Annotated in this window: 103 protein-coding genes and 1 tRNA gene (2 of these 104 only partly in view); 66 read left to right on the top strand and 38 right to left on the bottom strand. The window is 74.1% G+C overall.

Features of this window, described 5'->3' with window-relative positions:
• The 5 genes in view from FGI33_RS08455 to FGI33_RS08435 are tightly spaced (each overlapping or abutting the next) and all read left to right on the top strand, a layout consistent with a single transcriptional unit that may run on beyond the window.
• On the top strand, positions 1–401 hold the end of the coding sequence (locus FGI33_RS08455; RefSeq protein ID WP_119434306.1) for an ABC transporter ATP-binding protein. The gene continues 1,141 nt to the left of window position 1, outside the view; 401 of the gene's 1,542 nt are visible here — the last part of the coding sequence; its start codon lies off the left edge, out of view; it ends in the stop codon at positions 399–401.
• Positions 398–1,759: an ABC transporter permease gene (locus FGI33_RS08450; protein WP_182623282.1), complete on the top strand. Its 1,362-nt coding sequence runs from the start codon at positions 398–400 to the stop codon at positions 1,757–1,759. The genes FGI33_RS08455 and FGI33_RS08450 overlap by 4 nt, the downstream gene beginning before the upstream one ends.
• Positions 1,756–3,060 carry an ABC transporter permease gene (locus FGI33_RS08445; protein WP_119434307.1) on the top strand — a complete coding sequence of 435 codons (1,305 nt, stop codon included), beginning with the start codon at positions 1,756–1,758 and terminating at the stop codon, positions 3,058–3,060. The genes FGI33_RS08450 and FGI33_RS08445 overlap by 4 nt, the downstream gene beginning before the upstream one ends.
• Positions 3,057–3,488 (top strand): cytidine deaminase, encoded by a 432-nt coding sequence (locus FGI33_RS08440; protein WP_079532266.1) that lies wholly within the window; start codon positions 3,057–3,059, stop codon positions 3,486–3,488. The genes FGI33_RS08445 and FGI33_RS08440 overlap by 4 nt, the downstream gene beginning before the upstream one ends.
• Entirely contained in the window at positions 3,485–4,783 is a 1,299-nt protein-coding gene (locus FGI33_RS08435; RefSeq protein WP_237581643.1) for a thymidine phosphorylase, read from the top strand. The genes FGI33_RS08440 and FGI33_RS08435 overlap by 4 nt, the downstream gene beginning before the upstream one ends.
• A 58-nt stretch (positions 4,784–4,841) precedes the next feature.
• Here FGI33_RS08435 and uriH read toward each other — a convergent pair whose 3' ends face one another.
• Positions 4,842–5,777 (bottom strand): uridine-preferring nucleoside hydrolase UriH, encoded by a 936-nt coding sequence (gene uriH / locus FGI33_RS08430; protein ID WP_119435341.1) that lies wholly within the window; start codon positions 5,775–5,777, stop codon positions 4,842–4,844.
• A gap of 102 nt (positions 5,778–5,879) precedes the next feature.
• Here uriH and FGI33_RS08425 point away from each other — a divergent pair, with 102 nt between their 5' ends.
• The 3 genes from FGI33_RS08425 to FGI33_RS08415 all read left to right on the top strand — a co-directional run bounded on the left by FGI33_RS08425 (position 5,880) and on the right by FGI33_RS08415 (position 7,786).
• A complete protein-coding gene (locus tag FGI33_RS08425) occupies positions 5,880–6,998 on the top strand; it encodes an adenosine deaminase (RefSeq protein ID WP_119435342.1) in 1,119 nt (372 codons plus the stop codon).
• Positions 6,999–7,067: 69 nt separating this feature from the next.
• Complete coding sequence (locus tag FGI33_RS08420) at positions 7,068–7,517, top strand: PTS sugar transporter subunit IIA (protein ID WP_119435343.1); 450 nt, start codon at positions 7,068–7,070, stop codon at positions 7,515–7,517.
• The gene (locus FGI33_RS08415; protein ID WP_015489688.1) at positions 7,514–7,786 is read left to right on the top strand and encodes a PTS sugar transporter subunit IIB; all 273 of its coding nucleotides are present in this window, start codon (positions 7,514–7,516) and stop codon (positions 7,784–7,786) included. Before FGI33_RS08420 ends, FGI33_RS08415 begins: the two co-directional genes overlap by 4 nt.
• On the opposite strand, the gene FGI33_RS08410 is transcribed toward FGI33_RS08415, so the two are convergent.
• The 4 genes from FGI33_RS08410 to FGI33_RS08395 all read right to left on the bottom strand — a co-directional run bounded on the left by FGI33_RS08410 (position 7,735) and on the right by FGI33_RS08395 (position 12,021).
• Positions 7,735–8,769: a hypothetical protein gene (locus FGI33_RS08410; RefSeq protein WP_237581642.1), complete on the bottom strand. Its 1,035-nt coding sequence runs from the start codon at positions 8,767–8,769 to the stop codon at positions 7,735–7,737. The genes FGI33_RS08415 and FGI33_RS08410 overlap by 52 nt on opposite strands.
• Complete coding sequence (locus FGI33_RS08405) at positions 8,766–9,404, bottom strand: MerR family transcriptional regulator (protein ID WP_237581640.1); 639 nt, start codon at positions 9,402–9,404, stop codon at positions 8,766–8,768. Before FGI33_RS08405 ends, FGI33_RS08410 begins: the two co-directional genes overlap by 4 nt.
• Before the next feature lie 89 nt (positions 9,405–9,493).
• Positions 9,494–11,197, bottom strand: a complete 1,704-nt coding sequence (locus FGI33_RS08400) for a phospho-sugar mutase (protein ID WP_119434098.1) — start codon at positions 11,195–11,197, stop codon at positions 9,494–9,496.
• The gene (locus FGI33_RS08395; RefSeq protein ID WP_119434097.1) at positions 11,194–12,021 is read right to left on the bottom strand and encodes a purine-nucleoside phosphorylase; all 828 of its coding nucleotides are present in this window, start codon (positions 12,019–12,021) and stop codon (positions 11,194–11,196) included. Before FGI33_RS08395 ends, FGI33_RS08400 begins: the two co-directional genes overlap by 4 nt.
• A 90-nt stretch (positions 12,022–12,111) precedes the next feature.
• Between FGI33_RS08395 and FGI33_RS08390 the strand changes: the two genes are divergently transcribed.
• Entirely contained in the window at positions 12,112–13,551 is a 1,440-nt protein-coding gene (locus tag FGI33_RS08390; RefSeq protein ID WP_119434096.1) for an NAD(P)H-quinone dehydrogenase, read from the top strand.
• A gap of 70 nt (positions 13,552–13,621) precedes the next feature.
• Here the strand turns inward: FGI33_RS08390 and FGI33_RS08385 are convergent, their stop codons facing one another.
• Positions 13,622–15,391, bottom strand: a complete 1,770-nt coding sequence (locus FGI33_RS08385; RefSeq protein ID WP_119434095.1) for an acetyl/propionyl/methylcrotonyl-CoA carboxylase subunit alpha — start codon at positions 15,389–15,391, stop codon at positions 13,622–13,624.
• Positions 15,392–15,513: 122 nt separating this feature from the next.
• Between FGI33_RS08385 and FGI33_RS08380 the strand changes: the two genes are divergently transcribed.
• Positions 15,514–16,041, top strand: coding sequence for a hypothetical protein (locus FGI33_RS08380; protein WP_119434094.1), 528 nt, complete (start codon positions 15,514–15,516; stop codon positions 16,039–16,041).
• Positions 16,042–16,063: 22 nt separating this feature from the next.
• Here the strand turns inward: FGI33_RS08380 and FGI33_RS08375 are convergent, their stop codons facing one another.
• Positions 16,064–16,735, bottom strand: a complete 672-nt coding sequence (locus FGI33_RS08375) for a Maf family protein (protein ID WP_119434093.1) — start codon at positions 16,733–16,735, stop codon at positions 16,064–16,066.
• Positions 16,736–16,908: 173 nt separating this feature from the next.
• Between FGI33_RS08375 and FGI33_RS08370 the strand changes: the two genes are divergently transcribed.
• The 4 genes from FGI33_RS08370 (at position 16,909) to FGI33_RS08355 (ending at position 21,314) form a co-directional block, all read left to right on the top strand.
• A complete protein-coding gene (locus tag FGI33_RS08370; protein ID WP_119434092.1) occupies positions 16,909–18,156 on the top strand; it encodes a class I SAM-dependent RNA methyltransferase in 1,248 nt (415 codons plus the stop codon).
• Positions 18,157–18,254: 98 nt separating this feature from the next.
• Entirely contained in the window at positions 18,255–18,959 is a 705-nt protein-coding gene (locus tag FGI33_RS08365; RefSeq protein WP_119401421.1) for a response regulator transcription factor, read from the top strand.
• Positions 18,949–20,295, top strand: a complete 1,347-nt coding sequence (locus FGI33_RS08360; RefSeq protein ID WP_119434091.1) for a sensor histidine kinase — start codon at positions 18,949–18,951, stop codon at positions 20,293–20,295. The genes FGI33_RS08365 and FGI33_RS08360 overlap by 11 nt, the downstream gene beginning before the upstream one ends.
• Positions 20,292–21,314: a hypothetical protein gene (locus FGI33_RS08355; RefSeq protein WP_119434090.1), complete on the top strand. Its 1,023-nt coding sequence runs from the start codon at positions 20,292–20,294 to the stop codon at positions 21,312–21,314. Before FGI33_RS08360 ends, FGI33_RS08355 begins: the two co-directional genes overlap by 4 nt.
• A gap of 287 nt (positions 21,315–21,601) precedes the next feature.
• Here the strand turns inward: FGI33_RS08355 and FGI33_RS08350 are convergent, their stop codons facing one another.
• Together FGI33_RS08350 and FGI33_RS08345 are read right to left on the bottom strand one after the other, a co-directional pair.
• On the bottom strand, positions 21,602–21,835 hold the full coding sequence (locus FGI33_RS08350; protein WP_237581638.1) for an acyl-CoA carboxylase subunit epsilon: 234 nt from the start codon (positions 21,833–21,835) through the stop codon (positions 21,602–21,604).
• Positions 21,832–23,469: an acyl-CoA carboxylase subunit beta gene (locus tag FGI33_RS08345; protein WP_119403136.1), complete on the bottom strand. Its 1,638-nt coding sequence runs from the start codon at positions 23,467–23,469 to the stop codon at positions 21,832–21,834. Before FGI33_RS08345 ends, FGI33_RS08350 begins: the two co-directional genes overlap by 4 nt.
• An 83-nt stretch (positions 23,470–23,552) precedes the next feature.
• Between FGI33_RS08345 and FGI33_RS08340 the strand changes: the two genes are divergently transcribed.
• Positions 23,553–24,335 carry a biotin--[acetyl-CoA-carboxylase] ligase gene (locus FGI33_RS08340; protein ID WP_119434858.1) on the top strand — a complete coding sequence of 261 codons (783 nt, stop codon included), beginning with the start codon at positions 23,553–23,555 and terminating at the stop codon, positions 24,333–24,335.
• 3 nt (positions 24,336–24,338) lie between these two features.
• A complete protein-coding gene (locus FGI33_RS08335; RefSeq protein ID WP_119434857.1) occupies positions 24,339–25,133 on the top strand; it encodes a PH domain-containing protein in 795 nt (264 codons plus the stop codon).
• 42 nt (positions 25,134–25,175) lie between these two features.
• On the opposite strand, the gene FGI33_RS08330 is transcribed toward FGI33_RS08335, so the two are convergent.
• Positions 25,176–25,679, bottom strand: coding sequence for a GtrA family protein (locus tag FGI33_RS08330; protein ID WP_119434856.1), 504 nt, complete (start codon positions 25,677–25,679; stop codon positions 25,176–25,178).
• 135 nt (positions 25,680–25,814) lie between these two features.
• Between FGI33_RS08330 and FGI33_RS08325 the strand changes: the two genes are divergently transcribed.
• The 3 genes from FGI33_RS08325 (at position 25,815) to FGI33_RS08315 (ending at position 28,951) form a co-directional block, all read left to right on the top strand.
• A complete protein-coding gene (locus FGI33_RS08325) occupies positions 25,815–26,942 on the top strand; it encodes a 5-(carboxyamino)imidazole ribonucleotide synthase (protein ID WP_119457128.1) in 1,128 nt (375 codons plus the stop codon).
• 138 nt (positions 26,943–27,080) lie between these two features.
• Positions 27,081–27,605 carry a 5-(carboxyamino)imidazole ribonucleotide mutase gene (purE, locus tag FGI33_RS08320; protein WP_119434048.1) on the top strand — a complete coding sequence of 175 codons (525 nt, stop codon included), beginning with the start codon at positions 27,081–27,083 and terminating at the stop codon, positions 27,603–27,605.
• Positions 27,602–28,951 carry an LCP family protein gene (locus tag FGI33_RS08315; protein ID WP_119434049.1) on the top strand — a complete coding sequence of 450 codons (1,350 nt, stop codon included), beginning with the start codon at positions 27,602–27,604 and terminating at the stop codon, positions 28,949–28,951. The genes purE and FGI33_RS08315 overlap by 4 nt, the downstream gene beginning before the upstream one ends.
• Before the next feature lie 15 nt (positions 28,952–28,966).
• Here the strand turns inward: FGI33_RS08315 and FGI33_RS08310 are convergent, their stop codons facing one another.
• The 5 genes from FGI33_RS08310 to rfbB all read right to left on the bottom strand — a co-directional run bounded on the left by FGI33_RS08310 (position 28,967) and on the right by rfbB (position 33,734).
• Positions 28,967–30,106, bottom strand: coding sequence for a glycosyltransferase family 4 protein (locus FGI33_RS08310; protein WP_119434050.1), 1,140 nt, complete (start codon positions 30,104–30,106; stop codon positions 28,967–28,969).
• Between the two features lie 93 nt (positions 30,107–30,199).
• Complete coding sequence (locus FGI33_RS08305) at positions 30,200–30,946, bottom strand: ABC transporter ATP-binding protein (protein ID WP_119434051.1); 747 nt, start codon at positions 30,944–30,946, stop codon at positions 30,200–30,202.
• The gene (locus FGI33_RS08300) at positions 30,930–31,799 is read right to left on the bottom strand and encodes an ABC transporter permease (protein WP_119401685.1); all 870 of its coding nucleotides are present in this window, start codon (positions 31,797–31,799) and stop codon (positions 30,930–30,932) included. Before FGI33_RS08300 ends, FGI33_RS08305 begins: the two co-directional genes overlap by 17 nt.
• 94 nt (positions 31,800–31,893) lie before the next feature.
• Positions 31,894–32,748: a dTDP-4-dehydrorhamnose reductase gene (rfbD, locus tag FGI33_RS08295; RefSeq protein WP_119434052.1), complete on the bottom strand. Its 855-nt coding sequence runs from the start codon at positions 32,746–32,748 to the stop codon at positions 31,894–31,896.
• A complete protein-coding gene (gene rfbB / locus FGI33_RS08290) occupies positions 32,745–33,734 on the bottom strand; it encodes a dTDP-glucose 4,6-dehydratase (protein WP_119434053.1) in 990 nt (329 codons plus the stop codon). Before rfbB ends, rfbD begins: the two co-directional genes overlap by 4 nt.
• A 175-nt stretch (positions 33,735–33,909) precedes the next feature.
• On the opposite strand from rfbB, the gene FGI33_RS08285 reads away from it, so the two are divergent.
• The 8 genes from FGI33_RS08285 (at position 33,910) to FGI33_RS08250 (ending at position 43,217) form a co-directional block, all read left to right on the top strand.
• The gene (locus FGI33_RS08285; protein ID WP_237581637.1) at positions 33,910–34,410 is read left to right on the top strand and encodes a GtrA family protein; all 501 of its coding nucleotides are present in this window, start codon (positions 33,910–33,912) and stop codon (positions 34,408–34,410) included.
• Positions 34,411–34,431: 21 nt separating this feature from the next.
• The gene (locus FGI33_RS08280) at positions 34,432–35,037 is read left to right on the top strand and encodes a dTDP-4-dehydrorhamnose 3,5-epimerase family protein (protein ID WP_119434055.1); all 606 of its coding nucleotides are present in this window, start codon (positions 34,432–34,434) and stop codon (positions 35,035–35,037) included.
• A gap of 3 nt (positions 35,038–35,040) precedes the next feature.
• The gene (gene rfbA, locus FGI33_RS08275) at positions 35,041–35,919 is read left to right on the top strand and encodes a glucose-1-phosphate thymidylyltransferase RfbA (protein WP_119434056.1); all 879 of its coding nucleotides are present in this window, start codon (positions 35,041–35,043) and stop codon (positions 35,917–35,919) included.
• A 128-nt stretch (positions 35,920–36,047) separates the two neighbouring features.
• The gene (locus FGI33_RS08270; protein ID WP_119434057.1) at positions 36,048–37,022 is read left to right on the top strand and encodes a glycosyltransferase; all 975 of its coding nucleotides are present in this window, start codon (positions 36,048–36,050) and stop codon (positions 37,020–37,022) included.
• A complete protein-coding gene (locus FGI33_RS08265; protein ID WP_119434058.1) occupies positions 37,019–37,864 on the top strand; it encodes a glycosyltransferase in 846 nt (281 codons plus the stop codon). Before FGI33_RS08270 ends, FGI33_RS08265 begins: the two co-directional genes overlap by 4 nt.
• Positions 37,865–37,932: 68 nt before the next feature.
• Complete coding sequence (glf, locus tag FGI33_RS08260; RefSeq protein ID WP_119434059.1) at positions 37,933–39,105, top strand: UDP-galactopyranose mutase; 1,173 nt, start codon at positions 37,933–37,935, stop codon at positions 39,103–39,105.
• A 2-nt stretch (positions 39,106–39,107) separates the two neighbouring features.
• Positions 39,108–41,126, top strand: coding sequence for a glycosyltransferase (locus FGI33_RS08255; protein WP_204586708.1), 2,019 nt, complete (start codon positions 39,108–39,110; stop codon positions 41,124–41,126).
• Positions 41,127–41,321: 195 nt separating this feature from the next.
• The gene (locus FGI33_RS08250) at positions 41,322–43,217 is read left to right on the top strand and encodes a hypothetical protein (protein ID WP_147359484.1); all 1,896 of its coding nucleotides are present in this window, start codon (positions 41,322–41,324) and stop codon (positions 43,215–43,217) included.
• A gap of 286 nt (positions 43,218–43,503) precedes the next feature.
• On the opposite strand, the gene FGI33_RS08245 is transcribed toward FGI33_RS08250, so the two are convergent.
• Positions 43,504–46,731 carry an arabinosyltransferase domain-containing protein gene (locus tag FGI33_RS08245; RefSeq protein ID WP_119435147.1) on the bottom strand — a complete coding sequence of 1,076 codons (3,228 nt, stop codon included), beginning with the start codon at positions 46,729–46,731 and terminating at the stop codon, positions 43,504–43,506.
• Between the two features lie 56 nt (positions 46,732–46,787).
• Between FGI33_RS08245 and FGI33_RS08240 the strand changes: the two genes are divergently transcribed.
• Positions 46,788–48,170, top strand: a complete 1,383-nt coding sequence (locus tag FGI33_RS08240) for a hypothetical protein (protein WP_237581635.1) — start codon at positions 46,788–46,790, stop codon at positions 48,168–48,170.
• Positions 48,167–49,279, top strand: coding sequence for a glycosyltransferase family 4 protein (locus tag FGI33_RS08235; protein ID WP_237581633.1), 1,113 nt, complete (start codon positions 48,167–48,169; stop codon positions 49,277–49,279). The genes FGI33_RS08240 and FGI33_RS08235 overlap by 4 nt, the downstream gene beginning before the upstream one ends.
• A gap of 54 nt (positions 49,280–49,333) precedes the next feature.
• Here FGI33_RS08235 and FGI33_RS08230 read toward each other — a convergent pair whose 3' ends face one another.
• On the bottom strand, positions 49,334–50,164 hold the full coding sequence (locus FGI33_RS08230) for a decaprenyl-phosphate phosphoribosyltransferase (RefSeq protein WP_237581631.1): 831 nt from the start codon (positions 50,162–50,164) through the stop codon (positions 49,334–49,336).
• Positions 50,165–50,409: 245 nt separating this feature from the next.
• Between FGI33_RS08230 and FGI33_RS08225 the strand changes: the two genes are divergently transcribed.
• Positions 50,410–51,057, top strand: coding sequence for a histidine phosphatase family protein (locus FGI33_RS08225; protein WP_119434852.1), 648 nt, complete (start codon positions 50,410–50,412; stop codon positions 51,055–51,057).
• A 66-nt stretch (positions 51,058–51,123) separates the two neighbouring features.
• Here the strand turns inward: FGI33_RS08225 and FGI33_RS08220 are convergent, their stop codons facing one another.
• The 3 genes from FGI33_RS08220 to FGI33_RS08210 form a co-directional block, all read right to left on the bottom strand.
• Positions 51,124–52,443, bottom strand: coding sequence for an O-antigen ligase family protein (locus FGI33_RS08220; RefSeq protein ID WP_119434851.1), 1,320 nt, complete (start codon positions 52,441–52,443; stop codon positions 51,124–51,126).
• A gap of 42 nt (positions 52,444–52,485) precedes the next feature.
• A complete protein-coding gene (locus FGI33_RS08215; RefSeq protein ID WP_237581629.1) occupies positions 52,486–54,030 on the bottom strand; it encodes an O-antigen ligase family protein in 1,545 nt (514 codons plus the stop codon).
• Between the two features lie 101 nt (positions 54,031–54,131).
• Entirely contained in the window at positions 54,132–55,310 is a 1,179-nt protein-coding gene (locus FGI33_RS08210; protein WP_119434899.1) for an acyl-CoA dehydrogenase family protein, read from the bottom strand.
• A 164-nt stretch (positions 55,311–55,474) separates the two neighbouring features.
• Here FGI33_RS08210 and manA point away from each other — a divergent pair, with 164 nt between their 5' ends.
• The 5 genes from manA (at position 55,475) to FGI33_RS08185 (ending at position 62,904) form a co-directional block, all read left to right on the top strand.
• Complete coding sequence (gene manA / locus FGI33_RS08205) at positions 55,475–56,767, top strand: mannose-6-phosphate isomerase, class I (RefSeq protein ID WP_119434898.1); 1,293 nt, start codon at positions 55,475–55,477, stop codon at positions 56,765–56,767.
• 35 nt (positions 56,768–56,802) lie between these two features.
• On the top strand, positions 56,803–57,771 hold the full coding sequence (gene galE, locus FGI33_RS08200) for a UDP-glucose 4-epimerase GalE (protein ID WP_119402282.1): 969 nt from the start codon (positions 56,803–56,805) through the stop codon (positions 57,769–57,771).
• A gap of 149 nt (positions 57,772–57,920) precedes the next feature.
• Positions 57,921–58,238 (top strand): WhiB family transcriptional regulator, encoded by a 318-nt coding sequence (locus FGI33_RS08195; RefSeq protein WP_119402281.1) that lies wholly within the window; start codon positions 57,921–57,923, stop codon positions 58,236–58,238.
• Between the two features lie 81 nt (positions 58,239–58,319).
• Entirely contained in the window at positions 58,320–61,400 is a 3,081-nt protein-coding gene (locus FGI33_RS08190; protein WP_237581627.1) for a glycosyltransferase family 2 protein, read from the top strand.
• Complete coding sequence (locus tag FGI33_RS08185) at positions 61,387–62,904, top strand: DUF5719 family protein (RefSeq protein ID WP_119434907.1); 1,518 nt, start codon at positions 61,387–61,389, stop codon at positions 62,902–62,904. The genes FGI33_RS08190 and FGI33_RS08185 overlap by 14 nt, the downstream gene beginning before the upstream one ends.
• Positions 62,905–62,971: 67 nt before the next feature.
• Here the strand turns inward: FGI33_RS08185 and FGI33_RS08180 are convergent, their stop codons facing one another.
• Positions 62,972–63,415, bottom strand: coding sequence for a metallopeptidase family protein (locus FGI33_RS08180; protein WP_086520751.1), 444 nt, complete (start codon positions 63,413–63,415; stop codon positions 62,972–62,974).
• A gap of 45 nt (positions 63,416–63,460) precedes the next feature.
• On the opposite strand from FGI33_RS08180, the gene FGI33_RS08175 reads away from it, so the two are divergent.
• From FGI33_RS08175 to ahcY, 6 genes are all read left to right on the top strand, one after another.
• Positions 63,461–63,682 carry a DUF3499 family protein gene (locus tag FGI33_RS08175; protein WP_015489735.1) on the top strand — a complete coding sequence of 74 codons (222 nt, stop codon included), beginning with the start codon at positions 63,461–63,463 and terminating at the stop codon, positions 63,680–63,682.
• Positions 63,679–65,106, top strand: coding sequence for a phosphomannomutase/phosphoglucomutase (locus FGI33_RS08170; protein ID WP_119434906.1), 1,428 nt, complete (start codon positions 63,679–63,681; stop codon positions 65,104–65,106). Before FGI33_RS08175 ends, FGI33_RS08170 begins: the two co-directional genes overlap by 4 nt.
• 144 nt (positions 65,107–65,250) lie before the next feature.
• Complete coding sequence (locus tag FGI33_RS08165; RefSeq protein WP_015489737.1) at positions 65,251–65,532, top strand: metal-sensitive transcriptional regulator; 282 nt, start codon at positions 65,251–65,253, stop codon at positions 65,530–65,532.
• Between the two features lie 53 nt (positions 65,533–65,585).
• Positions 65,586–65,801: a heavy-metal-associated domain-containing protein gene (locus FGI33_RS08160; protein ID WP_116052587.1), complete on the top strand. Its 216-nt coding sequence runs from the start codon at positions 65,586–65,588 to the stop codon at positions 65,799–65,801.
• Position 65,802: 1 nt separating this feature from the next.
• Positions 65,803–68,253: a heavy metal translocating P-type ATPase gene (locus FGI33_RS08155; RefSeq protein ID WP_237581625.1), complete on the top strand. Its 2,451-nt coding sequence runs from the start codon at positions 65,803–65,805 to the stop codon at positions 68,251–68,253.
• 62 nt (positions 68,254–68,315) lie between these two features.
• On the top strand, positions 68,316–69,800 hold the full coding sequence (ahcY, locus tag FGI33_RS08150; RefSeq protein ID WP_119435433.1) for an adenosylhomocysteinase: 1,485 nt from the start codon (positions 68,316–68,318) through the stop codon (positions 69,798–69,800).
• 74 nt (positions 69,801–69,874) lie between these two features.
• Here the strand turns inward: ahcY and FGI33_RS08145 are convergent, their stop codons facing one another.
• Positions 69,875–70,744, bottom strand: a complete 870-nt coding sequence (locus tag FGI33_RS08145) for an RDD family protein (RefSeq protein WP_237581624.1) — start codon at positions 70,742–70,744, stop codon at positions 69,875–69,877.
• A 16-nt stretch (positions 70,745–70,760) separates the two neighbouring features.
• Here FGI33_RS08145 and FGI33_RS08140 point away from each other — a divergent pair, with 16 nt between their 5' ends.
• Positions 70,761–71,756, top strand: a complete 996-nt coding sequence (locus FGI33_RS08140; protein WP_119435649.1) for a stage II sporulation protein M — start codon at positions 70,761–70,763, stop codon at positions 71,754–71,756.
• A gap of 52 nt (positions 71,757–71,808) precedes the next feature.
• Here the strand turns inward: FGI33_RS08140 and FGI33_RS08135 are convergent, their stop codons facing one another.
• Together FGI33_RS08135 and FGI33_RS08130 are read right to left on the bottom strand one after the other, a co-directional pair.
• Positions 71,809–74,295, bottom strand: coding sequence for a beta-glucosidase H (locus FGI33_RS08135; RefSeq protein WP_237582467.1), 2,487 nt, complete (start codon positions 74,293–74,295; stop codon positions 71,809–71,811).
• A 53-nt stretch (positions 74,296–74,348) separates the two neighbouring features.
• Positions 74,349–75,524, bottom strand: a complete 1,176-nt coding sequence (locus FGI33_RS08130) for an MFS transporter (protein ID WP_237581622.1) — start codon at positions 75,522–75,524, stop codon at positions 74,349–74,351.
• 215 nt (positions 75,525–75,739) lie between these two features.
• Between FGI33_RS08130 and FGI33_RS08125 the strand changes: the two genes are divergently transcribed.
• Positions 75,740–76,375, top strand: a complete 636-nt coding sequence (locus FGI33_RS08125) for a TetR/AcrR family transcriptional regulator (RefSeq protein WP_119435357.1) — start codon at positions 75,740–75,742, stop codon at positions 76,373–76,375.
• 43 nt (positions 76,376–76,418) lie between these two features.
• Here the strand turns inward: FGI33_RS08125 and FGI33_RS08120 are convergent, their stop codons facing one another.
• From FGI33_RS08120 to FGI33_RS08100, 5 genes are read right to left on the bottom strand one after another with little or no spacing between them, the layout of a single operon-like run.
• Positions 76,419–77,726, bottom strand: coding sequence for a DUF58 domain-containing protein (locus FGI33_RS08120; RefSeq protein ID WP_237581620.1), 1,308 nt, complete (start codon positions 77,724–77,726; stop codon positions 76,419–76,421).
• A 14-nt stretch (positions 77,727–77,740) separates the two neighbouring features.
• Positions 77,741–78,694 carry an AAA family ATPase gene (locus FGI33_RS08115; protein ID WP_119435480.1) on the bottom strand — a complete coding sequence of 318 codons (954 nt, stop codon included), beginning with the start codon at positions 78,692–78,694 and terminating at the stop codon, positions 77,741–77,743.
• Positions 78,691–79,944: a DUF4350 domain-containing protein gene (locus FGI33_RS08110; protein ID WP_237581619.1), complete on the bottom strand. Its 1,254-nt coding sequence runs from the start codon at positions 79,942–79,944 to the stop codon at positions 78,691–78,693. The genes FGI33_RS08115 and FGI33_RS08110 overlap by 4 nt, the downstream gene beginning before the upstream one ends.
• On the bottom strand, positions 79,941–80,627 hold the full coding sequence (locus tag FGI33_RS08105) for a DUF4129 domain-containing protein (RefSeq protein WP_237581617.1): 687 nt from the start codon (positions 80,625–80,627) through the stop codon (positions 79,941–79,943). The genes FGI33_RS08110 and FGI33_RS08105 overlap by 4 nt, the downstream gene beginning before the upstream one ends.
• Complete coding sequence (locus FGI33_RS08100) at positions 80,624–81,880, bottom strand: hypothetical protein (RefSeq protein ID WP_237581616.1); 1,257 nt, start codon at positions 81,878–81,880, stop codon at positions 80,624–80,626. The genes FGI33_RS08105 and FGI33_RS08100 overlap by 4 nt, the downstream gene beginning before the upstream one ends.
• 112 nt (positions 81,881–81,992) lie before the next feature.
• On the opposite strand from FGI33_RS08100, the gene mtrA reads away from it, so the two are divergent.
• The 6 genes from mtrA (at position 81,993) to secA (ending at position 90,752) form a co-directional block, all read left to right on the top strand.
• Entirely contained in the window at positions 81,993–82,673 is a 681-nt protein-coding gene (gene mtrA, locus FGI33_RS08095; protein ID WP_119435448.1) for an MtrAB system response regulator MtrA, read from the top strand.
• Between the two features lie 4 nt (positions 82,674–82,677).
• A complete protein-coding gene (gene mtrB / locus FGI33_RS08090) occupies positions 82,678–84,312 on the top strand; it encodes an MtrAB system histidine kinase MtrB (RefSeq protein WP_119457276.1) in 1,635 nt (544 codons plus the stop codon).
• Positions 84,296–86,023 (top strand): lipoprotein LpqB, encoded by a 1,728-nt coding sequence (gene lpqB, locus FGI33_RS08085; RefSeq protein ID WP_237581614.1) that lies wholly within the window; start codon positions 84,296–84,298, stop codon positions 86,021–86,023. The genes mtrB and lpqB overlap by 17 nt, the downstream gene beginning before the upstream one ends.
• A gap of 61 nt (positions 86,024–86,084) precedes the next feature.
• Positions 86,085–86,882 carry a ComF family protein gene (locus FGI33_RS08080; protein ID WP_237581612.1) on the top strand — a complete coding sequence of 266 codons (798 nt, stop codon included), beginning with the start codon at positions 86,085–86,087 and terminating at the stop codon, positions 86,880–86,882.
• 155 nt (positions 86,883–87,037) lie between these two features.
• Entirely contained in the window at positions 87,038–87,727 is a 690-nt protein-coding gene (gene hpf, locus FGI33_RS08075) for a ribosome hibernation-promoting factor, HPF/YfiA family (protein WP_119434551.1), read from the top strand.
• Between the two features lie 199 nt (positions 87,728–87,926).
• Positions 87,927–90,752: a preprotein translocase subunit SecA gene (secA, locus tag FGI33_RS08070; protein WP_119401649.1), complete on the top strand. Its 2,826-nt coding sequence runs from the start codon at positions 87,927–87,929 to the stop codon at positions 90,750–90,752.
• A gap of 115 nt (positions 90,753–90,867) precedes the next feature.
• On the opposite strand, the gene FGI33_RS08065 is transcribed toward secA, so the two are convergent.
• On the bottom strand, positions 90,868–91,455 hold the full coding sequence (locus FGI33_RS08065) for an Rv3235 family protein (protein WP_119434552.1): 588 nt from the start codon (positions 91,453–91,455) through the stop codon (positions 90,868–90,870).
• 206 nt (positions 91,456–91,661) lie between these two features.
• On the opposite strand from FGI33_RS08065, the gene FGI33_RS08060 reads away from it, so the two are divergent.
• The 4 genes from FGI33_RS08060 (at position 91,662) to FGI33_RS08045 (ending at position 96,087) form a co-directional block, all read left to right on the top strand.
• The gene (locus FGI33_RS08060) at positions 91,662–92,270 is read left to right on the top strand and encodes a hypothetical protein (RefSeq protein ID WP_119434553.1); all 609 of its coding nucleotides are present in this window, start codon (positions 91,662–91,664) and stop codon (positions 92,268–92,270) included.
• A gap of 68 nt (positions 92,271–92,338) precedes the next feature.
• Positions 92,339–92,977, top strand: a complete 639-nt coding sequence (locus tag FGI33_RS08055) for a hypothetical protein (protein ID WP_119434554.1) — start codon at positions 92,339–92,341, stop codon at positions 92,975–92,977.
• Between the two features lie 2 nt (positions 92,978–92,979).
• Positions 92,980–94,575 (top strand): CpaE/TadZ family protein, encoded by a 1,596-nt coding sequence (locus FGI33_RS08050; RefSeq protein ID WP_237581610.1) that lies wholly within the window; start codon positions 92,980–92,982, stop codon positions 94,573–94,575.
• Between the two features lie 9 nt (positions 94,576–94,584).
• Positions 94,585–96,087: a sensor histidine kinase gene (locus FGI33_RS08045; protein ID WP_119434752.1), complete on the top strand. Its 1,503-nt coding sequence runs from the start codon at positions 94,585–94,587 to the stop codon at positions 96,085–96,087.
• A gap of 93 nt (positions 96,088–96,180) precedes the next feature.
• Here FGI33_RS08045 and FGI33_RS08040 read toward each other — a convergent pair whose 3' ends face one another.
• Complete coding sequence (locus FGI33_RS08040; protein ID WP_012037746.1) at positions 96,181–96,429, bottom strand: WhiB family transcriptional regulator; 249 nt, start codon at positions 96,427–96,429, stop codon at positions 96,181–96,183.
• Positions 96,430–96,674: 245 nt separating this feature from the next.
• Here FGI33_RS08040 and FGI33_RS08035 point away from each other — a divergent pair, with 245 nt between their 5' ends.
• Positions 96,675–97,106 (top strand): hypothetical protein, encoded by a 432-nt coding sequence (locus FGI33_RS08035; protein ID WP_119434751.1) that lies wholly within the window; start codon positions 96,675–96,677, stop codon positions 97,104–97,106.
• A gap of 16 nt (positions 97,107–97,122) precedes the next feature.
• Here the strand turns inward: FGI33_RS08035 and bcp are convergent, their stop codons facing one another.
• A complete protein-coding gene (gene bcp, locus FGI33_RS08030) occupies positions 97,123–97,602 on the bottom strand; it encodes a thioredoxin-dependent thiol peroxidase (RefSeq protein WP_119434750.1) in 480 nt (159 codons plus the stop codon).
• Positions 97,603–97,755: 153 nt separating this feature from the next.
• On the opposite strand from bcp, the gene FGI33_RS08025 reads away from it, so the two are divergent.
• The 5 genes from FGI33_RS08025 (at position 97,756) to FGI33_RS08005 (ending at position 100,416) form a co-directional block, all read left to right on the top strand.
• Positions 97,756–97,831: transfer RNA gene (locus FGI33_RS08025), tRNA-Lys, on the top strand.
• Positions 97,832–98,106: 275 nt separating this feature from the next.
• A complete protein-coding gene (locus FGI33_RS08020) occupies positions 98,107–98,601 on the top strand; it encodes a CarD family transcriptional regulator (RefSeq protein WP_012298114.1) in 495 nt (164 codons plus the stop codon).
• 122 nt (positions 98,602–98,723) lie between these two features.
• Positions 98,724–98,954 carry a hypothetical protein gene (locus FGI33_RS08015; RefSeq protein ID WP_119434749.1) on the top strand — a complete coding sequence of 77 codons (231 nt, stop codon included), beginning with the start codon at positions 98,724–98,726 and terminating at the stop codon, positions 98,952–98,954.
• Between the two features lie 148 nt (positions 98,955–99,102).
• On the top strand, positions 99,103–99,927 hold the full coding sequence (locus FGI33_RS08010) for an HNH endonuclease family protein (RefSeq protein WP_237581608.1): 825 nt from the start codon (positions 99,103–99,105) through the stop codon (positions 99,925–99,927).
• 108 nt (positions 99,928–100,035) lie between these two features.
• The gene (locus tag FGI33_RS08005) at positions 100,036–100,416 is read left to right on the top strand and encodes a hypothetical protein (RefSeq protein ID WP_119434758.1); all 381 of its coding nucleotides are present in this window, start codon (positions 100,036–100,038) and stop codon (positions 100,414–100,416) included.
• Between the two features lie 9 nt (positions 100,417–100,425).
• Here the strand turns inward: FGI33_RS08005 and FGI33_RS08000 are convergent, their stop codons facing one another.
• Positions 100,426–101,958 (bottom strand): amino acid permease, encoded by a 1,533-nt coding sequence (locus FGI33_RS08000; protein WP_119434757.1) that lies wholly within the window; start codon positions 101,956–101,958, stop codon positions 100,426–100,428.
• Between the two features lie 96 nt (positions 101,959–102,054).
• Between FGI33_RS08000 and FGI33_RS07995 the strand changes: the two genes are divergently transcribed.
• Complete coding sequence (locus tag FGI33_RS07995) at positions 102,055–102,621, top strand: hypothetical protein (protein ID WP_119434756.1); 567 nt, start codon at positions 102,055–102,057, stop codon at positions 102,619–102,621.
• A 43-nt stretch (positions 102,622–102,664) separates the two neighbouring features.
• Here the strand turns inward: FGI33_RS07995 and FGI33_RS07990 are convergent, their stop codons facing one another.
• On the bottom strand, positions 102,665–103,993 hold the full coding sequence (locus FGI33_RS07990; protein WP_119434755.1) for an MFS transporter: 1,329 nt from the start codon (positions 103,991–103,993) through the stop codon (positions 102,665–102,667).
• Positions 103,990–104,412: a MarR family winged helix-turn-helix transcriptional regulator gene (locus FGI33_RS07985; RefSeq protein ID WP_119434754.1), complete on the bottom strand. Its 423-nt coding sequence runs from the start codon at positions 104,410–104,412 to the stop codon at positions 103,990–103,992. The genes FGI33_RS07990 and FGI33_RS07985 overlap by 4 nt, the downstream gene beginning before the upstream one ends.
• Before the next feature lie 186 nt (positions 104,413–104,598).
• On the opposite strand from FGI33_RS07985, the gene FGI33_RS07980 reads away from it, so the two are divergent.
• Positions 104,599–104,781, top strand: coding sequence for a hypothetical protein (locus tag FGI33_RS07980; protein WP_119434753.1), 183 nt, complete (start codon positions 104,599–104,601; stop codon positions 104,779–104,781).
• 108 nt (positions 104,782–104,889) lie between these two features.
• Positions 104,890–105,708, top strand: a complete 819-nt coding sequence (locus tag FGI33_RS07975; RefSeq protein WP_237581606.1) for an alpha/beta fold hydrolase — start codon at positions 104,890–104,892, stop codon at positions 105,706–105,708.
• A gap of 63 nt (positions 105,709–105,771) precedes the next feature.
• Here FGI33_RS07975 and FGI33_RS07970 read toward each other — a convergent pair whose 3' ends face one another.
• The gene (locus FGI33_RS07970; protein WP_237581604.1) at positions 105,772–107,625 is read right to left on the bottom strand and encodes a glycoside hydrolase family 15 protein; all 1,854 of its coding nucleotides are present in this window, start codon (positions 107,623–107,625) and stop codon (positions 105,772–105,774) included.
• A gap of 57 nt (positions 107,626–107,682) precedes the next feature.
• Between FGI33_RS07970 and FGI33_RS07965 the strand changes: the two genes are divergently transcribed.
• Entirely contained in the window at positions 107,683–109,065 is a 1,383-nt protein-coding gene (locus FGI33_RS07965; protein WP_119435309.1) for a glucose-6-phosphate dehydrogenase, read from the top strand.
• Between the two features lie 33 nt (positions 109,066–109,098).
• Here the strand turns inward: FGI33_RS07965 and FGI33_RS07960 are convergent, their stop codons facing one another.
• Positions 109,099–109,674, bottom strand: a complete 576-nt coding sequence (locus FGI33_RS07960; RefSeq protein ID WP_237581602.1) for a hypothetical protein — start codon at positions 109,672–109,674, stop codon at positions 109,099–109,101.
• 277 nt (positions 109,675–109,951) lie between these two features.
• On the opposite strand from FGI33_RS07960, the gene FGI33_RS07955 reads away from it, so the two are divergent.
• On the top strand, positions 109,952–111,181 hold the full coding sequence (locus FGI33_RS07955; protein ID WP_237581600.1) for a mechanosensitive ion channel family protein: 1,230 nt from the start codon (positions 109,952–109,954) through the stop codon (positions 111,179–111,181).
• 58 nt (positions 111,182–111,239) lie between these two features.
• On the opposite strand, the gene FGI33_RS07950 is transcribed toward FGI33_RS07955, so the two are convergent.
• A complete protein-coding gene (locus FGI33_RS07950) occupies positions 111,240–111,428 on the bottom strand; it encodes a hypothetical protein (RefSeq protein WP_119434711.1) in 189 nt (62 codons plus the stop codon).
• 165 nt (positions 111,429–111,593) lie between these two features.
• On the opposite strand from FGI33_RS07950, the gene FGI33_RS07945 reads away from it, so the two are divergent.
• Together FGI33_RS07945 and FGI33_RS07940 are read left to right on the top strand one after the other, a co-directional pair.
• The gene (locus FGI33_RS07945) at positions 111,594–112,748 is read left to right on the top strand and encodes an SLC13 family permease (RefSeq protein ID WP_119434710.1); all 1,155 of its coding nucleotides are present in this window, start codon (positions 111,594–111,596) and stop codon (positions 112,746–112,748) included.
• Positions 112,749–112,830: 82 nt separating this feature from the next.
• Positions 112,831–112,992, top strand: partial view of a TetR/AcrR family transcriptional regulator gene (locus FGI33_RS07940; RefSeq protein ID WP_119402436.1) — the beginning only. Its footprint extends 417 nt past the window's final position; only the first 162 of its 579 coding nucleotides appear in the window; the start codon lies at positions 112,831–112,833; its stop codon lies beyond the right edge, outside the window.

Below are 112,992 nucleotides of genomic sequence, written 5' to 3'. Positions count from 1 at the left end.
ACCGCGTGCGCGAGTTCGACATCCGCACGCAGGGCATCGACACGCACGTCGGCCGCCTTTCCGGCGGCAACGCGCAGAAGGTCGTGCTCGCGCGCGAGCTCAGCCGCGACCTCCGCCTGTTCGTCGCGGCGCAGCCCACGCGCGGCCTCGACGTCGGCTCCATCGAGTTCGTGCACACGCGCGTCGTCGAGACGCGCGACCGCGGCCTGCCCGTCATCGTCGTCTCCACCGAGCTCGACGAGGTCGCGGCGCTCGCCGACCGCATCGCCGTGATGTACCGCGGCGGCATCGTCGGCATCGTCCCGGGCGACACCCCGCGGGACGTGCTCGGCCTGATGATGGCCGGCGAGGTCCCCGCTTCCGTCCCCACCACCACGACCGCCGGAGGGCGCACCGCATGACCGACGACACCACTCGTCCCGAGGGCCAGGGGCCCGAGGACCCGTCCGCGGGGCAGCTGCCCGCGTCCGGCCGCGAGGCCGGATCCGTGGGCGACCCCACGCGCTCCGAGGCGCCCGCGGGCGTCCCCTCCGTGGCGACCGCCGACGGCGACGGGGGATCCCGCGCCGGCCAGGTGCTCCGCGAGATCGCGTCGGGCAGCGCGCTGCTGTCGGTGCTCGCGGTCGTGCTGTCCCTGATCGTGGGCGCGCTGCTCATCGCGGTCACCGACGAGGCGACGCAGGAGGCGGCCGGGTACTTCTTCAGCCGCCCGCTCGACACGCTCCGCGCCGGGTGGGACGCCGCGTCGGGCGCGTACTCCGCGCTCTTCCAGGGCTCGATCTACAACTTCCGCCGCCCGGGCTTCGCGAACGGCATCAAGCCGCTCACCGAGACGCTGACCTTCGCGACCCCGCTCATCGCGGCGGGCCTCGGCGTCGCGCTCGCGTTCCGCGTGGGCCTGTTCAACATCGGCGCCCGCGGCCAGATGCTCATCGCCGCGGCGTGCGCGGGATGGGTCGGCTTCGGCTTCGACCTGCCGCCCGTGATCCACCTGGTGCTCGCCGTCGCCGCGGGCATCGTGGGCGGCGCGGTGTGGGGCGGGATCGTCGGCCTCCTCAAGGCGCGCACGGGCGCGCACGAGGTGATCGTCACGATCATGCTCAACTACGTCGCGTTCTACCTCCTCTCCTACCTGCTGCGGACCCCCGGCCTGCTGCAGGCGCCCGGCTCGAACAACCCGAAGACGCCGGCGATGGCCGACGACGCGATCTTCCCGGCGCTCCTCGGTGACGGGTACTCGCTGCACGCGGGATTCCTCGTGGTCGTCGTCGCGACGGTGATCGTCTGGTACCTCCTCAACCGCTCGGGCCTCGGCTTCCGCTTCCGCGCGGTGGGCGAGAACCCGAGCGCGGCGCGGGTCGCCGGCATCGACGTGAAGAACTCCTACCTCTACGCCATGCTCATCTCCGGCGGGCTCGCGGGCCTCGCGGGGGCGAGCCAGGTGCTCGGCACGGTCACCACGGGCTTCAGCTCGGGGATCGACGCGGGCATCGGCTTCGACGCCATCACGGTGGCGCTGCTCGGCCGCAGCCGGCCGTGGGGCGTCTTCGTCGCGGGGATCCTCTTCGGCGCGTTCAAGGCCGGCGGCTTCTCGATGCAGGCAGCCGAGGGCGTGCCCATCGACATCGTCGTGGTCGTCCAGTCGCTCATCGTCCTGTTCATCGCGGCACCCCCGCTCGTGCGGGCGGTCTTCCGCCTCCCCGCGCCGGGCCGGGCGCGTCGCACCACCCGGATCCGGAAGGCGGCGCTCAGCTCATGACCGCGACCACGCCCACCGCCGCGCCGTCCCCGGCGCCGCACGACCCCGCGGCCGTCGCCCTCGAGCGCGCCGTCGCGACGAGCTGGAAGGCGCCCGTCGCCTTCGGGATCTTCGCCGTCGTCTCGCTCATCCTGTTCGTGCTGTTCAGCCGCGAGGGATCGAGCACGTTCGGCCTCTCCACCGGCACGGACCTCATCCAGCTCGCGCCGGTCGTGCTGCCGACGGCCGCCACCGGGGTCGCCGTCACCGTGGTGCTCGCCGCGCTCACCGTGGTGTCCGCCCTCCTGGTGCGCCGCTCGGCGAAGGTGCCGCTGTGGTTCACCGCCGTGTTCGCGATCCTGTTCCTCGTGGCGTTCCTCACCTGGGCATCCGCGGGCCAGACCATCCCCGTGCCCGGCCTCCTCGTGGGCACGGTCGCCCTGTCCGTGCCGCTCATCTTCGGCGCGCTGGGCGGCGTGCTCTCGGAGCGCGTGGGCGTCGTCAACGTCGCGATCGAGGGCCAGCTGCTGGCGGGCGCGTTCGTGTCCGCCGTGGTGGCTTCCATCACGGGCCAGCCGCTCATCGGCCTCGCGTCCGCGATGGTCGCCGGCATGCTGGTGTCGTTCGTGCTCGCGGCGTTCGCCATCAAGTACCTGGTCGACCAGGTCATCGTCGGCGTCGTCCTCAACGTGCTGGTCACGGGCCTCACGAGCTTCCTGTTCTCGCAGGTGCTGTCGGCCGACCCGGGCACGCTCAACTCCCCGCCGCGCTTCGACCGCATCGACATCCCGATCCTCGGCCAGATCCCGATCATCGGCCCCGTGCTGTTCCGGCAGACGATCATCGTCTACCTCATGTACGTGGCCGTGTTCCTCGTCTGGTACTGCCTCTTCCACACCCGCTGGGGCCTCCGCCTCCGCGCGGTGGGCGAGCACCCGCAGGCGGCCGACACCGTGGGCATCAAGGTCTCCGCGACCCGGTTCTGGAACGTGTCCCTCGCGGGCGCGATCGCGGGCCTCGGCGGCGCGTTCTTCACGCTCGGGTCCGTCGGCGCGTTCAACAAGGAGATGACGGCGGGCGCCGGGTTCATCGCGCTGGCCGCGGTCATCTTCGGCCGGTGGGATCCGCTGCGCGCCACGCTCGCGGCCCTCCTGTTCGGCTTCGCGAGCAACCTGCAGAACGTCCTCGGCGTCATCGGGTCGCCCGTGCCGAGCGAGTTCATGCTGATGCTGCCGTACGTCGTGACCATCGCCGCGGTCGCCGGACTGGTGGGGCAGGTGCGCGGCCCGGCCGCCGCCGGCAAGCCCTACGTGAAGTCGTGAGCGCCGTGGAGCCCGGCGGGTCGGGCGGCATCGACTGGGGATCCCTCCGCGAGGCGGCGCACGAGGCCATGGGCCGCGCGTACGTCCCGTACTCCCGCTTCCCCGTGGGCGTCGCGGCCATCGCGACCGACGGCCGCGTCATCACCGGCTGCAACGTGGAGAACGCCTCCTACGGCCTGACCCTCTGCGCCGAATGCGCGCTCGTCTCCGTGCTGCACCTCACGGGCGGCGGCCAGCTCGTGGCGTTCACGTGCGTGGACGGCGACGGCAACATCCTCATGCCGTGCGGGCGCTGCCGGCAGCTGCTGTTCGAGCACGCGGTGCCGGGCATGCTGCTGGAGACCGTGTCGGGGATCCGCACGATCGACGAGGTCCTGCCCGACGCCTTCGGGCCCAGCACGCTGAACGCGTACGGGGACCGCTCGTGAGCGCCGCGTTCGACGTCGTCGACCTCATCCGGACCAAGCGCGACGGCGGCCGGCTCTCGACCGCCGAGATCGACTGGCTCGTGGCGGCGTACACCGACCGCTACGTCGCGGACGAGCAGATGGCCGCGCTCGCGATGGCGATCCTCCTGCGCGGCATGGACCGCACCGAGATCCGCGACCTCACGCTCGCGATGATCGCGAGCGGCGAGACGCTCGACTTCTCGCAGCTCGGCAAGCCCACGGTCGACAAGCACTCCACGGGCGGCGTGGGCGACAAGATCACCCTCCCGCTCATGCCGCTGGTCGCCTCCTACGGTGTGGCGGTGCCGCAGCTCTCCGGCCGCGGCCTCGGCCACACGGGCGGCACGCTGGACAAGCTCGAGTCGATCCCCGGCTGGCGCGCCGACCTCTCCACGGAGGAGATGGTGCGGCAGATGCAGGACCACGGCGGCGTGATCTGCGCGGCCGGCAGCGGCCTCGCCCCCGCCGACAAGCGCCTCTACGCGCTGCGCGACGCCACGGGCACGGTCGAGGCGATCCCGCTCATCGCCTCGAGCATCATGAGCAAGAAGATCGCCGAGGGCACGGGCGCGCTCGTCCTCGACGTGAAGTTCGGATCCGGCGCCTTCATGACGGACATCGACCGGTCGCGCGAGCTCGCGCGCACCATGGTCGAGCTCGGCACCGACGCGGGGGTGCGGACGACCGCGCTCCTCACCGACATGGACGTGCCGCTCGGCCTCGCCATCGGCAACGCCAACGAGGTGCGGGAGTCGGTCGAGGTGCTCGCGGGCGGCGGACCCGCCGACGTCGTGGAGCTCACGCTGGCGCTCGCGCGGGAGATGCTCGCCGCGGTCGGGATCCCCGACGCCGACGTCGACGTCGCCCTCCGCGACGGCCGGGCCATGGACGCATGGCGCGCCACCGTGCGCGCGCAGGGCGGGGATCCGGACGCCGCGATGCCCGTCGCGCGCGAGACCCACGTGGTGACCGCGGAGCGCGACGGCGTGCTCGTGCAGCAGGACGCCCTCCCGTTCGGCATCGCCGCCTGGCGCCTGGGCGCCGGCCGCGCGCGCCAGGGCGACGCGGTGCAGCACGCCGCGGGCGTCGACCTGCACGCGAAGCCGGGGGACCGCGTCCGCCGCGGCGACCCGCTGTTCACGCTCTCCACCGACGAGCCCGAGCGGTTCGACCGCGCGCTGGAGTCGCTCGAGGGCGCGTACCGCGTCGGCGACCCGGAGGAGCACGTCGCGCGCGGCCCGCTCGTCCGGGAGCGCATCACCGCCGAGGGCTGATCCGCCGCCCGGCCGTCGTCCCGCGACGACGGCCGGGCCGGGCGGACCGCATCCCGCCTCAGCCGATGCGCTCGAGCGCGTCGACCACGACGTCCCAGAACCCGGCGTGGTCGAGCTCGACGGCGACCTGCGTCGTGCAGCCGTCGGGCGCGGGGCGGCGGAGGTCCGCCACCGTCATTCCCGTCGTGTGCGTGCCCGTCAGCTCCACCGAGATCGGCGCGCGCCGCACCGAGACGAGGCGCGGGTCGATGACGCGCGCGACGGCGCACGGGTCGTGCACGGGCGGGCTCGGGAAGTCCTGGCGGTCGTGGTACGCCCGGCCGTACGACTCCATCGAGTCGACGACGAAGCGCGCGGCCGGCGTGCCGAGGGCGGCGATGCGCGCCATGACCTCCGGGGTCGCGGTCGCCTGGTACGTGAGGTCGAGGCCCACCATCGTCACCGGCCACGCCTCGCCGAACACGATGTGCGCGGCCTCGGGGTCGACCGCGACGTTGAACTCCGCGACCGCCGTGCTGTTGCCCGCGTGGTAGCCGCCGCCCATCAGCACGACCTCCTTCACGCGCTCGACGATGCGGGGCTCCCGGCGCACGGCGAGGGCGATGTTGGTGAGCGCGCCGAGCGGCACCAGCGTGATCTCGCCGGGCGCGTGCGCCATGACCGTCTCGATGATGAGGTCCACCGCGTGCCGCGGGTCGAGCGCGACGGTCGGCTCGGGCAGCTCGGGTCCGTCGAGCCCGCTCTCGCCGTGGATCTCGGGCGCCGTCATCACGGGCCGCACGAGCGGGCGCGCGCAGCCCGCGGCGACGGGCACGCCGTGGATCCCCGCGACGGTCGCCACCGCGAGCGCGTTGCGCGTCACCTTCTCGAGCGTCTGGTTGCCCGCCACGGTGGTGATGCCGACGATCTCCACCTCGGGGCTGCCGTGCGCGAGCATCAGGGCGAGGGCGTCGTCGTGCCCCGGGTCGCAGTCGATCAGGATCTTGGTGGGCATGGGTCCTCCGGCTCGGTCGCGGCCCTCGGATGTCTCGCGCACCGATCGTTCGTGCGCCGACGACCTCCGCGTGGGCCGCGTCGAGGCTAGTAGATTCGTCCCATGACACTCGCTCCCGAGGACTCCACGCTGCCCGGCGGAGGCTCCTACCGCGACCTCCCGAAGGTCTCCCTCCACGACCACCTCGACGGCGGCCTCCGCCCCGGCACCATCGTCGAGATCGCCGACGAGATCGGCCTCGAGCTGCCCGCCCGGGGCGCCGAGGCCCTCGGCGAGTGGTTCCGCACCAGCGCCGACTCCGGATCCCTCGTCGAGTACCTGAAGACCTTCGACGTCACCATCGCCGTCATGCAGACCGAGGAGCACCTGGCGCGCGTCGCCCGCGAGTTCGTCGAGGACCTCGCCGAGGACGGCGTCGTCTACGGCGAGATCCGCTGGGCGCCCGAGCAGCACCTCGGGAACGGCCTGTCGCTCGACCAGACGGTCGAGGCCGTGCAGTCCGGCATCGAGGAGGCCGTGCGCGGCGTCGAGGAGGCGGGCGGATCCATCCGCGTCGGCCAGCTCGTCAGCGCCATGCGCCACCTGGACCGCGGCACCGAGATCGCCGAGCTCGCCATCCGCCACCGCGACCGCGGCGTCGTCGGCTTCGACATCGCCGGCCCCGAGGCCGGCTTCCCGCCGTCCCGCATGCAGGGCGCGTTCGACCTCCTGGCGCGCGAGTGGATGCCCCGCACGGTCCACGCGGGCGAGGCCGACGGCCTGGAGTCCATCCGCGGCGCGCTCCTCGACGGCCGGGCCCTCCGCCTGGGCCACGGCGTGCGCATCGCCGAGGACATCGAGATCGACAGCGAGGAGGGCGAGGACGTCTTCGTCACCCTCGGCACGCTCGCGCAGTGGGTCAAGGACCGCGGCATCCCGCTGGAGCTCAGCCCGTCGTCGAACCTGCAGACCGGCGCCATCGAGGCGTGGGGCGACGCGATGACGGACCACCCCTTCGACCTGCTCTACCAGCTCGGCTTCGCCGTCACGGTGAACACCGACAACCGCCTCATGAGCGGCACGAGCATCAGCCGGGAGCTGGCCCTCCTCACGGACGCGTTCGCGTACGACCTCGACGACCACGAGGCCTTCCAGCTGAACGCGGCCGCCGCGGCCTTCCTGCCGCTCGAGGAGCGCGAGGCGCTCGCCGACATCATCTCCGAGGGGTTCGCCCGCCTGTAGCGCGGGGCCCCACGGCCTCCCGCCCGCTCGCCCGTCAGCCCGCCCGCTTCGACAGAGAGGTCGCACCCCGTGCTCCCACCGCTCCCGGACGACGCCGTCACCCTCGGCGCCGAGGCCGCCGACTGGCGCGCCGCCGTGCGCCTGGCGGGTGACGCGCTCGTCCGCTCGGGCGCGGCCACCCCGGACTACGCGGACGCCATGATCCGCGTGGTCGAGGAGTTCGGCGCCTACGTCGTCATCGCCCCGGGGCTCGCGCTCGCGCACGCCCGGCCGGGCCCCGAGACGCTCGCCGACGGCCTCGCGGTCGTCACGCTCACGGAGCCGGTGGCGTTCGGGCACGCGCACAACGACCCCGTGGACGTGATCGTCGGCCTCGCGGTCACCACGGTCGACCGGCACGTGTCCTCGGTCGCCGACATGGCCAACATCTTCAACGACGCCACCGCCATCCCGCGGCTGCGCGCCGCCACCACCGTCGACGAGGTCCGGCGCATCATGGCCGGCGAGGAGAGCGCATGAAGGTCGTCGCGATCTGCGGCGTGGGGATCGGCACGTCCGGCATCCTCAAGGTCAACGCAGAGCGCGCGCTCGCGCGCCTCGGCATCGAGGCGGATGTCACCGCGGCCGACCTCGCGAGCGTCGCCTCCCTCGGCGAGGACGCGCAGGTGATCCTCACGTCGCCCGAGCTCGTGGACCGCATCGGGCCCACGTACGCCGACGTCGTCGTGATCGAGAACTACTTCGACCTCGAGGAGATCTCCGCCAAGCTCGACGCCGCGCTCGGCTGAGCGCCCGGCGCGCTCGCCTCCCGGTCCCGCGCTCCGTCCGAGTGCCCCTCGTGTCCGGTGGTCGGAAGTCGCGGGCCCCCGCGCAGCACCACCGCGACGGCCGCCGCGAGGGCCGCTACGGCCAGCGCGGCGGTCGCCGTCGCGATCCCGGGGGAGGGCGCCGTGACCGGCTCGCCGCGGAGCGCCTGCACCGTGACGATCGCGATGACCGCCAGGTACGCGACCGCCGCGATCGCCGTCAGCCGCACGCGCACCCGGTCGGGCGCGAGCGCGGGGATCCGGCGGCCGGCCGCGCCGAGGAGGAGGGCCGCGATCGGCAGCAGCTGCAGCGCGTGCATGCCGACGAAGTGCGGGATCCGCAGGTCGCCCGCCGTCGTGCTCCAGCCGAGCACGGGGATGCCGGGACCGCCGTCGCCCGCGCCCACCGTGTGCGCGCCGGCCACGCCGTGGAAGTCGGCGAGCTGCGCCGCGGTCGGCGACGTCATGAGGTAGGCGAGCCCGATGCCGACGAGCGCGATCAGGGCGCCCGCGCGGATCCCGAGCGTGAGCGCCGGGTCGGGCAGCCGGAGCCGCAGCACGGCGAGGCTCGTGACGAACGTGCAGAGGTAGAGCACGGTGATCGACGCGGCCATCACGGCCCACAGCGTCGTCGCGAGCGGGCTGGAGACGTTGAAGTGGCTCGTCGTCCCGGCCGCCGCGGCGCCCACGATGACCGCCTGCTCCACGACGAGCGCGACCGCGACCACCGTGCCGAGGACGTGCGCCGGCCGCCGGAAGCGGGGGAGGTGCGCGATGAGCCAGGCCCAGGAGACGGCGTAGACGAGGATCGACAGCGAGAACTTGGCGGGCTTGCCCCAGACCGGCGCGCCCGTCACGACGCGGTGGTCGACCAGGCCGCCCACGAGGCACGCCGCCGCGACGACGGCCATGAGCGCGGCCACCGCCATCAGCGGCCGGTGCCAGCCGTACGCGCGCCGGATCACGATGCGCCGCCCGTCGACGCCCACGCGGGCGAGGACACCGTGGCCTGGGCGATGCGGCGGAGCCCCGCCGCCAGCTGGTCGCCCAGCACGGTGCCGACCACCATGAGCTCGGCCATGGCCGTGCGGTCGGGCCGCCCGCGCACCGCGGCGAGGTCGGCGTCGGCCTGGATCGCGGCCGCCTCCGCGTAGCGCGCGAGGTAGCCGTCCTCCATCGGGTGGCCCGAGCGCGCGAACGCGTCGACGGCGCGAGCCGCCTGCGCCCGACCGGCGTGCCCCTCGAGCACGCACCAGCCGGCGTCGGCGGTGACGGCGTCGACGCGGGCCAGGGCGTCGGCGGGCGGGGGATCCGCGGGCACCGGCCCCGGGGTCAGCGCGTCCTGCGCCACCGCGAAGACGTCCTGCACGTGGCGGGCGTCGTCGTCGAGCGTCGCCAGCACCTCGCGGGCGCGCGCGACCGGCAGCCGTCCGACGTCGATGAGGGCGCGGACCAGCCGGACGCGGCGCGCGTGCTCCTCGTCGTAGTCGGTGCGGTTGTCGCTCACGCGCGTGCCCGCGGGGAGCAGGCCCTCGCGGACGTAGTACTTGACCGTGGCGGGGGCCACGCCCGTGGCCTCGGCCAGCTCGGTGATGCGCATGCCGCGAGGCTAGCGCACTGATAGCGCCACTACCAGCAGGCGTGCGAGAAGAGCCGCGGGCCGGTGACGGCCCGCGGCTCTCCGGGCGGCTAGACCTCGAGCAGCAGCGGCACGGCCTGCGCGAGATCCGCGACGATGGCGCGCGCGGCGTCGCGGCGCTCGGCCACGGTGCCCTCCGTGCTCTGGGCGTCGAGGTAGACCTTGATCTTCGGCTCCGTGCCGCTCGGCCGCACGATGAGCCGCGCGCCGTCGCCCAGGTGGAACCGGAGCACGTCGCTCGGCGGCAGGTCGGCCGTCCCCTCGGCGAGGTCGTCCATGCGTTCGACGCGCCGGGACCCGATCGAGGTCGGCGGCGACTGCCGGAGCTTCGCCATGATGCGCGGGATGACCGCGAGGTCGGTGACGCGCACCGAGATCTGGTCGCTCGCGAAGGAGCCGAACCGCTCGGCGAACTCGCGGTCGTAGTCGTCGATGGTCTGCCCGCGCGACTTCAGCAGCATCACGCCGTGCAGAACGGCGACGGCCGCGGAGATGCCGTCCTTGTCGCTCGTGATCCAGGGCGCGACCAGGTAGCCGAGCGCCTCCTCGTAGCCGTAGATCAGGTCGGGCACGCGGCTGATCCACTTGAAGCCCGTGAGCGTCTCGCGGTAGCCGAAGCCCAGCTCCCGGGCGACGACCTCGAGCGCGGGGGAGGAGACGAGCGACGAGGCGAACGTGCCGGTGTTGCCGTCGGCCGCGTAGCGCTCGGCGATGCCGAGGCCGAGCAGCATGCCCACCTCGTTGCCGGAGAGGCGCCGCCAGGCGCCGTGCTCGTCCGCGATGGCGACCGCGAGCCGGTCGGCGTCGGGGTCGTTGGCGATGATGAGCTCGGCGTCGGACCGCACGGCCGCCTCGAACGCGAGGTCGAGCGCGCCCGGCTCCTCGGGGTTCGGGAAGTCGACCGTGGGGAAGTCGGGGTCGGGGTCCGCCTGGGCCGCGACGACGACGGGCGCGTCCACGCCGACCGCCTGGAACACGCGCGCCGCGGTCTCCCACCCGACGCCGTGCAACGGCGTGTAGACCCACGTCAGCGGGGCGAGCGGGGCGGCGAAGAGGTCGGCGGTCTCCGCGACGTAGGAGTCGATCAGGGTCTCGGGCGCGATCTCGTAGTCGTCCGCCATCGGCAGCTGCTGCACGGTGCGCTCGCCCGCGGCCTTGTGGATGAAGGCGGCGATGTCGCGGTCGGCCGGGCTGACGATCTGCGCCCCGTGGTCCTCGTCGCCGAGGTAGACCTTGTAGCCGTTGTCGCGCGCTGGGTTGTGCGACGCCGTGACCATGACGCCCGCGCTCACGGCGAGGTGCTTCACCGCGTACGCGAGGACGGGCGTCGGGAGCGCCCGGGGGAGCAGCACGGTGCGGACACCGGCGCCCGCCATGATGCGCGCGGTGTCCTCGGCGAAGACCCGCGAGTTGTGGCGCCCGTCGTACCCGACGACGATGCTCGGGCGGGGGCTGCGGCTGCGGAGGTAGTCGGCGAAGCCGGCGGCCGCCTGCGAGACGAGCACGCGGTTCATGCGGTTGGGCCCGGCGCCCAGCTCGCCGCGGAGCCCGGCGGTGCCGAACTGGAGGCGCGTCTGGAAGCGGTCGCGGATCTCCGCGGCGGCCTGCTCCCGCTCGACCGCGGAGGCCCCGGGCGCGGTGCCCTCGACCCGGGCGAGCAGCTCGTCGACCTCGGCGCGCGTGATCGGATCCGGGTCCTGCGCCTGCCAGGCGCGCGCGGCGCCGACCAGCGCGGCGGTCTCCTCCCGGCTCACAGGGCGCCCACGATGCGCGCGAGCATGCCGCCGATGCGGACCTCGGCGGCGCGGCCGGCCTCGATGACCTCCTCGTGACTGAGCGGCGTCTCCTGGATCCCGGCGGCGAGGTTCGTGATGAGGGACATGCCGAGCACCTCCATGCCGGCCTCGCGCGCGGCGATGGCCTCGAGCGCGGTGGACATGCCGACGATGTGGCCGCCGATGGCCTTCGCCATCCGCACCTCGGCGGGCGTCTCGTAGTGCGGGCCGCGGAACTGGCAGTAGACGCCCTCGTCGAGGTCGGGCTCGACCTCGTGGGCGATCGCTCGGAGTCGCGCGGAGTAGAGGTCCGTGAGGTCGATGAAGGTCGCGCCCTCGAGCGGGGAGTCGGCGGTGAGGTTGATGTGGTCGCTGATGAGGACGGGCGTGCCGGGGGTCCAGTGCTCCTTGATGCCGCCCGCGCCGTTGGTGAGGATCATCGTGGTGGCGCCGGTCGCGGCGGCGGTGCGCACGCTGTGCACGACCCGGCGGACGCCGTGGCCCTCGTAGTAGTGGGTGCGCGCGCCGATGACGAGGGCGCGGCGGCCGGACGGCAGCAGGACGCTGCGGAGCGAGCCGACGTGGCCCTCCAGCGCGGGCTTCGAGAAGCCGACGACCTCGGTGGCCGGGATGGTCGCGGTGGTCTCGCCGATGAGATCCGCCGCGCGCCCCCATCCGCTGCCGAGCGTGAGGGCGATGTCATGGCGCTCGACGCCCGTGAGCTCGGCGATCTGCCGGGCCGCCTGCCGCGCGATCTCCTGGGGGTCCGCGTCGGGCGACTCGAGGGGGTTGCTGTTGGTCATCCCCCGATCCTAAATGCGCGGGCGCGGGCGGCCCCGGCCGCCACGACGGGCGGGTTCGCGCGGGCCGCGGGCCTGCGGGATGATGTGCGCATGGGATACGAGTTCGAGGCCAACCAACGGATCGCCGTCCTCGGAGGGGGCCCCGGCGGCTACGAGGCCGCCATCGCCGGAGCGCAGCTCGGCGCGGAGGTGACGCTGGTGGAGCGCGTGGGCGTCGGCGGCTCGGCCGTGATGACCGACGTCGTCCCCTCGAAGACCCTCATCGCCACCGCCGAGGCCACGAACGCGCTGGGCGAGGCCGCCGACCTCGGCGTCCAGTTCTTCTCCCGCGGCGAGCAGAGCCGCCGACCCGTGCGCCCCGAGGTCGCCGTCAACCTCCAGGCCGTCAACGACCGCCTGCTCCGGCTCGCGCGCCAGCAGTCGGAGGACATGAAGTCGAGCCTCATCCGCGCGGGCGTCCGCATCGTCCAGGGCGAGGGCCGGCTCGACGGGCCGAACCGCATCATCGTCTCCACCGGCCGCGGCGGCGGCGGCACCGACTTCGACGAGATCGACGCGGACACCACGGTCGTCTCCACGGGCGCGAGCCCGCGCATCCTCGAGACCGCGAAGCCCGACGGGGAGCGCATCCTCACCTGGACGCAGCTCTACACGATGGACTCCGTGCCCGAGCACCTCATCGTCGTCGGATCCGGCGTCACGGGCGCCGAGTTCGCGTCCGCCTACACGGCGCTCGGCGCGAAGGTCACGCTCATCTCCTCCCGCGACCAGGTGCTCCCGGGCGAGGACGCCGACGCGGCCCGGGTCATCGAGGACGTCTTCACGCGCAACGGCATGACCGTGCTGTCGAAGTCCCGCGCCGAGTCGGTCGTCCGCAAGGGCGACGGCGTGGTCGCGACGCTGAGCGACGGCCGCGTCGTGGAGGGCAGCCACTGCCTCATGGCGGTCGGATCCGTGCCGAACACCGCCGGGATCGGCCTCGAGGAGGCGGGCGTGCAGCTCAGCGACTCCGGCCACATCCGCGTCAACCGCGTCGCGCGCACCTCGGTGCCCAGCGTGTACGCAGCGGGCGACTGCACCACCTTCCTGCCGCTCGCCTCGGTCGCGTCCATGCAGGGTCGCACCGCGGTCTACCACGCGATGGGCGACGCGGTGAGCCCCACCGAGCTCCGCAACGTGACCTCCAACATCTTCACCCAGCCGGAGATCGCGACGGTCGGCTGGTCGCAGAAGCAGATCGAGGAGGGGCTCGCGCAGGGCGACATCTACAAGCTGCCGCTCGCGTCCAACCCCCGTGCGAAGATGCAGAACGTCAAGGACGGCTTCGTGAAGCTGTTCGCGCGCACGGGCTCCGGCACGGTCATCGGCGGCGTCATCGTCGCGCCCAAGGCCAGCGAGCTGATCTTCCCGCTCGCCCTCGCGGTCGAGCACCGGCTCACGGTGGACGACGTCGCGCGCGCGTTCACGGTCTACCCCTCGCTGTCGGGCAGCATCTCCGACGCGGCGCGCGCCATGCACATCGTGCTCTGACGCACCCGCCCCGCACGCGACGACGGCCGGCCCCCGCGGGGACCGGCCGTCGTCGCGTGCGGCGTGCGGATCAGACGATGTCGAGCAGGCGGTGCCCCGACGGGACGGTCTGGCCGACCTCGGCGGAGATCCCGGAGACGGTGCCCGCGGTGTGCGCCGTGAGCGGCTGCTCCATCTTCATCGCCTCGAGGACGACGAGGAGGTCGCCCTTGACGACCTGCTGGCCCTCCTCCACCGCGAGCTTGACGACGGTGGCCTGCATGGGCGACGTGACGGATCCGCCGCCCGAGGTGTCGACGGATCCGGCCTGCTTGCGCCTCGCCGGGGCCGCGGCGGCGCGGCGGGTCGAGGACGCGCCCGCGGCGGGCGCGAGGTCCTCGGGGAGGCTCACCTCGATGCGCTTGCCGCCGACCTCGACCACGACCGTGTGCCGAGCGGGCGCCTCGGCGGCATCCTCCAAGGCGCCGGACCACGGCTCGATGGCGTTGTCGAACTCGGTCTCGATCCAGCGCGTGTAGACCGAGAAGGGCGCGCCGTCCGCCGGGGCGAAGGCCGCGTCGCGCACGATCGCGCGGTGGAAGGGGAGCACGGTGGGCAGGCCCTGCACCTCGAACTCGTCGAGGGCGCGGCGCGAGCGCTCGAGCGCGTCCTCGCGGCTGGATCCCGTGACGATGAGCTTCGCGAGCAGCGAGTCGAACGCGCCGGAGACGACGTCGCCCGCGCGGACGCCGGAGTCGACGCGGACGCCGGGGCCGCCGGGCGCCTGGAACACGTGCACGGGGCCGGGCGCCGGGAAGAAGCCGCGGCCCGGGTCCTCGCCGTTGATCCGGAACTCGAAGGAGTGGCCGCGCGGCGCCGGGTCGTCGTAGTCGATGAGGCCGCCCGCGGCGATGCGGAACTGCTCGCGCACGAGGTCGATGCCCGTGACCTCCTCGGAGACCGGGTGCTCGACCTGGAGGCGCGTGTTGACCTCGAGGAAGGAGATGGTGCCGTCCTGCGCGACGAGGAACTCGCACGTGCCGGCGCCGACGTAGCCGACCTCGCGGAGGATCGCCTTCGACGCCGCGTAGAGCTGGGCGTTCTGCTCGTCGGTGAGGAACGGCGCGGGCGCCTCCTCCACGAGCTTCTGGTGGCGGCGCTGCAGCGAGCAGTCGCGGGTGGAGATCACGACGACGTTGCCGGCGGAGTCGGCCAGGCACTGGGTCTCGACGTGGCGCGGGCGGTCGAGGTACTTCTCGACGAAGCACTCCCCGCGCCCGAACGCCGCGACGGCCTCGCGGGTGGCGGACTCGAACAGCTCCGGCACCTCCTCGCGGGTGCGGGCGACCTTGAGGCCGCGGCCGCCGCCGCCGAACGCCGCCTTGATGGCGACGGGCAGGCCGTGCACGTCGACGAACTCGAGCACCTCGTCGGCGCCGGAGACGGGGTTGAGCGTGCCGGGGGCGAGCGGCGCGCCCACGCGCTCGGCCACGTGGCGGGCCGTGGTCTTGTCGCCGAGCTGCTGGATGGCGCTCGGGGACGGGCCGATCCAGACGAGGCCCGCGTCGATGACCTGCTGGGCGAAGTCGGCGTTCTCGGCGAGGAAGCCGTAGCCCGGATGCACGGCGTCGGCGCCGGACCGGCGGGCGATGGAGAGGAGCTTGGCGATGACGAGGTACGTCTCCGCGCTCGTCTGCCCGTCGAGGGCGTAGGCCTCGTCGGCGAGCGTGACGTGCAGCGCGTCGCGGTCCTGGTCGGCGTAGACGGCGACCGACCCGATCCCCGCATCCCTCGCCGCCCGGATGATGCGGACGGCGATCTCGCCCCGGTTGGCGATGAGGACCTTGTTCACACGCGTCATGAGACCCCAGCCTAGGGTCTGGGCTGCGCGCGGCTTCGGAGGGTCCGCACAAACATGCGGAGTCGCCGGGTACGCGCGCCCACAACCGGCCGCTCCCGGGGCGTCCCTGGCATGATCGACGCATGACGGCACCCGGCACCGGCGACGACGACGCGCAGGCCGCCGCGGCCGACCTCCGGGAGCTCCTGCGGGCCACGGTCGACGAGCTGCGGGGACGCCGCGCGCCCGACGAGGCGCTCGCCGAGATCCGCGCCAAGCGCTCGTTCGGGCCGATCAAGCGCCAGCCGGCCATGGTGCCGGTGGGGCGCGCCTGGCGGCTCGGCGTGCTGCTGCTCTCGGCCGACGGATCCCTCCGCCGCACCGGCAGCATCACGCGCGCCGTGGAGCCCACGCGCTCCCAGGGCCTCGACTCCGGCGTGGAGGCACGCAAGGAGGCCAGGCGCCAGGCCGTCCGCGCCTTCGAGGAGGGGGACGCGGTCGACTACGATTGGGAGCCGATCGCGCTGGACGCCGCATCGCTCGCCGCGGGATCCGGCCCCCTGTCTCTGCGCGGCCGCGAGCTCCGCGTGCAGTGGGGGCCGAACGCGCACGAGACCCGGCCGCTCGCGGCCTACCTCGCGGACCGCATCGAGGTCCTCGGGATGGGCTGACGCCCTCGGGCGTCCGCGCCGCTCAGACGAGCCGCGCCTCGACGGCGCCCTGCCGGTTCCAGAGGTCCGTCCACTCGGTGCCCAGCTCGCGGACGAGCGAGCGGAGCGTGGGGAGCGACAGGCCGACGACCGTGCTCGGGTCGCCCTGGATCCGCTCGATGAACGCCGCGCCCAGGCTGTCGATGGTGAACGACCCGGCGACCAGGAGCGGCTCGCCCGTCGCGACGTAGGCGTCGATCTCGGCGTCGGTGATGTCGGCCCGGAAGCGCACGTCGGCGACGGCGGCGCGCCCGATGCCGCGGACGATGCGGCCGTCGGCCACCTCGATCAGCCAGTGCCCGGAGTGCAGCCGCCCCTCCCGGCCGCGCTGCGCGCGCCAGCGCTCGGTGGCGCGCTCGACCGTGTGCGGCTTGCCGTGCACGACGCCGTCGATCTCGAAGGCCGAGTCGCCGCCCAGCACGAGGCCCGTGAGCGGCGCGCCGGCGACGAGCTGCCCGACGACCGCCTCGGCCTTGGCCCGGGCGAGCAGCTGCACCATGTCCTCGGGGCCGAGCGGCCCCTGCCGCGCCTCCGCGGCCGCGACCGCGGCGGGCTCGTCGACGTCGGAGGGCAGCACGACGGGCTCGATGCCGGCGGAGCGCAGCAGGGCCAGGCGGGCGGGGGAGGTGGAGGCGAGGTGGAGGCGCGTGGTCACGCCGACATGGTGGCACGCCGCCGGCCGCCCGCGCGTCCCGGGGACGCCCCCGCGTGTGTCCGGGTTGCCGTCCGTCGTCGCTCGTGTGATCGTGCCGCCTCCGCGTGTGTCGGGGTTGCCGTCCGTCGTCGCTCGTGTGATCGTGCCGCCTCCGCGTGTGTCAGGGTTGCCGCATGGGTGAGCAGGTGGGCCGCGAGGTCGAGGTGGACGTGACCAACATGGCGCACGGGGGTGTCTCCGTGGCCCGGCACGACGGCCGGGTGATCTTCGTGTCGGACGCGATCCCCGGCGAGCGGGTGCGCGCGCGCATCACCGAGGACTCGAAGAAGTCGTTCTGGCGCGCCGACACGGTCGAGGTGCTCGACGCGTCGCCGCACCGCCGGCCGCACGTCTGGGCCGAGGCCTCCGTCGACCGCGCCCCCGAGGACCGCGTGGGCGGCGCCGAGCTCGGCCACATCCGCCTCGCCCACCAGCGCGAGCTGAAGCGGCAGGTCGTCGTCGACTCGCTGTCCCGCATGGCGCACGTCGAGCACGACGTCCAGGTGCAGGCGCTCCCCGGCGACGACGAGTCCGACGGGCTGGGCTGGCGCACGCGCGTCAGCCTGCACGTGGGCGACGACGGCGTGGTCGGCCCGTACGCCTCGCGCTCGCACCGCGTGATCCCCGTTCGGTCTCTGCCGCTCGCCACCGCGGGAGTCAACGGCGCCGCGCCCTTCGGCCAGCGCTTCCCCGGCGTCGAGGGGATCGACCTCGTCGCCCCCGCCGACGGCCACGTCCGCATGCTCCTCATCGACGGCAAGCCGCAGCGCCGCGACACCATCACCGAGCGCGTCCGCGACCGCGAGTTCAAGCTGGAGGCCGGCGGCTTCTGGCAGGTGCACCGGCGTGCGGCCGAGACGCTCTACGACGCCGTGCAGTCCTCCATCGACGAGGCGCTCTTCGACCCGCGCGCCGCGAACCTCGACCTCTACGGGGGAGTGGGGCTGCTGGCCGCCGCCGTGGGCGACCGCTTCGGCGACACCACGCGCATCACGAGCGTGGAGAGCGACGAGGTCGCCACCGAGTTCGCGGGCGACAACCTCGCGGAGTGGGTCGGCGCCGCCTCCCTCACGTCGCGCGTCGACCGCTACCTGCAGAAGCTGGCGCGCGAGGCGAGCCCCGCGGAGCGCCGCCGCCTCCAGGGCGCGACCGTCGTCCTCGACCCGCCGCGCGCGGGCGCGAAGAAGCCCGTCGTCGACGCGCTGGCGGAGCTGCATCCGGCGCAGGTCGTCTACGTCGCCTGCGACCCGGTCGCGCTGGCCCGGGACGTGGCGCTGTTCGCCGAGCGCGGCTACGAGCTGCGCTCCGTGCGGTCGTTCGACCTCTTCCCGCACACCCACCACGTCGAGAGCGTGGCCGTGCTGGTGCCCGCCGCCTCCTGACCGGGGCATCCGCCGCCGAGGGGGCGCGGCCGGTGGGCGTTACAGTGGGCGAGGGGACCGTCGGTGATCGACGGCGGCACGCGACGAGGGGGATCCGGATGACCGAGACCACGCAGGGATCCGACCAGGCGGTCGAGGACCGCCCGCACGTCCGGGTCGCGGTCGTCGACGACCACGAGTCGGTGCGCCTCGGCCTCAAGGCCGCGTGCCTCGACGCCGGGTACGAGTTCATCCTGGCCGCCGCGAACGCCCGCGAGCTCGTCGAGGGCCTGGTGGGCCGGGAGTGCGACGTGGTCGTGCTCGACCTGTCGCTGGGGGACGGGTCCTCCGTCACCGACAACGTCAAGGCCGCGCAGGGCACGGGGGCCGCGGTCCTCGTCCACAGCATCGCCGACCGCGTCGCGAGCGTCCGCGAGGCGCTCGCCGCCGGAGCAGCCGGCGTGATCCCCAAGTCGTCGGCCACGCAGACCGTCATGGCGGCCGTCGCCACCGTCGCCCGCGGCGACGTGCTCAACAACCTGGAGTGGGCGACCGCGATCGACGCCGACCGCGACTTCGCGAAGGCCCAGCTCGGCCGGCGCGAGCGCGACGTGCTCCACCTCTACGCGTCCGGCCTGCCGCTCAAGCTCGTCGCGCAGCAGCTGGGCATCGCGAACAGCACGGCGCGCGAGTACCTCGACCGGATCCGCGTCAAGTACGTCGAGGTCGGCCGCCCCGCGCCCACCAAGGTCGACCTGCTCCGCCGCGCCGTGGAGGACGGCATCCTCCCGGGACTGGACCAGGACGGCGGCGATGCCCGCTAGGCCCACGGCCAGCGCGCCGCCCTCCGCGGCTCCCGTGACGCGCGCCCTCGCCGGCGCGCCGCCGCGCACCCCCGACAACCCCATCAGCCTCGCCCGCATCGAGACGATCCTCGGCCGCGGCGCCGGCGCCTTCGGGCTCCTCTTCGCCCTGCAGTCGCTGCAGGTCGTCACCGCCCAGCTGGACACCATGCGCCCGGCCTGGAGCATCGGCTTCCTGGCCGTGTTCTTCGGCGGCCTCGTCTGGACTTGCGTCGCCGGCGTGATCCGCCGCGGCGTCGTGCCCGCGCACGCGACCGTCGCGCTGGTCTTCGTCCTGGCGCTCGCCACGTGGCCGTTCGCCATCGAGCCCGCGACCCGCGCGACCGTGCCGCAGCCGTTCCTCTACCAGGAGCTCACGGTCGCGACGACGTGCGCCGCCATGGCCTTCCGCCTCTGGATCGCCGTGATCTACACGGTCGCGGTCCCGCTCACGCTGGGCGCCCTCGAGGTGGTGGTCCGCCACGGCGTGATCACCCCGCTCGACTCCTTCCTGCAGGTGCTCTACTCGATCATCCTCGGGGGATCCGTCCTGATGATCGTCACGGTGCTCCGCCAGGCGGCGCTCGGCGTCGACTGGGCACAGGGCACGGCGCTCACGCGCTACTCGCACGCGGTGCGGCAGCACGCCACGGAGGTGGAGCGGGTGCAGGTCGACGCGATCGTGCACGACAGCGTCCTCACCACGCTGCTCTCGGCGGCCCGCACCGCGGATCCGGCCGCCCGCGCGCTCGCCGCCACCATGGCCGCCAACGCGATGGGGCACCTCGCCGCGGCGGAGCAGGGCACGGACGACGACGCGTCGGTGCCCCTGCGCGCCGTCGCGAAGCGCATCGTCGACGCCGCGTCCGCGCTCTCCGCGCCGTTCGTGCTCGAGACGCGCGACCTCGGCACGCGCACGGTGCCCGTGGCCACCGCAGAGGCCATCTACTCCGCGGCGGTCCAGGCGATGATGAACAGCCTCCAGCACGCCGGCACCTCGGCCGAGGCCATCACCCGCATGCTCGTCATCTCCGGCCATGGCGACGAGGGCGTCGCCATCGACGTCGTCGACGACGGCGCCGGCTTCGACCAACGGCGCATCCCCACCGAGCGCCTCGGGCTCCGCGTGTCCATCAAGGAACGCGTGGCGCAGGCCGGCGGCCTCGTCACCATCGATTCCGCGCCGGGCGAGGGCACGGCCGTGCGGATCCGCTGGCCCGCCCCGGAGGACGCCCCGGCACCCGCAGCGCCCCCGCTGCCCGGGGACCTCGACGCGCCGGCGCCCGAGCGTCCCGACCGCGAGAGGGGCGACCGGTGATCGTCGTCCCGCGGTCGATCGTCCTCGGCCTCGCCGCCCTGTTCTCGGCGTACCACATGGTGCTCGCGCTCGTGGCGATCGCGGCCCCGGCGGATCCGGCCGTGACGCTCCTCGCCGTCGCGCTCTACCTCGCGGCCACGCTGATGAGCCTGTGGCCGACGAGCCCCACGGTCATGCCGATCTGGCTGGCGGCGTTCAACCTGGCCGTCGCCACGGTCGTGCCGGTCCTGGTCACGAGCCAGCTCTCGGCCGCGTCCGTCCCGCCGTTCTCCACCTGGCACATCGCGGCCGTGGGCACCCTCATGACGATCACGTCCGCACGCCGGCGGCAGGGCTTCGCGTGGGCGGGCGTCGTGATCCTCGCGGTCCAGACCGTGCTGTGGGCGGGACCGGCCGGGCTCGTCGACTTCGGCGTCACGGGCAGCGCGCTGTGGGTCGCCGTCTCGCACGTCCTCGCGCACGCGCTCGCCAAGGCCGCGCGCGACGCCCGCCAGTTCCACCGCGCCGAGCGGGAGGCCGCCGACTGGCAGGCCGCCCAGGAGGCGCACCTCTACGAGCGCCAGTTCCGGCTCCGCCAGACGAGCCGGATGGCGGTCCCGATGCTGCGACGCATCGTGGAGACGGGCGGCGACCTCTCCCCGGAGGAGCGGCAGGAGTGCCTCTACCTCGAGGGGGCGATCCGCGACGAGATCCGCGGGCGCACGCTCCTCAACGACGCGGTCCGCGAGCAGGTCATGCTCGCCCGGCGCCGCGGGACGGTGGTCACGCTCCTCGACGAGGGCGGCATCGACGACCTCGACGACGCTACGCGCGACGTGGTGCTCGACCGGCTGGCCGAAGCCGTGCGGGACACGCGGGCGGACAAGATCATCGCCCGCACGGTGCCCGAGGGGTCCGACACGGCGATCACCGTCGTCGGCCTCAGCGTGGCGGGCGACGGCAGCGCGAGCCTGCTGGGCAGCGACGACCTGGACGACGAGGTCGACCTGTGGCTGGAGATCCCGCGCCCGCGCACCTGAGCGGTCCGGAGGCTGACGGCACGGGCGGGCGGTGGTGCTGAGAGGCGCGGGGGCCGGTGCCTGCACCGTCCGCCCCCGCGCCTCTCCGGTCATCCCGATGACCCGAGCATCGGGATGATCCGCCCCCCGGCGTCGTCTGCTCACCACAGATGGACGACGCCGTGTTGACTGACCCGCGATGCGGGCCCCCCAGCACGACGAGTCTCACGCAGCGGGAGGGACCGGCCAAGTCGTCATTTGCGAGGACACGGCCCCGGGTGGACGCTCCCGTGCGGCCTCGCGGGGCGTCAGCCCGAGAAGCCGCGCCAGCGACCGTGACCCGGCACCAGGGTGCCGCGGACGCCGCGCTGCGAGCGCTGCCACGCGTCGGGAGCGCGGCGCACGGGCTGCTCGGCGGCAGGCTCTGCGGCCAGCGCGGCGATGACCGCCGTCGCCGCGGCGAGCTCCTCCTCGGTGGGGGAGCCGCCGAGGACGCGGAAGCCGCCGAGCGCGGCGTCCGCCGATCCGCGGTCGTCGCTCACAGCGGGATGTTCCCGTGCTTCTTGGGCGGCAGGCTCGCGCGCTTCGTGCGCAGCGCCCGCAGCGCCTTGACGACCGACGCGCGCGTGGCGGCCGGCTGGATGACGTTGTCGAGCTCCCCGCGCTCCGCTGCGAGGAACGGGCTCGCGACGTTGTACGTGTACTCGTTCGCGAGCCGGGTGCGGACCGCCGCCACGTCCTCGCCGGCCTGCTCCGCGCCCTTGATCTCGCCGCGGTAGAGGATGTTCACGGCGCCCTGCCCGCCCATCACCGCGATCTCGGCCGTCGGCCACGCGAGGTTGATGTCGGCGCCCAGCTGCTTGGATCCCATGACGATGTAGGCGCCGCCGTACGCCTTCCGCGTGATGACCGTCACGAGCGGCACGGTCGCCTCCGCGTACGCGTACAGCAGCTTCGCGCCGCGGCGGATGACGCCCGTCCACTCCTGCTCGGTGCCGGGCAGGTACCCCGGCACGTCGACGAGCGTCAGGATCGGGATGGAGAACGCGTCGCAGAACCGCACGAAGCGGCTGGCCTTCTCGCCCGCCTCGATGTTGAGCGTGCCGGCCATCGCGTTCGGCTGGTTGGCGACGATGCCGACGGAGCGGCCCTCGACGCGCGCGAACCCGACGATGATGTTCGGGGCGAACAGCGGCTGCGTCTCGAGGAACTCCCCGTCGTCGACGACGAGCTCGATGATCGTCTTCATGTCGTACGGCTGGTTCGGGCTGTCCGGGATGATCGTGTCGAGCTCGAGGTCGCGCGCCGTCATCTCGAGGTCCACCGTGCGCGGGAACTCCGGCAGCTCGGCCAGGTTGTTGTCCGGCAGGAAGCCGAGGAGCGTGCGCGCGTAGTCGAGCGCGTCGTCCTCGTCGCTCGCGAGGTAGTGCGCGACGCCCGAGACCTTGTTGTGGGTGAGCGCGCCGCCCAGCTCCTCGAAGCCGACCTCCTCGCCCGTGACGGTCTTGATGACGTCGGGGCCGGTGACGAACATGTGGCTGGTCTTGTCGACCATGATCACGAAGTCGGTGAGCGCGGGGGAGTAGACGGCGCCGCCCGCGGCCGGGCCCATGATGAGCGAGATCTGCGGGATCACGCCCGACGCGCGCGTGTTGAGGCGGAAGATCTCGCCGTACTTGCCGAGCGCGACCACGCCCTCCTGGATGCGGGCGCCGCCCGAGTCGAGGATGCCGATGATGGGCACGCCCGTCTTGATGGCGAGCTCCATGACCTTGATGATCTTCTCGCCCGCGACCTCGCCGAGGGATCCGCCGAAGATCGTGAAGTCCTGCGAGTACACGGCGACCTGGCGCCCGTTGATGGTGCCCGTGCCCGTGACGACCGAGTCGCCGTAGGGCCGCTTGGCGTCCATGCCGAACGCGTGCGTGCGGTGGCGGACGAACTCGTCGAGCTCGACGAACGACCCGTGGTCGAGCAGCTGGTCGATGCGCTCGCGGGCGGTCATCTTGCCGCGCGCGTGCTGCTTCTCGATGGCGGCCTCGCCGCTCGCGGTGACGGCCTCGTGGTAGCGCCGCTTCAGGTCGGCGAGCTTGCCTGCGGTCGTGTACATGTCCGGGGCGCCGGCGTCCTCGTCTGGCTCGTGTGCAGTCACCCGCCTCACTGTACCGGCGGGCATGGGCCCGGCCCTTGTAGACCACGCACAGAACACGGCGCATCCGGGGTGCGGTGTCCTCCTGATCCGCTCGGTACGGTGACGTCATGGACCTCCCGCTCAGCCGCCTCGCCGCCCCGCGCCTCGTCGCCCTCGACTCCGCGGGATCCACGAACGACGAGCTCTCCCGTCGGTCGTCGGCGGATCCGGCCGGGTGGCCCGACGGATCCGTCGTGCTCACGCTCGACCAGACGGCCGGGCGCGGCCGCCGCGGCCGCGTCTGGGTGGCGCCGCCCGGGCGCACCCTCGCGGTCAGCGTGCTCTGCGTCCCGGGGCGCGCGGACCTCGATCCCGGTTGGCTGCCGCTCGTCGCCGGGCTCGCGCTCGTCGCGACCCTGCGCGACGTCGTGCCGGAGCCTGCCGAGGTCACGCTCAAGTGGCCGAACGACGTGCACGTGGACGGGCGGAAGGTCTCCGGGATCCTCGGTGAGCTCATCGCGCCCGGGCGCATGCTCGTCGGCACGGGCCTCAACCTCACGCTGGAGGAGGCCGAGCTGCCGACGCCGACCTCCACGTCCCTGCGCCTGGCGGGCGTGCCGGATCCGGACGTGGACGCGATCCTGGCCGCCTACCTCGCGGCGTTCCGCGCCCGCTACCTGGCCTGGACGGCCGCCGACGGCGACGCGCGCGCCGCGGGGCTCGTCGACGAGCTGACCCGCACGTGCGCCACCATCGGCCGCGACGTCCGCGTCGAGCTGCCGGGCGGCGGCGAGCTCCGCGGGCGCGCGACCGGGGTCGACGACGACGGGCGGCTCACCGTCGAGTCCGCCGGGGATCCGGCCGTGACGTCTGTCGCCGCCGGGGACGTGACGCATCTGCGGTATCAATGAGGCATGGCGCACACGGGTGACACGCAGCGGTACGCACCCGGAGAGGGCGGGCGGGCGCTCCCCGTCCGCGGCGGACGCCGGGCCCGCCGCAGGGCCGAGAAGGAGGAGCGCCGCCGCGTCGCCGAGGACGAAGCCGGTCGCCTGACCTCGTCGCACGACGTGGATCCGCGCCTCGGTCGCCCCGCGGCCCCGCCCGCGGCCCCGCCGCAGCAGATGGTCGCCGCCGACCCCGAGCGCGTCCTCGTCCGCCTCCGCCCGCACGGCCGGGCGTTGACCCTGCCGGTGCTGCTGCTCCTCGCGATCTGCCTCACGGGCGGGTACTTCGGCGCCTGGTTCCCGGAGCCGTGGGAGAACGCGCTGCTGCTGGTGTCGCTCGCCGGCGTCGCGGTCTTCGTCACCCTGCTGCCCGTGCTGGTCTGGCTCAACCGCCGCTACACGGTGACGACCCGGCGCCTCATCGTCTCGCACGGCTTCTTCGTGCGCACCCGGCAGGAGCTCCTGCACTCGCGCGGGTACGACGTGACCCTCCGCCGCGGCCCGCTGCAGCACCTGCACCGCAGCGGCCACGTCACCATCAACGCCGGCCTCGAGTCGCCCGTCGTGCTCCGGGACGTGCCGTCCGCGGTGCTCGTCGTCCAGGCGCTGCAGGACCTCATGGAGGAGAACGCGAACATGGTGGCCGAGCGCCGCCGGCAGGAGGAGTCGCGCCGGGGGCGGCCCGGCGATCCGGCCTGGCGGCAGCAGGACGAGCCCCGGGCCGTGTGGCCGGACGACACGCAGCCCTGGCAGCGCGGCTGACCGGGTCCGTCCCGCCGAGCGACCCCGTGCAGCCGGACGCCTCTAGGGGACGGTGACCCGGTCGGCGCCCTCGTTCTGCGCGGGCGCCTGCGGTGCCGCGTGGCGGCGGGCGGGGGAGTAGACCCACTGGCGGTAGAGCACGAAGCGCACCGCGGATCCGAGCCCCAGGCCGATGACGTTGGCGGAGACGTTGTCGGCCAGCGGCGACGTGAGGCCCAGCGCGTAGTGCGAGACGTAGAGGCACGCGAGCCCGATGACCATGCCGACGAGGCTCACCGCGAGGAACTCGAGCGCCTCCCGGCCGCGGCGCGTGGTGCGCTGCTTGCCGAAGGTCCAGTAGCGGTTGCCCACCCAGTTGACGGCGATGGCGACGACGGTGGACGCGACCTTGGCGAGCAACGGGCCGGCCTCGACGGCGTCGGGGTGGAGGACCGTCGCGCGCAGCAGGTTGAAGACCGCGAGGTCGACCAGGAAGCCCAGGCCGCCGACGAGCCCGAACTGCGCGATCTGCACGCCGAGCGAGGCGAGGGAGCGACGGGGGGACATGGGCGGGGTCCGTCCTGGATGGGGGAGGATGGCGGGTGGCGTGCCGCACGATGATATCGGCTGGTCCCGCCCACCGACCGTCCCGAGGCCGCCCGCAGGCGCCCACGGGCCCACCACCTGCAGGAGGAGGACACCATGACGCCCACCGTCGGAGTCGTCGGAGGCGGCCAGCTCGCCCGGATGATGATCGCGCCCGCCGTGGAGCTCGGCATCGGGATCCGCGTGCTCGCCGAGGCCGACGGCATGTCCGCGGGGCTGGCCGCCACCGCGGTCGGGGACTACCGCGACCTGGACGCGGTCCGCGCCTTCGCGCGCGACGTGGACGTGATCACGTTCGACCACGAGCACGTGCCGCAGCACGTCCTGCGCGCGCTCGTCGCCGAGGGCGTCACCGTGCACCCGGGACCGGACGCCCTGCTCGTCGCCCAGGACAAGCTCCTCATGCGCGAGCGGCTCGAGCAGCTGGGCGTCCCGGTGCCCGTGTGGGCGCGCGTCGCCGACCGGGACGCGCTCGCCGCCTTCCTCGCCGACAACGGCGGCGTCGCCGTCGTGAAGACGCCGCGCGGCGGCTACGACGGCAAGGGCGTGCGGGTCGTGCGCTCCGCCGACGAGGCCGACGACTGGTTCGCCGCGCTCGGCGCCGGGGACGCGCTGCTGGCCGAGGAGCTGGTGGACTACGCGCGGGAGCTCGCGCAGTCCGTCGCCCGCCGGCCCTCGGGCGACATCGCGGCGTGGCCCGTCGTCGAGTCGATCCAGCGGGACGGCGTGTGCGCGGAGGTCATCGCGCCCGCGCACGGCGCGAGCGTCCGCCTGCGTGAGGCCGCGGAGGAGATGGCGCGCGGGATCGCCGAGGGGCTCGGGGTCACCGGCGTGCTCGCGGTCGAGCTGTTCGAGACCGTCGACGGGCGCCTGCTCGTCAACGAGCTGGCCATGCGCCCGCACAACACGGGCCACTGGTCGATGGACGGCGCGGTCACCGGCCAGTTCGAGCAGCACCTGCGCGCGGTGCTCGACCTGCCGCTCGGATCCACCCGGCCGCTCGCGCCGTGGTCCGTCATGATCAACGTCCTCGGCGGGCCGGAGTCCGGCACCGTCGCCGACCGCTACCCGCAGGCGCTCGCCGACCAGCCGGAGGCGCGCTTCCACTTCTACGGCAAGGAGCCGCGGCCCGGCCGCAAGGTCGGGCACGTCACGGTCGTGGGCGACGAGCTCGACGAGACCGCCTACCGGGCGCGCGCGGCCGCGGCGTTCTTCCGGGGCTGACCGGCGATCCGGCGGACGGCCGCGCGGTCTCCTCCGCGGGGGCGCCCGCCGGATCCCGCGGGGGCGCGGCCGCCCGACGCGGATCGGCCGGGCTCGGGCTGCGTGGCGCGGGCGGGCGGCGGGTATCCGGCACCTAGCATGGAGCCCGTGAATCCCGACACCCCTGCACTCGTCGGCCTCGTCATGGGCTCCGACTCCGACTGGAACGTGATGGAGAAGGCGTCCCTCGCGCTCGACGCCCTCGGCATCGCCCACGAGGTCGAGGTGCTGTCCGCGCACCGCACGCCCGAGCGCATGATCGCGTACGGGCAGACCGCGCGCGAGCGGGGGATCCGCGTCATCGTCGCCGGCGCCGGCGGAGCCGCGCACCTCCCCGGCATGATCGCCTCCGTCACGACCCTGCCCGTCATCGGCGTGCCCGTGCCCCTCGCGACCCTCGACGGCATGGACTCCCTGCTGTCGATCGTGCAGATGCCCGCGGGCGTGCCCGTGGCCACCGTCTCCATCGGCGGCGCGGAGAACGCGGGGCTCCTCGCCGCGCGCATCCTCTCCACCTCCGACGACCGCATCGCGGGCGCCCTCGCCCGCCACCGCGCCGAGCTCGCCGAGCTCGTGGAGCGGAAGAACGCCGCGCTGCAGCAGAAGGTCTCGTCGCGCGCGTGAGCCTGACCCAGCCCATCCGGCACCCGGACAGCCGGTCGCCGCGCATCATGACCACCCGGGCCTGGTGGCTCGTGGTGCTGAACGTCCTCATCCCCGGATCCGCCCAGGTCCTCGCCGGGAACCGCCGCCTCGGCCGCGTCGGCCTCGCCTCCACGCTCGCGGTGTGGGCGCTCGTCATCGTCGTCGGCGGGTTCGCGCTCTTCGCCCGCGGCGCGCTCATCCAGATCGTGTCCCAGGAGTGGCTGCTCGTCGTCGCGCAGGCGCTGCTCGCGGCCTACGCCGTCCTGTGGGTCGTGCTCGCGCTCGACACGCTGCGCCTCGCGCGCATCATCCGCGTCGCGCCCCGGGCCCGGCCGATCATCGCGGCGCTGTCGGTGCTGCTCATGGTCGGCACCGCCGGATCCGCGGGCTACGCCGCCTACCTCGTCGGCGTCGGCCGCGGCGCCCTCGGCGGGATCTTCGGCGACTACGCCACCGAGGCGCCCGTCGACGGCCGGTACAACATCATGCTGCTCGGCGGCGACGCGGGCAGCGACCGGGCCGGCCTCCGCCCCGACAGCATCACCGTGGTCAGCGTCGACGCCGACACCGGGCGCGCCACCATGGTGGGCCTGCCGCGCGACATGGAGAAGGTGCCGTTCTCCGACGGCTCGCCCCTGAAGGCGCGCTACCCGAACGGCTACCAGCGCTGCGACGTCGACGCCTGCATGCTCAACTCCATCTACACGGAGGTCGAGGTCTACAAGCAGGACCTCTACCCCGACGCGAAGGAGAAGGGGAGCCTGCCCGGCATCGAGGCGATGCGCGAGGCGGTCGAGGGGGTCACGGGCCTCACGATCCAGTACTACGCGCTCATCGACATGCAGGGCTTCGCCGACATGGTGGACGCGCTCGGCGGCATCGACATCGACGTGAAGCGCCGCATCGGCATGGGCTCGGGCCACGACGAGCAGTTCCGACCGGTGCCCATCCCCGAGTGGATCGAGCCCGGCGAGCAGAAGCTCGACGGCTACCACGCGCTCTGGTACGCGCGCTCCCGCTACCAGGCCACCGACTACGACCGGATGTCGCGCCAGCGCGAGGTGCAGCAGGCGGTGCTGGAGCAGTTCGACCCGGCGAACGTGCTCACCAAGTTCGACGCGATCGCCCAGGCCGGCCAGCAGGTCGTGAAGACCGACATCCCGCGCGGCATGCTCGGCTACTTCACGCAGCTGGCGCTGAAGACGAAGGACCAGCCCATCGACGACCTCGAGATCGTGCCGCCGCGGTTCGACTCGCAGAAGCCCGACTTCCCGGCCGTCCGCCAGGCGATCCAGGACCAGTTCGCGAACGGCTCGGCGGGCTGATCCGCGACGTCCGGCCTACAGGTCGGCGTGCAGCTGCCAGACCTTCTCGCCGGAGTCGCGCCAGCTGAACGCGCGGGCGCGGTCCTGGCCGACGACGGCGAGGCGCTCGCGCGCCGCGGTGTCGGACAGGAGGCCGCCGATGGCCTCGGCGAGGCGCAGCGGGTAGCCGTCGGCGTCCTCGCGGGGCACCACGACGCCCGCGTCGGCCGCGACCTCGAGGAGGGCCGGCGCGTCCGAGTGCACGACGGGCGTGCCGAACGACAGCGCCTCCACGACCGGCAGGCCGAAGCCCTCCGAGAGGCTGGGGTGCACGAAGACGGTGGCGCGGTCGAGAGCGACGGCGAGGTCGGCGTCGGCGAGGGATCCCAGGCTGCGCACGCGCGACGCGTCGACGCCCGCCTCGTCCGCCACCTGCGCGAGCTCGACGTCGCCCCACGAGGCCGGGCCGACGATGAGGAGCGGCAGGTCGCCGGTCTCGGGCCGCGACAGCGCCTGCACGAGCGCCTGGACGCCCTTGCGCGGCTCGAGGCTCCCGACCGTGAGCAGGTAGTCGGCCGGCAGGTCGAGCTCGGCCGCGCGGGCGTCGGGATCCTCGGGCAGGGCGATGCGCGGGCTGACGGCACCGCCGATCACCCGCACCCGGTCGCCCAGGTCGACGTAGCGCGCGAGCTCCTCGGCCAGCGCGTGCGAGGGCACGACCACGGCGTCGGCGTGCTTGCGGGCGCGCTTCGCCATGGCCTTCGTCCACGAGACGGAGGCGCTCGTCATGCTCTCGGGGTGCGTCCACGCGTTGACGTCGTGGATCGTGGCGACGATCTGGTCGTTCGTGTTCACGCGGTCGTGGCGGCGCAGCGGCGCGAGGAGGCCGGGCGCGTGGACCATGCCGGTCGTCCCCGGGGTCGGGAGGCCCAGCTGCCAGGCGCGCGAGAGCTCGCGGCGGGGGAGCGGGACGCGCGTGACGCGGGCGAGGCCGGGCAGCCGCTCCTCGAGGTCGGCGGTCTGCTCGGGTGTGATCGCGGAGACGACCCCCTCGACCTCGCACCCGCTCGGCGTGGTGGCGACGATCGCGCTCGTCAGGTCCTCGGCGTAACGGCCGATGCCGCCGGGCGTCGGGCCGGTCAGCTGGTCGATGATCACGCGCAGCGTGGTGGTCACGGTCCTCCATCGCGCGGGTGTCGGGTCGGCCCGCGGGAGGACCATCGTACCCGCGCCCTCCCGGGAACCCGGGAGGGCGCGGCGCCGTGGGGCTCAGCCCTGGCGCATCCGCTCGACCGCGTCCTTGGACGGGCCGTCGAAGGCGACCTTCCCGGACTGGATGAGGATCCCGCGCTCGCAGAGGTCCGACACCATGTCGAGGTCGTGGCTCACGACCACGAGCGTCTTGCCGGCGTCGTGCAGCTCGCGGATCTTCGCGAGGCACTTGCGCTGGAAGGGCTCGTCGCCGACGGAGAGGATCTCGTCGACCAGCAGGATGTCGACCTCGGTGTGGATCGCGACGGAGAACGCGAGCCGGAGGAACATGCCCGAGGAGTAGTGCTTGACCTCGGTGTCGATGAACTTCTCGATCTCGCTGAACTCGACGATCTGGTCGAAGCGCGCGTCGATCTCGTGCTGCTCCATGCCGAGGATCGCGGCGTTGAGGTAGATGTTCTCGCGGCCCGAGAGGTCGGGGTGGAAGCCCGCGCCCACCTCGATCAGGCCGGCGATGCGGCCGCGGGCGAGCACCTCGCCGCTGTCGGGCTGGTAGACGCCCGAGATGAGCTTCAGCAGCGTCGACTTGCCGGATCCGTTGAAGCCCATGAGCGCGACGGACTCGCCGGGACGCACCTCGAAGCTCACGTCCTCGAGCGCGTCGAAGGTCGAGGCGAGCGGCTTGCGGCGGACGGCCGCGATGACCGTCTCCTTGATGGAGTGCGTGTGGCGGAGGAGGAAGGACTTCCGCACGTTCTCGACGATGATGCGCGGCAGCGCGTCCGACTCAGAGGTCCTGGGCAAAGCGCCCCTCCAGCTTCTTGAAGACGAGCTGCCCGAGCAGGAGGCTCAGGAGCGAGACGCCGAGGGCGATGAAGCCGTACATCCAGAGGTTCTCGGGCAGGTCGCCCGTTCCCCCCGTGGTCGGGTACCAGAAGCCGGCGTGGAAGAGCTCGACGGCGGCCGTCACGGGGTTGAGCTGGTAGACCACGAGCAGCCAGTCGGGCAGCACGGTGCGCACCTGCGCGAAGGGGTAGAGCACGGGCGACGCCCACACGACGACCATGACGATGAGCTCGACGAAGTTCTGCGAGTCGCGGAACGAGACGTTGGCCGCCCCGAACAGCATGCCGAGGCCGATGGCGAGGGTGCCGATGATGGCGACGCCGAGGAGGATGCCGAGCACCTGCACGGGAGTGGGCGCCCACCCGACGAAGAGGCACACGACCAGCAGGATCACGAGCTGCGGCAGGAAGTTCACGAGCGCCACGAACGTGCTGGAGACCGGGAACAGCTCGCGGGGGAGGTAGATCTTCTTGATCAGCGCCCCGTTGTCCACCAGCGACTTCGTGGAGTTGGAGAACGCCTCCGTGTAGAAGTTGATGAGGATGATCCCGGAGAACAGGTAGATCGGGTAGTTCACCTGGTTCTGGTTCAGCCGCAGGAACACGCCCATCGCCACGAAGAAGACCGCGAACTGGGCAGCCGGCTTCACGTACGACCAGAGCCAGCCGAGGACGGATCCGCGGTACCTGACCTGCACCTCCTTCTTCACGAGGAGGGAGAGGAGGTAGCGGCGGCGGTACACGTCGAGGAGTCCCGCGCCCGTGCCGGGCCTCGAGAACTCCCGGGACCGGGGACTCGTCATGGTCGACACGTCGGGGGCGCCCTTCGGACTGCGTGGGGCTCGCGCGGGGCGCGGAGCGGTTCGGCTGCGGTGTCCGGGATCGGACCGGACACGAGTGTAACCGTCAGCGTGCCCGGAGGACGCCGTGCCCGGCGGCGTCGGACAGCGCCTCGCGCCAGTCGCGCAGCGGCGCCATGCCCACGCGCGCCCAGGCGTCGTGCCCGAGCACGGAGTACGCGGGCCGGGGAGTCGGCCGCACGAAGGAGGCGCTGTCGGTGGGCCGCACGCGCTCGGGATCCAGCCCCGCCTCCGCGAAGACGGCGCGCGCCAGGCCGTACCAGGTCGTCTCGCCGGCGCCCGTGCCGTGGAAGACGCCCGCGGGCGCCCCGGCGTCGACGAGCGCCACGATGCGCGCCGCGAGGTCGACCGTCCAGGTCGGCTGGCCGCGCTGGTCGTCGACCACCGACACCGTCTCGTGCGAGGCCGCGAGCCGCAGCATCGTCGAGGGGAAGGAGGGGCCGCCCGCGCCGTACAGCCAGGCGGTTCGCACGATGCTCGCGCCCTCCGGGTGGCCGGCGAGCACGAGCCGCTCGCCCTCGGCCTTGGTGCGGCCGTAGGCGGACACCGGGGCGTGCGGCGCGTCCTCGGGGTAGGGCGACGTGGCGGATCCGTCGAAGACGTAGTCGGTGGAGACGTGCACGATGCGGGCGCCCGCCTCGGCGGCCGCGCGCGCGAGCACGCCGGCGCCGGTCGCGTTGATCGCGCGGGCCGCCTCCTCGTGCTCCTCGGCCGCGTCGACCGCGGTGTACGCGGCGAGGTTGACGACCACGTCCTGCCCGGCGAACGCCCGGCGGACGGCGGCCTCGTCGGTGATGTCGAGCTCGGCGCGCGCGGGCGCCGTCACGTCGTGCGCGGACAGGGCCGGGAGGAGGTCCTGCCCGAGCATGCCGCGGCCGCCGGTGACGAGGATCCGGCTCACGAGGGCAGCTCGGCGCGCGCCTTCAGCGGCTCCCACCACTGGCGGTTGTCGCGGTACCACTGCACGACGTCGGCCAGGCCCCGCTCGAACGGCACCTGCGGCGCGTAGCCGAGCTCGCGCTGGATCTTGGAGATGTCGACGGAGTAGCGGAGGTCGTGGCCCTTGCGGTCCTCGACGCGGTCGACGTACGACCAGTCGCGGCCGGTGGCGTCGAGCAGCAGCTGCGTGAGCTCGCGGTTGGTGAGCTCGGTGCCGCCGCCGATGTTGTAGATCTCGCCGGGCGCGCCCTGCACGAGCACGAGCGCGATGCCGCGGCAGTGGTCGTCGACGTGCAGCCAGTCGCGGATGTTGAGGCCCTCGCCGTAGAGCGGGACGTGCCGGTCGTCGATGAGGTTCGTGACGAACAGCGGGATGACCTTCTCGGGGAAGTGGTACGGCCCGTAGTTGTTCGAGCAGCGCGTGATCGACACGTTCAGCCCGTGCGTGCGGTGGTACGAGCGGGCGAGCAGGTCGCTGCCGGCCTTCGACGCGGAGTAGGGGGAGTTGGGCTCGAGCGGCCGCTCCTCGTCCCACGAGCCCTCCGCGATGGATCCGTACACCTCGTCGGTGGAGACGTGGACGAAGCGCTTCAGGTCGTGGCGGAGCGCGGCGTCGAGGAGCTTCTGCGTGCCGAGCACGTTGGTCTCGACGAAGATGCTCGCGTCGCGGACGGAGCGGTCGACGTGGCTCTCGGCCGCGAAGTGCACGACGGCGTCGACCTGGGGGATCCACTCGTCGAGGATCGCGTCGTCGCGGATGTCGCCGTGGACGAACGCGAACCGCGGCGAGTCGCTGACGGGCGCCAGGTTCTCGAGGTTGCCCGAGTAGGTGAGCGCGTCGAGCACGACGACGTCGGCGCCCTCGAGCCCGGCGTAGTGGTCCTGGAGCGCGTGGCGCACGAAGTTGGAGCCGATGAAGCCGGCGCCGCCGGTCACGAGGATCCTCATGGGGATACGTCCTTCGGTAGAGGTGCCGGAGGGGTGGGCCGGCGTCGTGGGCCGGCGTTCGGGCGCCGGGCGCTCGATCCTATCGGGGGAGGGGCTCCGCGCAGGCGGCCGGCGGCCCCCACATCAGGGGTGCGCGCGGCGCGGGGACCCCGGGCCGTCGGGGCATCATGGACGCGTGCCCCGGATCCCGTCCCCCTCCCGCCTGCGGGTCCTGCTGGGCGATCGCCGAGTCCGGTTCCTCCTGGTCGGCGGCGTCAACACCGTGCTCGCCTTCGCGCTGTTCGCGGCGCTCGAGGCCACGGCCGGTCGCGCCCTCGACCGCGCCGGTCACCCGGTCGCCGGCTCCCTCGTACCGCTCCTCGGCAGCTACGCGGTCGCGATCGTCGTGGCGTTCGCGCTGTACCGGCGGATCGTCTTCCGCGTGCACGGGCACGTCCTCCGCGACTTCGGGCGGTTCGTCTCCGTGTACGTCGTGTCCATCAGCCTCAACGCCGTGCTGCTGCCGGTGCTCGTGGCGCTCGGCGTGCCCCGCCTCGGCGCGCAGGCGCTGCTCGTCCTCCTCATCACCGTGGTCAGCTACGTCGGCCACGGGCGGTTCTCGTTCCGGCGCGCGTCCCCCGGAGAGGGGGAGGGCGGGTCGCGTCCGGAGGGCGACGGAGCCCCGGAGCCGCGCTGACGCGTTGCTAGGGTCGGCAGCGTGCAGATCCGAGAGCTCGCCGTACCCGACGCCTACGAGCTGACCCCCGTCCAGCGCACCGACGACCGGGGCGTGTTCCTCGAGTGGTACCGGTTCGACGAGATCCAGGAGGCGGTCGGCCACCCGCTCGACCTCCGCCAGGCCAACATGAGCGTCTCCAGGCGCGGCGTCGTGCGGGGGATCCACTTCGCCGACGTCCCGCGCGGCCAGGCCAAGCACGTGAAGGCCGTCTCCGGCGCCGTGCTCGACTTCATCGTGGACATCCGCGTCGGATCCCCGACGTTCGGGCAGTGGGACAGCGTGCGGCTCGACACCGAGACGCACAAGGCCGTCTACATCTCCGAGGGCCTCGGCCACTGCTTCGTCGCGCTGACCGACGACGCGGCCGTCACCTACCTCGTGAGCGACGTGTACAACCCCTCGGCCGAGCACGGCATCGACCCGCTCGACCCCGAGATCGGCCTCGTCTTCCCCGAGGAGGCGGGCGAGCCGCTGCTCTCCCCGAAGGACACCGCCGCCCCGACGCTCGCCGAGGCGGCGGCCGCCGGTCTCCTCCCGACCTGGACGGACATGCGCGCCTTCCACGACTCCCAGAAGGTGAGCTGACCCATGAAGGGCATCATCCTGGCCGGCGGCTCCGGCACCCGGCTCTGGCCGATCACGAAGGGCATCAGCAAGCAGCTGATGCCGATCTACGACAAGCCGATGATCTACTACCCCCTGTCGACGCTGATGATGGCGGACATCCGCGAGGTGCTCATCATCACGACGCCCGAGTACAACGACCAGTTCCGGGCCCTGCTCGGCGACGGCTCGCACCTCGGCATGCGCATCGAGTACGCGGTGCAGCCCTCGCCGGACGGCCTCGCGCAGGCGTTCGTCATCGGCGAGGAGTTCATCGGCGACGACTCGGTGGCGCTCGTCCTCGGCGACAACATCTTCCACGGCGCCGGCCTCGGCACGAGCCTGCGGAAGAACACCGAGATCGACGGGGCGCTGATCTTCGCGTACCACGTGGCCGATCCCACGGCATACGGCGTGGTCGAGTTCGACGACGACTTCACGGCCGTCTCCATCGAGGAGAAGCCCGCGCATCCCAAGAGCGCGTACGCGGTGCCCGGCCTCTACTTCTTCGACAACGACGTGGTGGGGATCGCGAAGGGCATCCGGCCCAGCGCGCGCGGCGAGCTCGAGATCACGGCCGTCAACGACCACTACCTCCGGGCCGGCCGCCTCCGCGTGCAGGTGCTCGACCGCGGGACCGCGTGGCTCGACACCGGCACGTTCGAGAGCATGATGCAGGCGTCCGAGTACGTGAAGGTCATCGAGGACCGCCAGGGCTTCAAGATCGGCTGCATCGAGGAGATCGCGTTCCGCGCGGGCTGGATCGACCTCGACGCCCTCCGTGCCCTCGCGGCGCCGCTCATCAAGAGCGGGTACGGGAGCTACCTCGCGGACCTCGCGGAGTCGGCCGACCAGGGGCGCTGACCGTCCGCCCCGGCGCTCCCCGCTACCATCGGGGGAGCCCGGCGCGCCCCGGCCGATCCGAGCCGCCCGCGGGCGCCGGGGTCCGGTCGGTGCATGCGCGCCCGGACCACGATCGAGGGGAAGACCGGATGCCGTCCGACGTGAGCCGCAGCGACCGCATCGTCGCCGTGGTCGTGGCCTACGACCGCCGCGAGCTCGTCCAGGAGACCCTCGCGGCCCTCGAGGCGCAGACCGTCGCGCCCCACGCGGTCGTGGTCGTCGACAACGCGTCGTCTGACGGCACGGCCGACGTGGTGGGCGAGCGCTTCCCCCGCGCGGACCTGGTCGTCCTGCCCCGCAACACGGGCGGCGCCGGCGGCTTCACGGTCGGCATCGCCCGGGCCGTCGCCGTCCACGGCGCCGACGCGGTCTGGCTGATGGACGACGACACGGTCCCGGATCCGGGCGCGCTCGCCGCCCTCCTCGCCACCCGCCGCACGGCGCCGGCCGGCACCGCCGTCCTCGCGTCCGCCGTCCGCTGGGTCGACGGCCGCCCGCACCCGATGAACACCCCGCGCGTGCGGCCGGGCGCGTCCCGCACCTCCGTCCGCCGCGCCGCCGAACGGGGCGCCTACCCGGTCCGGAGCGCCTCGTTCGTCTCGCTCCTCGTCGAGGCCGACGCGGTGCGCCGGCACGGACTCCCGGTGGCGGACTACTTCCTCTGGAACGACGACTTCGAGTACAGCACGCGGCTCCTCCGCCGGGGCCGCGGCTTCGTCAGCTCGGCCAGCACGGTCGAGCACCGCACGCGCACCTTCGGGGCCGCGGACGTGGATCCCGGCGCCCGCTTCTTCTTCGAGGTGCGCAACAAGGCATGGCTGATGCGCCTGTCGCCGTCGCTCACGGCCCTCGAGCGCGTCGTCTACACGGGCGCCGCGCTGCGCGCGTGGACCCGCACGATCGTCCGTTCGAAGGATCGGCGCCTCCTCCTCTCCGGCCTCGTGCGCGGGCTGCGCGCGGGGCTCCTCACGCGGCCGCGGCCGAACGTCGAGGTCCTCGCGGGGCTCGGATCCGCGAGCGACGACGTCGCGCGCGTCGAGGCGGACGCGGGGTCGCGCGCGTGACGGAGCCCTTCTCCCTCCTCCTCCCCGTGTACTCGGGCGACAAGCCCGACTACTTCGTGCGCGCGTTCCGCAGCTCGGTCGACCAGCAGACGCTGCGGCCGGACCAGGTCGTCGTCGTGCAGGACGGGCCGATCTCCGCCGAGCTCTCCCGCGTCGTGGACGAGGCCGTCGCGTCGTCGCCGGTGGAGGCGTCCGTCGTGCGCCTCGCCCGGAACGTCGGGCTCGCGCACGCCCTGGAGCGCGGCCTCGACGCCTGCGCGCACGACGTCGTCGCCCGCATGGACGCCGACGACATCTCCCTGCCCGAGCGCTTCGCCCGCCAGCTCGAGCTGATGGGCACGGGCCTCGACCTCGTGGGCACGGGCATGTACGAGTTCGCCGACGAGGTGGGCACGATCGTCGGGACGCGCACGCCGCCCACGGGCGCCGCGCGCATCGGCGGCTACGCCCGGTTCCACGACCCCTTCAACCACCCCACCGTCGTGTACCGCCGGTCCGCCGTGCGGGCGGCGGGCGGGTACATCGACATCGGGCTGATGGAGGACTACTACCTCTTCGCGCGCATGGTCCAGGCCGGCGCCCGGGTCGAGAACATCCCCGAGCCCCTCGTCATGTACCGCGTGAGCGACGGCGCCTACGCGCGCCGCGGCGGGCTCTCGCAGCTGAAGGCGGAGCTGCGCCTGCAGCGGGAGTTCCGGCGCCGCCGGTTCACGACCCCGTACCAGGCGGTCCGCAACGTCGCGATCCGCGGCGGCTACCGGCTCGTGCCCGAGCGCCTGCGCCGTTGGGCGTACGGTCGCGTCTTCGCCGGGGGCGCCGGCGCGGGTCGCAGCACCCCCTGATCCGGGAGGGTACCCTTGAGCCGTCGCGCCGCGACGACCCCCCAAGACACGAAAAGGACCCGTTCTCCATGGCCCATGACCTCGTAGTAGTCGGATCCGGATTCTTCGGCCTCACGATCGCGGAGCGGGTGGCGGAGGAGCTCGGCCTCCGGGTGCTGGTCATCGACCGCCGCGACCACATCGGCGGCAACGCCTACAGCGAGGCCGACCCGGAGACCGGCATCGAGGTCCACCGCTACGGAGCGCACCTCTTCCACACCTCCAACGAGCGCGTGTGGGAGTACGTCAACCGGTTCACGGAGTTCACGCCGTACGTGCACAAGGTCTACACGAACCACCGCGGCGAGGTCTTCCCGCTGCCGATCAACCTCGGCACCATCAACCAGTTCTTCCGCGCGGCGCACGGACCGGAGGAGGCGCGGCGCCTCATCCAGGAGCAGGCCTCGGAGCTCGAGGCGGGCGACGCCCGGAACCTCGAGGAGAAGGGCATCAGCCTCATCGGCCGTCCGCTCTACGAGGCGTTCATCCGCGACTACACGGCGAAGCAGTGGCAGACGGATCCCACGGAGCTCCCCGCCGAGGTCATCTCGCGCCTCCCCGTCCGCTACGACTACGACAACCGCTACTTCAACGACACGCACGAGGGCCTGCCCGTCGGCGGATACACGGCGTGGATCGAGCGCATGGCGGACCACCCGAACATCGAGGTGCGGCTGAGCACCGACTTCTTCGACGAGTCGCAGGAGGTCACCAAGTCCTCCACCGTCGGCCGCGTCCCCGTCGTCTACACGGGCGCGATCGACCGCTACTTCGACTACTCCGAGGGCGCGCTGTCGTGGCGCACCCTCGACTTCGAGCGCGAGGTGCTGCCGGTGAAGGACCACCAGGGCACCCCGGTCATGAACTACGCCGACGCCGACGTGCCCTACACGCGCATCCACGAGTTCCGCCACTTCCACCCGGAGCGTTCCTACCCGGAGGACAAGACGGTCATCATGCGCGAGTACTCGCGCTTCGCCGAGCGCGAGGACGAGCCGTACTACCCCGTCAACACGCCGGACGACCGCAAGGGCCTCCTGCGCTACCGCGAGCTCGCGGCGGCGGAGGACGGCGTGTTCTTCGGCGGGCGCCTCGGCACCTACCAGTACCTCGACATGCACATGGCCATCGGGTCGGCGCTCACGATGTACGAGAACGTCCTCAAGCCGGTGCTCGCGCCGACCGCGACGGAAGGATCCTGATCATGGCCGACGCCCTCATCGAGGCCACGGGCCGCGACGAGGCGCTGCTCCTGCAGCGCGTCATCTTCCCCACCGACCACGACCCGGACACCGTCCCGCTCTACGTGGACGCCGACTACTGGACGAGCATCCCCGTCGTCGACCGCCGCAAGCACGGCACGAACATGCAGGTCATCGACGCCGACCACGACCGCGCCGTCGTGCGCCTCTCGGACATCGGCATCCTGAGCGCGATGGACGGGCAGGGCGGCTTCCGCGTGCCGCACCGCCGGAAGGTCTCCTTCGGCACCTACTTCAACGCGTTCCCGGCCGCCTACTGGCGCGCGCACACATCGCTGGAGGCGGTGGTCCTCGAGGTCATGACCGAGGGCGAGGGCCAGGTCATCGTGTACCGGTCGAACGCCCGCGGCGTCATCCAGAAGGTCGAGGGCCGCGTCCTCGACGGGGCCGCCACGAGCACGTTCGAGCTCCCCTTCACGAACTTCGCCGACGGCGGCTGGTACTGGTTCGACCTCGTGGGCGAGGAGGCCGACCTCTCGCTCGTGCAGGCGGCGTGGTTCGCCCCCGAGGGCACCCGCACCCGCACCGGGTCGACCGGATCCGTGAGCCTCGCCGTCACGACGCTCAACCGCGCCGAGTACTGCGTGAAGCTCCTCACCGACATCGGCGCCAACGCCGAGGTCACGCGCCTCATCGACAACGTCTTCGTGACCGACCAGGGCACGCAGAAGATCGTCGACCAGCCCGAGTTCCCGCGCGCCGAGGAGCTGCTCGGCGGCCGCCTCCGCGTCATCGACCAGGCCAACCTCGGCGGATCCGGCGGCTTCTCGCGCGGCATGTACGAGACCCTGCAGGCCGGCGAGTCCGACTACGTGCTCGTGCTCGACGACGACATCACCATCGAGCCGGAGAGCATCCGCCGCGCGCTCAAGTTCGCCGACTTCGCGGTGAAGCCCACGATCGTGGGCGGCCACATGTTCGACATGTACGACAAGGGCAAGCTGCACGCCTACGCCGAGGGCTTCGACATGTGGAACTTCATGTGGGGCCCGGTCACGCCGACGCGCCACGACTTCCCGTCGTCGAACCTCCGCCAGACCCGGTGGATGCACCGCCGCGTCGACGCCGCGTACAACGGCTGGTGGATGTGCCTCATCCCCGTCGAGACGATCCGCGAGATCGGCCTGTCGCTGCCCGTGTTCATCAAGTGGGACGACGCCGAGTACGCGCTCCGCGCCCGCGAGCACGGCGTGTCGACGGTGACCCTGCCGGGCGCCGCCGTCTGGCACGTCTCGTGGGTGGACAAGGACGACTCGCAGGACTGGCAGGCGTTCTTCCACGCGCGCAACCGGCTCATCGTCGCCCTCCTCCACTCGCCGTTCCCGCGGGGCGGTCGCCTGCTCACCGCGAACCTGGCCACCGACGTGCGCCACCTCATCTCGATGCAGTACTTCGCGTTGGCCGCGCGCCACGAGGCGTACCGCAACATCCTCCGCGGGCCGCGCGGCCTGCACCAGGACATGGTGACGCGCCTCGCCCGCACCCGGGAGCTCGCGAAGGGCTTCACGGACGGCGTCGCGATCAAGGACCGGGACGACCTGCCCGCCGTCGAGGGCGCGCTCGCGTCGCGCCGCCGGCCGCGCCAGTACCGGGCGCCGAACGCGTTCACGCGGCCGCTCTGGCTGGCGCGGGTCGTGCTCCGCCACGCCTTCACGCCCATCCCGCCGGCCGCGGCGAAGGCGCCCGAGGCGCACCTCGCGTTCGCCGACGCGCGCTGGTGGGTCGTGCCGAACTACGACAGCGTCCTGGTGTCGAACGCCGAGGGATCCGCGGCGCTCCTGCACCGCCGCGACCCGGCGACGTTCCGGCGCATGCTCGTCACGAGCATCGTCCTGCGCGCGCGCATCATCGCCCGCTGGCCGCAGCTGCGCGCCGCCTACCGTGCCGCGCTGCCGCGCATCACGAGCGAGGCGGAGTGGGCGAAGAGCTTCGGCGTCGCGCCGCCGCGCAAGCGCGGCTGATCTCCCGGGCCGCCCGGCGCGCATGCGCCGGGCGGCCTCGTGCATCCGCGGAACGACGCGCGTCGCCGCGGTCCGGCGGCGGTCGGTCGGCGGTTCCCCGCCCAGCGGTTAGCATGTCCCCGCGGGGGGCACGAGCGCAGTCCGCAGGAGCGGGGGCAGCACGTGCGACGGATGGGTGGATCCGCGCGTCGGATCGTGGCGGGCATCGCCGCGGTCGCGACGGCATGCGGGATCATGCTGGCGGGGGCCGCGGGAGCGCCGGAGGCGGCGCAGGCCGCGGACATGTCCGGCTTCCGGGCGGGCGCGATCATCTCGGACGCGGTCTTCTTCGACGAGAACGCGATGGACGCGTCGCAGGTGCAGGGCTTCCTGCAGAGCCGCGTCCCGTCGTGCCGGTCGGGGTACACGTGCCTCAAGGACTACCGCCAGGACACCTTCTCCCGCGGCGCCGACCCCATGTGCGGTCCGTACCAGGGCGCCCAGAACGAGCGCGCGTCCGACATCATCGTGAAGGTCGGCCGGGCCTGCGGCATCAACCCGCGGGTGCTCGTCGTCCTGCTCCAGAAGGAGCAGGGGCTCGTCACCTCGACGGCCCCCACCGCCCGGGCGTACCGATCGGCCACCGGGTACGGCTGCCCGGACACCGCGGCGTGCGACGAGCAGTTCTACGGCTTCTACAACCAGGTCTACAAGGCGGCGTGGGCGTTCCAGCGCTACTCGAACCCCCCGGGCACCGGCCCGGGCACGGCGTGGGGCTCGCGCTACACCCGCTACGCCAAGGGCACGACCGTGCAGGTGCTCTACCACCCCGACGCGTCGTGCGGCAGCAGCGCCGTCTACATCTCCAACCAGGCCACGTCGAGCCTCTACTACTACACGCCGTACCAGCCCGACCGGGCGGCGCTCGCCTCGAGCTACGGCACGGGCGGCAGCTGCTCGGCCTACGGCAACCGCAACTTCTACGCGTACTTCACCGACTGGTTCGACTCCACCGGCTACGTCGTCTCCGGCTGGATCGGCGACAAGTACGCTTCCATCGGCGGAGCGGGCAGCGTGCTCGGCGCGCCCACCGGCCCCGAGCGCAACGTCCCGAACGGCGGCGCCGCTCAGGAGTTCCAGGGCGGCACCATCGTGTCCTCGCCCGCCGGCGCCTTCGTGGTGCGCGGCTGGCTGCGGGACGGCTACGTGCGCATCGGCTCCAGCACCGGACCGCTCGCGTTCCCGCTCGGCGACGAGTACCAGGTGCCCGGCGGCGCGGCCCAGCGGTTCCAGGGCGGCATGGTCTACTCCTCGGCCGCGGGCGCCTACGCCGTGCGGGGCTGGGTCGGCGACCGGTACGACGCGGCCGGCGGCCGCGGCGGCACGCTGGGCTTCCCGACGGGCGACGAGCAGGCGGTCCCCGGCGGCAACGTCCAGGCGTTCCAGGGCGGCAGCGTCGTCTCGTCCGCGCTCGGCCCCTTCATCGTCCGCGGCTCGATCGGCGACCGCTATCGCGTCCTCGGCGGCCAGGGCGGCTCGCTGGGCTTCCCGCGCGGCGACGAGAAGGCCGTGGCCGGCGGCGTGGTCCAGGACTTCCAGCGCGGCTACCTCTCGACGACGAGCACCGGCATCGCGGTCGTGCGCGGCTGGGTGGGCGACGCCTACCGCGCGCTCGGCGGCCCGGCGGGCAAGTACGGGCTCCCGCTCGCGGACGAGCGCCAGAACGCGGACGGCACGCAGCAGCAGCAGTTCCGGGACGGGCGCGTCTACGCGTCGACCGCGGGGGCGTTCGGCGTCCGCGGGTCCGTCGGCGAACGGTACGTGCGCTCGGGCGAGACGACAGGCGTGCTCGGCGCGCCGCGGACCAACGAGGCAGCCGTCAAGAACGGCTACGCGCAGCGGTTCGCGGGCGGCGGCATCTGGAACTCGCCGCGCGGCACGTTCATCGTCCGCGGCTGGATCGGCGACCGCTACGTCGCGCTCGGCGCCGAGGCGAGCCGCCTCGGCATGCCGCTCGGCGAGGAGCGGACGGTCGGCGGCGACCAGGTGCAGGAGTTCGAGGGCGGGCGCATCGTCGTGGGGCCCGCGGGCGTCACCGTCGTCTACCCCTGACGCGAGCGCGGACTGCAGGAGGGCCGGCGGGGCGACCTGCCGGCCCTCCGGCGTCTCGGCCGGGAGGCCGATCGCCCACGTGACGAGCCGGCGCGCGTCCGGTCCGATGACCGGGCGCGGGCCGTGACCCGTCTCGGCCGAGCGGATGCTTCATCTCGCGGCGGACCTCGCCCACCCGAGCGGCCGTCGGGCGCGCTCTCGCGGTCCCCGAAAGCGGGCAGCGCCGGCGATCGTCCGCTCCGCCGTCGCGGCGGCACGCGGGCCGGCGGGACCCGCGCCCTGCCCGCTAGCGGTGGCCGCCCGCGCGGTCGAACTCGACGATCTGGGAGACGTCGCCGAACGGCGTGCGCCAGCCCCACGTGGGGACGCGCTCGACGGTGAGGTCGTAGGCGTCCGCGGGGTAGGGGTACTCGAACAGCTCGACGCGGCCCCACGCGGCGCCGTCGCCCTCCATCTCCGACGCGAGCGTGACGACGGTGGCCGAGCGCTCGACGCCGGCGAGGGACCCGCCGCGGGCGGTGAGCCAGATGTTGTCCGGGCCGCCGTCGCCGTGCGTGGTCGCGAGCACCGGCCGCTCGATGATGCCGTGCGCGATCGAGACCGGGCGCTGGCACGGGAACCAGAACGAGTCCGTCCAGGCGACCGCCGTCGGCGCGTCGGGCGCCGCGAGGTCGTTGAACGACACGGAGTCGGCGAGGACGGGCGCGGAGAACGCGAGCCAGCCGCCGCTCCCGGTCGTGCCGTCCTTCGCGACGAGCCGCACGGAGTCGCCGTCCTCGAGCCTCGCGGGATCCACGACGAGCGTGCGCCAGCCGGGACGGTCGACGGTGTCGGCGAGGGCGACGCGCCCCCGGTCGACGAGGTCGCCGGCCGCGTCGCGGACCTGCATGGTGAGCCGGTCGTCGTCGCCCTCGGCGAGCCGGCCGCCGATGAGGACGGCGATGCGCTGGGTGCTGTCGATGCGGTCGGGCAGGCGGTACCAGGGCGTGGTCATCTCGCCGACGGTGTCGCCGCGGTCGCCGTAGCTGCCCCAGAGCGAGGTGCCGTCGGCGAGCTCGGGCGCCGGATCCGTCGCGGGCCAGCCGCCGTCGAGGCGGAACGCGCCCGCGGTCGCGGCCGTCGACGCGTCGCCCTCGGAGACGGGGAGCGCCTGGCCGCGCGTGGCGTCCCAGGTGCTGATCGCCGCGCCGGTGAGGCAGGAGGATCCGTCCGGGTCCTCGATGTTCGCGGCGCCGACGGAGTACGTGTCGAGGCCCCGGTACGCGGCCAGCGAGAAGGTGCCGACGAGGTACCCGCCGGTGACGACGGCGAAGACCGTGACGACGGCGGTCGCCGACCACAGGCTCCGCGGCGCCGACCACGGCTCGCGTCGGCGGCGCTGCACGAGGACGGCGACGCCCACGGCCGCGACGGCGACGAGCACCCAGATGGGCAGCGCGCCGAAGTGGATCGGACCGAAGCCGGGCTCGCGGTCGCGGCCGAACATCCCCTGGTTCCAGGAGTAGGCCCAGGAGTTCGGGCCGTGCAGCGAGAAGACGATGGGCGGGACGAGGCTGGCGACCGCGACGGGGGTGAGCCACCACGGCGCGCGCCGTCCGTCGAGGAGCGCGGTCACGATGCCCGGAGCGAGCACGAGGATCAGCGTCACCGCGAGCGGCCCCACGGAGGAGATGGCGCCGAAGTGGTGCGTCCACTTGCTCGGCGTGATCCACAGCAGCACGAGGGAGAGCGCGAGCGACCAGCCGGCCAGCACGAGCGGAGCCGGGACGAGGCGCGCGGCGCGCGGGACGAGCCGGGTCGCCGCGTACATCGCCACCCACCAGACGAGGAGCACGAGAGCGAGGAGCACGACCGAGCGCTTCGCGTACGAGCCCATCGGGATGTCGCGCATGAGGAACTCGTAGCGGTTCCACTCGTCGAGCCAGGTGAGCGGGGTCTCGACGGCGGCGAAGCGCGTGGGGCCGGTGAGGGCGTCGGACAGGGTCGCGTCGGCGAAGGCGGCGAAGAGGGCCACGGATCCGACGGAGAGGACGGCGACGGTGCGCGCGACGGCCGCGAGGCGGGATCCGCCCTGGCACGCGAGGCGCCAGAAGCCGGGGATGCCGAGCAGGAGCGGCGCGAACGCGACGACGCCGGTGGGGTGCGCCGCGAACGCGAGGCCGGCGACGAGGGCCGCGAGGGCCGCGGGGAGGAGCGTCGACCGGTCGCGGGAGCGGAGGACGAGCGCGAGGACGACCACGCCGCCGAGGGATCCGAGGATCTCGGGCCGGCTGCCGATCGTGTACGAGAGCCACCAGATGAGGAACGTGAGCGCGAGCAGGCCGCGGGACCACGTGCGGGCCCGGCGGGAGAGGCGCGCGACGGCGCGCTCGAGGAGGTGGCGGGTGACGAACCAGGCCGCGATGCCGGCGATGAGCGCGGGCGTGCGCAGCCACACGGGGGAGCGGCCGCCCAGCTCCTGCCAGGCGCCGAGGAGCTGCCAGAACCACGTGAAGGGCGTGAAGGACTGGTTGAACATCTGGTAGTAGTTGCCGACGAAGCCGGCGACCCCGTCGTTGAGCGACATCGCGGCGTAGTAGCCGTCGTCGTCGGTCATGGGGCCGATGAAGATCCAGAGCGCGAGCACGGCGACGACCACGGCGTCGACCGGGCGCAGGGCCCGGAGGACGCGGGACGCGATGCCGCGTCGGGGGGAGGCGGCGGCGCCCGGCGCGTCGACGGCGACGGCCGCGGTACCGGGGTCCGCGCGGAGCCCGTCGTCCGTCGCGTCGTGGGGTCCGCCGTCCGCGTCGCCCGCTTCGGCGCGCTCCCGGCGGCGCCGTCGGTCGTCCCGCGCGAGCACCACGAGCGCGGCGACGAGGCTCAGCCACATCAGCACCATGATCGCGATCTTCGCGCCGCTCGGGGTGCTGTCGAAGTCGTCCACGACCTGCACGCCGACCGCGAGGTCGGACGCGGCGGGCACGGCGGCGACGCTCGAGACGAGCACGTCGATCTGCGGCGGCAGCGTGCCGTCGAGGTCCACCACGCGCGTGCCGTCGGCGTCGAGGGTCAGCCCCTGGACGTCCGAGTGCAGGGAGTAGGAGACGTCGTCGCCGGCCGTGAGGGGGATCCGCTCGGTGTCGCCGTCGATGCGGAGCGTGAGGGTCGTGTCGTCGGCCGTCAGGAGCAGGCCGTCGGTCGCTGCCTCCGGCTCGGCCGGGTCGATGGTCGCGAGCAGGACGCCGTCGTCCGACGCGGCCGCCGCCTCCACGGCCGCCGTGGTGAACGAGACGTCGATCGAGTGCGGCGTCTGGTTGGTGAGGAGCAGCGAGGTGGACCGGATGTCGGCCGGGTCCTGCGGCCACGCCACGCGCACGTCCGCGGTGTCGACGGGCGCCACCGCGAGCAGCGCGCCCGAGCCGATGGCGACGGCCCCGAGGAGCCCGGCGATCAGCGCCGGCCGCGGCCTCCGGGACGGGCTGCGGGGGAGGGAGGGGGAGTCGGACGCGGGTCGAGCGGAGGAGGACGGCACAGTGTCCCGAGGGTACAGGATCGGGTCCCGCCGATCCCGGCAGGTAGCCTGATGCGATGACCGCCGTCCCCAGCGCCCGCCGCCGGGCGCTGCTGGTGGTGGGCGCGACGGTCGTCACCGGGCTCGTCACCTACGTCTTCCTCGGGATCGTGTCGCGGAGCGTCGCGGCCCTCGCGCCGGACGCCGTGGCGGGCGACGCCGCGTTCGACATGTTCTCCGTCTTCTGGTCCGTCGCCCTCGTCGTCGGCTTCGGCCTGTTCCTCCCCGTCGAGCAGGAGCTCGCGCGCCTCGGCGCGCACGGCGTCGACGTCCGCGCGGCCGTCCGCTCCGCGCTGGGGCTCTCCGGCGCGGTGGCCTTCGTCGGCCTGGTCGCGGTGGCGGCCGCCTCGCCGCTGCTCCTCGGCGCGGGCATGCCGATCGGTCTCGTCGTGGCCTACGCGCTCATCGCCCCCGTGTCCGCGCTGCAGTTCACCGCGCGCGGCGCCATGGTCGCCCGCGGCGACGTGACGGCGTACTCGCGCGTGCTGCTCGCCGACTCGGGCCTCCGCGTCGCGCTCGCGCTCGGCGCCCTCCTGCTCCTCACCGCGCTCGACCTGCCGGACGCCGTCTCCTGGTTCGCGGCGGCGCTCCTCGCGGCCATCGCGCTCGCGCACATCCCGGTGCTGCTGCGCCTCCGCGGCGGGCGGGCGGACGCCGCGGCCGGCGCCGTGGATCCCGCCGTCGCCGCCGTCGACCCCGCGGCGCTCGCGACCGGGCCGGGGCCCGAGCTGTCGCCCGGCACGAGCATCCGCCGCGCCTACCTCGCCCTCCTGGGCGCGGGCGTGTGCGCGCAGCTGCTGCTCAACGCGGGACCCGTGGTCATCGCGGCGCTCGACCGCACGGTCGGCACGGCCGGCGCGTTCCAGGCCACCTTCAGCGTCGCGCGCGTCCCCCTCTTCATGCTCGTGCCGCTCCAGGGCCTCATCGTGCCGCCGCTCGTCGCCTACGTCCGTCGCGGGGAGACGGCCGCGCTGATCCGGCGCATGACGCTCATCGCGGCCGCGGTCGCAGGCGTCGGCGTCGTGGCCGGCGTCGTCGCGGCCCTCGTCGGCCCGTGGGTCATCGAGCTCGTCTTCGGCTCGGGCCGCTCGCTGCCGGGGCCCGACGTGGGGATCCTCGTGCTCGGCGTCTTCGCGCACGTGGGCCTGGTCATCGGCACGCAGGCCCTCATCGCCACCGACCGGCACCGCGACTCGTCGATCGCGTGGGTCGCCGCCCTCGTCGTCGCGGCCGCGGCCACCGCGCTGCTCCAGGGGCCGCTCGGCTGGGCGACCGCGATCGCGGCCGGCTTCGGCGGGGGCTCGCTCGTCGGATGGGTCGTCGCGCTGCTGCGGCTCCGCGCCGTCGGCACCCGTCACGCCCGCACCGCCCGCACGAGAACCCTCGAGGAGACCCCGTGACCGACGTCGTCATCGCCCTGACCTACTACTCGCCGTACGTGAGCGGGCTCACGAACGTGGCCAGGGACGTGGCGGAAGGCCTCGTGGCGCGCGGCCACCGCGTCACGGTCGTCACCACCCGGCACGACGCCGCCCTGCCGCTCGAGGAGACGATCGCCGGGGTGCGCGTGGTGCGGACGCCGGTGCTGCTGCAGCTCGGCAAGGGCGTCATCAGCCCGTCGTTCATCCCCGCGGTGCTCCGCGAGGCGCGGCACGCGGACGTCGTCAACATCCACGCGCCCATGGTCGAGGCGGGACCGCTCGCCTGGCGGGCGTCGCGGATCACGCGCGTCGTCACCACCTACCACTGCGACGTCGACCTCCCGAGCGGCCTCGTCAACGCGGTGCAGCGCCAGGTGATGGATCGCTCGAGCGTCCTCGCGGCCCGCAGCTCGACGCGCGTCGTCGTCACGAGCGACGACTACGCCGACCACTCGCGCATCGCGTCGGCGCTCACCGCCCGGCGCGCCGTGATCCCGCCCGGCTGCCACGACCGCAGCGGCGGACGGCCGGCCTTCCGCGAGACCGACGGCCTGCACGTCGGCTTCCTCGGCCGCATCGTGGAGGAGAAGGGCATCGAGTACCTCGTGGAGGGGTTCTCGGCGCTCGACCGGCCCGACGCGCGCCTGCTCATCGGCGGCGACTTCTCCCGCGTCGCGGGCGGCTCGGTCATCGACCGGGTGAAGGAGCGCATCGCGGGCGACGACCGGATCCGCCTGCTCGGCTTCGTCGCCGACGAGGACGTCCCCGACCTCTACGCGTCGATGGACGCCTTCGCGCTCACCTCGGTCAACGCGTTCGAGGCGTTCGGCATCGTGCAGGTGGAGGCCATGATCGCCGGGGTGCCCGCGATCGCGTCCGACCTGCCCGGCGTCCGCCAGCCCGTGCGGACGACCGGCTTCGGCGTCATCGTCCCGCCGCGCGACTCCGGCGCCATCACGCGCGCGCTCGAGGACATCGCGGCGCGCGACGACGACGTGCCCGCCATGGCCGCGCGCGCCCAGGAGCTGTACGGCGTGGACGCCGTCACGCGCGCGTACGAGGAGCTGTTCGCCTCGCTCGCGCGCTGACGCCGGGTGCCGCCCGGCCGCCGCGGCGGTCGCCGCTTCCCGGCGGAATTCGCGTCAGAACGCGCTGGGCTGGACGTACAGGCCGATCACGAGGATCACGAGCCAGACGCCCGCGAGCACCTGCAGCATGCGGTCGCCGAGCGCGATCTCCTCGGGGGCCTGCGCGTCGCCCCGGTCGATGTGCTGGCCGTAGCGGAGCACCGCGAGCACGAAGGGCGCCACCGAGATGGAGAGCCAGAGGTTCCGCAGGTCGGTGAAGAGCTCGAAGGCCCAGAGGCTGTAGCCGAGGATGAGGATCGTCGCGGCCGAGTGCCAGATGAAGCCGAGGTAGCCGAGCGTGTAGCCCTTGAGCGACCCGCGCACGTCGCCCTGGAGGTCCGGGTTGCTGGCGAGCTCGCCGTAGCGCTTGCCCGAGACCATGAGGAGGGAGCCGAAGACGGCGACCAGCAGGAACCACTGGCTGAGGACGACGCCGGTGGCCGCGCCGCCGGCGATGGCCCGCAGCAGGAAGCCGGAGGAGACGACGGCGATGTCGAGGATGGTGATGTGCTTGAGCCAGATGCAGTACGCGATCTGCACGAGCTCGTAGCAGAGCACGACCGCGGCCAGCTCGATGCCGCCGGCGAGGGCCACGGCGAGCCCGCCGAGGAGGAGGACCGCCGCGACCGCGATCGCGATCGGCACCGGGACGATGCCGGCGGCGATCGGCCGCGAGCGCTTCCGCGGGTGCGCGCGGTCGGCCTCGACGTCGAGGATGTCGTTCAGGAAGTAGATGCCGGAGGCGGCGAGGCAGAAGGCCACGAACGCGAGCACGGCGCGGATCAGCGACGGCTCGAACAGGGCGCCGGCCGCGACCGGGGCGGCGAACACCAGGACGTTCTTCATCCACTGGCGGATGCGGGCCGTGCGGATGACCCCGCCGATGACCGAGGTGCTGCTGCCGGCGGGCGTGCGGGGGACGAGATCTGGTTCGCTGATGGTGGTCCTCCTGGTCGGCCGATCAGAGTCACCGTAGCCGGTCGGCGGGCCCCGCGCCGAACCGGCGGGCGGCGGGGCGGGACGCGTCCGGGGCCCGCCGCGTCGGCCGTCGGATAGGGTCGTGGGGTGCTGATCCGACGGAACCTCCTCCCGTGACGGCCGCCAGGATCCACCTCGTGCGCCACGGCGAGGTCGACAACCCGGACGGCATCCTCTACGGCCGGCTCCCCGGCTTCGGCCTCACCGCGCTGGGCCGCCGCATGGCCGCCGCGGCCGCCGACCACGTGGTCGCGTCGGGTCGCGAGGTCGGGCTGCTCCGATCGTCGCCGCTGCAGCGCGCGCTCGAGTCGTCGGCGCCGCTCGAGGCCGCCCTCGGGCTCCAGGCGGAGCGCCGCGACGGGCTCGTGGAGGCGTCGAGCAGGCTGCAGGGCGGGCGCTTCGACGTGAGCCTCAAGATCCTCGGCAAGCCCGCCGCGTGGCGCTACCTCGTCAACCCGCTGCGCCCGAGCTGGGGCGAGCCGTTCGCGGAGGTCGCCGCCCGCATGCGCGCCGAGCTCGCGGCCGCCGCCGCCGACGCCCCGGACGGCACGGACGCCGTCCTCGTCGGGCACCAGCTGCCCATCTGGATGGCGCACCGCAGCGTCGCCGGGAAGCCGCTGTTCCACGATCCGCGGAAGCGCCGCTGCGCCCTGTCGAGCATCACCTCGTTCGAGCCCGCCGCGGGCGGCTTCCGCGAGGTCGCGTACTGGGCCCCGTCGGCCGGGCTGCTCGCCGAGTCGACCGACACCGGCGCGGTCTGACGCGGGCGGCCCCGGCCGTCCCCACCCGGCGCGGGGCCGAGTCCGGCGCGACGACGACCCGACGGATCAGGACGCCGGCGTCCCCTCCGGGTGGCGCGCATCGGGCGCGGGCTGCGGCAGGCCGTGCCGCCAGCTGCGACCCTGCGCGGCCTTGACGGCGCAGATCACGAGGAGCACCCACCCCCACTCCACGATCGTGACGCTCTCGGCCAGCGACGCGACGAGGAGCACGACCAGGACGAGGGCCGTCCACACGTAGCCGACGCCGCGCTTGCTGGTCGCGAGCACCCACGAGCGCCCGAGCGCGAGCGCGCAGAAGGCCGCGAAGAGCACGAGGCCGACGAGCCCGGCCTGGAGGTAGAGGTCGAGGTAGGCGTTCCGGCCGGTCTCCTGCGCGCCGCGGCTCACGAGGTCCAGCGCCGTGTAGGGGTACGCGTCCAGCCGCCAGAGGCCCACGAAGCCCCAGCCCTCGATGGTGTTCAGGTCGATCAGGCGGAGCATCTCGCGCCAGAGGGCGACGCGCTGGAGGTAGTCGGGCCGGGCCTGCAGCACCTGCAGCACGGGGGAGCGGAAGGCGACGACGAGCACGGCGACGAGGGCCGCGAGCACCAGGGCGGCGCTGTTGGCGAGAGGCCGGGCCTGGCGCGCGAGATGGCGGAGGCCGAGGATGGCGAGGGCGGCGACCGCGAGCACGAGGAAGGTGCCGAGGATCACCGACGAGCGCGTGAGCGACGCCACGAGGAGCGCCGTCGCGAGCGAGAACACTGCGCGGCCGCGGGACACGGACCGGGTGATGAGCTCGATCGCGAACGTGACGGCGGCGACGAGCGCGACGATGCCGAGGGCGTTGCGCTCGCCCAGGAGCCCCTGGATCGGCCCGAGGCGCTCGAGCGCCCCGCGGATGCCGAGGAAGGGGATCGGCCCGTCGATGAGGAGCCCGGCCAGGACCTCGAGCGCCAGGGAGCCCACCAGCACCAGCCGCAGGACGTCGCCGGCGGCGCGCACGATCTGGATCAGGTCGCGGACGACCGCGACGTACACCGCGAGGAACGCGGACGCCGCCAGGTAGAGCACGCCGCCGATCGCGTCCGGCTGGTACGCGGTCCAGAGCAGCGTCGCCGCGCACCAGGCCACGAGCACCAGCAGGGAGATGGGGAGGAGGCCGCGCCACTCCCAGTCGCCGCGCTTGGCCGCGAGCGACGCCCCGGCCAGGACGACGAGCCCCGTCACGATGGCGACGAGCCCCGCCCAGCCGGTGGTCGCTCGCAGCGCGTGGGAGAGGAGCGCCGTGCCGAGGATGCACTGCGTGAGCGCGGCCGAGAACCTGGCCGACCCGAGGAGGTCGGGCAGGCGCTCCGGCAGCACGAGGCGGACGGGGGCGTTCACGGAGCGGTCGTCACGGGCGGTCGTGGGTGAGCGCGGCCGCGGTCACGCGGCGTCGGGATCGTGGGGGCCGGCGGCGGGAGCGGCGGAGGGGCCGGCCAGCGCGACGGAGGCGGGCGGCGACGCGGTCGCGGGCGAGGCGGCGGCCCGGGATGCGGACGCCGGCGCGGGGCCGCGGTCGACCGGGGCCCCGACCTCCGCAGCGCCGGGCCCGGCGGCGCCCGCGTCCCCGGCGCCCGGCGCGGCCACGCCGGGGGCGACCGGGCGGGGCCGCCGCCGGGAGTCCACGGGTCCGGGGACGTCCTCGCGAGCGACCATGCCGGAGCGCGTCGCGATCGCGATGACGACGAGCAGGAGCCAGTTCCCTTCGTACAGCAGCCGGCTCTCCGCGAGGCTCTGCACGGCGAGCGCGGTCATGAGCAGCAGCGGCGCGAGCGCGAGCGCGGAGTACGGCTCGACCCGGTCGCGCCGGTGCTGCGGCCGGTCGATGGCGGCCCACCACGAGCGGACGTACGTCGTGACGACGAGGCAGACGAGGACGAGGGCGCCCAGGACGCCGAGCTGCAGGAAGACGTCGAGGTAGGCGTCGTGCGCCTGGAGGTAGGTGACGCCGCTGCGCACGGCGAGGCCCTCGAACGGCTTGACCCAGGGGGCCCAGTAGCCGATCCAGCCCCAGCCGATGACGGGGTGCTGCTGCGCGAGCCCGATGACGGACTCCCAGATCTCGAAGCGGCCGGTGAGGTCGGGCGAGCGGCCGAGCAGCTCGAAGACCTCCGAGGTGCGCGTGACGACGACGCCCGCGCCGACCGCCGCGGCCACCACGACGCCGCCCGCCAGCGCGAGCCGCCCCCGCAGGCCGACGCGACGCGCGATGAGCGCGAGCACCGCGACCATGCCGGTCATGAGGAGCGCCACCAGCACGGTCGAGCTCCCCGTGAGGGCGAGGGTGAGGAGGGCGACCGCGATCCAGAGCGCCGCGCGCCTCCGGTCGACGGTGCGCGCCGCGTACTGCAGCGAGAAGACGATGAGGCCGAGCAGCGCCACCATGGCGAGCAGGTTGGCGTTGCCGACGACGCCCTGGATCCGGCCGCCGCTGAGGAGCTCCCCGCGGGTCCACGCGAAGGCGGCCGGCGCGCGCGGCCCGTAGTCCGTGAAGAACGGCATGACCGGCTGGCGCACCACGACGGCGACGAACAGCTCGAAGGCGAGCGACAGCCCGAGGATGACGCGGAACGCGCGGCCGAGCGCCTGGACGATCTCCGACCACGACAGCAGCACGACGAGCGTCAGCGCCGCGATGGACGTCGACAGCTGGATGAGCACGCCGAGCGCCGACTCGGCCCGGTACTGCGACCACGCGATCGACAGCATCGCGATCCCCGTGAACGCGAGGAGCGGGACGGGGAGCACGCGCAGGCGCGGCAGGGGCCGCGAGCGCGCGAGCAGCGTGATGCAGGTGACCAGCACCGCGAGCGCGATGGCGCCGAAGCCCCACCAGCTGAGGCTGTCGCGCCACATGTCACCGGCGAACGTGGTGACGAGGACGAAGGTCGCGAAGCTCCGGAGGGCTCGGCGGCTGGCGGTGGGCATGCCCATCAGGGTATCCGGCCCCGGGGTCGCGACCCGCCGCCTGGGCGGAGCGGGGGCGGGGGCGGCGCGATCGCCCGCGCGCCCGGCGCCCCCGCTGTCCATCAGACGAAGGCCGCGTGCCCCGTGATCGCCCGGCCGACGATGAGCGTGTTCATCTCGCGGGTGCCCTCGTAGGAGTAGATGGCCTCGGCGTCGGCGAAGAAGCGCGCCACGTCGTAGTCGAGCACGATGCCGTTGCCGCCGAAGGCCTCGCGGCACCAGGCGACGGTCTCGCGCATCCGGCTCGTGGCGTAGGCCTTGGCGAGGGCCGAGTGCTCGTCCGACTGGGTGCCCTCGTCCACCATCTCGGACGCGCGCGTCACGAGGCCGATGGACGCCGTGATGTTGCCGAGGCTGCGGACGAGGAGGTCCTGGATCAGCTGGTGCGCGCCGAGCGGCTTGCCGAACTGCTGGCGCTCGCCCGCGTACGCGACGGCCGCCTCGTAGGCGCCGATCGAGATGCCGATGGCGGCCCACGCCACCTCGGCGCGCGTGAGGCGCAGCACGGCGGCCGTGTCGGCGAACGACCGCGAGTTCTGCAGGCGGTTGCGCTCGGGCACGATGACGCCGTCGAGCTCGATGTCGGCGTTCTGCACGATGCGCAGCGCCTGCTTGTCCTCGATCCGCGTGGCGCGGAAGCCGGGGGAGTCGTTGGGGACGAGGAAGCCCTTCACCTGGCCGTCGTCGGCGTCCTTGGCCCAGATGACCGTGACGTCGCTGATGGTGCCGTTGCCGATCCAGCGCTTGGCGCCCGTGATGCTCCACTCGTCGCCGCGCCGCGTCGCGACGGTGCGGAGGCCCCGGGCGGAGTCGGACCCGGACAGCGGCTCGGTGAGCCCGAAGGACCCGAGGATCTCGCCGGACGCGAAGCGCGGCAGCCACTCGGCGCGCTGCTCGGGGGATCCGGCGACGGCGACGCTGCCCATCACGAGCCCGCTCTGCATGCCGACCACGGTGGCGATGCTCGCGTCGATGCGGCCGAGCTCGAGCGCGGCCCAGCCGCGGTACACGGCCGAGTTCTCGAACGGGCGCGTCTCGGCGAACGGCATGCCGAAGATGCCGCGCTCGGCGAGGCCGGCGACCACGTGGCGGGGGAACTCGGCGCGGGCCCACAGCCCGTTGACGTGCGGCCGGACCTCGGTCTCGAGGTAGGCGCGGAGGTCGGCGAGGGACTCCTTCTCCCGGTCGCCGAGGCGGGACTCGTAGCCGTAGAAGTCGCCGATGAGGGGGGTGAGGGACACGATGCTCCGTTGCGGTTCGTCGGCGCCCTCGGGGACGGGCGCCTGCGGCCGAGCCTAGGTCGGCGTCCCGGCGGCGCGGTCATCGGTTGGTACTTTGGTCGCGTCCGGACAGGACGCGCGCCCTCGGGCGTTGTAGGTAGCCGCCAAGCCCGACAGGATCCGACGTGTTCACTGCCCTCGCCAACACCCCCCGCGACTACGCATGGGGGTCCCGCACCGCCATCGCCGAGCTCCTCGGCCGCGAGCCGTCCGGGGGCCCGGAGGCCGAGCTGTGGCTCGGCGCGCACGACGGCTCGCCGACCCGCGTGGTCGACCCGTCGACGGTCGGCGGCGCGCGGACGCTGTCCGAGTGGATCCACGCGGACCCCGCGACGACGCTCGGCCCGCTCGCCTCCGGCCTCCGCCCGGGCGACGGCCCCGGCCTCCCGTTCCTCCTCAAGGTGCTCGCCGCGGGCGGCCCGCTCTCCCTGCAGGCGCACCCGGACCTGCACCGCGCCCGCCTCGGCTTCCGGGACGAGGAGGAGCGCGGCGTCCCGATCGACGCGCCGCACCGCAACTACAAGGACCCGCTGCACAAGCCCGAGCTCGTCTACGCGCTGAGCGACGAGTTCCACGCCCTCTGCGGCTTCCGCCCGCTCGCCGAGGTGCGCGACGTCTTCACCCTGCTGCTCACGCTCGACGCGTCGGGGCCCGACTCCGACCCGGCCGTGATCCGCACGGTCCTGTCGCGCCTGACCGGCTCCGAGGCGGACGTGCTGCGCGACGCGTTCGCCTTCCTCATGGGCGGCGGATCCGAGGTGCGCCGCCTCGTCGACCGCGTCACGCTGCTCGCGAGCCTCGCCTCCGACCGGCAGTGCCGCGAGTTCGCGACGGAGATGCGCACCGTGCGCGAGCTCGCGGAGGCGTACCCCGGCGATCCCGGCATCGTCACCTCCCTGCTACTCAACCGCGTGACGCTGCGCCGCGGCGAGGCGCTCTACCTGCCCGCGGGGAACATCCACGCGTACCTGCACGGCCTCGGGATCGAGCTCATGGCGGCGTCCGACAACGTGCTGCGCGGCGGCCTCACGCCCAAGCACGTCGACGTGCCCGAGCTCCTCGACGTGCTCGAGTTCCAGGCGCTGCCCGTGCCGTACCTCGCGCCCGAGCACGCGGCGCCGGGCGTCGAGCTGTACCGGCCGGACGTGCCCGACTTCCTGCTCGCGCGGATCGCGCCGGCCACGCGCGACGCGGCCGACGGCGACGCGGGCGCGAGCGTGGTCGAGGTCGACGGGCCCGCCATCGTCCTCTGCACCGCGGGCGAGGTGACGCTCCGCGGCGAGGCCTCGACCGTCGTGATCCGCCGCGGCGACGCCGTCTTCGTCACGCCCGACGAGGGCCGGCTCGTCGTGACGGGGGAGGGCGAGGCGTTCCTCGCGACGACGCCGGCGCCCGCCGCGGGCGACGACGCCGCGTGACCGGAGGTCCCGACGGCCGTCGATAGGGTTGCCGCATGACATGGTTGGTCACCGGCGGCGCCGGCTACATCGGTTCGCACATCGTCTCCGCGTTCGCTCGCGCCGGCATCGACACGGTCGTCCTCGACGACCTCTCGAGCGGCCACGCGTCCTTCGTGCCGGACGGCGTGCCCTTCCACCGCGGGTCGGTGCTCGACCGGGAGCTGCTCGCGAGCATCCTCGGCTCGGGCGACATCCGCGGCGTCGTCCACGTCGCCGGGTTCAAGTACGCCGGCGTCTCCGTGCAGCGCCCGCTGCACACCTACGAGCAGAACGTCACGGCCACCGCCGTCCTGCTGGAGGAGATGGAGCGCGCGGGCGTCGACAGCATCGTGTTCTCCTCCTCCGCCGCCGTGTACGGCACGACGGACGTCGACCTCGTCGACGAGGCCACCCCGAAGGCCCCTGAATCCCCGTACGGCGAGTCCAAGCTCATCGGCGAGTGGCTCCTGCGCGACCAGGGGGTCGCCAAGGGCCTCCGCCACGCGTCGCTGCGGTACTTCAACGTCGTCGGATCCGGCGACGAGGGCTACTTCGACACCAGCCCCCACAACCTGTTCCCGCTCGTCTTCGACGCGCTGCTCGACGGACGGACGCCGCGCGTCTACGGATCCGACTACCCGACGCCCGACGGCACGTGCGTCCGCGACTACATCCACGTCGTGGACCTCGCGGCGTCGCACGTGGCCGCCGCCCGGCGGCTCGAGGCCGGCGATCCGGTCGAGCCCGTCTACTGCCTCGGCAGCGGCGCGGGCGTCAGCGTCCGCGAGATCATGACGGCGATCGCGGGCGCGACCGGCATCGACTTCGAGCCCGAGCTGCACGACCGCCGCCCCGGCGATCCGGCCCGCATCGTGGCCTCGGGAGAGCTCGCCGCGCGCGACATCGACTGGGCCATGCGGCACACCCTGGACGACATGGTCACGAGCGCCTGGCGGGCCCGCCAGGCCGGCACTGCGGCCTAGCGCCGGCAGCGAGCGGCGGCGCGTCGCAACCCTCGAGGAGCGGCTGAGGGTTTACCCTCCGCGGCTTGACTCGGGGGAGTTACACCGGTGTAATTATGACGATGAGCTGGGGCCGGCCGGGCGCCCCGGCCGCGTGGGGAGATCGTGACATGGCACTACCTGAGTACCACGCCGGAGTCCCCGACGACTGGTTCGTCGACCCCGTGCGACTCGGGGTCCCGGGCGTCCGCGGCGTCGACGACGGCAACCCGCTCGCGTGGCAGGCCGACTCGCTCTGCGCGCAGACCGACCCGGAGGCGTTCTTCCCCGAGAAGGGCGGCTCCACCCGCGACGCCAAGAAGATCTGCGGATCGTGCGAGGTGCGCAGCGAGTGCCTCGAGTACGCGCTCGAGAACGACGAGCGCTTCGGCATCTGGGGCGGCCTCTCCGAGCGCGAGCGCCGCAAGCTCCGCAAGCGCGCGGTCTGACCCGCCCGGGGCCCCCGGCTTCCGGCGCGCCGTCCGGCTGCGGCGGATCCCCACCACGCACCACGTAGGGTCTCCCCTGTCATGCAGCCACGAGTAACCGCGATCCTCGTCGCCCACGAGGGCGCGCCGTTCCTCGACCGGACCCTGGCGGCCATCGCCGCGCAGACCCGGCGGCCCGACCAGGTCGTCGTGGTCGACCTCGGCTCGCGTGACGGATCCGCCGCCCTCCTCGCCGCGTCCGACCCGACGCGCATGGTGCAGGCCCCCGCGCGCATGACCTTCGGGCAGGCCGTCGACCAGGCCGTCCGCGTGATCCCCGCGCCCGAGGGCGACCACGAGCTGCTCTGGCTGCTCTCGGCCGACAACGCGCCCGCGCCCGACGCGCTCGAGCGCCTGCTCGCCGCCGTCGAGGCCTCGCCGAGCGTCGCGGTCGCCGGCCCGAAGCTCATGGAGTGGGACCACCCGGGCTACATCCACGAGATGGGGACCACGCTCACGACCCTGGGCGCGGCCGTGCCGATCGTCGACGTCGAGCTCGACCAGGCGCAGTACGACGAGATGAGCGACGTCCTCGGCGTCGCCGCGGGCGGCATGCTGGTGCGCCACCGCCTCTGGGACGAGCTGGGCGGCTTCGACGACGCGCTCCCCGCCATCGACGACGCGCTCGACCTCTGCGTCCGCGCCCGCCTCGCCGGCCACCGCGTCGTGGTCGTCCCCGCCGCCCGCGTCGCCTCCGCGGGCGACGCGGGCCCCGGCACCGCCTTCCTCGGGAAGCGCACGCCGCGCCGTCGCCGCCGTCGACTGCGCCGGCAGGCCCAGCTGCACCGCCGCCTCGCCTACGCGCCGGCGGCCGCCGTCCCGTTCCACTGGCTCTCGCTCGTGCCCCTCGCCATCCTGCGCGCGCTGCTCCAGATGCTCCGCAAGCGCCCGACGGCCGCTCCCGGGGAGATCGGCGCCGCGGTGCGCGTGGCCGTGGCGCCCGGGCGGATCCGCGCCAGCCGTCGCCGGCTCGCCGCGGCCCGGACGGCGCCGTGGTCGAGCATCGCCTCCCTCCGCCAGCCGCTCGCGGTCGGCCGTCGCCGGCGGTCGCTGGCCCGCGAGCAGTACCGCGTCGAGCACATGGGCGTCTCCGACGGCGTGGAGTTCCTCGCCACCGGCGGCGGCTGGACCGTGCTCGCCGCGCTCCTCCTCTCCGCCGTCATGTGGCTGCCGCGGCTCACCGGCACCGCCCTCGTCGGCGGCCAGCTGCTGCCGCTCGGCCCGAGCGCCGGCGCGCTGTGGGCGCAGGTCGGCATCGGCGTGCGCGGATCCGGCGCCGGACCCGTCGCCCCCTCCGACCCATTCGCCTACGTGCTCGCCGTGCTCGGCAGCGTCACCGCGTGGGAGCCGTCGCTCGCGGTGCTCGGCCTGTTCGTGGCCGCCCTGCCGCTCGCGGCCCTCGCCGCCTGGCTGTGCGCGGCGCAGCTGACCCGCAACGCCTGGCTGCGCGCCCTGGCCGCCCTGGTCTGGACGCTCGCGCCCACCCTGCTCATCGCGCTCGGCGAGGGCCGCCTGCCGGCCGTGCTCGCGCACCTGCTCCTCCCGTGGCTCGCGCTCGCGGTGCTGCGCGCGCCCCGCTCGTGGTCCGCGTCCGCCGTGGCGGGGATCCTGATGGCCGCCGTCGGCGCGTCCGCCCCCTCGCTCGTCCCCGCCGTGCTCATGCTGTGGCTCGTCGCGACCGTGCGGGCCGGGCGCCGTGCCGGCCGGCTCGCGACGATCCCCGTGCCGCTGGTCGCCCTGGTCGCGCCCCTCGTCGTCTACCGCGTGATGCAGGGGCAGCCGCTCGCCCTCGCCGCCGACCCGGCCGTCCCCGCGGGCTTCACGCCCGCCGACGTGCCCGGCCTCGCGCTCGGCTTCCCGACCTCGGGCCTCGGCGGATGGTCCGCGTTCGTCGAGTCGCTGGGCGCCACACTGCCGGCCGCCGTGCCGCTCGTCGTCGTCGCGGTCCTGGTCGCGCCGCTCGTGCTGGGCGCGATCGCGGCGCTCTTCCTCCGCGGATCGCACCGGGCCGCCCTCGCGCTGGGCGTGACGGTGCTGGGCTTCGCGACCGCGGTGCTCGCGGCGCGGACGGTGGTGCAGTCGACCGGATCCGACGTCGTCGCCGTCTGGCCCGGGTCCGGCCTCAGCCTCCTCTGGCTCGGCCTCGCCGGCGCCCTCGTGCTCGGCTTCGCGACGCTCGGCCGCCGCTCGGTCGTGCCGGGGCTCGTGGCCGCCGTGACCCTGGTCGTGCTCGCCCTCCCGCTCGTCTCGGCCGCGGTCGCCGGATCCACCGCCGTGCGCGCCACCACCGACACCTCGCTGCCCGGCCTCGTCGTCGCGGAGGCCGCCACGGATCCCGCGGTCGGCACGCTCGTGCTCCGCGCCGGGGACGACGGCTCGCTCTCCGCCGACGTGGAGCGCGGCGCCGGACGCACGCTCGAGCAGGTCTCCACGGTCGACTCGACCATCGGGCCGCTGTCCGACACGCAGACGCGCGTCGCCGAGCTCGCGGGCAACGTCTCCTCCCGCTCGGGACTCGACGCGACGGAGGACCTCCAGGGCCTCGGGATCAGCTACGTGCTGCTCGAGACACCGTCGGGCGACGCGGAGACCGTCGTGCACGACCGCGCCCGCGCCGCCCTCGACGACGACCCCGTCTTCACGGCCGTGGGGCAGACCGAGGCCGGGCTGCTCTGGCGCTTCGTGGGCAGCGACGACCTCGTCGCCCAGGTCGCGGGTCCCGGCAACCTCGACGACCCAGGGCGCGCGGGCGTGCTCGCGGCGCAGGCGCTCGTGTTCGCGCTCACGCTGCTCCTCGCGATCCCCACCGGCGGCCTCGCGGCGCGCAGCCGCCCGCTGCCCGCCTACCGCGAGCCCGTCGCCGCGGGGGACGCGCGCCCGGCGGACGCCGTGGAGCCGCGGCCCGCGCACGACGACCGCGGCACCCCGGCCTACCTCGACGAGCCGACGGGACAGGCCGTGGAGGCCGCGCCCTTCGGCGACATCCCGCAGGCGGGTGAGCGCCGCGCCGGGGACGACGGGGAGCGCGACGACGCGGCTCCCGCGCCCGCCGCCGACCGGGACGACGACCGCGCCCGCGGCGCCGACGACGACGACCGCAGGAGGACAGATGGCCACGCGTGACGCCGTGCGCATCGCGACGCGCGTGACCACCGGGATCGTCGGCGTCGCCGTGCTGGGGGTCGTCGTGACCGGCGCCCTCCTGCTCCCGCCCGCAGCCAGCGACGCGAGCGCCCCCTCGGTGCTCGTGACCCCCGTCGCGACCGATCAGCAGCGCGTCTGCGCCGGCTCCCTCCTCCGCCCGCCCGCCGCGGACGCCGCCTCGACGACCACCGCGGTCGCCGAGGGGAGCGCCGCCACGACGAGCGGATCCGCCGTGACCGGGTCGACGGGCGCCGCCCCCGACGTCCGCACCTCGCGCCTCGAGGCTCCCGACGTGCAGGGCGCGGCGTCCAGCGCCCCCTCCGTGCTCGCCGTCGCGGGCGCCGTCGACGACGCGCCGACCGACCTCGCGGGCGCGTCCTCCGAGATCGCGACGGAGTCCGACCTCGCGGGGCTCGCCGTCGCGTCGTGCGCCGAGGCGACGGCCGACGCGTGGCTCGTCGGCGGCGCCACGACCACCGGCCGCACCACCTTCGTCGTGCTCGACAACCCGTCCGGCGTCTCCTCCACGGTCGACCTCGCCATCACGGGCGAGGACGGCGCCGTCAGCGCCCCGGGCGCCAGCGGGATCTCCGTCCCGGCCGGCAGCCGCCGCGTGCTCAGCCTCGCGGGCCTCGCCCCCGACCTCTCCTCCCCGGCCGTGCACGTGCAGAGCCGCGGCGGCCAGATCGTCGCGCGTCTCGAGCAGAGCACGGTGCGCGGGCTCCTCGCGGGCGGCGTCGACTGGATCGGCCCCGCCGCGGCCCCGTCCACCGAGCTGGCCATGACCGGGCTCCGCATCGACTCCCAGGCGGCCGCGGTCGCGCCCGTCGAGGGCGAGGAGCAGCCCGCGGCCGACGCGGGCGGATCCGCGCCCGGAGCGGGCTCCGACCCCGGCACCGACCCCGACCGCGAGACGGCCGTGCGGATAGTGGTCCCCGGATCCGAGGACGCCGACGTCAGCGTGAGCGTCGCCCCCGAGGAGGGCACCGACGGCACCGGCACCACCTTCACGGTGCAGGCCGACGCGGGCCGCACCATCGACGTGCCGGTCGCCGACCTCCCCGACGGCCGCTACTCGGTCACGGTGCAGAGCTCGGTCCCGGTCACCGCGGCCGTGCGCAGCGTGTCCGGCGCGGCGGAGAGCGGCGCGACCGACTTCGCGTGGGTCCCGTCCGCGGAGGCGCTCACGCGCGACGCGCTCGTGTCGGTGCCCGCCGGTCCGGCGCCGCTCCTGCACCTGCGGAACGCGGGCGGCCAGGCGGCGACCGTCACGGCGCGGCCGACCGACGGATCGGATCCGGTGTCGCTCGACGTGCCCCCGGGATCCGCGGCCTCCGTCGCCGTCACGGCCGGGCGCACCTACCTGCTCGAGGGCGCCACCGGCCTCACGGCGACCGTCACGCTCGCCGAGCCCGGGCGATCCGCGGCGCTGCCCGTCGTGCCGGTGCTGCCGGCCGCGGACCCGCTGCGCGTCCACCCCTGACGCCGGTCCGAGCCGGCCGCTCCGCGCGCGGAGACGCGGACGCCTGACGCCCGTTCGGGATCCGCGGTCAGTGCGGGTCGTACCTGTCGGGCGCGAGCTCCCACGGGTCCTTGCCGAGCAGCTCGGCGACCGCGCGGTACACGCAGCCCTCGACGAGCGCCCGCTGGTGGTACTCGTCGTCCTCGTGCAGGTGCGCGAGGCGCTCGATGGGGAGGCGGTAGAAGATCACGCGGCGCTCGTCGGCGAGGACGCTCCAGCGGTCGATGCCGTCCCGCTCGCTGTTCTCGGCGGGGAGCGCGGCGACCTCGAACGAGACGCGGTCGAGCTCGTCGGGCCAGAGGCCGCGGAGGTACTCGGCGGCGGACGCGATGGTCTGGTCGAAGACGTCGGCGCGCGTGCGCAGCACCGGCAGCTCCGGCCCGGTGACGGGGGAGCGGAGGCCGCGGCCGTGCCGATCCCGCCAGGAGCCCCGGATGGAGACGTGGCCTCCCCGGCGGCGCGATCGTGGCATGGCCCCATCGTACGGCCCCGGGGTCGGCGGTAGTGTGGGCCCGACATGACGAACAGGCCCTGCTCCCGCGTCGGCTGCACCGGCGGCGCCACGACCACGCTCACCTACGTCTACGCGGACTCCATGGCCGTCCTCGGGCCCCTCAGCCACGACTCCGAGCCGCACAGCTACGACCTGTGCGACCGCCACGCGGCCCGCCTCTCGGCCCCGCAGGGATGGCAGATCGTCCGGCACGGGGTGCTCGGTGAGGTAGGTTTCGGAGCATGACGACGACTGCCGCCGAGACGCTGACCGCCATCGTGAAGACCTACGACGTGCGAGGTCTCGTCGGTAGCCAACTGACCGAGGAGCTGGTCACGGCCCTCGGCGCCGGCTTCGTCGACGAGCTCGGAGCCGCCGGGAGCGAGATCGTGGTCGGGCATGACATGCGCGACTCCTCGCCGTCCTTCGCCCAGGCGTTCGCGCGCGGCGCGACGGCCCGCGGCGGCAACGTCCTCCTCATCGGTCTCTGCTCCACCGACGAGACCTACTTCGCGTCCGGATCCCTCGACGCCCCCGCGGTCATGTTCACCGCGAGCCACAACCCGGCCACCTACAACGGCCTCAAGTTCTCCCGCGCGGGCGCGCAGGGCATCAGCCTGGACACGGGCCTCGGCGCCATCCGCGACCGCGCCATCGGCTTCCTCGAGGGCGGGATCGCACCCGTCGAGCCCGCGGGCGAGGTGCGCGAGCGCGACGTGCTCGCCGACTACGCCGGCTACCTCCGTCAGCTCGTCGACCTGTCCGGGATCCGCCCGCTGCGCGTCGTCGTCGACGCCGGCAACGGCATGGGCGGCATGACCGTGCCCGCCGTGCTCGGCACCGCGGCCGGCCTGCCCGAGCTGCCCATCGAGATCATCCCGCTCTACTTCGAGCTCGACGGCACGTTCCCGAACCACGAGGCGAACCCGCTGGAGCCGGCCAACCTGGTCGACCTGCAGAAGGCGGTCGTCGAGCACGGCGCCGACCTCGGCCTCGCCTTCGACGGCGACGCGGACCGCTGCTTCGTGGTGGACGAGAAGGGCCAGGCGGTCACGCCCAGCGCCGTCGCCGCCATCGTCGCCCTCCGCGAGATCTCGCGCGTGAAGGCCCAGTCGCCCGACGAGGACGTCACGGTCCTGCACAACCTCATCACCTCGCGCATCGTGCCCGAGACCATCGAGGCGGCGGGCGCCACGGCCGTCCGCACGCGCGTCGGCCACTCGCTCATCAAGGACCAGATGGCCGCCACGGGCGCCGTCTTCGGCGGCGAGCACTCCGCGCACTACTACTTCCGCGACTTCTGGGGCGCCGACAACGGCATGCTCGCCGCGATGCACCTGCTCGCCGAGTTCGGCCAGACCGACGGCCTCATGTCCGACCTCTCCGCGCGCTACACGCCGTACGCGCTGTCGGGCGAGATCAACAGCACGGTCGACGACGTGCCCGCCGCCTACGAGCGCATCGTCGAGGCCTTCCGCGGCCGCGGCGAGTTCGACGAGCTCGACGGCCTCACGGTCGACGGCCCGGTCGGCGACGACGGCGCGTTCTGGTGGTTCAGCGTCCGCCCGTCGAACACCGAGCCGCTGCTGCGCCTGAACGTCGAGGCGTCGACCGAGGAGCGCATGGCCGCCCTCCGCGACGAGCTCCTGGGGCTGATCCGCGGGGCCTGATCCCGCGACCCGCACCGCATCCGACGCCGCGTCCCTCCTGGAGGGGCGCGGCGTCGTCGCGTGCGGGCGCCCGCGGCATACCCCTGGGGGGTTCCGGTGGGTACCCCCAGGGGGTACCATGGACGGGAACGGGAGGTGGCCGCCATGGTCGGGTACAGCGAGGGCAAGGACGACATCCTCAAGCGGCTGCGGCGCGCGGAGGGCCAGGTGCGCGGGATCGAGCGCATGGTCGAGTCCGACACCTACTGCATCGACGTCCTCACGCAGGTGTCCGCGGTCACGCGCGCCATGGAGACCGTCGCGCTGAAGCTGCTCGACGACCACCTCGCCCACTGCCTCGCGGAGGCCGCGCGCGAGGGCGGCCAGGTCGCGGACGACAAGGTGCGCGAGGCCTCCGCGGCCATCGCGCGGCTCGTCCGCTCCTGATCCGCGCCTCCGGCACCGCACCCATCGACAGCGCACGACACGAAGGAGATCCCATGACCACCACGACCTTCCCCGTCACCGGCATGACCTGCGCGCACTGCGTCGCGAGCGTCACCGAGGAGGTCGGCGAGCTGCCCGGCGTCGCGTCCGTCGCCGTCGACCTCGTCGTGGGCGGCGCGTCCACCGTCACCGTGGAGAGCGACGGCCCGCTCGACCCCGCGGCCGTCCGCGCCGCCGTCGACGAGGCCGGCTACGTCGCGGAGGTCTGACGTGACCGACCCCGCATCCGGATCCGCGCCCGTCACGGGACCCGTCGCCGCCCCGCCCGAGGACGGCGTCGTGCTCACGCGCGTCGACCTCGACGTGCAGGGCATGACGTGCGCATCGTGCGCGATGCGCATCGAGCGGAAGCTCGGCCGGATGCCCGGGGTCGAGGCGGCCGTCAACTACGCCACGCACCGGGCGCGCGTGCAGCTGCCCGAGGGCACGAGCGTCGAGGACGCGATCCGCACCATCGAGCGGACGGGGTACCGCGCGTCCGAGCGCGCCGGTTGGGGGAGCGGGGCGGCGGACGTCGCGTCCGCTCCTGCTCCGGCCGCATCCGCATCCGCGGGGCGCGCGCCCGTCGCGGTCGAGGCCCCGCGCGTCCGGCCGGCCGCGTCCGACGCCGGCGCGGCGGATCCGGCATCCGCCGCCTCGCCCGAGCCCGCGGCGGCGCCCGCCGCCCGTGACGCCGTCGCGGCCCGCCGCCCCGACGCCGAGGAGCTCGCGCTGCGCCAGCGCCTCGTCGTCTCCGCGGCCCTCACCGTCCCCGTCTTCCTCATGGCGATGATCCCGGCGCTCCAGTTCGACGATTGGCAATGGCTGTCCCTCGCGCTCGCCGCGCCCGTCGCGGTGTGGGGCGCGTGGCCGTTCCACCGGTCCGCGGCCGTCAGCGCGCGCCACGGCGGCGTCGGCATGGACACGCTCGTGAGCATCGGCGTCGCGGCCGCCTTCCTGTGGTCCCTGTACGCGCTCTTCCTCGGCGACGCGGGCGAGCCCGGCATGCGCATGACCATGAGCCTCGTCTCGGAGCCCGGCGGCGGATCCGGCGACGTCTACCTCGAGGTCGCCGCGGCCGTCACGGTCTTCCTCCTGGGCGGCCGCTACCTGGAGGCGCGGGCCGCCCGCGCGTCCGGCGCCGCCCTCGCGGCGCTCCTCGACCTCGCCGCCAAGGACGTGGCCGTCGTGCGCGACGGCGTCGAGCGGCGGATCCCCATCCGCGAGCTGCGCGTCGACGAGGAGTTCGTCGTGCGGCCGGGCGAGCGCATCGCGACCGACGGCGTGGTCGTCGACGGGTCCAGCGCCGTCGACCGCTCGCTCCTCACGGGGGAGTCGCTGCCCGTGGAGGTCGGCCCCGGCGACGACGTCACGGGCGCCACCCTCAACGCCGGCGGCCGCCTGCTCGTGCGCGCCACGCGCGTGGGGGAGGAGACCCGGCTCGCCCGCATGGCCGCGCTCGTGGAGGAGGCGCAGACCGGCAAGGCCCGGATCCAGCGCCTGGCCGACCGCGTCTCGGCCGTCTTCGTGCCCGTGGTGCTCGTGCTCGCCGTCGGCACGCTCGTCGGCTGGCTGCTGCTCGGCTTCCCGCCCGAAGCCGCGTTCACCGCGGCCGTCGCCACCCTGATCATCGCGTGCCCGTGCGCCCTCGGCCTCGCGACGCCGACCGCGCTCCTCGTGGGCACGGGCCGGGGCGCGCAGCTCGGGATCCTCATCACCGGACCCGAGGTGCTCGAGTCCACCCGGCGCATCGACACCGTGCTGCTCGACAAGACCGGCACCGTCACGACGGGCGTCATGTCGCTCGTGCGGGCCGTGCCCGCGGCGGGGATCGACGCCGACGAGCTCGTGCGCGTCGCCGCCGCGCTCGAGGCGCGGTCGGAGCACCCGGTCGCGCGCGCCGTCGTCGAGGCGGCGGGCGCCGGATCCCCGTCGGCCGTCGAGGGCTTCGTCGCCACCGCGGGCCTCGGCGTGCACGGCGTCGTCGACGGCCGCGCGGTCGCCGTCGGCCGGCCGTCGTGGCTCGCGGAGCGGTGGGCCGCCGAGCCCGACGCGACGCTCGCTGCGGCGCTGCGGGACGCCGAGGCGGAGGGATCCACCGCCGTCGCGGTCGCGTGGGACGGCGCCGTCCGCGGGATCCTCGCCGTCGCCGACACCGTCAAGCCCACGAGCACGGAGGCCGTCCGCCGGATCCGCGCCCTCGGCCTCCGCCCCGTCCTCCTCACGGGCGACACGGCGGGCGCCGCGCACCGCGTCGCCGCGGAGGTCGGCATCGACGAGGTCATCGCGGGCGTCCTCCCCGAGGGCAAGCTCGAGGCGGTCCGCCGCCTGCAGGCCGAGGGCCGCGTGGTCGCGATGGTCGGCGACGGCGTGAACGACGCCGCCGCGCTCGCGCAAGCCGATCTCGGGATCGCGATGGGCACGGGCACCGACGCGGCCATCGAGGCGGGCGACATCACGATCGTCCGCGGCGACCTCGTGCTCGTGGCCGACGCCGTGCGGCTCGCGCGGCGCACGCTCGGCACGATCCGCGGCAACCTGTTCTGGGCCTTCGCCTACAACGCCGCCGCGATCCCCGTCGCCATGCTGGGGCTGCTCAACCCGCTCGTCGCCGGGCTCGCCATGGCGCTGTCGTCGGTCTTCGTCGTCACGAACAGCCTGCGCCTCCGCCGCTTCCGCTAGCCGTCGGGCGCCCGGTCGTCATCCACGGCCGGGCGTCACGCGTCGGATGCGAGACTGGACGCATGACCCTGCTCCCGGAAGCCACGTCCACCGCTCTGCCCTTCCGCGTCGCCGACCTCTCCCTCGCGGAGTCCGGCCGCCACCAGATCCGCCTCGCCGAGAACGAGATGCCCGGCCTCATGGCCCTGCGCGAGGAGTTCGGCGCGTCGCAGCCGCTCGCGGGCGCGCGCATCGCCGGATCCATCCACATGACCGTGCAGACGGCCGTGCTCATCGAGACCCTCACCGCCCTCGGCGCGCAGGTGCGGTGGGCGAGCTGCAACATCTTCTCGACGCAGGACGAGGCCGCGGCCGCCGTCGCGGTCGGCGCCGGCACCCCGGACGCGCCCGCGGGCGTCCCCGTCTTCGCCTGGAAGGGCGAGACGCTCGAGGAGTACTGGTGGTGCACCGAGCAGATCTTCGACTGGTCGGGCGAGGCGCAGGCCGCCGACGCCGACTGGACGGGCCCGAACATGATCCTCGACGACGGCGGCGACGCCTCGCTCCTGGTGCACAAGGGCCGCGAGTACGAGCTGTCGGGCGTCGTGCCCGAGACGCCGGAGGACGCGAGCCACGAGTACCGCGTCATCCTCGACACGCTCCGCCGCAGCGTCGCCGCCTCCTCCGACCGCTGGACCCGCGTGGCCGCCGACATCCAGGGCGTCACCGAGGAGACCACCACGGGCGTCCACCGCCTGTACGAGCTGGCGCGCGACGGCGAGCTGCTGTTCCCGGCCATCAACGTCAACGACTCGGTCACCAAGAGCAAGTTCGACAACAAGTACGGCATCCGCCACTCCCTGCCCGACGGCCTCAACCGCGCCACCGACGTGCTCATCGGCGGCAAGGTCGCGTTCGTGGTCGGCTACGGCGACGTGGGCAAGGGCGCGGCCGAGGCGCTGCGCGGCCAGGGCGCGCGCGTCATCGTCTCCGAGGTCGACCCCATCTGCGCGCTCCAGGCCGCGATGGACGGCTATCAGGTCGCCCGCCTCGAGTCCGTCATCGACCAGGTCGACATCCTCGTCACCGGCACGGGCAACGTCGACGTCGTCCGCGTCGAGCACATCGAGCGGATGAAGCACCAGGCCATCATCGCCAACGTCGGCCACTTCGACAACGAGATCGACATGGCCGGCCTCGAGCGCATCCCGGGCGTGGAGAAGGTCGAGATCAAGCCGCAGGTGCACGAGTGGCGCCTGCCGTCGGGCCGCAGCGTCCTCGTGCTCTCCGAGGGCCGCCTGATGAACCTCGGCAACGCCACCGGCCACCCGTCCTTCGTGATGAGCAACTCGTTCACGAACCAGGTGCTCGCGCAGATCGAGCTGTGGGTGCGCAACGAGCAGTACCCGATCGGCGTGTACGTGCTGCCGAAGCACCTCGACGAGAAGGTCGCGCGCCTGCACCTCGACGCGCTCGGCGTGGAGCTCACCGAGCTCCGTCCCGAGCAGGCCGCCTACATCGGCGTCCCGGTCGAGGGGCCCTACAAGGTGGACCACTACCGGTACTGATCCGCGCCGTCGCGCCGACGCCGTCCGTCCCCTCCTCGGGGCGGGCGGCGTCGTCGCGTGGAGCGGCGCGCGGATCAGGCGGGCGTGGATCCGTCGCGCGCCGGGAACCCGTGCGGCAGCCCCGCGAGGATCGGCTCGAGCGACGCCATGCGGTCGCGCTCCAGCATCAGGGCGCGGTGCTCGCGCTCGCGGCGGACGGCGCCGACGGCCGTCACGAACGACTCGGGATCCGCGGCCGGCAGCGGCGACACGTGCACCGCGGCCTCGTTCGCCAGCTCCGCGGCGAGGCGCGCGCGGGAGGCCGGCGTCATGGCATCGCGCTGCGCGAGGAAGCGCGCGAGGCGACGGCCGAGGGCGTCCGGCAGGCGGCCGACGTCGGCCTCGGACGCCCACGCGACGAGGTGCGGCGGCACGGGCGGCAGCGGAGCGGGATACGCGGGCACGCGCTCGTGCTGCGAGAGCGTGCCGGCCACGAGGTCGCCGAGGCGCTGGGCGCGCGGCGAGAGGAGGCCCACGAGCGCGGCGAGCCCGCCGAGCGTGAGGTAGACCTCGAGGATCCCGACGAGCGCGCGCGCGACCGCGTGCCGGAGGCCGATGCCGCCGCCGTCCGCCCGCACGATGCGCGCGCCGACGGCCCAGCGCCCGAGCGACCGGCCACGCGACGCGACCTCGACGACCACGGGGAAGACGACGATCGCGAGCACGATCGCGGCGATGGCGCACGCGGCGCCGGACGCGTCGTCGAGGAGGCCCGCCTCGGCGAGCCGCCCGATGAGGAGCAGGAGCAGGAGGCCGACGACCAGGGAGGCGATCACGTCGATCGCGGCGCCCGCGGCCCGCAGCACGAAGCCCGCGGGGCGGACGTCGAGGGCGACGGCCTCGCCGACCACGAGCGCGTCGGGACCGTCCGAGACGTCCGGGTCGTGCGCGTCGGCTGCCGCCATGCATATAGTCAAGCAGATGGACCTCGACGCCTACACCGCCGCCCACCGGGACGACTGGGACCGGCTCGCCCGCCTCTCCGGCCGGCGCCGGCTCACCGGACCCGACGCGGACGAGCTCGTCGACCGGTACCAGGCGGGCGCGGCCGAGCTGTCCGCGATCCAGGCGGCGGCCGGATCCACCGCGCAGGGCGACCGGCTCTCGGTGGCGCTCTCGCGGGCGCGCATGCGCTTCACGGGGCAGACCACGAACGTCGCGTCGCGCATCCCCGCCTTCTTCGCCGTCGACCTGCCGGCGGCGCTCTACCGGATCCGCTGGCTCACGCTCGCGGTCGCCCTCGTGACCGTGGCCATCGTCGCGCTCTACGCCACGTGGATCCTCCGCGACCCGTCGATGATCGCGAGCCTCGGCAGCGACGCCGACCTCCGCCGGTACGTCGAGGACGACTTCGTCGACTACTACAGCGAGAACCCGGCGGCGTCGTTCACGGGCCAGGTCTGGACGAACAACGCGTGGATCGCCGCGCAGTGCGTGGCCTTCGGGATCACGGGGCTGTGGGTGCCGTACGTGATCCTGCAGAACGCGCAGGGCCTCGGCACGACGACCGCGGTGATGTTCTCCTACGGCGAGGGCGGCACGTTCTTCTCCTACATCCTCCCGCACGGCCTGCTGGAGCTGACGGCGATCTTCGTGGCCGCCGCCGCGGGCCTCCGCATCTCGTGGGCGTGGATCGCGCCCGGGGCCCGGACGCGCGGCCAGGCGCTCGCCGAGGACGGGCGCGCGCTCATCACGGTCGCGATGGGGCTCGTGCTGGTGCTGCTGGTCTCCGGGATCATCGAGGGCTTCGTCACGCCGCAGCCGTGGCCCGTGCCGCTGAAGATCGCGATCGGCGCGGCGGCGCTCGCGGCGTTCCTCTTCTACATGGTCGTCGTGGGCGGCCGGGCGGTGCGCCGGGGCGCGACGGGCGACCTCGACGAGTTCGAGGCGGGCGGCCGGCGGATCGTCGCGGGCTGAGCCCACGGATTCGTCGCGCCGCCCGCCTCGCGGGTCGTGCGGGTGGCGCGGGTCAGGCCGCCGGGTCCACCTCGGCCTCCAGCGGCGTCGCCGTCACCGAGGTGCCGACGTGCAGGCGGAACGCGCCGGGCTCGCGCTGCCAGCCGCCGTCCCAGTGCGCGAACGCCCGCGCGCCGATCGCGACGTCGACCTCGGCGGAGGCGCCGGCCGCGAGCTCGACGGACGCGAAGCCCGCGAGCCAGCGGACCGGCCGGTCGACCGCGGATCCGGCGCGCGACAGGTAGGCCTGCACGACCTGCTTGCCGGCGCGCTCGCCCGTGTTCGTCACCGTGACCGTCGCGGTGATCCCGCCCGCGCCGTCCTCGGCGACGCGCAGGTCGTCGATCGCGTGCGTGGTGTATCCGAGGCCGTGGCCGAACGCGTAGGCCGGGGTCGCGCCCGAGCGGAGCCACGCGCGGTAGCCGACGTGGATCCCCTCGTCGTAGACCACCTTCCCGTCGACCGGCGTGACGGAGCGGACGGGCACGTCCTCCTCGGTCGCGGGCCACGTCGTGGGGAGGCGGCCGCCGGGCTCCACGGCGCCGAACAGCACGTCGGCGAGGGCGCCGCCGAACTCCTGGCCGCCGAACCACGCGAGGAGCACCGCCCGCACGTCGTCGCGCCAGGGGAGGAGCACGGGGGACCCGGAGTTGACGACCACGATCGTGCGCGGGTTCGCGGCGGCGACGCGGCGCACGAGCTCGTCCTGGCGACCGGGGAGGGCGAGCGAGTCGCGGTCGAAGCCCTCGGACTCGACCTGCGCGTTGGTGCCGACGACGACGATCGCGACGTCCGCGTCGGTCGCCGCCTGGACGGCCTCGTCGAGCAGGCGCTCGGGCTCGGACTCGTCGGCCTCGATGCCCACCGTGATCCCGAGGATGCCCGCGAGGCCGCCCGGCATGCTGGTCAGCTCGAACTCGATCCGGAGGTCCACCGGCTCGCCCGCGGTCGCCTCGAGCGGCGCGGAGATCGAGGGCGGCGACATGAGGCTCGCGCCGAGGTCCATGCCCACGGGCGCGGCGCCGTCCTCGCGGAGGAGCGCGCCGTCGGCGTAGACGCGGCCGCGGCCGGTGGCGCTGAAGCCGACGAGCACCTCGCCCGTGGTCGTCGGGGTCCAGCGCGCGGTGATCTCGATGACCGCAGCCGTGCCCGTGGGCGCGTCGCCGCCGAAGTACATGAGCGTCGTCGCCCGGCGGTCCTCGGCGAACATCTCGCCGCCGTCCGCGTCGAGGAAGCGCACGAGGGCACCAGGGGAGCCCGTGCGGGGGTTCCGGATCTCCGCGAGCGGCAGCTCCTGGATCCCCTTCTGCACGACCGCGCCGCGCGCGTACCGCACCTCGACGCCGTCGCCGAGGGCGGCGCGGATCCCGTCGAGCGGCGTCACCACGTGATCCGGGATGACGGTCGCGCTGCCGCCGCCCTGGGTGCGCGCCTCGACGGCGTTGTGCCCGATGACGGCGACGCTGCGGAGCGCGGACGCGTCGAGCGGCAGGGCCGCGTCCTCGTTGCGGACGAGCACGGTGCCGGCCGCGGCGGCCGTGCGCGCGAACGCGACGCCGTCCTCGACCTGGACGGGCTCGGGCGCGACGGCGTCGAAGCCCTCGAGCGCGCCGACGCGGGCGGCGAGGCGCAGCAGGCGGACCACCTTGCGGTCGACGTCGGACTCCGGCACGCGGCCGTCGCGCACGGCGTCGAGGAGCGCGGGGCCCCACGCGCCGACGGGCCCCGGCATCTCGAGGTCCTGCGAGGCGCGCGCGGCGTCCACGCTGCGGACGCCCGTCCAGTCGCTGACCACGACGCCGTCGAAGCCCCACTCGGAGTTGAGCGGCGTCTCGAGCAGGTCGTTCTCGGTCGAGGTGGTGCCGTTGATCGAGTTGTACGAGCTCATCACGAGCCAGGCGCGCGACTCCACGACGGCCTTCTCGAACGCGGCGAGGTAGAGCTCGCGGAGCGCGCGCTCGGACACGACGCTGTCGGCCGTGAATCGGTCGGTCTCGTACTCGTTGGCGACGTAGTGCTTCGGGGTCGCGCCCACGCCGTTCTCCTGCACGCCGCGCACGTAGGCGGCGGCGAGGTCGGCGGTGAGCAGCGGATCCTCGCTGAACGCCTCGAAGTGCCGCCCGCCGTAGGGGGACCGGTGCAGGTTGATGGTCGGGCCGAGCACGACGTCGACGCCCTTGCGGCGCGCCTCCACCGCGGAGGCGCGGCCGTAGCGGGCGGCGATCCCGGTGTCCCAGGTGGAGGACAGCGCGGACGCCGACGGCAGGTTGAGCGACGGGGAGCGCTCGTCCCAGACCTCGCCGCGCACGCCGCTGGGGCCGTCGGAGACGAGCATGCGGCGGAGGCCGATGCCCTCGACGGGCCAGGTGGTCCAGAAGTCGCGGCCGGTGATCAGCCGCACCTTCTGCTCGAGGGTGAGGCGCGCGGCCAGCTCCTCGAGCCGGGCGCCGTCGGGGTCGAGCGGGGTGGTGTCGTGCGGTGCGTTCTCGTGCGGGTCCATGGCTGCTCCTCGGGTGACGTCGGCGTCGGGTAGATCCTGCTCGCGTGCGGCGGTCATCGGACGCCCTTCACGCGGAACGCGGCGGCCGCGCCGAGCACGCCGGCCGCGGCGCCGGCGAGGAAGAGGCCGGGGTAGCCGGCGATCCCCACCACGCCGCTCGCGGCGGTCGGCACGAGCGACTGCGGCAGCGCCTGGGCGATGTTGACGACGCCGAGGTCCTTGCCGTTGTCGGCGTCGCTCGGCAGCACGTCGGTGATGAGCGCGAGGTCGACCGCGTAGAACGAGCCGATGCCCGCGCCGATGACGAGCTGCGCGACGTAGACGACGGCGAGGCTGGGCGCGAGGGCGAGGATCACGAGGCCCACGACCGCGACGAGCGCCGCGGCGGCCACGAAGACCTTGCGGCGGCCGAGCCGGTCGCTCAGCCAGCCGGCCACGAAGGTGGTGGAGACGACGCCGATCACGTTGAAGAGCGTCGCGACGAAGACGGCGTTCGCGACGTCGGCCTGCGCGACGCCGAGGTCGTCGATGAGGTAGAAGGCGAGGTAGTTCGTGGCCGTCACGGCGCTGGCCGTGAGGAGGAAGCGCATGAGCCAGGCCCAGCCGAAGTCGGGGTTGCGGCGCGGGTCGAACACGAAGGACCCGAGCACCTCCCTGACGCCGAGGCGCGTGGTCGGCCGCTCGGTGAGCACGCGGTCGCGGAAGACGAGCGCGAAGGCGACGACCACGACCACGCCGATCGCGCCCGGCACGAGCACCTGCTGCGTCGTGGTCGTGAACAGCTGCACGATGAAGGTGCCGACCACGAGCGAGCCGTTCTGCGCGACGCCGATGGCGGCGGCGACCCGGCCGCGGTTGCGCGGGCGGGCCGAGTCGGCCATGACGGCGATGAGCGCGGCGATGGCGGCGTTGAAGCAGCCCTGCACGAGCATCCACGCGCCCACGAGCGCGAGCACGGTGGTGGCCTGCGTGAGGAGGATGAGCGCGCCGTAGCCGAGGACGACGCCGCCGATGATCCACGGGCGGCGCATTCCGAACCGGCCGGGCGTGCGGTCGGAGAGGCGGCCGGCGAGCGGGTTCACGACGAGGGCGACGAGCGCGCCCAGGCCGAGCACGAGGCTGAGGGTCCCGGCGGTGCTGTCCGGCGCCACCTCGGCGACCTTGAGCGCGAGCGACACGATGATGGGCGGCAGCAGGGCCACGAAGAGGCCGAGGAGCGCGATGGGCATCCCGATCTCGGCGCGGCGTGATCCGGGTGGACGGGTGCCGTCCGGCCCTCCGCTGGGGGCGCGCGACGCGCCCTCGGTCTGCTGGTCTCGGACTGCGTCGGCCACGGTGCCTCCAGGTTCCCGTCCGCCCTCGTCGGCGGAACGGCACGACGGTAGCACGCGAAACCGACCTGCGGTAGGTATTGAGGGCCCTCCCGGATCGCTAGGGTCGAGCCATGGCAGTCGACGAGGGCCCGCGGCGGTACGCCAAGGGCGCTGCCCGGCGCCGCGAGATCCTCGAGGCGGCGCTCGCCCTCATCGCCGAGCGCGGATACTCCGCGTCGTCGCTGCAGGAGATCGCCGACGCCGTGGGGATCAGCAAGGCCGGGGTCCTGCACTACTTCGACTCGCGCGAGGCGCTCATCGCCGCCGTGCTCGAGGAGCGCGACGCCCACTCCGCGGCCGACTACCGCGAGGCGGTGCCCGACGGGGATCCCGCGGACATGGTCGGCATGCTCCTGCGCGCGAGCTCGCACAACGCCGCGACGCCCGGCCTCGTCGCGCTGTACTCGCGCCTCGTCGTGGACGCGGCCGGCGCCGAGCACCCCGCGCACGCGTACATCGCCGACCGGTACGCCCGCGTCGTCGGCGCGGTGGCCGACCAGGTGCGCGCGCTCGACGTCGAGCTGCCCGGCGGGATGGACCCGGAGGCCTTCGCGCGCGTCGCCGTCGCGGTGAGCGACGGCCTGCAGCTGCAGTGGAGCTATCGCCCCGAGATCGACATGCGCGACGCGCTCGAGCGGGCGATCCGCGCGCTCAGCGGCGGCGCGCTCCCCGTGCCGTCGGCGGATCCGGCGGCGGCACTCGCCTGAGCCCCGCGCCCCGTCGGCCGCGATGCCGCGCGATCGCGCGACGTCAGAGCCGCCCGGTGGCCTTCAGCCGGATGTAGCGGTCGGCCAGCGCGGGCGGCAGGTCGGCCGGCGCGCCCGTGACGACGTCCGCCCCGAGCCTCCGCACCGCGGCCTCCACGCGCGCCACGTCGAGGAGGGCGCGCTCGGCGGCGGCCGCGCGGTACACGGCGGCGCGGCCGGAGCGGTCGGCGGCGCGCTCGGCGAGGCCCGGATCCACGACCGCGGCCACCAGCACGTGGTGCGTCCGCGTCAGCTGCGGCAGCGCCTGCAGGAGCGCCCGCGCGCTGCCGGGGGAGTCGATGGCGGTGAGCAGCACCACGAGCGAGCGCTGCGACACGATGCGGCGCACGAGCGCGGGCACGGCCGTCCAGTCGGTCTCCAGGAGCTCCGGGTCGACGGGCGCGAGGGCGTCGACCATGCGGGAGACGACGTCGCCGCCGGATCCCGCCCGCACCCGCGCGCGGACGCGCCGGTCGTGCGCCACGAGGTCCACCCGGTCGCCGGATCGGGTGGCGAGCGCCGCGAGCAGCAGCGACGCCTCGAACGCGGTGTCGAGCCGCGTCTCGTCCCGGATCCGGCCCGCGGCCGTGCGCCCCGTGTCGAGCACGAGCACCACGCGCCGGTCGCGCTCGGGCCGCCAGGTGCGCACGACGACGTCCTGCCGCCGGGCGGTCGCGCGCCAGTCGATCGACCGCACGTCGTCGCCGCGCACGTAGTCGCGCAGGCTGTCGAACTCGGTGCCCTGGCCGCGGACCATGAGCGCCGTGCGGCCGTCGAGCTCGCGCATGCGGGCGAGGCGCGAGGGCAGGTGGCGGCGCGAGCGGAACGGCGGCAGCACGCGCACGGCGCCGGGGGAGAGGAGCGTCGCCTGGCGCGCGGCGAGGCCGAGCGGGCCGTGCGCGCGGATCGTCACGCGCTCGGTGCAGCGCTCGCCGCGGCGCGTGGGCGTGAGCGTCAGGCGGATCGCGCGGCGCTCGCCGGCGGGGATCCGCACCCGGTCGCGCGTGGAGGACGCGCCCGCGGACGGCTGCCAGGCGTCGCGGACCACGGCCCGCAGCGTGCGCGGTCCGCGGTTGGTCACGAGCAGCACGCTCTCGCCCGTCTCGTCGAGGCGGATCCGCGCGGGCAGCACCCGCTCGAGCGCGACAGCGCGCGGGCTCGCCGCCAGGATCAGGTCGAGCGCGACGAGCGCGGCGACCAGGAGGATCCAGCCGGCGAGGAGCGCGTAGGCGGCGTCCGACCCGTCGCCGAGCGCGACGAGCGGCGCGATCCCCAGGAGGAGGAGCGCGACCGTGCGTCCGGTGAGGGCCATCTAGCGGCGCGCCACTAGATCGGCACCTGCACCTGCGCCATGACCCCGCGGAGCACGGCGTCGACGGACACGCCCTCGAGCTCCGCCTCGGGCCGCAGCGCGATGCGGTGGCGGAGCACGGGCAGCACCATCTCCTGCACGTGGTCGGGGGTGACGGCGTCGAAGCCGCTCAGCCACGCCCACGCGCGGCTCGCGGCCAGGAGGCTCGTGGATCCGCGCGGCGACACCCCGAGCTGCACCGACGGCGAGCGGCGGGTCGCCCGCGCCAGGTCGACCATGTAGGCCAGCACGTCCGCGCCCACGCGCACCTCGCGCACGGCCGCCTGCGCCCGGCGGAGCCCGTCGGCGTCGAGCACGGGCCGCACGCCCGCGGCCCGGAGGTCCCGCGGATCGAAGCCCGTCGAGTGCCGGCGGAGCACCTCGACCTCGGCCTCGCGCTCGGGCAGGTCGAGCACGAGCTTCAGCAGGAAGCGGTCGAGCTGCGCCTCGGGCAGCGTGTAGGTGCCCTCGTACTCGACGGGGTTCTGCGTGGCCGCGACGAGGAACGGGTCGGGCAGCGCGTGGCTCTCGCCGTCGACCGTGACCTGCCGCTCCTCCATCGCCTCGAGCAGCGCCGACTGCGTCTTGGGCGGCGTGCGGTTGATCTCGTCGGCCAGCAGGATGCTCGTGAACACCGGCCCGCGGCGGAACGAGAACGCGCCCTCGCGGGAGTCGTAGACGAGGGAACCGGTGATGTCGCCTGGCATGAGGTCGGGCGTGAACTGCACGCGCGCGGTGTCGAGGCGGAGGGCCTCGCTGAGCGCGCGCACGAGCAGCGTCTTCGCGACGCCGGGCACGCCCTCGAGGAGCACGTGGCCGCGGGCGAGGAGGGCGATGATCATGCCGGTCACGGCGCCGTCCTGGCCGACGACGGCCTTCCCGACCTCGGTCCGGACGGCGAGCAGGCTGGTGCGGAGGTCGTCGGTCATGGATCCATTCTCCTGGTGTGGTCGGTCGGGTCGGCGGCGCGGGCGACCCGGCGCTCGAGGGCGGCGAGGCGCCCGGCGAGGTCGACGAGGTCGCGGTCGGTGCGGGGGCGGTCGTCGAGGAGCAGGCGGCGGATGGCCGCGGGGTCCTCGCGGAGCGCGGCGGCAGATGCGGCGACGACGTCGTCCACGGACGCGAGGCGGCCGAGCGCGAGCGTCGACGCGATGCGGTCGACCGTCCCCACGCGCAGCGCGTCGAGGGCGTGGCCGCGCGCGTCCGCCCGCTGGTAGAGCCGGGCGCGGCCCTCGGCGGTCTCGTCGGCGCGCACCACGACGGGCAGGCGCTCCACCACGAGCGGGCCGAAGCGGCGGCCGCGCCACACGGCGGCGGCGAGGGCGGCGGTGCCCAGCAGCAGGATCGCCGGGGTCACCCACCCGGGCGTGAGCTCGCCGAGCGTGGGCGGCGCGTCCGTCGCGGCGTCGTCGGGCGACGGCGTGTACCAGACGAGCCGCGGCCGCTCGCCGAGCACGCCCAGGGCGAGCGCGGCGGATCCCTGCTCGGCGATGCGGTCGTTCGTGAGGATCGGATCCGCGCCGAGCACGGCCACGGTCCCGCCGGGAGCGAGGGCAGCGGGCACCTCGAGGAGCGCGAACGCCTGACCGGTGTCGTCGGGGAAGCACGTGACGGCGGCCGACGCGTCGTCGCCGAGGTACCGGAACACGGGGGCGTCGTCGGGCACGGATCCGGCGGCCCTGGCGGCCGGGAGCGCGCAGACGGCGTCGAGCGCGCGGTCGGCGGACTCGGCCGCGCCGCCCGCCGCGACGTCGGGCGCAATGACCTGCAGCGTGCGGAAGTCGGGGGCCAGGAGCACCGTGCGCGTCGCGAGGCGGCCGACCTCCGCCAGCCGGTCGTCGTCGAGGCGGTCCGAGGTCGCGCCGAGCACGAGCGTCGTGTCCTCGCCGTCCCCGACGGCGTCCCTCGCCCCGGCGAGCGTCGTGGCGAGCGTGACCTCCACGCCCTGCGCCTCGAGCACGCGGGCCAGCGCCTGCGTGCCGCCGGGCGCCGGGTTGTCGGGCGCGAGCGCATCGCCCTGCCGCGCGGCGCCGGACACCGCGAGGGAGGCCACGGCGACGAGCACGGCGAGGGCGGCCAGCGCGATCCACGTGCCGGCTCGGCGGAGCGCCTGCCGCGGCGTGCGGGTCTCGGGCGTCGCGAGGGCGGCGGGCGCGGGGGCGGTCGCGGGCGCGCTCACCGGGGACCCGCGCCGACGGGCTCGTGGAGCACGGGCACGGCCGTCCGCAGGTCGCGGTCGAGCGCCGAGAGCCGGTCGAGCATCTCCTCGGTGCCGGGGCGGCCGAGGTAGCGCACGGCGTCGAAGTCGTCGGCGGCGACGACGAGGCGCGCGGCGTGGGCCGGGTGCGCGGAACCCGCGCGCCGGGCGAACCCGCGGGCGGTGGTGCCCGGATCCACGGCCACGATCGTGCGCTCGGCCTGCTCGCGCGCGATCGCCCGGAACAGGTCGGACGCGGCCGCCGCCAGGTCGCCCGCGCGGCGGGACGCCTCGGCCGCGCGGCGCAGCTCCTCGGCGGAGCGCCGGTCGTCGGATCCGAAGAGCCCGTCGCCGCGGGCCGCCGCCCGCCGCCGGTCCCGCCGCGGCGCCCCGAACACGAGGAACGCGACCACGACCACCGCGAGGACGAGCACGCCGATCACCACGGGCGCGAGGTCGGCGAGGCCGCTGCCCGCCCCGTCGAGGAGACGCGCGATCCAGTCGCCCACGGCCTGCGCAGCGAGGTCCAGGGCGTTCGGCCGCGCGGCCTCGTACTCGGGCTTCGCGAGCTCGTCGACGAGCAGGCGGCGCGCGTCGTCGGCGTCGGGGTCGAGCGGCACCGCGGCCGCGCGCGCGGCCGGGGCGAGGAGGAGGGAGGCGGTCACGCGCGTCCCGGGCCGGCGGCTCCCGCGGGCGCCTGGTACGGATCCCGCGCGTCCGGCCCGGTGGCCGACGCCGCGCCCGCCGCGCGCTCCTCGGCGAAGCGCGCGAGCTCGAGGTCGAGCCCCTCGCGCCGCATCCGCAGGTCGATGTAGAGGATGGCCGCGTTCGCCGACGTGACGACCGCGCCGATGCTGCCCACCACCACGCTCACCACGACCGAGAGCAGCTGCGCGCCGAGGTAGAAGACCACCGAGGCGTCGAAGGTCTGGAAGTCGAGCTCCCCGTTCGGGAACAGGACGGTCTGCAGGATGGAGGTCAGCAGGGTCAGCGGCACCGTCACCACGTTCGCGGCCGTGGACACGATGACCGCGGTGAGCAGCAGGATCCCGAGCACGCGCCAGAACGAGCCGATGGTGAGTGACCACGACCGCCGGGCCGCCGCCAGCGGCCGGAGCCGCTCGATCACGATGGCGCTCGGCACGAGGGCGAGCCGCGTCGAGACCCAGGCGGAGACGACCACGAGGCCCATCACGCCGAGCACGCCGACGAGGATCCCCGCGACGATGCCCGCGCCGCCGGCGAGCACCAGCAGGGCCACGATGCCGACGAGCACGCCGAAGACGAGCGTCCACGCCGCGGTGAGGGAGAGGCTCCACAGCACGAGCGGCATGATCCGCGGGCGGGCCAGCCGCCAGAGCGCGCGCATCCGCAGCCGCTCGCCGAGCGTGCCGCGCGCCACCTCGCTCGCCACGACGCCTTGGAGGAACGCCGACGCGACGATCGACAGCACGATCGTGACGATGCCCGCGATCACGACCGCCGCCACGCCGCCCGCGATGAGCGGACCCTGGTCCGCCTCGCGCGCCGAGAGGACGCGCGTGACGACGAAGCCGGTCACCCCGCCCACGATCAGGAGGGTCACGACGCCGACGAGCCCCTGGATCAGCAGGGCGCTGCCGGCTGTGGCGCCGGGGTTCCGGCGCAGCGTCTGGAAGGAGCCGGCGAGGATGGCGCCGAGGCCCAGCGGCCGGAGCGGCAGCAGGCCGGGCCTCGGCGGCGGGGTCCAGCCGGGAGCGGCGCCCCAGCCGGGCGGCGGCGGGGAGCCGGGCGGCGGCGGGGTAGCGGGGGCGGGCGGAGCCGCGTACGGCTGTGCCGGCGGGACAGCGCTCCCCGCGTCCGCGCGATCGGGATCCGGGGACCCCCCGAGGCCCGACGGCGCGCCGCCCGGGGCCTGCCAGCTCTGGTCGTCGGTCACGCCCGCCAGCCTCCCACAGGCCGCGCGCGAAGTCCCGCGCCGGAGGGACCGGCCGATCCCCGAGGATCCACCGGCTACCCTGGGGGCCTACGAGGACAGGGAACCCCTTCAGATGACAGCACGGATCCTGGTGGTCGACGACGACACCGCGCTCGCCGAGATGATCGGCATCGTCCTGCGCACCGAGGGCTTCGAGCCCTCCTTCTGCGGGGACGGCGGCCAGGCGCTCGCCGCGTTCCACGAGGGCAAGCCCGACCTGGTGCTCCTCGACCTCATGCTCCCCGGCCTCGACGGCATCCAGGTGTGCGACCTCATCCGCGCCGAGTCGGGCGTCCCCATCATCATGCTGACGGCGAAGTCCGACACGGCCGACGTCGTCAAGGGCCTCGAGTCCGGCGCCGACGACTACATCGTCAAGCCCTTCAACCCGAAGGAGCTCGTCGCCCGCATCCGCACGCGCCTGCGCCCCACGGCCGCCGCGTCGCCCGGGCTCCTGCAGGTCGGCGACCTCGTGGTCGACGTCGAGGGCCACGAGGTGCGCCGCGGCGAGGAGCGGATCAACCTCACGCCCCTCGAGTTCGACCTCCTGCACGCGCTCGCCAGCCGCCCGCAGCAGGTGTTCACGCGCGAGATGCTGCTCGAGCAGGTCTGGGGCTACCAGTACAAGGCCGACACCCGCCTGGTCAATGTCCACGTGCAGCGCCTGCGCGCGAAGGTCGAGGACGACCCGGACAACCCGCGCATCGTCATGACCGTCCGCGGCGTCGGCTACCGCGCGGGGGCAGCGGCCTAGCCCCATGCGCCCGCTGCCCGTGTGGCTCGTCGACTGGAGGTCGTGGCCGCGCCGCCTCACCCGGATCTGGTCGGTGTCCCTCCAGTTCCGCACCGTCCTCATCACGGTCGCGCTCTCGGGCGTCACCGTCCTGCTCATCGGCGTGCTCATGACGCAGAGCATCTCGAGCGACCTGTTCCGCCAGCGGCTCGACACCGTGCTGCAGCAGTCGAACAGCGCCACCAGCCGGATGCAGGAGCAGTTCACGTCCTCCGACGCCTCCGACCAGACCGAGCTCGAGCAGCTGCGCACGCAGGTGTTCGACGAGCTCCGCGGCAGCGCCATCAACCTCTCCGACTTCGCCTTCCGCCGCACGCCCGGCACGGAGGCGCGGAACGTGCTGCAGAACGCGTCCACCGCCGACTACGTCGACAGCCTCCTGAGCGCCGACCTCCGTCGCGCGGTCGGCGAGGGCACGGGCACGCAGCAGTGGCAGTCCGTGGCGATCCCGGTGGGCGACGACGGCGCCACCAGCCCCGGCATCGTCGTCGGCTCCAGCATCGACATCCCCTCGGCCGGCCGCTACGAGCTGTACCTCGTCTACGACCTCGGCGACATCCAGCAGACCCTCGACTTCGTGGCCGGCACGATCCTCCTCGCGTTCCTCTTCCTCATCGTGCTCATCGGGGCGATCGCGTGGCTCGTGGTGCGCCTGGTGGTGGCGCCCATCCGCGTCGCCGCCGACACCAGCCAGAAGCTCGCGGCCGGCCAGCTCGAGGAGCGCCTGCCGGTGAAGGGGGAGGACGTGATCGCGACGCTCGCGCGCTCCTTCAACGGCATGGCCGACTCGCTGCAGTCGCAGATCACGCAGCTCGCCGACCTCTCGCAGCTGCAGCAGCGCTTCGTCTCCGACGTCTCGCACGAGCTGCGCACGCCGCTCACCACGATCCGGCTCGCGGGCGGCGTGCTCTACGACCTCCGCGAGGACTTCAGCCCGCCGGCCGCCCGCAGCGCCGAGCTGCTGCACACGCAGGTGGAGCGGTTCGAGACGCTGCTCGCCGACCTGCTGGAGATCAGCCGCTTCGACGCGGGCGCGGTGGACCTCGTGACGGAGCCGACCAACCTCGTCCGGCTCGTCGAGGACTCCATCGAGGAGTTCGAGGGCCTCGCCGCGCAGAAGGGCTCGGAGCTCCGGCTGGTCGCCCCCGGCGGCTACTTCGACGCGGAGATGGACGCCCGGCGCGTGCGCCGGATCGTCACGAACCTCGTCGGCAACGCCGTCGACCACGGCGAGGGCCGGCCGATCGTCATCACGGTCGACAGCGACCGGGACGCCGTCGCGCTCGCCGTCCGCGACTACGGCGTCGGCATGACGCACGAGGAGATGGGCCACGTCTTCGACCGGTTCTGGCGCGCGGATCCGTCGCGCCAGCGCACGACGGGCGGCACCGGCCTCGGGCTCGCCATCTCCCTGGAGGACACGAACCTGCACCACGGCTGGCTGCAGCTGTGGTCGCGGCCCGGCGAGGGATCCTGCTTCCGCCTGACCCTGCCCCGCCGCCCCGACGTCCCCCTCGACAGCTCGCCCGTCCAGCTGCCGCCCGACGACCCCGCGGACGACCGCGCCGACGAGGAGGACGCCCGTGTCCCCAGCACCTGATCCCCGCCCGCGCCGCGCGCCCCGCCGCTCCGCCCGCGCGGCCGCCGTCGCGCTGGTCGCCGCCTGCGCCGTCCTCCTCTCCGGCTGCGTCTCGATCCCGTCCGGCGGCCCCGTCTCCGAGGGCGACCCCGCAACCGTCACCGACGAGTCCGGCGTCAGCTACCAGCCGGACGGCCCGCAGGCGGGCGACGGCCCGGACGACGTCATCGCCGGGTTCGTCGACGCCGCCACGAGCTCCGCCGACCAGTACGGCGTCGCGCGCCAGTTCCTCTCCGCGGACTTCGCGTCGCGCTGGGATCCCTTCGCGAGCGTCGTCGTCTGGGAGGGCCAGGCCGCCACCTCGGAGGAGGTCGACGGCACGTACAGCTACTCCGTCACGACCATCGCGACGGTCGACGGGCAGGGCCACTACCGCGAGGTCGGCAGCGACCAGGAGACGCGCTTGTCCTTCCAGCTCGTGCAGGAGCGCGGCGAGTGGCGCATCGCGAAGGCGCCCGACGGCATCGCCCTGCGCTCCACCTACTTCCGCGAGATCTTCAGCGCGCACGCCCTCTACTTCTTCGATCCCACGTTCTCGTTCCTCGTGCCCGACCTGCGGTTCTTCGTCACGCGCGCGTCCCAGAGCGTCAGCACGCGCATCGTCAAGTCGCTCCTCCAGGGCCCGTCGCCGTGGCTGTCGCAGCCCGCGGTCGTCACGGCCTTCCCCGAGGGCACGCGGCTGGCGTCCTCGGCGGTCACGACCGCGGGCGGCACGCCGCAGGTGGACCTCTCGACGGAGGCGCGCGCCGCCGACGGCGTCACGCAGCAGCGGATGAAGCTGCAGCTGCGGCAGAGCCTGTCCAACATCCCGTCCGTGCTCGACGTCCAGATGCTCGTCGACGGCACGCCGCTGACCGTCTCGGACCTCGGCGGCCGCGGCCCGGTCAAGGACCCGCAGGCCGAGTCGCGCCCGCTGGTCCTCGCGCAGGGCGCGTTCGGCTACCTCGGCGGGGGAGAGGTCGCGCCGCTCGGCACGCTGGGCACGCGCGTGGCGGCGCTCGGGGCCGACGCGGCGACGCTCAGCGCGGACGGCCAGCAGGCGGCCGTCCGGAACGGCTCCGGGGTCTGGTCGGTGGGCGACGGCGACCGCGACGCGGTCCTCCTCGACACGCGCCCCGGCCTCGTCGCGCCCTCGCTCGACGCGCAAGGCTTCGTCTGGTCGACGCCCGCGTCGGATCCCCGCGGGCTCGTCGCGTGGGGACCCGACGGCGTCGGCCATCCCGTCGCCGTCAGCTGGACCGCCACCGGCCGCGTCGTCTCGCTCGAGGTCGCCCGCGACGGCGCGCGCGTGCTCGTCCAGCTCGAGACGGGCGCGGGGCCGCAGCTGCTCGTGGCGTCGATCGTGCGCGACGGCGGCGTCCCGACGTCCCTCACCACGACCCCGCTCGAGCTCCTGGCGTCGCCCGGCACCCCGCTGGACGCGACGTGGGTCGACGAGCTCGACGTCGCCACGCTGACCCTCGCGCCCGACGGCGAGCGCCAGGTGGAGCTGCACCAGGTGGGCGGTCCCTCGAAGGACATGGGATCCGCGGCGGACGGCGTCTCCATCACCGGCGCGAACGACGAGAGCGGCCTGCGCGTCCTCACGAGCGCGGGCGCCCTGCTCACGCCGCGGGGCAGCACGTGGCAGCAGACGGCCACCGGCGTCTCCTTCGTGGCGACCAAGCGCTGACGCCGTCCACGGATCCGCCGCGCCGGGCCGCGCGGCATCGGCCGCGTGCGATCCTCCGCGCGTGATCCCCGTGCCCTCGCCCTCCCCGTCCTCCCGCGTCCCCGCCGCGGTCCGCTCCGCGCTGCTCGACGCGCTCGCGGTCGTCGCGCCCGTCACCTGCGCCGGGTGCGGCGTCCCGGACCGCGCCGTGTGCCCGCCGTGCCGGGCCGCGATCCTCGCCCCGCCCCTCGTGCGCCGGCTCGCGCTGCCCGCCGTCTCCTCGCCCCGCGGGCGGACGCCCGCCCGCGTCGTGCCGGTCGGCTGCGGGAGCGCGTACGCGCCGCCCTGGCCCCGGCTCCTGTCCGCCCTCAAGGAGGAGGGCCGCACGGACGCGGCGCGCGCGATGGCGCCCGCGCTCATCCGCGCCGTGCGCGCGGCCGTCGCGGCCGCCGATCGCGCGGCCGACCCCGCCGCCCGCGCGCACCCCCTCGACGTCATCCCGGTCCCCACGCCCGCCGCCTCCCTCCGCCGCCGCGGCTACGCGCCCGTCGAGGTCCTGCTCGCCCGCGCCGGCATCCGCCCGCTGCGGGCGCCGGGGCCGCCGGGGCTCCGCCGGCACCCGCTCCGGTTCGTCCGCCGGCCGGCCGACCAGGCCGGCCTCGGGGTCGCGGAGCGCGCGGCGAACGTCGACGGCTGCCTCGCGGCGCGCATCGACCTCACCGGGCGCCGGATCCTCGTGGTCGACGACGTCCTCACCACCGGCGCCACCCTCCGCGAGACTTGCCGCGCCATCCGGGCCGCGGGCGGCGAGGTCGCGGCGTGCGCCGTCCTCACCGCCGTCGCCGGCCGCTCCCGCGCGGGCATCACGCGCGCGGGCTGATCCGCGCCGTCGCTCCCTGTGCATGTCCGATGCGCCCGCGGTCCACCCGCCGGATGCCTCGCGCTGGCGACCGCCCGAGGTCTAGGCTCGCCCGAAAGGCGTGAAAGTGATCGCCCTCTTCCAGCGGGCGACGCGTCATGATCTGGAGGTACGTCATGGACATCAACATCACCGGCCGCAACGCGGAGATCACCGACCGATTCCGCGTGTACGCCACCGAGAAGGCCGACAAGATCGTCCAGCTCGCCGAGAAGTCCATCTCTCTCGACATCAAGGTCTCGCGGCACAGCGAGAAGTCCGGCGGATCCGCCGGGGACGACCGCGTGGAGATCACGCTCGTGGGACCCGGCCCCGTCATCCGCGCCGAGAGCAGCGCCGCCGACAAGTTCGCGGCCTTCGACCTCGCCCTGGGACGCATGCTCGAACGGCTGCGCCGTGCCAAGGACAAGAAGAAGATCCACCGCGGCAACCACCGTCCCGTCTCGCTGCACGAGGCCGCCACCGGGGGCTTCGCGCAGATCGACCTCGACCCGGCCGACGCCGAGCTCATCGAGCGCGTCAACGGGAAGAGCGTCGCGCCCGTCGACCAGCCCGTCGCCGAGGAGGACTACTGCCCCGTGGTCATCCGCACCAAGGTGTTCGCGTCGCAGTCCATGACGGTCGACCAGGCCCTCGAGCACATGGAGCTCGTCGGCCACGACTTCTTCCTCTTCATCGACGCGGAGACCGACCGCCCGAGCGTCGTCTACCGCCGCAAGGGCTGGGACTACGGCGTCATCGGCCTGGCCGACGGCGAGCAGGAGCTCGCGGGAGCCGGCGCGGGATCCCGGTCGCTCCGCCGCTGACCCGCATCCTCCCCACGAGGCCCCGTGCGCTCCGGTGCACGGGGCCTCGTGCGCGCGGCCCGGCCCACGGGTCAGGTCGCTCCCGGGAAGGGCACCGGACGAGCCGGTACTATGGCGAAGCTCGTCGGCGGCGACATCCGCGCGCCGTCACGGCGGTCGTCGTCATCCGGCGCCCGCCCATCTACGCAGGGAGACACCGATGGCCTCAGTACTCGAGAAGGTCCTTCGCGTCGGCGAGGGGCGCACGCTCCGCAAGCTGCAGAACTACGCGAAGGCGGTGAACCAGCTCGAGGAGGACTTCACGCACCTCACCGACGAGGAGCTGAAGAACGAGACGGTCGAGCTGCGCGAGCGCCACGCCAACGGCGAGTCCCTCGACGACCTCCTTCCCGAGGCCTTCGCCGCCGTCCGCGAGGCCTCCCGCCGCACGCTCGGCCTCCGCCACTTCGACGTGCAGATCATGGGCGGCGCCGCCCTCCACCTCGGCAACATCGCCGAGATGAAGACGGGCGAGGGCAAGACCCTCGTCGCCACGCTGCCGGCCTACCTCAACGCCATCGCCTCGCGCGGCGTCCACGTCATCACGGTCAACGACTACCTGGCGAGCTACCAGAGCGAGCTCATGGGCCGCGTGTTCCGCGCCCTCGGCATGACCACCGGCGTGATCCTCGCGGGCCAGACCCCGCAGCAGCGCCGCGAGCAGTACGCCGCCGACATCACGTACGGCACCAACAACGAGTTCGGCTTCGACTACCTGCGCGACAACATGGCCTGGCAGGCGGCGGACATGGTCCAGCGCGGCCACTTCTTCGCCGTGGTCGACGAGGTCGACTCGATCCTCATCGACGAGGCCCGCACGCCGCTCATCATCTCGGGCCCGTCCGCGGGCGACGCGAACCGCTGGTTCACGGAGTTCGCGACCGTGGCCAAGCGCCTCGTGCCCGAGGTCGACTACGAGGTCGACGAGAAGAAGCGCACGGTCGGCGTGCTCGAGGCCGGCATCGAGAAGGTCGAGGACCACCTCGGCATCGACAACCTCTACGAGTCCGCGAACACCCCGCTCATCTCGTTCCTCAACAACTCCATCAAGGCCAAGGCCCTTTTCAAGAAGGACAAGGACTATGTCGTCATGAACGGCGAGGTGCTCATCGTCGACGAGCACACCGGCCGCATCCTCATGGGCCGTCGCTACAACGAGGGCATCCACCAGGCGATCGAGGCCAAGGAGGGCGTCGCGGTCAAGGCCGAGAACCAGACCCTCGCCACCGTCACGCTGCAGAACTACTTCCGCCTCTACAAGAAGCTCTCGGGCATGACCGGCACGGCCGAGACCGAGGCCGCCGAGTTCATGAGCACCTACAAGCTCGGCGTCGTCCCGATCCCCACGAACCGGCCCATGCAGCGCAAGGACCAGTCCGACCTCATCTACAAGAACGAGAAGGCGAAGTTCGAGCAGGTCGTCGAGGACATCGCCGAGCGCCACGCGGCCGGCCAGCCGGTCCTCGTCGGCACCACGAGCGTCGAGAAGAGCGAGTACCTCTCCAAGCTCCTCGCGAAGAAGGGCGTCCGCCACGAGGTGCTCAACGCGAAGAACCACGCCCGCGAGGCCGCCATCGTCGCGCAGGCCGGACGCCTCGGATCCGTCACGGTCGCTACGAACATGGCCGGCCGCGGCACCGACATCATGCTCGGCGGCAACGCGGAGTTCCTCGCGGTCGCCGCCATGAACGCGCGCGGGCTGAGCCCCGTCGAGACCCCGGAGCAGTACGAGACCGAGTGGGACGACGTGTTCGCGCAGGTCAAGGCCGAGGTCGACGAGGAGGCCGAGAAGGTCATCGAGGCCGGCGGCCTCTACGTCCTCGGCACCGAGCGCCACGAGTCCCGACGCATCGACAACCAGCTCCGCGGCCGCTCCGGCCGTCAGGGCGACCCGGGCGAGAGCCGCTTCTACCTCTCGCTGACCGACGACCTCATGCGCCTGTTCAACAACGGCGCCGCCGCGAGCCTCATGGGCCGCGACAGCGTGCCGGACGACGTGGCCATCGAGTCGAAGGTCGTGAGCCGCGCCATCCGCAGCGCGCAGGGGCAGGTCGAGGCCCGCAACGCCGAGATCCGGAAGAACGTCCTCAAGTACGACGACGTCCTCAACCGACAGCGCGAGGCCATCTACGGCGACCGCCGCCACATCCTCGAGGGCGACGACCTCCAGGAGCGCTCGCAGCGCTTCCTCGAGGCCGTCATCGACGACGTGCTCGACTCGCACATCGGCGAGGGCAACGGCGACGACTGGGACTTCGACGCCCTCTGGACCGAGCTCAAGACGCTGTACCCGATCTCCATCACGATCGACGAGGTCATCACGGAGGCGGGGAGCAAGGGCCGCGTCAACCGCGACTTCGTCCGCCGCGAGATCCTCTCCGACGCGAAGCTCGCCTACTCCAAGCGCGAGGAGCAGCTCGGCGAGGCCGCCATGCGCGAGCTCGAGCGTCGCGTGGTGCTCTCGGTCATCGACCGCCGCTGGCGCGAGCACCTGTACGAGATGGACTACCTGAAGGACGGCATCGGCCTCCGCGCCATGGCCCAGCGCGATCCGCTGGTCGAGTACCAGCGCGAGGGCTTCGCGCTCTTCCAGCAGATGATGGGCGCGATCCGCGAGGAGACGGTGGGCTTCCTCTTCAACCTGGAGGTCGAGGTGCAGGCCCCGGCCGGCGCCGAGTCCGTCGGCCCGCGCATCCAGGCGAAGGGCCTCGCCGCCAACCAGGCCACGGCCGACAAGCTCCGCTACACCGCCCCGACGGACGACGGCGGCGTCGAGGTCCGCAACCAGCGCGGCCAGATCGAGAAGGCTGCGACGGCGAAGGCGCAGAAGGACCAGCAGGCGGAGGACGCCGTCCTGGTCGGCGAGGACGAGCCCGAGACCCCGCAGGGCCCCCCTGCCCGGGGCGCCTTCGGCCAGCCGACCGGCGCATCCTCGTCCGCTCCGCAGAACCGCGAGGAGCGCCGCAAGGCCGACCGGCGCAAGTAGCACCAGCCCGGGCCGACAGGGACCCTGTCGGCCCGCGGGCGACCTGATGGGTCGACCGCACGACGAAGGGCGCGCCTCCCACGGGAGGTGCGCCCTTCGTCGTGCCGCGCCTGGGCTAGAGGACGTTGATGGCCGTCGCGCGCCAGCGTCGGTCGAGGCCCTCGAGTCGGACGGCGACGGCGCGGGCGCGTGCCCGTCCGTGCACCACGATGACGGCCTCGATGACGCCGTCGCGCGGAGAGAACGACGTGACCGTGCCGATGGTGAAGACCGGTCGGGTCACCGACTGCCCCTTGGCGCGCCGGGCGCGAGCGCTGAGGACCACGCGCTTGAGCAGGTGACGGTAGACGTCGTCGCTGACCCAGCGGGCGATCTGGTCGAGCTCCCGCGCTCCGGCGAGGATCTCGATGACGCATCGGGTGAGGTTCTCGAGCAGCGGACCCGACGGGGGGAGGTCCTGGCTGCTGCAGGGCTGGCGCCCGAAGAAGTCGTCGACGTCGAAGCGCTTGCGGACGGTGCCCCGCACGGTGGCGGTGGCCGCGGGCGCGGTCGTGGACGACGAGCCGGTGGTCGCGTTCGCGGCCGACGAGGTCGCGGAGGCGGGCTTCCGAGCTGCGGGCCGTCGGGTGGGGGCGCCCTCGGCGTCCCCGGCGACGGTGCTCCTGCGGTCAGGGAGATCCTCCCGTGGCACTGCTTCACTCATGCGTCACTCCCATCCCGGTGCTCCCCCCGATCGGGGGACCACGATGACTGGTCAACTGTGACATCGCGAGAGGCTCGGCGCACGTCCAGCGCACAAGATGTGGAGAACTGAGAGCGGATCTCAAGGAAGGGACCCAGGGTGACCCGGATGTCCGAGCCGTCCCCGCCTCCGCCCCGCTCCCTCCACCTGCCCGAGGCCGGCGACCGATGAGGTGGGAGAACCTGTTCGACGACCTCGAGGGCCAGTGGGAGACGGCGCGCCTCGCCGAGGAGCGGGATCAGCGGGCCGAGGAGGAGCGCGTCCGCGTCGCGCGCACCGTCCTGCGCGACCGCCTCCGGGCGCTCACGTCGGCGGATCAGGCCCGCCCCCTGCGCCTGTCGCTGTCGGACGGAACCTGGATCGACCTCCGCGCGAAGGTGCTCGGACGCGACTGGCTCTCGGGCGAGCTGGTGGTCCCCGGGGGCGCGACGCCGACGCGCGAGGAGCGGGCGTGCATCCTCCCGCTCGCGTCCGTCCACGCGCTCGCCCTGGACCGCGAGCAGGTGCGGTCGAGCCTCGCTCCCGTGTCCGAGCTCCCGCCCGAGCGCGGGATCGTCGACCGGATCGGGCTTCCCTTCGTCCTCCGGGACCTGTGCCGGCGCCGTGCGCGCGTCGAGCTGCGGCTCCGGGACACCGTCGTCGGCGGCACGCTGGATCGCGTCGCCCGCGACCACGTCGACGTCGCGGTCCACGAGGCGGGCACGCCGCGTCGTGAGTCGGCCGTGTCCGGGTACCGGCTCGTGCCCCTCGCGGGCATCGTGCTCGTCCGCGTCTGATCGCCTGTCGCGGACAGCATGTGGACAACGCGCGACGTCCTCTGGCGCCGTCCCCGACATTGACCGGCATGCCTCCCACCCCTCGCCCCGGGCGCTCGGCGCGCCGTCCCGTCTGGTCGGATCCCCGCTTCATCGTCGGCCTCGTCCTGGTCCTGGTGTCCACGGGCGGCGTCGTGGCCCTCCTGCGCACCGCGGACTCCTCGGTGGTCGTCATGGCCGCCGGGTCCGACCTCGACGCGGGCAGCACGGTCCACGCCGCCGACCTCGTACCCGTCCGGGTCCGCATCGACGGGGCGGCGGACCTGTACCTCGCCCCGGACTCCGCCGACGGGCTGGTCGTGACGCGCTTCGTGGGCGCCGGCGAGCTGGTCCCGCGGTCCTCGCTCTCCTCGGCGGACGCACGCACCACCGCATCCGTCGTCATCCCCACGTCCGCGGGCGCCGACCACCTCGTCGCTCCGGGGACGGTCGTCGACATCTGGGCAGCCGCGGCGAAGGGGTCGGGCACGAGCTCCTACGACGCGCCGCGCGTCATCGTCTCGGGAGCCACCGTCGCCCAGGTCATCCGGCCCGACGGCTTCGTCGCGGACCAGGACCACATGCAGGTCCAGGTGACCGTCCCCCGTCAGGACGTGGCGGCTGTCCTCGCGTCCACGGACGCGCGCGACCAGATCACGCTCGTGCCCGTCGGCGACCCGGCGGCCTGAGCGTGGCGTCCCTCATCCTCGCCCTCCCGCCCCGCGTGGAGGACGCGCTCCTCCGCGACGTCGTCGAGTCCGGCCACGCGGTCCTCGCTCGTGTGACGGGCGCCGCGGAGGTTATCGCGGCGGTGCAGGCGGCGATCGACGATCCCCTGCACCTGGTGATCTCGGCATCGCCGACGACGCTCGACCGCGACGTGCTCGCGGCGCTCGACGAGCGGGGCGCGCGAGCGGTCGCCGTCGCGTCGAGCGAGGCCGACCGACGCAACGCGCAGGCGCTCGGGCACCACGAGGTCGTGGACGAGGGCGCCGCCTGGCACGAGATCGAGGAGCTGCTGCTCACGGTGCGCCCGCTGGGGACGATCGGCGGAGCGGCGGCCGGCGTCCGACGCGCGGACGCCGTGGCCCCGCACCTGGAGATCGACCCTCAGGAGCGCGGACGCGCAGGCGACGCATCCGACCGGAACCGGCTCCCCGCCGCCGGCTCCCGACGGCCCATCCGTGGGAGCGGCGGGGGCCGCGCCGAGGGCTGGCCGCCCGCCGGACGGAGCGCGAGGGCCTCGGCAGGCACCCGGAGGGACGACGACTCGATCCGTCGAGGCCGCCCCCTGCGCGGACGGCTCGGGCTCGTACGGCGTCCGCGCGTGCCGGCTCCGGTGGTCCGCGAGCAGGAGCGGGACGACGCCGCGGCAGGACCGCAGGAGCCGAAGGGCCGCGTGATCGCCGTCTGGGGGCCGCAGGGGGCTCCGGGCCGCACGACGACGGCGCTGGCGATCGCCGGCGAGGTCGCCGCGGCGGGACGGTCCGCGGTGCTGGTCGACGCCGACGTCCACGGCGGGACGGTCGCCGCGACCCTGGGGCTGCTGGACGAGGCGCCGGGCTTCGCCGCCGCATGCCGCCTCGCCGCGGCCGACAGCCTCACGGTGGAGGAGCTGGACCGGATCGCGCAGCACCACCCGTCCACGCGGGCGCCGGGGTTCTCGGTCCTCACGGGCATCTCGCGCCCGGACCGGTGGCCGGAGCTCGCGGAGGGGCGCGTCTCCGCCGTGCTGCAGGCATGCCGCGGCTGGCGCGACTACACGGTGGTCGACGCCTCGTTCAACCTGGAGGACGACGAGGAGATCTCGAGCGACATGTTCGCGCCCCGCCGCAACGCGGCCACGCACGCGGTGCTCCGCGGCGCGGACCACGTCGTCGCCGTCGTCTCCGCCGACACGGTCGGCCTCTCGCGCTTCTTCCGCGCCTACGTGCAGCTCCTCGAGATCGTCGACCCGTCGCGCGTCTCCGTGCTCGTCAACCGGGTACGCCCGAGCGCAGGGGGCTGGGACGCGGCCGGCCAGGTGCGGCGCACCCTCTTCCGGTTCGGGAGCGTGGAGGCCGAGGCGTACGTCCCTGAGGATCGCGAGTCCCTCGACGCCGCCGTGCTCGCCGGGGCGACGCTGCGCGAGATCGCCCCGCGATCGCCCGCGCTCGTGGAGTGGTCGCGGTTCACCCGGACGACCCTCCTGTCTCCCGAGGACGCGCCCCGGAGGGCGCGTCGTGCCACGAGCGCCCGGCGTCGAGGCGGCGATGCGGCGGGGGAGGAGCGCTCCCGGCCCGCATAGGCTGTAGCCGTGTCCACGCTCAGCGATCTCGTGCATGCCCAGGGTCTGTCCTCCGACGCGGATGTCGAGTGGCTGCACCTCCTCGTCGGCGACTGGCAGCTCCTCGCCGACCTGGCGTTCGCGGACATCGTGCTGTGGGTCCCGACGGTCAGCGGCAGCTTCGTCGCGGTCGCGCACGCCCGTCCGTCGAGCTCGGCCACCCTGTTCTACCGTGACTTCGTCGGGCAGCCGATCAAGGCCGAGTGGCGCAAGCAGGTCACCGACGCGCACGAGACAGCCCGCATCATCGACTCCTCCGCGCCGGACTGGTACGAGGAGACGCCGACCCGCGTGCGGGCCGTGCCGGTGCTCCGTCGCCTGGCCCAGGGCAGCCCCGAGGTCACGGACACGCCCATCGCCGTCATCACCCGGCACACCAACCTCAGCGAGACGCGGACGCCGAGCCGCCAGGAGCTGACCTTCAACGAGTGCGCCAACGACCTGTTCGCGATGATCGCCGACGGCGACTTCCCGGACCTCGGCTCGCCGACCGGTCCGCGGCGGGGGGCGCCCCGCGCGTCCGACGGCCTGCTGCGTCTCGACGTGGACGGGATCACGACCTTCGCGAGCCCCAACGCCCTCAGCGCGTTCAACCGCATGGGCTTCTCCGAGGAGCTCGAGGGGGAGTCGCTCGCGGACGCCACGTCGAGCCTCCTCACCGGCAAGCGGCTGACGGTCGACGAGTCGCTGCCGCTGATCGTCGCCGGGCGCGCGCCGTGGCGGACGGACATCGAGTCGCGCGGCGTCACCGTCTCGCTCCGCGCGATCCCGATCCGCAGCCACGGGGAGCGGGTCGGTGCGGTCGTCCTCTGCCGCGATGTGACGGAGCTGCGGCACCAGGAGCGCGAGCTGATCACCAAGGACGCGACGATCCGCGAGATCCACCACCGGGTGAAGAACAACCTCCAGACGGTGGCGAGCCTCCTGCGGATCCAGGCTCGGCGGTCGCACACGGAGGAGGCGCGCGAGGCGCTCGGCCACGCCCAGCGCCGGGTGGGCGCCATCGCCGTGGTGCACGACACGCTCAGCGAGGGACTCAACCAGAACGTCGACTTCGACGCGGTGTTCGACCGCGTCCTGCTGCTCATCGCCGAGGTCGCGTCCGCGCACAACACCCGGGTGCACCCGAAGATCCTGGGCAGCTTCGGGGTGCTGCCGAGCGCCTACGCGACGCCGCTCGCCCTCGCGCTCACGGAGCTCGTGACCAATGCCGTCGAGCACGGCCTGGCAGGGCGATCGGGCGAGGTGGCCATCGAGGCGGCGCGCACCGAGGAGACGCTGACCGTCAGCGTCCGCGACGACGGCGTGGGCCTGCCCGAGGGCAAGGTCGGCACGGGGCTGGGGACGCAGATCGTCCGGACGCTCATCCAGGGCGAGCTCGGCGGGACGATCGACTGGCACACGCTCATGGGCAGCGGCACCGAGGTGACCATCGAGGTCCCGCTGCGGTGGCTGGCACCCGTCACGAGCTGAACCGGTCCGCGGCGGGCCGTCGACCCGGCGGACGACGAGAGCCGGGCTGCCCGTGGGCGGCCCGGCTCTCGTCGGTGGTGCGTGGTGGGTGCGTCAGCTGGCGCGGCGGGCGCGTGCGGCGCGGCGCTTGAGGGCGCGGCGCTCGTCCTCGCTGAGGCCGCCCCAGACGCCCGAGTCCTGTCCGGTCTCGAGGGCGTACTGCAGGCACATCTCGGTGACGGAGCAGCGGCCGCAGACGGCCTTGGCCTTGTCGATCTGGTCCACGGCCGGGCCGGTGTTCCCCACGGGGAAGAACAGCTCGGGGTCCACAGTCAGGCAGGCTGCCTTGTCACGCCAGTCCATAGGGGTGCTCCTCAGGTCGGTACTCGTTGCACGGCGGATCTGCCGCGGGATGGGGGTGGGGCGAGGCGTCCGGGAACCGCATCGGGACGGGGCGCGTGGCCCCTCCTCGTGAGATGCTCAGCTTCGGGAATGCGTCCCTTGTAAGCTCGGTTCCGGATCTGCTCACCACCCTGTGAACGAACTCGACCTCGAATATCGTCGCATAGAGCCAACGATCAATCAATAGCTTTGTATGGGAACGTGCTGTGACCGGAACCGGTGATGCCCTCGATCCGCGCGACTCCGCGGATCCCTCCCGCCGGACTCCCGCGGTGCTCCTGCTCGTCGTCCTCGTCGGGCTCGAGGCGCTGGGCATGGCGGGCGTCACCGCCCTCCTCGTCGTCGACCTGCTCACATCGACGCCGGCGTCGCTCGCCAGCGCGGTCGCGCTGATCGCGCTGGCCGCGCTCGCCGCCGTCTTCCTGGGCGCCGTCGTGCGCGGGATCCTGCGGGGCCGGAGCTGGGTGCGGCCGGCGGCCGTCACCTGGCAGGTGCTGCAGATCGCGGTCGGCGTGGGCAGCCTGCAGGGTGCGGACGCCCGTCAGGACCTCGGGTGGGGCCTCATCGTGCCGTCCGTCGTCGTGCTCGTGCTGCTGTTCACGCGGTCGGTGATCCTCGCCACGCGGCGTCGCGACTGAGCCGCGACGCCGGGCGTCAGGCGTCGACGCCGAGCTTCTTCCGCAGCGAGGCCACGTGCCCCGTCGCCTTGACGTTGTAGAGCGGCAGGGCCACGTTCCCCTCGCCGTCCACGACGACCGTGGAGCGGATCACGCCGGTGACCTTCTTGCCGTAGAGCGACTTCTCGCCGTACGCGGCGTAGGCGCGGTGGACCTCGAGGTCGGGATCGGACAGGAGCGTGAAGCCGAGGCCCTGCTCCTCGCGGAACCGGGCCAGGTCCTCCTGGGGGTCCTTGGAGATGCCGAGCACGCGGTAGCCGGCGGCCCGGAGCGAGTCCATGCTGTCGCGGAAGTCGCACGCCTGCGTGGTGCAGCCGGGCGTGCCCGCGGCCGGGTAGAAGTACACGATGACGTCCTGGCCACGGAGGTCCGAGAGGGTGACGGACGCGCCGTCCTGGTCGGGGAGGGTGAAGTCGGGGGCGGGCTGCCCCTTCTCGAGGCGGGCGGTCTCGGTCATGGGGGAGCCTCTCGTTCGCGGGTGTCGACGTCCATGCTAGAGCCGCCCGCGCGGCCTCCGGACGGGGACTCCACGGCCTCGATTCGCGTCCGCCCGACCGTGGTGCTAGTGTCATCTCTCGGTCCGGTACCCCGCACGACAGGGGCCTCACCTGCACCTCTAGCTCAATTGGCAGAGCAACTGACTCTTAATCAGTGGGTTCTCGGTTCAAGTCCGAGGGGGTGCACCACACGCTCCGCTTGGGGCAGCTCGTCCCGTGGCTCTCCGCCTCGATCTCGCGCGTATTCGGGCACGGGAGAACCGTGAGAGAATACCGGTCGGACCATCACCGCGGACGCCCCTAGCCGAGCGCCGCGGCGGCCGGTGATCTCGGTGCACCGGCCACGCACCACGGCCACGCCCACGGCGTGCGACGCGGAGCGGGACGTCGGCGCCCACGCGGCTGTGCATGCGCGTGCGCGACATCTCCGGCACACATCTCGAGGTATCGAAGGACAGCACTGCATGATTTTCGAAGTAGGGGAGACCGTCGTGTACCCCCACCACGGCGCCGCCACGATCACCGCGGTCAAGACCCGCACCATCAAGGGGGTCGACAAGAAGTACATCACCCTCCAGATCCACCAGAGCGAGCTGGTCATCGACGTGCCCGTCGACAACGCCGAGCTCGTGGGGCTGCGCGACGTCATCGACAGCTCCGGCGTGGAGGCCGTGTTCGACGTGCTCCGCGGCGACGTCGAGGAGGAGGCCGGCAACTGGTCGCGCCGCTTCAAGGCCAACACCGAGAAGATGGGCTCCGGCGACGTGCGCCGCGTCAGCGAGGTCGTCCGCGACCTGTGGCGTCGCGACCAGGACTCGGGCGTCTCGGCCGGGGAGAAGCGCATGCTGGCGAAGGCCCGCCAGATCCTCGTCTCGGAGCTCGCGCTCGCGCAGAAGTCCACCGACGAGGAGGCGTCCGTCGTCCTCGACGGCGTCCTCGCGCAGAGCATCTCCGCCTGACCCCTCGATGCGCGCCGCCGCGCGCATCACCGCCGACGGGCGGTCCTCCGACACCGGAGGGCCGCCCGTCGGCGCATCCGGGCGGCCGTCGGAGGACGACACGACCGGCGTAGGGTGCGAGCATGCGCGATCACCCCGAACGACCCGACCACGACGGCCCCCTCGAGCAGAACCCCCTTCAGCCCGCGCGCCGGGGACTGCGGATCTGGATCTACGTGATCGCCGCGGTCATCGTCCTCGCCGTCATCGCCTTCGCGCTCGTGCGCCTCGCGACCGCGGGGCAGAACACGCCCGGCCCGTCGTCCCTGGGCGCTGTCCTCCAGCTGGCTGCCGCCGCGCGCGCCCTGATCTGATCCGTCCGCGTCGGGCGCTCCGCCGTCCGGCGCCGCATGGCGTCCGCCTCCTCCCCACGACATCGCTGTCGTCGTCCCCCACGGCGGGTTCCACGCGCCGCGGGCGAGGTGGTCCGCAGGTGTAGCCATGCCCCGGGACGGGGGCGCGATGGACGGACAGGCACGGCGGCGCGGAGGACGACGGCGGGCGGTGCGACGCCTGCTCGCGCGCGTCCTCGGGGACAGGCGACAGGCGGTGCGCGTGCTCCTGGCGGCCGTCGCCGCCGCCATCGTGGTCGGCGCGGTGGTCGTCGGAGCGCGCGAGGCGGTCCTCGGTCCGGACGCGGGCGGCGGCCACCTCGACGCGCAGGTGCCCGACGGCGCCGTCGTGCGCGCGCTCGCGCGGGCGGGACTCGTGCGGGACGGCCGGATCGACGTGGCCGCCGCACGCGGGATGACCGACTCCATCGGGGCGGACGGGCGCGAGCGTCACCCGCGCTACGACCGCGACGCCTTCGGCCCGGCCTGGGCGGACGCCGACGGGAACGGCTGCGACCAGCGCGACGACGTGCTCGTCCGGGACATGGCCCCGGTCGCCTACGCATCCGACGATCCGCGCTGCACGGTCGTCGCGGGGCACCTCGACGACGCGTACACGGGGCACGGGATCGACTTCGCGCGCGGGCCGCGGACGAGCGCCGCCGTGCAGATCGACCACCTCGTGCCGCTGTCCTGGGCCTGGCAGCACGGGGCCTGGTCGTGGACGGACGGACGACGCGAGCGCCTCGCGACCGACCTCGACGAGCTGCAGGCGGTCGACGGCCCCACCAACCAGGACAAGTCGGATCAGGGGCCGGCCACCTGGCTCCCGCCGGACGCGGGATACCGGTGCCTCTACGTCACGCGCTTCGCCTTCATCGCGAGCAGGTACGGCCTGTCGATCGACGACGCGGACCGGGGCGCGATCGACCGCGTCCTCCTGGCCTGCTCGTGAGGGGCACCCCGGGGGACGGCGTCGGTGCGCGCGCGTACGCTCGGCTCGACGCGGCCGGGCGTCGACGCGGGCGTGGCGCACGCGTCGGACGAACCCAAGGGGATCCGCATGTGGAGCAAGCAGAGCGGCGACGCGACCGGGGCGATCAGCCCCGTGCCGGAGCACCCGCACGCCCACCCCGTGCGCGGCGCGTGGCTCGTCCGCGTCGGCGACGGACCCGCCCTCGGCTGGGTGCTGCGCCACCGGGACGACCTGGCGGCGCCCTTCACCTACGAGGTCTACGCGTGCGGCCTGGGATCCGACGGGCTGCGGGTGTGGGTCCAGCGGCGCGACAGCCTGAACGCCGCGGTCGCGTGGGTCATGCAGCACGACGCCGAGCTGCTGGCGTTCGGGCGGCGGCTGCGACCGGATCCGGCCCAGCCCTCCGCCGGGGCGCACGCGGACGCCGCCGCCCCCGTGGTCGGGGACGGCGGCGTCCGGACGAGCTGAGGGACCTCGTCAGCGCTTGCGCTGGTCGGCCGCGTCGCGCCCGGTGACGGGGAACGGGCCGGTGATGCCCTCGCGCACGCGCGCGATCTCGAGGATCCGGTCGCGCTGCAGGTACCAGCCCACCACCAGGAGCGGGATGATCACGACGAGCGACGCGACGGTGAGCGTGCCGATCGGCCAGTCGATGGCCATGAGCACGAGCACGCTGACGAGGAACGCGAGGGTGAGCCACGAGGTCACGGGCGCGCCCGGCAGGCGGAACGTGGGCTCCTGCGCCTTGCCCTGCTTCGCCCAGGTGCGCAGGCGCATCTGGCAGAGGATGATCGTGCCCCAGCCCGCGACGATGCCGAGCGCCGCGACGTTCAGCACGATCTCGAACGCCTGCTTCGGCACGAGGGCGTTCAGGCCGACGCCGAGCAGCGTGATGGATCCGGTGAGCATGATGCCGCCGAACGGCACGCCGCCCTTCGACATGACGGTCGTGAACTTGGGCGCCGACCCGTTCATGCCCATCGAGTGGAGCACGCGGCCCGTGCTGTAGAGGCCCGCGTTGAGGCTCGACATGGCGGCCGTGAGCACGACGAAGTTCATGACGGAGCCGGCGATCGCGCCCACCTGAGGCGATCCGAGGCTGGAGAAGAAGGTGACGAAGGGGCTCTGGTCGGCGCTGTAGGCCGTGTAGGGGAGCAGGAGCGAGAGCAGCACGATGGATCCGACGTAGAAGATCGCGATGCGGAAGACGACGGAGTTGATGGCGCGGGGGATGACCTTCTCGACGTCCTGCGTCTCGCCGCTGGCGGTGCCGACGAGCTCGATGGCGGCGTAGGCGAAGACGACGCCCTGCACGACGAGCACCACGGGGACGAGGCCCTGCGGGAAGACCCCGCCGTTCTGCTGGAGGACGGTCCAGCCGGTCTGCACCTCGGCGCCGCCGACCGTGACGGGGAAGCTCCACGCCAGCCACACGATGCCGACGATGAGGAAGACCACGAGGGCCGCGACCTTCACGAGCGCGAACCAGAACTCCATCTCGCCGAAGACCTTCACGGCGACGAGGTTCAGCGCGAGCACGACGGCCAGCGCGATGAGGGCGAGCAGCCACTGCGGGGCCGCGGTGAAGGCCGACCAGTAGTGCATGTAGAGCGCGACCGCGGTCACGTCGACGATGGCCGTGGTCGCCCAGTTGAGGAAGTACATCCAGCCCGCGGCGTACGCGAACTTCTCGCCGTAGAACTCGCGGGCGTAGGAGATGAAGGACCCGGAGCTCGGCCGGTGCAGGACCAGCTCGCCGAGGGCCCGGAGGATGAAGAAGGCGAAGACGCCGCAGATCAGGAAGACGATCGCGAGGGCGGGGCCCGCGGAGGCCAGGCGTCCGCCGGCGCCGAGGAAGAGGCCGGTGCCGATCGCGCCGCCGATGGCGATCATCTGGAGCTGGCGGGGTTTCAACCCGTGCTGGTAGCCTTCCTGCTCGTGGCTGAAGTCCTGCGCCACGAAATCCGGATCGGGCGTGACGGTGCTGCGGTCGCTCTCGCTTCGTGTCATCCGAATACGGTAGTGCTCCGGGGCATTCGCCCTGACACCCGCGTCGATCGACTTCCGCGGGGCAGAACACCTGTGATAGGCGCCGAGGAGGCCCGCATGGCCCGCACGCACCGTCCGGCACGCCGGGACCGATCGTGGGCGCCGGTCCTCGTGGCCGCGGCGGGAGCGCTCGTGCTCGCCGGATGCACGACGGGAGCGGCGGCACCCGCCCCCGCGACCACGGCGCCCGCCGCCAGCGCGACCCCGGACGCGGGCGCGGCTCCCGACGGCACCGCCAGCCCCGAGCCGACCGGGACGCGCGCCCCCGGCCCGCCGACCGAGGACGAGCTCGCCACCTGCTCGACGCTCGCGCAGGTGCTGCCCGACTCCACCAAGCTCGTGCAGGCGCTCGGCGACGGGAAGCAGGTGGATCCGACCCTCCTCGACCGCGTCAAGCAGGGCGACGCCGCGCTCGCCGGCATGGCCCCCGAGAACATGCAGCCGCTCGTGGCGTCCTTCTCGACGATCGTCGACGAGCTGGACGCGCTGCGCTCGGGCGCGGACACGGACGGCGCCTCGCTCGACACCGGGCAGTACCTCCGCGCGACGAGCGCCTTCCTCGACTACTGCCTCGACGACGTCGGCTACGTGCCGCAGACCGCGACGCCGACGCCCGCGCCCTGACCCCGCGTCCTGTCCCCGGCTCGGCGAGAGCGCGGTGGGCGCGTCAGGTCCGGCGCGCGACGGCCTCGTCGGCCTCGATGTCCTCGCGCGCGTCCTCGCGGCGGTCGCGGCCGTCGCCGTCGTGCGTGACGAGGAGGTGCGGCGTGCGATGGATCCGGTACGAGACGCGCAGGTGCCGGTGCAGCACGAGCCAGGCGATCGCGATGAGGGCGGCGACGATGCCGCTGGCCGCGCCCACCATGACGGCGGCGCGCGGGCCCCAGGTGTTCGCGACCCAGCCCACGATCGGCGCGCCGAGCGGCGTGCCGCCGACGAAGATCGCCATGTAGACGGCCATCACGCGGCCGCGCATGCGCGGCTCGACGGTGAGCTGGACGGTGCTGTTGGCGCTCGTCATGAGGGTCTGCGAGACGACGCCCACGATCACGAGGGCCCCGGCGAAGAGCAGGTAGGTGGGCGCGATCGCCGCCAGCCCGGTCGCGATGCCGAAGAGCGCGGCGCCCACGAACACCAGGCGGATGCGGGGCCGCTCGCGGCGGGCCGACAGGAGCGCGCCGGCGACGGATCCCACGGCGAGGCTCGAGGAGAGCAGCCCGAACTCGGTCGCCCCCTTGCCGAACTCGACGCTCGCCATGGTGGAGGTGAAGATCGGGAAGTTGTAGCCGAACGCGCCGACGAGGAAGACGATCACGAGGATCACCATGATGTCCGGCCGCCCGCCGATGTAGCGGAAGCCCTCGCGCAGCTGGCCGCGCGACCGGGTGACGCGCTCCGGCCGGCGGAGCTCGCCGACGCGGAGGCGCGTGAGGGCGATGAGCACCGCGATGAAGCTCACGGCGTTGATGAGGAAGACCCAGCCGGTGCCGACGCCCGCGATGAGCACGCCCGCGACCGCCGGGCCGATCATGCGCGCCGCGCTGAAGGACGCCGAGTTGAGCGCGACGGCGTTCGAGAGGTCGTCGTCGGAGACGAGCTCGGAGACGAAGGACTGGCGGGCGGGGGCGTCGAGCGCCGAGGCGATGCCCAGGAGGAGCGCGAAGAGGTAGACGTGCCAGAGCTCGGCGCGTCCGGAGAGCACGACCAGGCCGAGCCCGAGGCCGAGGACCGCCATGGTGCCCTGCGTGATCATGAGCACGCGGCGCTTGTCGTAGCGGTCGGCGATGAGGCCGGCGTAGGGGGAGAGCAGGAGCATGGGGCCGAACTGCAGCGCCATGACGATGCCGACCGCGGTCGCGTCGTAGCGGGTGAGCTCGGTGAGGACGATCCAGTCCTGGGCGGTGCGCTGCATCCACGTGCCGACGTTGGAGACGAGCGCTCCGGCGAACCAGATGCGGTAGTTCGGGGCGCGGAGGCTCCGGAAGACGGCGCTCACGCGGCAGCCATGCGGCCGAGGAGCGCCGCGGCCTCGCCGAGGGTGGCGCGCTCGGCGGCGGTGAGCTCGTCGAGGCGGAGGGAGAGCCAGGCGTTCCGCTGCCGGCGGGTCTCCTGCACGACCGTCCGTCCGGCGTCCGTGATGGACACCGTGACGCGGCGGCCGTCGTCGGGGGCGGGGGAGCGCTCGGCGTACCCCGACTCGACGAGGCAGTTGACCGTGCGGTTCATGCTCGGGGCGGTGACGCGCTCGATCTCGGCGAGGCGCCCGGGGCTCGTCGGCCCGTCACGGAGGAGCAGGGCGAGCACGACGAACTGGCTGTCGCTCAGCTCGTGGTCGGCCTTCTCGGCCCGCAGGCGGCGCGCGAGGCGCATGACGCCGGCGCGCAGGCTCTGGCTGAGATCGGGGGAGTCGGGCATGTGCTTAGGCTAGCTCATTAGTCCTGCTAACGAATGCGTCGGGGCATGACGGGATCCTGCGAGCGCCGCTGGCGGACATGCGCCGGGGCGCGGGCGGCCCGCCCGGGCAGGATGGGAGGACACCGCCGGCCGCGATGCACCCGCGACGACGCGGGTACGGGCCGCGCGACCAGAGGAGGCACGGACATGACCCACCACGACGGCACGGCCGACGCGCACGATGACGGCGAGAAGCTCGGCGACGACGGCACGATCCCCGCGGGCGAGACCGGCGTCGCGGCCGGCCACGACGGCGGGGATGACCACTTCGAGCCCGAGGAGGACACGCCGCACCACACGGACGAGGACGGCGACGGCGCCTCCGCCTAGCCCGCCCGACCCGGCACCCGCGGACCGCGCGGGCGCCGGGTCGCCCGCTCCCCGCGCGACGATCCGCCCGCGCGGGAGCGCCCGGGGATCCGCGTAGCCTGGATCCCCGTGGACACCGCGACCAACCCCCTCGACGGCACGCGCATCGCCTACCGGGCCTTCGGCGCCCGGCCGGTGGATGCGGATCCCCGCGACCCGGCCCACGCGCCCGTCGTCCTCGTGCACGGCACGGCCCTGTCGCAGGCGATCTGGCGCGGCTTCGGCTGGGTGCGCGCGCTGTCGCCGACGCGGCAGGTGATCACGCTCGACCTCCGCGGCCACGGGCGCAGCGACGTCCCGCACGAGCCCGCCGCCTACGCGATGGACCTCATGGTCGCCGACGTCGTGGCCGTGCTCGACGCGGTCGGCGCCTCCGCCGTGCACCACGTGGGCTACAGCCTCGGCGCGCGCGTCGGCTTCTCGCTGGCCGCCGCGCACCCCGACCGCCTCCTCTCGACGTCGAGCCTCGGCGGATCCCCGCGCAGCGGCGTGGGCGTCTTCGACCGCGTGTTCTTCCCCGGCTGCATCGACGCGCTGGAGACGGGCGGCATGCCCGGGTTCCTCGAGGCGTGGGAGCGGCACAGCGGGCATCCCGTGGACGCGGCGACGCGCGGGGCCTTCCTCGCGGACGACGCGCGGGCGCTCGCCGCCTACATGCGCGAGTCGGAGCGGGACGCGGGCGTGCCCGACGCTGTCGTCGCCGGATCCGCGGTGCCGCTGCTGCTCGTCGCGGGCACGCGCGATCCCGAGCGCCTCCGCGCGGCGCACCACGTGAAGGCGCTCCGACCGGACGCGCCGCTCGTGGAGCTCGACGGCGCGACGCACGCCGACACCCCGCGGCACCCCGACGCGCTGCCGGCCGTGGCGGCGTTCCTCGACGCGCTCTGACGCGCCGGGCGTGCGGGGCGGGGCATGCCGCGCGGGGAGCCCCGATCCGGATCCGGCTCCCGCCTACGCCCCGCCCGCCGCCTCGGCGTGCGCGAGCGCGGCGTTGCCGTCCTGGTGCGCGCGGTCGAGGTCGTCCGGGTGGGCTGCGGCCGCCGCCTCCAGGGCGTCGGCCGCCCGGACGAGCGCGAGGTGCGACAGCGCCTGCGGCACGTTGCCCGCCTGGCGCTGCCCGACGGGGTCGTACTCCTCCGAGAGGAGCCCGACGTCGTTGCAGAGGGCGACGAGCCGCTCCATGAGCGCGCGGCCGTCGGCCTGGCGTCCGGACCGCGCGTACTGCTCGACGAGCCAGAACGAGCAGGCGAGGAACGGGTACTCGCCGGCGGGCAGGCCGTCGACCCCCGCGCTCGTGTCGTAGCGCAGCAGGAAGCCCTCGTGCATGAGCGTCCGCTCCATCGCCTCGACGGTGGCGAGCATGTGCGGGTCGTCGTAGGCGCAGAAGCCGGCCTGGGCGAGGATCAGCAGCGAGGCGTCGACCTCGGTCGTGCCGTAGTGCTGGCGGAAGGCGCCGGTCGCGGGGTCCACGCCCTTGTCGAGGATCTCGTCGCGCACCCGGTCGCGCAGCTCGATCCACTGCTCCACCGGCCCGTCGAGCCCGTGGCGCTCGACGCCCTGGACCGCGCAGTCGAGCGCCGCCCAGATCATCGCCCGCGAGTGGGTGAAGTGCTGCTCGGCGCCGCGGATCTCCCAGATGCCGCTGTCCTGCCGCTCCCAGTTGTCCTCGACGAACCCGATGAGCGCGCGCTGCAGCGGCCAGGAGAACTCGGTCTCGCCGACGCCCGCGTCGCGCGCGGCCTGGAGCGCGAGCATCACCTCGCCGATGACGTCGGCCTGGTACTGCTCGAACGCGCCGTTGCCGACGCGCACCGGGCCGGAGCCCTGGTAGCCGGGCAGGCTCTCGAGGTCGCGCTCGGGGAGGTACCGCTCGCCGCTCAGCCCGTACATGATCTGCACGTCGCCCGGATCCCCGGCGATCGCCCGGAGGAGCCAGGTGCGCCACTCGTCGGCCTCGTCGTCGAAGCCGTGCGCGAGGAGCACCTCGAGGGTGAGCGACGCGTCGCGGAGCCACACGTAGCGGTAGTCCCAGTTGCGGGCTCCGCCGAACTGCTCGGGGAGGCTCGTGGTGGCCGCGGCGACGATGCCGCCGGTGTCCTCGTGCGTGAGCGCGCGGAGCACGAGCAGCGACCGGCGGACGGCGGCCTGGTGCGGGCCGGAGTGCTCGATGGAGCTGGCCCACGACTCCCACCACTCGGTCGTGTGCTCGATCGCGGCGTCGACGTCGAAGGCCGGCGGCTCGCTGCGGTGGGACGGGTACCAGGTGAGGGCGGTGTCGACCGTCTCGCCCGCGGAGACGTCGAAGGCGACGCCGTGGTGGTGGTTCGTCGCGGTGAGCTCGGGGCCGCGCACGACGACGGCGTCGGGGCCGGCCACGGCGACGAGGCGCGGGTCGTCGCCGTCGAGCTTGCGGATCCACGGGAGCGCGGTCGCGTAGCCGAAGCGCAGGCGGAGGTCGCCCTGCATCCGCACGGTGCCGCTGATGCCGCGCACGCGCCGCACGACGTCGGCCCGCCGGTCGCCCATGGACATGAAGTCGGTGACCTCGACCGCGCCCTCGGGCGTCTCCCACCTGGTCCAGAGCACGAAGGTGTTCCCGAGGTAGGTGCGCTGGGACACGGTGGCCTCGGGGGAGGCCGGGGCGAGCTTCCACGCGCCGTGCTCCTCGGTGCCGAGGAGGGCCCCGAACATGGAGGCGGAGTCGAAGCGGGGAAGGCACAGCCAGTCGATGGAGCCGTCGCGGCCGACCAGCGCTCCCGTGTGGCAGTCCCCGATGAGTGCGTAGTCCTCGATGCGCATGGCCATGCGCCATGGTCCCACGGCGCCCTGACGTCTCCCTGCCGCCGCGCGTAGCCTGACGGCATGCCCGCGACCTCCACGCTCCTCATCCTCGGCGCCAGCGGCGACCTCTCCGCGCGCCTCCTCCTCCCCGGGCTCGGCGAGCTCCTCGCCCACCGCCCCGACCTCGACCTCCAGCTGGTGGGCGCGGGCACGGAGGAGTGGGACGACGACCGCTGGCGCGAGGTCGTCCGCACGTCGTTCGCGTCGCTCGGCGCCGAGGGCCCCGCGGTCGACCGCGTGCTCGCCGGCACGACCTACCAGGCCGCCGACGTCACGGCCGAGGCCGACCTGGAGCGCCTCATCGCCGCGTGCGATGCCGCGCCCGCCGTCTACTTCGCGCTGCCGCCCGCGGTCACGGGGAGGGCGTGCGAGGCGATGACCCGGATCACGCTGCCCGAGGGCACGTCGCTCTCGCTCGAGAAGCCGTTCGGCACCGACCTCGCGAGCTCGCAGGCGCTCAACCGCCTGCTCGCGACGCTCGTGCCCGAGGAGCGCACCCACCGGGTGGACCACTTCCTCGGCCGGTCGACCGTGCGCAACCTCCTGGGGCTCCGCTTCGCCAACCGGCTCCTCGAGCCCGTGTGGAACGCGCAGCACATCGCCAGCGTCGAGATCGTCTACGACGAGCAGCTCGCGCTCGAGGGCCGGGCCCGCTACTACGACGGCGCCGGCGCCCTGGCCGACATGATCCAGAGCCACCTGCTGCAGGTGATGGCCGTGTTCGCGATGGAGCCGCCCGCCACCACCGACGCGCGCGACATCCGCGACCAGAAGGCGCTCGTGCTGCGGGCGACGCGGGCGTGGGGCGGCGACCCGGTGGCGTCGTCGCGTCGCGCCCGCTACTCGGCGGGCGACGTGGAGGGCCGCGAGCTGCCGGCCTACGCCGACGAGGCGGGCGTGGATCCCGCGCGCGGCACGGAGACGCTCGCGGAGATGACGGTCGAGATCGCGAACTGGCGCTGGGCGGGCGTGCCCTTCCGGCTGCGCTCCGGCAAGGCGATGGAGGACCACCGGCGCGAGATCGTCGTGACCTTCCAGCCCGCGCCGCACGTGCCCACCGGGCTCACGGGCGCCGGGGAGCCCGACCGGATCCGCATCCTCATCGCCCCCGACGAGCTGCACCTGGAGCTCAACGTGAACGGCCCGGCCGACCCCGACGTCATCGACCGCGCCGAGCTCGTCACGGCGTTCGACCCGGGCGACCTGCCGCCCTACGGCCAGGTGATCGACGGCATCCTCGCGGAGGACGAGAGCCTCTCGGTGCGCGGGGACACCGCCGAGGAGTGCTGGCGCATCGTCGAGCCCGTCATCACCGCGTGGCGCGCGGGCGACGTGCCGCTCGAGGAGTACCCGGCCGGATCCGCGGGGCCGTGGGACGGCCCGCAGGTGGCGCCGAAGGGCTGAGCGGAGCCGCGCCGCGCGGCTGGTCGCCGTCGCCTAGGCGCTGCGCACGGCGCGGAGCACCGCGGGGACGCGGCGCGGGTCGCCGGCCAGCTCAGCGAGCGCGTCGTCGAGCGGATCCTCGTCGAAGACCGCGAGCTCGCGGGCGACCGCGTCCTGCCGCGCCGCGGCGTCGCGATCCGCGGCGTCGCGATCGGCGGCGTCGCGCTCGGCCGAGCCCGTCGCGCGGGCGTCCTCCAGCGGGAGGCCGGCCGCGGCGGGGGAGGCGCCGAGGGCGAGCGCCACGTCGCGCGCGATGTGCGCGGTCATGAGCTCGTCGAAGAAGCCGGCCGTCGTGTCGGGCGTGCGGCGCACGAGCGCCCACGCGCCGTCGGGGCCGAAGTGGTGCGCGAGCGCCGCCTGCACGATGAGGGCGAGCGGGCGGAGGTCCGGATCGGCCGCGGGGCCCGCGTCGACGGCGTCGGCCCGGGGTGCGGCGGGCGCGTCCGGGTCGGCCTTGTGCGCGGGCACGTGGGTCGGCCTGACCGGGCCGCCGTGGAGCCGGGCGGCGATCGCGGCGAGCTCTCCCGTGGCGAGCGAGACGGCGGGTGCGGCTGCGGGATCCCGCTGCACCGGCCTCGCATCGGTCGCGGCAGGCGCCGCCTCGGTCGGGACGGACTTGCCTCTGCGCCACCGGAACATGATCCACGGCCTCCCCGATCGCACCGCCGCGATCGGGACCATCCTCGTGCGCGACACGCCCGGGCGGACCCGCGACACGCCGGGGATGCCGGGGCGGGGGCGCCGCGACGCGCCCCCGGCAGCCCCCCGCGCGCTGCCCGCCGCCCAGGAGCGCCTGCGAGACTGGACGCCCGGGACAGCGCGGTCCGCCCGACCCCCTGGAGGATCCGTGGACCTGCCCGCCCTGCTCGCCGTGCCCGCCGTCGCCGTGACCGTCACGCTGCTCGCGGCCGTTGCCGCCGCCCTCGTCGTGACCGCCGTGGTCGCCCTCGTCGTCCGCGTCATCGCGCGCCGCCGCGAGTGGGCGGCCCGCCTCGTCCGCCGCGCCCGACGGCCGTTCCGCGTGCTGCTCGTGGTCGTGGCGGTGTGGATCGCCCTCCGCGCCTCGGTCGCGCCGGGCGAGCTGCGCGACGGCCTCGACCACCTGCTGCACGTGATCACGATCGTCGCTGCCGCCTGGCTGGTGTGCGCGCTCGCCATCTTCTTCGAGGACCTCGGGCTCAGCCGCTACCGCGTGGACGTGGCCGACAACCGGGTCGCGCGCCGGGTGCGCACGCAGGTGCTCATCATCCGGCGGCTCACGGTGGTGGCGATCGTTGTCGTCGCGATCGGCGCGATCCTCCTGACCTTCCCCGGCGCCCGGGCCGCGGGCGCGAGCGTCCTCGCGTCCGCCGGGCTCGTCTCGATCGTGGCGGGCCTCGCCGCGCAGTCGACGCTCGCCAACGTGTTCGCCGGGATGCAGCTCGCCTTCAGCGACGCGATCCGCGTGGACGACGTCGTGATCGTCGAGACGGAGTGGGGGCGCGTGGAGGAGATCACGCTGACCTACGTGGTCGTCCACATCTGGGACGACCGGCGGATGGTGCTGCCGTCGACCTACTTCACGACGACGCCGTTCCAGAACTGGACCCGCACCAAGTCCGAGCTCCTCGGCGCGGTGGAGCTCGACCTCGACTGGCGCGCGACGCCCGCGAACATGCGCGAAGAGCTCGACCGGGTGCTCGCCACGACCGACCTCTGGGACGGCCGCGTCTCCGTGCTGCAGGTGACGGACGCGGTCGGCGGCTTCGTACGGATCCGCGTGCTCGTCTCCGCCGTCGACGCGCCCACGCTGTTCGACCTCCGCTGCCTGGTGCGCGAGCGCCTCGTCGCGTTCCTTCACCAGCACAGCCCGCAGTCGCTGCCGCGCACGCGCGTGCAGATGGTGGACGCGCACGAGCGCGACGACGCGTCGCCGGCCCGACGGGGCGCGCCGGAGACCGAGCCGACGGGCCTGTTCTCGGGCACCGCGCAGGGCGACACGCGCGCGGGACTGTTCACCGGACCGATCTCCACGGTGCCCGCGGAGGAGCGCATCGACCTCGAGGTCGACGGCGACCGCTGGCGCACGCGGGACTGACGTCACGCACGGATGACGCGCACGCCCGGGCGGGCGTGCGCGTCACGTGGGGGAGCGGCTAGTTGCCGATCTGCCCGTCGCGCGAGTCCTCGATGACGGTGCCGATCGCGATGGCCACGGTGATGGCCCAGCTGAGCCACATGAGGCCGAGCTTCCAGTCGCGCGGACCCCGACGGGTCGTCTGCATGGTGCTCCAGCCGCCCACGAGGGCGCTGAGGACGCTGCCGTTCAGGATGTACTTGCGCATGACACCTCCCAGTGTGCTTCCACGGTACCGGGATCCGACCGCCGCGACCGCCGCGTCCGGCGCACGACCGCCGGGGGCGGCCTCCGCGGCGTCCCCTTTCCGCATGGGGTGCGGACTCCCTGCGGCCGATGAGTACAGTGATCGCGGATCAGACAGGAGGCGCCCGTGCGCACAGCCCTCATCGGGGTGGTGCTCCTCGTCGTCGGCGCCGTCGCCGTGGCCACCGGAGCCCTCCCGCTCGACGACCTCGGCGTGCTGTACGAGCGGGTCTGGCCGATCCTCCTCTTCGTGGTCGCCATCACCGTGGTCACCGAGCTCGCCAGCGAGGCGGGGCTGTTCACCTGGATCGCCGAGCGCGCCGCGGGCCTCGGCCGCGGGCGCACGTGGGCCCTCTGGCTCGCGACCGTCGTGCTCGCCTGCCTCTGCACGATCTTCCTGTCGCTCGACACCACGGCCGTGCTGCTCACGCCCGTGGTCGTCGTGCTCGCGCGGCACTGCGGGCTGCCGCCGCTCCCGTTCGCGCTGACGACCGTGTGGCTCGCGAACACCGCGTCGCTCCTGCTGCCCGTCTCCAACCTCACCAACCTGCTCGCGGAGCACGAGCTCGGCGGCCTGGGTCCGGCCGGCTTCGCGGCGCTCACCGTCGCGCCGGCGCTCGTGGCCATCGCGGTGCCCGTGCTCGCGATCCTCGTGATCCACCGCAGGGACCTCTTCACGCGCTACGAGGTCGGGCCGCCGACCGCGCCGACCGACCGCGTGCTGCTCGTGGGCAGCGCCGTCGTGGTGGGGCTCCTCGTGCCGGCGCTCGTCTCGGGAGTCGAGGTGTGGATCCCCGCGCTCGCCGCGGCCGTCGTGCTCGCGATCCTCACGGCCGTCCGCCGCCCGCGCGTGCTCCGACCAGGGCTCCTGCCGTGGCAGCTCGTGGTGTTCGCGTCGGGTCTCTTCATCGTGATGGAGGCGGCGCAGTCGCTCGGGCTCACCGCGGTCATGGCCGCGATCTCCGGGCAGGGCCAGGACGCGGCCTCCCTGTTCCGGCTCGCCGGCGTCGCGACGCTCAGCGCCAACGCCGTCGACAACCTGCCGGCGTACCTCGCGCTCGAGCCGGTCGCGGGATCCCCGGAGCGCCTCGTCGCGATCCTCGTGGGCGTCAACGCCGGCCCGCTCATCACGCCGTGGGCCTCGCTCGCGACGCTGCTCTGGCACGAGCGGCTCGTGAGCATGGGCGTCCACATCAAGTGGTCGCGCTACGTGCTCCTGGGGCTCGTGGTCGCGCCCCTCACGGTCGGCCTCGCGATGGCTGCCTTCGTCCTCACGCGCTGATCGGGCGCTCCCACCTGCCAGGAGGCTGGCAGTCTGACCGATCGTGCAGGAGCTGACCGATCGGTCGACATAGGCTCTCCGCGTGACCCGAACACCCCGCGCCTCCGCGAGCGACGAGCTCCGGCCCATCGCCGCCGCCCGCTTCGCCCGCGACGGCTTCCAGGCGACGTCGCTCCAGCAGATCGCCGACGAGGCGGGCTACTCGAAGTCGAGCGTGCTCTACCACTTCGCCTCCAAGGAGGCG

The organism is Clavibacter phaseoli (genome assembly GCF_021922925.1).
Lineage (GTDB): Bacteria > Actinomycetota > Actinomycetes > Actinomycetales > Microbacteriaceae > Clavibacter > Clavibacter phaseoli.
The sequence above is the reverse complement of the archived record's forward strand: the minus strand, read 5'-3'. Positions and strand labels throughout refer to the sequence as shown.

What these genes read in the sequence shown, in the direction of transcription:
- FGI33_RS08130 (WP_237581622.1), bottom strand. Translation starts at nt 75,524, where the DNA reads ATGCCCATCGCGCTCCTCGGCCTCTTCGTGGCCCTGCTGCCGCCCATC.
- FGI33_RS08335 (WP_119434857.1), top strand. Translation starts at nt 24,339, where the DNA reads ATGGCGCACACGGGTGACACGCAGCGGTACGCACCCGGAGAGGGCGGG.
- mtrB (WP_119457276.1), top strand. Translation starts at nt 82,678, where the DNA reads ATGCGCCCGCTGCCCGTGTGGCTCGTCGACTGGAGGTCGTGGCCGCGC.
- purE (WP_119434048.1), top strand. Translation starts at nt 27,081, where the DNA reads ATGGAGCCCGTGAATCCCGACACCCCTGCACTCGTCGGCCTCGTCATG.
- FGI33_RS07980 (WP_119434753.1), top strand. Translation starts at nt 104,599, where the DNA reads ATGACCCACCACGACGGCACGGCCGACGCGCACGATGACGGCGAGAAG.
- FGI33_RS08255 (WP_204586708.1), top strand. Translation starts at nt 39,108, where the DNA reads ATGGCCGACGCCCTCATCGAGGCCACGGGCCGCGACGAGGCGCTGCTC.
- FGI33_RS08165 (WP_015489737.1), top strand. Translation starts at nt 65,251, where the DNA reads ATGGTCGGGTACAGCGAGGGCAAGGACGACATCCTCAAGCGGCTGCGG.
- FGI33_RS07995 (WP_119434756.1), top strand. Translation starts at nt 102,055, where the DNA reads ATGGCCCGCACGCACCGTCCGGCACGCCGGGACCGATCGTGGGCGCCG.
- FGI33_RS08145 (WP_237581624.1), bottom strand. Translation starts at nt 70,744, where the DNA reads ATGGCGGCAGCCGACGCGCACGACCCGGACGTCTCGGACGGTCCCGAC.
- FGI33_RS08180 (WP_086520751.1), bottom strand. Translation starts at nt 63,415, where the DNA reads ATGCCACGATCGCGCCGCCGGGGAGGCCACGTCTCCATCCGGGGCTCC.
- FGI33_RS08120 (WP_237581620.1), bottom strand. Translation starts at nt 77,726, where the DNA reads ATGGCCCTCACCGGACGCACGGTCGCGCTCCTCCTCCTGGGGATCGCG.
- FGI33_RS08010 (WP_237581608.1), top strand. Translation starts at nt 99,103, where the DNA reads ATGGACGGACAGGCACGGCGGCGCGGAGGACGACGGCGGGCGGTGCGA.
- FGI33_RS08445 (WP_119434307.1), top strand. Translation starts at nt 1,756, where the DNA reads ATGACCGCGACCACGCCCACCGCCGCGCCGTCCCCGGCGCCGCACGAC.
- FGI33_RS08345 (WP_119403136.1), bottom strand. Translation starts at nt 23,469, where the DNA reads ATGCCCGCCGGTACAGTGAGGCGGGTGACTGCACACGAGCCAGACGAG.
- FGI33_RS08170 (WP_119434906.1), top strand. Translation starts at nt 63,679, where the DNA reads ATGACGACGACTGCCGCCGAGACGCTGACCGCCATCGTGAAGACCTAC.
- FGI33_RS08450 (WP_182623282.1), top strand. Translation starts at nt 398, where the DNA reads ATGACCGACGACACCACTCGTCCCGAGGGCCAGGGGCCCGAGGACCCG.
- FGI33_RS08330 (WP_119434856.1), bottom strand. Translation starts at nt 25,679, where the DNA reads ATGTCCCCCCGTCGCTCCCTCGCCTCGCTCGGCGTGCAGATCGCGCAG.
- rfbA (WP_119434056.1), top strand. Translation starts at nt 35,041, where the DNA reads ATGAAGGGCATCATCCTGGCCGGCGGCTCCGGCACCCGGCTCTGGCCG.
- FGI33_RS08215 (WP_237581629.1), bottom strand. Translation starts at nt 54,030, where the DNA reads ATGCCCACCGCCAGCCGCCGAGCCCTCCGGAGCTTCGCGACCTTCGTC.
- FGI33_RS08140 (WP_119435649.1), top strand. Translation starts at nt 70,761, where the DNA reads ATGGACCTCGACGCCTACACCGCCGCCCACCGGGACGACTGGGACCGG.
- mtrA (WP_119435448.1), top strand. Translation starts at nt 81,993, where the DNA reads ATGACAGCACGGATCCTGGTGGTCGACGACGACACCGCGCTCGCCGAG.
- FGI33_RS08415 (WP_015489688.1), top strand. Translation starts at nt 7,514, where the DNA reads ATGAAGGTCGTCGCGATCTGCGGCGTGGGGATCGGCACGTCCGGCATC.
- FGI33_RS08115 (WP_119435480.1), bottom strand. Translation starts at nt 78,694, where the DNA reads ATGACCGACGACCTCCGCACCAGCCTGCTCGCCGTCCGGACCGAGGTC.
- FGI33_RS07970 (WP_237581604.1), bottom strand. Translation starts at nt 107,625, where the DNA reads ATGGCCATGCGCATCGAGGACTACGCACTCATCGGGGACTGCCACACG.
- FGI33_RS08385 (WP_119434095.1), bottom strand. Translation starts at nt 15,391, where the DNA reads ATGACGCGTGTGAACAAGGTCCTCATCGCCAACCGGGGCGAGATCGCC.
- FGI33_RS08395 (WP_119434097.1), bottom strand. Translation starts at nt 12,021, where the DNA reads ATGACCAACAGCAACCCCCTCGAGTCGCCCGACGCGGACCCCCAGGAG.
- FGI33_RS08185 (WP_119434907.1), top strand. Translation starts at nt 61,387, where the DNA reads ATGGCCACGCGTGACGCCGTGCGCATCGCGACGCGCGTGACCACCGGG.
- FGI33_RS08240 (WP_237581635.1), top strand. Translation starts at nt 46,788, where the DNA reads ATGACCGCCGTCCCCAGCGCCCGCCGCCGGGCGCTGCTGGTGGTGGGC.
- FGI33_RS08000 (WP_119434757.1), bottom strand. Translation starts at nt 101,958, where the DNA reads ATGACACGAAGCGAGAGCGACCGCAGCACCGTCACGCCCGATCCGGAT.
- FGI33_RS08360 (WP_119434091.1), top strand. Translation starts at nt 18,949, where the DNA reads ATGCCCGCTAGGCCCACGGCCAGCGCGCCGCCCTCCGCGGCTCCCGTG.
- hpf (WP_119434551.1), top strand. Translation starts at nt 87,038, where the DNA reads ATGGACATCAACATCACCGGCCGCAACGCGGAGATCACCGACCGATTC.
- secA (WP_119401649.1), top strand. Translation starts at nt 87,927, where the DNA reads ATGGCCTCAGTACTCGAGAAGGTCCTTCGCGTCGGCGAGGGGCGCACG.
- FGI33_RS08340 (WP_119434858.1), top strand. Translation starts at nt 23,553, where the DNA reads ATGGACCTCCCGCTCAGCCGCCTCGCCGCCCCGCGCCTCGTCGCCCTC.
- FGI33_RS08325 (WP_119457128.1), top strand. Translation starts at nt 25,815, where the DNA reads ATGACGCCCACCGTCGGAGTCGTCGGAGGCGGCCAGCTCGCCCGGATG.
- glf (WP_119434059.1), top strand. Translation starts at nt 37,933, where the DNA reads ATGGCCCATGACCTCGTAGTAGTCGGATCCGGATTCTTCGGCCTCACG.
- uriH (WP_119435341.1), bottom strand. Translation starts at nt 5,777, where the DNA reads ATGCCCACCAAGATCCTGATCGACTGCGACCCGGGGCACGACGACGCC.
- FGI33_RS08160 (WP_116052587.1), top strand. Translation starts at nt 65,586, where the DNA reads ATGACCACCACGACCTTCCCCGTCACCGGCATGACCTGCGCGCACTGC.
- FGI33_RS07950 (WP_119434711.1), bottom strand. Translation starts at nt 111,428, where the DNA reads ATGCGCAAGTACATCCTGAACGGCAGCGTCCTCAGCGCCCTCGTGGGC.
- bcp (WP_119434750.1), bottom strand. Translation starts at nt 97,602, where the DNA reads ATGACCGAGACCGCCCGCCTCGAGAAGGGGCAGCCCGCCCCCGACTTC.
- FGI33_RS08135 (WP_237582467.1), bottom strand. Translation starts at nt 74,295, where the DNA reads ATGGACCCGCACGAGAACGCACCGCACGACACCACCCCGCTCGACCCC.
- FGI33_RS08380 (WP_119434094.1), top strand. Translation starts at nt 15,514, where the DNA reads ATGACGGCACCCGGCACCGGCGACGACGACGCGCAGGCCGCCGCGGCC.
- FGI33_RS08270 (WP_119434057.1), top strand. Translation starts at nt 36,048, where the DNA reads ATGCCGTCCGACGTGAGCCGCAGCGACCGCATCGTCGCCGTGGTCGTG.
- FGI33_RS08065 (WP_119434552.1), bottom strand. Translation starts at nt 91,455, where the DNA reads ATGAGTGAAGCAGTGCCACGGGAGGATCTCCCTGACCGCAGGAGCACC.
- rfbB (WP_119434053.1), bottom strand. Translation starts at nt 33,734, where the DNA reads ATGAGGATCCTCGTGACCGGCGGCGCCGGCTTCATCGGCTCCAACTTC.
- FGI33_RS08020 (WP_012298114.1), top strand. Translation starts at nt 98,107, where the DNA reads ATGATTTTCGAAGTAGGGGAGACCGTCGTGTACCCCCACCACGGCGCC.
- FGI33_RS08230 (WP_237581631.1), bottom strand. Translation starts at nt 50,164, where the DNA reads ATGAAGAACGTCCTGGTGTTCGCCGCCCCGGTCGCGGCCGGCGCCCTG.
- FGI33_RS08060 (WP_119434553.1), top strand. Translation starts at nt 91,662, where the DNA reads ATGAGGTGGGAGAACCTGTTCGACGACCTCGAGGGCCAGTGGGAGACG.
- FGI33_RS07965 (WP_119435309.1), top strand. Translation starts at nt 107,683, where the DNA reads ATGCCCGCGACCTCCACGCTCCTCATCCTCGGCGCCAGCGGCGACCTC.
- FGI33_RS08365 (WP_119401421.1), top strand. Translation starts at nt 18,255, where the DNA reads ATGACCGAGACCACGCAGGGATCCGACCAGGCGGTCGAGGACCGCCCG.
- FGI33_RS08195 (WP_119402281.1), top strand. Translation starts at nt 57,921, where the DNA reads ATGGCACTACCTGAGTACCACGCCGGAGTCCCCGACGACTGGTTCGTC.
- FGI33_RS08390 (WP_119434096.1), top strand. Translation starts at nt 12,112, where the DNA reads ATGGGATACGAGTTCGAGGCCAACCAACGGATCGCCGTCCTCGGAGGG.
- FGI33_RS08405 (WP_237581640.1), bottom strand. Translation starts at nt 9,404, where the DNA reads ATGCGCATCACCGAGCTGGCCGAGGCCACGGGCGTGGCCCCCGCCACG.
- FGI33_RS08055 (WP_119434554.1), top strand. Translation starts at nt 92,339, where the DNA reads ATGCCTCCCACCCCTCGCCCCGGGCGCTCGGCGCGCCGTCCCGTCTGG.
- galE (WP_119402282.1), top strand. Translation starts at nt 56,803, where the DNA reads ATGACATGGTTGGTCACCGGCGGCGCCGGCTACATCGGTTCGCACATC.
- FGI33_RS08005 (WP_119434758.1), top strand. Translation starts at nt 100,036, where the DNA reads ATGTGGAGCAAGCAGAGCGGCGACGCGACCGGGGCGATCAGCCCCGTG.
- FGI33_RS08040 (WP_012037746.1), bottom strand. Translation starts at nt 96,429, where the DNA reads ATGGACTGGCGTGACAAGGCAGCCTGCCTGACTGTGGACCCCGAGCTG.
- FGI33_RS08125 (WP_119435357.1), top strand. Translation starts at nt 75,740, where the DNA reads ATGGCAGTCGACGAGGGCCCGCGGCGGTACGCCAAGGGCGCTGCCCGG.
- FGI33_RS08015 (WP_119434749.1), top strand. Translation starts at nt 98,724, where the DNA reads ATGCGCGATCACCCCGAACGACCCGACCACGACGGCCCCCTCGAGCAG.
- FGI33_RS08425 (WP_119435342.1), top strand. Translation starts at nt 5,880, where the DNA reads ATGACACTCGCTCCCGAGGACTCCACGCTGCCCGGCGGAGGCTCCTAC.
- FGI33_RS08175 (WP_015489735.1), top strand. Translation starts at nt 63,461, where the DNA reads ATGACGAACAGGCCCTGCTCCCGCGTCGGCTGCACCGGCGGCGCCACG.
- FGI33_RS08190 (WP_237581627.1), top strand. Translation starts at nt 58,320, where the DNA reads ATGCAGCCACGAGTAACCGCGATCCTCGTCGCCCACGAGGGCGCGCCG.
- FGI33_RS07985 (WP_119434754.1), bottom strand. Translation starts at nt 104,412, where the DNA reads ATGCCCGACTCCCCCGATCTCAGCCAGAGCCTGCGCGCCGGCGTCATG.
- FGI33_RS08370 (WP_119434092.1), top strand. Translation starts at nt 16,909, where the DNA reads ATGGGTGAGCAGGTGGGCCGCGAGGTCGAGGTGGACGTGACCAACATG.
- ahcY (WP_119435433.1), top strand. Translation starts at nt 68,316, where the DNA reads ATGACCCTGCTCCCGGAAGCCACGTCCACCGCTCTGCCCTTCCGCGTC.